General features: G+C 64.2%; 104 protein-coding genes and 1 riboswitch. Of the genes, 37 read left to right on the top strand and 67 right to left on the bottom strand.

The features are described 5' to 3' along the window. The 15 genes from B8784_RS00510 to B8784_RS00440 all read right to left on the bottom strand — a co-directional run. A partial coding sequence (locus B8784_RS00510) for a baseplate multidomain protein megatron (protein ID WP_084395667.1) occupies positions 1-2815 on the bottom strand: 2815 nt, incomplete at its 3' end. A gap of 4 nt (positions 2816-2819) precedes the next feature. Then, positions 2820-3251 carry an NlpC/P60 family protein gene (locus B8784_RS00505; RefSeq protein WP_084395666.1) on the bottom strand — a complete coding sequence of 144 codons (432 nt, stop codon included), beginning with the start codon at positions 3249-3251 and terminating at the stop codon, positions 2820-2822. After that, positions 3248-3889, bottom strand: coding sequence for a DUF2163 domain-containing protein (locus B8784_RS00500; protein WP_084395665.1), 642 nt, complete (start codon positions 3887-3889; stop codon positions 3248-3250). The genes B8784_RS00505 and B8784_RS00500 overlap by 4 nt, the downstream gene beginning before the upstream one ends. Positions 3890-3900: 11 nt before the next feature. Continuing rightward, entirely contained in the window at positions 3901-4521 is a 621-nt protein-coding gene (locus B8784_RS00495) for a DUF2460 domain-containing protein (protein ID WP_084395664.1), read from the bottom strand. After that, positions 4518-4895, bottom strand: a complete 378-nt coding sequence (locus tag B8784_RS00490) for a phage tail tape measure C-terminal domain-containing protein (RefSeq protein WP_084395663.1) — start codon at positions 4893-4895, stop codon at positions 4518-4520. The genes B8784_RS00495 and B8784_RS00490 overlap by 4 nt, the downstream gene beginning before the upstream one ends. Beyond that, positions 4895-5068 (bottom strand): phage tail assembly chaperone, encoded by a 174-nt coding sequence (locus B8784_RS00485; RefSeq protein WP_084395662.1) that lies wholly within the window; start codon positions 5066-5068, stop codon positions 4895-4897. The genes B8784_RS00490 and B8784_RS00485 overlap by 1 nt, the downstream gene beginning before the upstream one ends. Next, the gene (locus B8784_RS00480) at positions 5052-5342 is read right to left on the bottom strand and encodes a gene transfer agent family protein (RefSeq protein WP_084395661.1); all 291 of its coding nucleotides are present in this window, start codon (positions 5340-5342) and stop codon (positions 5052-5054) included. Before B8784_RS00480 ends, B8784_RS00485 begins: the two co-directional genes overlap by 17 nt. Then, positions 5339-5758: a phage major tail protein, TP901-1 family gene (locus B8784_RS00475; RefSeq protein WP_084395660.1), complete on the bottom strand. Its 420-nt coding sequence runs from the start codon at positions 5756-5758 to the stop codon at positions 5339-5341. Before B8784_RS00475 ends, B8784_RS00480 begins: the two co-directional genes overlap by 4 nt. Further along, the gene (locus B8784_RS00470; RefSeq protein ID WP_084395659.1) at positions 5758-6189 is read right to left on the bottom strand and encodes a DUF3168 domain-containing protein; all 432 of its coding nucleotides are present in this window, start codon (positions 6187-6189) and stop codon (positions 5758-5760) included. Before B8784_RS00470 ends, B8784_RS00475 begins: the two co-directional genes overlap by 1 nt. After that, positions 6186-6731, bottom strand: coding sequence for a head-tail connector protein (locus B8784_RS00465; protein WP_084395658.1), 546 nt, complete (start codon positions 6729-6731; stop codon positions 6186-6188). Before B8784_RS00465 ends, B8784_RS00470 begins: the two co-directional genes overlap by 4 nt. A 64-nt stretch (positions 6732-6795) precedes the next feature. Then, the gene (locus B8784_RS00460; RefSeq protein WP_084395657.1) at positions 6796-6999 is read right to left on the bottom strand and encodes a hypothetical protein; all 204 of its coding nucleotides are present in this window, start codon (positions 6997-6999) and stop codon (positions 6796-6798) included. Positions 7000-7071: 72 nt separating this feature from the next. After that, a complete protein-coding gene (locus B8784_RS00455; RefSeq protein ID WP_084395656.1) occupies positions 7072-8250 on the bottom strand; it encodes a phage major capsid protein in 1179 nt (392 codons plus the stop codon). A 105-nt stretch (positions 8251-8355) separates the two neighbouring features. Continuing rightward, positions 8356-8769, bottom strand: a complete 414-nt coding sequence (locus B8784_RS00450; protein ID WP_084395655.1) for an HK97 family phage prohead protease — start codon at positions 8767-8769, stop codon at positions 8356-8358. Further along, positions 8766-9881 carry a phage portal protein gene (locus tag B8784_RS00445; RefSeq protein WP_084395654.1) on the bottom strand — a complete coding sequence of 372 codons (1116 nt, stop codon included), beginning with the start codon at positions 9879-9881 and terminating at the stop codon, positions 8766-8768. The genes B8784_RS00450 and B8784_RS00445 overlap by 4 nt, the downstream gene beginning before the upstream one ends. A gap of 158 nt (positions 9882-10039) precedes the next feature. After that, on the bottom strand, positions 10040-11275 hold the full coding sequence (locus B8784_RS00440; protein ID WP_233355905.1) for a DNA-packaging protein: 1236 nt from the start codon (positions 11273-11275) through the stop codon (positions 10040-10042). A gap of 114 nt (positions 11276-11389) precedes the next feature. Here B8784_RS00440 and B8784_RS21735 point away from each other — a divergent pair, with 114 nt between their 5' ends. After that, a complete protein-coding gene (locus B8784_RS21735) occupies positions 11390-11542 on the top strand; it encodes a hypothetical protein (protein ID WP_169712594.1) in 153 nt (50 codons plus the stop codon). Here B8784_RS21735 and B8784_RS00435 read toward each other — a convergent pair. The 4 genes from B8784_RS00435 to hslO form a co-directional block, all read right to left on the bottom strand. After that, entirely contained in the window at positions 11539-11988 is a 450-nt protein-coding gene (locus B8784_RS00435; protein ID WP_233355904.1) for a hypothetical protein, read from the bottom strand. The genes B8784_RS21735 and B8784_RS00435 overlap by 4 nt on opposite strands. Before the next feature lie 78 nt (positions 11989-12066). After that, entirely contained in the window at positions 12067-12393 is a 327-nt protein-coding gene (locus B8784_RS00430) for a hypothetical protein (RefSeq protein WP_084395653.1), read from the bottom strand. Next, positions 12390-13409, bottom strand: coding sequence for an NADP-dependent oxidoreductase (locus B8784_RS00425; RefSeq protein ID WP_084395652.1), 1020 nt, complete (start codon positions 13407-13409; stop codon positions 12390-12392). Before B8784_RS00425 ends, B8784_RS00430 begins: the two co-directional genes overlap by 4 nt. A 98-nt stretch (positions 13410-13507) precedes the next feature. Then, positions 13508-14428 (bottom strand): Hsp33 family molecular chaperone HslO, encoded by a 921-nt coding sequence (gene hslO, locus B8784_RS00420; RefSeq protein WP_233355903.1) that lies wholly within the window; start codon positions 14426-14428, stop codon positions 13508-13510. Positions 14429-14657: 229 nt separating this feature from the next. On the opposite strand from hslO, the gene B8784_RS00415 reads away from it, so the two are divergent. Next, complete coding sequence (locus B8784_RS00415; RefSeq protein WP_084395650.1) at positions 14658-16649, top strand: putative bifunctional diguanylate cyclase/phosphodiesterase; 1992 nt, start codon at positions 14658-14660, stop codon at positions 16647-16649. An 18-nt stretch (positions 16650-16667) separates the two neighbouring features. On the opposite strand, the gene B8784_RS00410 is transcribed toward B8784_RS00415, so the two are convergent. Both B8784_RS00410 and B8784_RS00405 read right to left on the bottom strand, forming a co-directional pair. Beyond that, positions 16668-17267 carry a YqaA family protein gene (locus tag B8784_RS00410; RefSeq protein ID WP_084395649.1) on the bottom strand — a complete coding sequence of 200 codons (600 nt, stop codon included), beginning with the start codon at positions 17265-17267 and terminating at the stop codon, positions 16668-16670. Between the two features lie 53 nt (positions 17268-17320). Further along, positions 17321-18064, bottom strand: coding sequence for a hypothetical protein (locus B8784_RS00405; RefSeq protein ID WP_143435220.1), 744 nt, complete (start codon positions 18062-18064; stop codon positions 17321-17323). A 165-nt stretch (positions 18065-18229) separates the two neighbouring features. Here B8784_RS00405 and B8784_RS00400 point away from each other — a divergent pair, with 165 nt between their 5' ends. Beyond that, the gene (locus tag B8784_RS00400; RefSeq protein ID WP_084395647.1) at positions 18230-19564 is read left to right on the top strand and encodes an MFS transporter; all 1335 of its coding nucleotides are present in this window, start codon (positions 18230-18232) and stop codon (positions 19562-19564) included. 33 nt (positions 19565-19597) lie between these two features. Beyond that, positions 19598-19948 (top strand): c-type cytochrome, encoded by a 351-nt coding sequence (locus B8784_RS00395; protein ID WP_084395674.1) that lies wholly within the window; start codon positions 19598-19600, stop codon positions 19946-19948. On the opposite strand, the gene B8784_RS00390 is transcribed toward B8784_RS00395, so the two are convergent. After that, positions 19945-21171 (bottom strand): AI-2E family transporter, encoded by a 1227-nt coding sequence (locus B8784_RS00390; protein WP_084395646.1) that lies wholly within the window; start codon positions 21169-21171, stop codon positions 19945-19947. The two genes, B8784_RS00395 and B8784_RS00390, sit on opposite strands and share 4 nt — an antisense overlap. 181 nt (positions 21172-21352) lie before the next feature. Between B8784_RS00390 and B8784_RS00385 the strand changes: the two genes are divergently transcribed. Both B8784_RS00385 and B8784_RS00380 read left to right on the top strand, forming a co-directional pair. Continuing rightward, positions 21353-22216: a hypothetical protein gene (locus tag B8784_RS00385; RefSeq protein WP_084395645.1), complete on the top strand. Its 864-nt coding sequence runs from the start codon at positions 21353-21355 to the stop codon at positions 22214-22216. Between the two features lie 119 nt (positions 22217-22335). Next, positions 22336-23076, top strand: a complete 741-nt coding sequence (locus tag B8784_RS00380; protein ID WP_084395644.1) for a hypothetical protein — start codon at positions 22336-22338, stop codon at positions 23074-23076. 9 nt (positions 23077-23085) lie between these two features. Here the strand turns inward: B8784_RS00380 and B8784_RS00375 are convergent, their stop codons facing one another. The 4 genes from B8784_RS00375 to argF all read right to left on the bottom strand — a co-directional run bounded on the left by B8784_RS00375 (position 23086) and on the right by argF (position 26791). Continuing rightward, a complete protein-coding gene (locus B8784_RS00375) occupies positions 23086-24186 on the bottom strand; it encodes a Zn-dependent alcohol dehydrogenase (RefSeq protein WP_084395643.1) in 1101 nt (366 codons plus the stop codon). Between the two features lie 97 nt (positions 24187-24283). Next, positions 24284-25024: a DUF3307 domain-containing protein gene (locus tag B8784_RS00370; protein WP_084395642.1), complete on the bottom strand. Its 741-nt coding sequence runs from the start codon at positions 25022-25024 to the stop codon at positions 24284-24286. A gap of 52 nt (positions 25025-25076) precedes the next feature. After that, positions 25077-25784: a hypothetical protein gene (locus B8784_RS00365; RefSeq protein WP_084395641.1), complete on the bottom strand. Its 708-nt coding sequence runs from the start codon at positions 25782-25784 to the stop codon at positions 25077-25079. A gap of 80 nt (positions 25785-25864) precedes the next feature. Next, a complete protein-coding gene (gene argF, locus B8784_RS00360) occupies positions 25865-26791 on the bottom strand; it encodes an ornithine carbamoyltransferase (RefSeq protein ID WP_084395640.1) in 927 nt (308 codons plus the stop codon). A gap of 188 nt (positions 26792-26979) precedes the next feature. On the opposite strand from argF, the gene B8784_RS00355 reads away from it, so the two are divergent. The 5 genes from B8784_RS00355 to B8784_RS00335 are packed head-to-tail and all read left to right on the top strand — an operon-like array spanning position 26980 to position 33146. Next, on the top strand, positions 26980-27612 hold the full coding sequence (locus tag B8784_RS00355; RefSeq protein WP_143435219.1) for a biliverdin-producing heme oxygenase: 633 nt from the start codon (positions 26980-26982) through the stop codon (positions 27610-27612). Further along, positions 27575-30154 carry an HWE histidine kinase domain-containing protein gene (locus tag B8784_RS00350; protein WP_084395638.1) on the top strand — a complete coding sequence of 860 codons (2580 nt, stop codon included), beginning with the start codon at positions 27575-27577 and terminating at the stop codon, positions 30152-30154. Before B8784_RS00355 ends, B8784_RS00350 begins: the two co-directional genes overlap by 38 nt. A 47-nt stretch (positions 30155-30201) precedes the next feature. Then, complete coding sequence (locus tag B8784_RS00345; RefSeq protein WP_084395637.1) at positions 30202-31227, top strand: zinc transporter ZntB; 1026 nt, start codon at positions 30202-30204, stop codon at positions 31225-31227. After that, positions 31218-32702, top strand: coding sequence for a mechanosensitive ion channel family protein (locus tag B8784_RS00340; RefSeq protein ID WP_084395636.1), 1485 nt, complete (start codon positions 31218-31220; stop codon positions 32700-32702). The genes B8784_RS00345 and B8784_RS00340 overlap by 10 nt, the downstream gene beginning before the upstream one ends. Next, positions 32703-33146: a hypothetical protein gene (locus tag B8784_RS00335; protein ID WP_084395635.1), complete on the top strand. Its 444-nt coding sequence runs from the start codon at positions 32703-32705 to the stop codon at positions 33144-33146. It begins immediately after the preceding gene. Here B8784_RS00335 and B8784_RS00330 read toward each other — a convergent pair. Continuing rightward, positions 33143-34414, bottom strand: a complete 1272-nt coding sequence (locus tag B8784_RS00330; RefSeq protein ID WP_158085528.1) for a S41 family peptidase — start codon at positions 34412-34414, stop codon at positions 33143-33145. The two genes, B8784_RS00335 and B8784_RS00330, sit on opposite strands and share 4 nt — an antisense overlap. A gap of 104 nt (positions 34415-34518) precedes the next feature. After that, on the bottom strand, positions 34519-34710 hold the full coding sequence (locus B8784_RS21470; protein ID WP_158085527.1) for a DUF1049 domain-containing protein: 192 nt from the start codon (positions 34708-34710) through the stop codon (positions 34519-34521). Between the two features lie 182 nt (positions 34711-34892). Between B8784_RS21470 and B8784_RS00325 the strand changes: the two genes are divergently transcribed. Then, a complete protein-coding gene (locus B8784_RS00325; protein ID WP_158085526.1) occupies positions 34893-35735 on the top strand; it encodes a YihY/virulence factor BrkB family protein in 843 nt (280 codons plus the stop codon). 71 nt (positions 35736-35806) lie between these two features. Continuing rightward, a complete protein-coding gene (locus tag B8784_RS00320) occupies positions 35807-36298 on the top strand; it encodes a hypothetical protein (protein WP_084395633.1) in 492 nt (163 codons plus the stop codon). 12 nt (positions 36299-36310) lie between these two features. On the opposite strand, the gene B8784_RS00315 is transcribed toward B8784_RS00320, so the two are convergent. Then, positions 36311-36769 (bottom strand): MarR family winged helix-turn-helix transcriptional regulator, encoded by a 459-nt coding sequence (locus B8784_RS00315; protein WP_084395632.1) that lies wholly within the window; start codon positions 36767-36769, stop codon positions 36311-36313. A gap of 134 nt (positions 36770-36903) precedes the next feature. Between B8784_RS00315 and B8784_RS00310 the strand changes: the two genes are divergently transcribed. After that, positions 36904-38181, top strand: a complete 1278-nt coding sequence (locus B8784_RS00310; protein WP_084395631.1) for an acyl-CoA dehydrogenase family protein — start codon at positions 36904-36906, stop codon at positions 38179-38181. A 65-nt stretch (positions 38182-38246) separates the two neighbouring features. Here the strand turns inward: B8784_RS00310 and B8784_RS00305 are convergent, their stop codons facing one another. The 5 genes from B8784_RS00305 to hisS all read right to left on the bottom strand — a co-directional run bounded on the left by B8784_RS00305 (position 38247) and on the right by hisS (position 44349). Then, positions 38247-38936, bottom strand: coding sequence for an SOS response-associated peptidase (locus tag B8784_RS00305; protein ID WP_084395630.1), 690 nt, complete (start codon positions 38934-38936; stop codon positions 38247-38249). 45 nt (positions 38937-38981) lie between these two features. Continuing rightward, a complete protein-coding gene (locus tag B8784_RS00300; protein WP_084395629.1) occupies positions 38982-40172 on the bottom strand; it encodes an aspartate aminotransferase family protein in 1191 nt (396 codons plus the stop codon). Positions 40173-40820: 648 nt separating this feature from the next. Then, positions 40821-41765 carry an ATP phosphoribosyltransferase gene (gene hisG / locus B8784_RS00295; protein ID WP_084395628.1) on the bottom strand — a complete coding sequence of 315 codons (945 nt, stop codon included), beginning with the start codon at positions 41763-41765 and terminating at the stop codon, positions 40821-40823. Next, positions 41762-42862 carry an ATP phosphoribosyltransferase regulatory subunit gene (locus B8784_RS00290; protein WP_084395627.1) on the bottom strand — a complete coding sequence of 367 codons (1101 nt, stop codon included), beginning with the start codon at positions 42860-42862 and terminating at the stop codon, positions 41762-41764. Before B8784_RS00290 ends, hisG begins: the two co-directional genes overlap by 4 nt. Then, positions 42859-44349 (bottom strand): histidine--tRNA ligase, encoded by a 1491-nt coding sequence (gene hisS, locus B8784_RS00285; RefSeq protein WP_084395626.1) that lies wholly within the window; start codon positions 44347-44349, stop codon positions 42859-42861. The genes B8784_RS00290 and hisS overlap by 4 nt, the downstream gene beginning before the upstream one ends. A 480-nt stretch (positions 44350-44829) precedes the next feature. Between hisS and B8784_RS00280 the strand changes: the two genes are divergently transcribed. Then, entirely contained in the window at positions 44830-46005 is a 1176-nt protein-coding gene (locus tag B8784_RS00280; protein WP_084395625.1) for a pyridoxal phosphate-dependent aminotransferase, read from the top strand. Between the two features lie 71 nt (positions 46006-46076). Beyond that, positions 46077-46565 (top strand): hypothetical protein, encoded by a 489-nt coding sequence (locus tag B8784_RS00275; protein ID WP_084395624.1) that lies wholly within the window; start codon positions 46077-46079, stop codon positions 46563-46565. Positions 46566-46728: 163 nt separating this feature from the next. Here the strand turns inward: B8784_RS00275 and B8784_RS00270 are convergent, their stop codons facing one another. Genes B8784_RS00270 through B8784_RS00260 form a run of 3 tightly spaced genes read right to left on the bottom strand, consistent with a single transcriptional unit; the run spans position 46729 to position 49463 of the window. Beyond that, positions 46729-47577: an acyl-CoA thioesterase gene (locus B8784_RS00270; RefSeq protein ID WP_084395623.1), complete on the bottom strand. Its 849-nt coding sequence runs from the start codon at positions 47575-47577 to the stop codon at positions 46729-46731. Between the two features lie 12 nt (positions 47578-47589). Beyond that, complete coding sequence (locus B8784_RS00265; protein ID WP_084395622.1) at positions 47590-48492, bottom strand: ABC transporter permease; 903 nt, start codon at positions 48490-48492, stop codon at positions 47590-47592. Then, entirely contained in the window at positions 48492-49463 is a 972-nt protein-coding gene (locus B8784_RS00260; RefSeq protein ID WP_233355902.1) for an ABC transporter permease, read from the bottom strand. The genes B8784_RS00265 and B8784_RS00260 overlap by 1 nt, the downstream gene beginning before the upstream one ends. A gap of 123 nt (positions 49464-49586) precedes the next feature. On the opposite strand from B8784_RS00260, the gene B8784_RS00255 reads away from it, so the two are divergent. The 3 genes from B8784_RS00255 (at position 49587) to B8784_RS00245 (ending at position 52030) form a co-directional block, all read left to right on the top strand. Further along, positions 49587-49997, top strand: coding sequence for a TIGR01244 family sulfur transferase (locus B8784_RS00255; protein WP_084395621.1), 411 nt, complete (start codon positions 49587-49589; stop codon positions 49995-49997). Positions 49998-50138: 141 nt separating this feature from the next. Beyond that, the gene (locus B8784_RS00250; protein WP_084395620.1) at positions 50139-51074 is read left to right on the top strand and encodes an ATP-grasp domain-containing protein; all 936 of its coding nucleotides are present in this window, start codon (positions 50139-50141) and stop codon (positions 51072-51074) included. A 44-nt stretch (positions 51075-51118) separates the two neighbouring features. Beyond that, complete coding sequence (locus tag B8784_RS00245) at positions 51119-52030, top strand: MBL fold metallo-hydrolase (RefSeq protein WP_084395619.1); 912 nt, start codon at positions 51119-51121, stop codon at positions 52028-52030. Here the strand turns inward: B8784_RS00245 and B8784_RS00240 are convergent. The 4 genes from B8784_RS00240 to B8784_RS00225 all read right to left on the bottom strand — a co-directional run bounded on the left by B8784_RS00240 (position 52027) and on the right by B8784_RS00225 (position 56263). Continuing rightward, positions 52027-52728, bottom strand: coding sequence for a DJ-1/PfpI family protein (locus B8784_RS00240; protein WP_084395618.1), 702 nt, complete (start codon positions 52726-52728; stop codon positions 52027-52029). The genes B8784_RS00245 and B8784_RS00240 overlap by 4 nt on opposite strands. 22 nt (positions 52729-52750) lie before the next feature. Continuing rightward, a riboswitch (ZMP/ZTP riboswitch) is annotated at positions 52751-52831 on the bottom strand. A 30-nt stretch (positions 52832-52861) separates the two neighbouring features. Next, on the bottom strand, positions 52862-53758 hold the full coding sequence (locus tag B8784_RS00235; protein WP_084395617.1) for a DUF1499 domain-containing protein: 897 nt from the start codon (positions 53756-53758) through the stop codon (positions 52862-52864). 100 nt (positions 53759-53858) lie between these two features. After that, positions 53859-54632: an SDR family NAD(P)-dependent oxidoreductase gene (locus B8784_RS00230; protein WP_084395616.1), complete on the bottom strand. Its 774-nt coding sequence runs from the start codon at positions 54630-54632 to the stop codon at positions 53859-53861. A gap of 5 nt (positions 54633-54637) precedes the next feature. Continuing rightward, positions 54638-56263 carry a long-chain-fatty-acid--CoA ligase gene (locus B8784_RS00225; protein ID WP_084395615.1) on the bottom strand — a complete coding sequence of 542 codons (1626 nt, stop codon included), beginning with the start codon at positions 56261-56263 and terminating at the stop codon, positions 54638-54640. Positions 56264-56368: 105 nt separating this feature from the next. Here B8784_RS00225 and B8784_RS00220 point away from each other — a divergent pair, with 105 nt between their 5' ends. From B8784_RS00220 to B8784_RS00205, 4 genes are all read left to right on the top strand, one after another. Then, positions 56369-57355 (top strand): glycerophosphodiester phosphodiesterase family protein, encoded by a 987-nt coding sequence (locus tag B8784_RS00220; RefSeq protein ID WP_233355901.1) that lies wholly within the window; start codon positions 56369-56371, stop codon positions 57353-57355. Positions 57356-57584: 229 nt separating this feature from the next. Next, a complete protein-coding gene (locus B8784_RS00215; RefSeq protein ID WP_084395614.1) occupies positions 57585-58037 on the top strand; it encodes a glyoxalase superfamily protein in 453 nt (150 codons plus the stop codon). A 215-nt stretch (positions 58038-58252) separates the two neighbouring features. After that, positions 58253-58447: a hypothetical protein gene (locus B8784_RS00210; RefSeq protein ID WP_084395613.1), complete on the top strand. Its 195-nt coding sequence runs from the start codon at positions 58253-58255 to the stop codon at positions 58445-58447. Further along, on the top strand, positions 58447-59319 hold the full coding sequence (locus B8784_RS00205) for a fatty acid desaturase (protein WP_084395612.1): 873 nt from the start codon (positions 58447-58449) through the stop codon (positions 59317-59319). Before B8784_RS00210 ends, B8784_RS00205 begins: the two co-directional genes overlap by 1 nt. Positions 59320-59328: 9 nt before the next feature. Here B8784_RS00205 and pdxH read toward each other — a convergent pair whose 3' ends face one another. Both pdxH and B8784_RS00195 read right to left on the bottom strand, forming a co-directional pair. Further along, positions 59329-60000, bottom strand: a complete 672-nt coding sequence (gene pdxH / locus B8784_RS00200) for a pyridoxamine 5'-phosphate oxidase (RefSeq protein ID WP_084395611.1) — start codon at positions 59998-60000, stop codon at positions 59329-59331. Positions 60001-60049: 49 nt separating this feature from the next. Then, positions 60050-60808 carry an SDR family NAD(P)-dependent oxidoreductase gene (locus B8784_RS00195; protein WP_084395610.1) on the bottom strand — a complete coding sequence of 253 codons (759 nt, stop codon included), beginning with the start codon at positions 60806-60808 and terminating at the stop codon, positions 60050-60052. A gap of 182 nt (positions 60809-60990) precedes the next feature. On the opposite strand from B8784_RS00195, the gene B8784_RS00190 reads away from it, so the two are divergent. Together B8784_RS00190 and aroC are read left to right on the top strand one after the other, a co-directional pair. Further along, positions 60991-61974, top strand: a complete 984-nt coding sequence (locus tag B8784_RS00190) for a malate dehydrogenase (protein WP_084395609.1) — start codon at positions 60991-60993, stop codon at positions 61972-61974. Positions 61975-62004: 30 nt separating this feature from the next. Further along, a complete protein-coding gene (aroC, locus tag B8784_RS00185; protein WP_084395608.1) occupies positions 62005-63093 on the top strand; it encodes a chorismate synthase in 1089 nt (362 codons plus the stop codon). Here the strand turns inward: aroC and B8784_RS00180 are convergent, their stop codons facing one another. The 5 genes from B8784_RS00180 to B8784_RS00160 form a co-directional block, all read right to left on the bottom strand. Continuing rightward, positions 63094-63375, bottom strand: a complete 282-nt coding sequence (locus B8784_RS00180) for a hypothetical protein (protein WP_143435218.1) — start codon at positions 63373-63375, stop codon at positions 63094-63096. It lies immediately after the preceding gene. Between the two features lie 107 nt (positions 63376-63482). Further along, positions 63483-64298, bottom strand: coding sequence for a ferredoxin--NADP reductase (locus B8784_RS00175; RefSeq protein WP_084395606.1), 816 nt, complete (start codon positions 64296-64298; stop codon positions 63483-63485). Positions 64299-64542: 244 nt separating this feature from the next. Further along, entirely contained in the window at positions 64543-65082 is a 540-nt protein-coding gene (locus B8784_RS00170) for a rhodanese-like domain-containing protein (RefSeq protein ID WP_084395605.1), read from the bottom strand. Between the two features lie 142 nt (positions 65083-65224). Further along, on the bottom strand, positions 65225-65809 hold the full coding sequence (locus B8784_RS00165) for a thymidine kinase (RefSeq protein WP_084395604.1): 585 nt from the start codon (positions 65807-65809) through the stop codon (positions 65225-65227). Positions 65810-65888: 79 nt separating this feature from the next. Further along, positions 65889-66248 (bottom strand): DUF1491 family protein, encoded by a 360-nt coding sequence (locus B8784_RS00160; RefSeq protein ID WP_233355900.1) that lies wholly within the window; start codon positions 66246-66248, stop codon positions 65889-65891. Positions 66249-66342: 94 nt separating this feature from the next. Here B8784_RS00160 and B8784_RS00155 point away from each other — a divergent pair, with 94 nt between their 5' ends. Then, the gene (locus tag B8784_RS00155) at positions 66343-66576 is read left to right on the top strand and encodes a hypothetical protein (protein WP_084395603.1); all 234 of its coding nucleotides are present in this window, start codon (positions 66343-66345) and stop codon (positions 66574-66576) included. Between the two features lie 11 nt (positions 66577-66587). Here the strand turns inward: B8784_RS00155 and B8784_RS00150 are convergent, their stop codons facing one another. Then, entirely contained in the window at positions 66588-68252 is a 1665-nt protein-coding gene (locus B8784_RS00150) for a sensor histidine kinase (RefSeq protein WP_143435217.1), read from the bottom strand. A 166-nt stretch (positions 68253-68418) separates the two neighbouring features. Here B8784_RS00150 and B8784_RS00145 point away from each other — a divergent pair, with 166 nt between their 5' ends. Together B8784_RS00145 and B8784_RS00140 are read left to right on the top strand one after the other, a co-directional pair. Continuing rightward, positions 68419-69441 carry a hypothetical protein gene (locus B8784_RS00145; protein WP_143435216.1) on the top strand — a complete coding sequence of 341 codons (1023 nt, stop codon included), beginning with the start codon at positions 68419-68421 and terminating at the stop codon, positions 69439-69441. 92 nt (positions 69442-69533) lie between these two features. After that, positions 69534-69959, top strand: coding sequence for a SufE family protein (locus tag B8784_RS00140; protein ID WP_084395600.1), 426 nt, complete (start codon positions 69534-69536; stop codon positions 69957-69959). Here the strand turns inward: B8784_RS00140 and B8784_RS00135 are convergent. The 15 genes from B8784_RS00135 to B8784_RS00065 all read right to left on the bottom strand — a co-directional run bounded on the left by B8784_RS00135 (position 69922) and on the right by B8784_RS00065 (position 81373). Further along, complete coding sequence (locus B8784_RS00135) at positions 69922-70296, bottom strand: helix-turn-helix domain-containing protein (protein ID WP_084395599.1); 375 nt, start codon at positions 70294-70296, stop codon at positions 69922-69924. The two genes, B8784_RS00140 and B8784_RS00135, sit on opposite strands and share 38 nt — an antisense overlap. Before the next feature lie 91 nt (positions 70297-70387). After that, positions 70388-70882, bottom strand: coding sequence for a PAS domain-containing protein (locus tag B8784_RS00130; protein ID WP_084395598.1), 495 nt, complete (start codon positions 70880-70882; stop codon positions 70388-70390). Positions 70883-71049: 167 nt separating this feature from the next. Continuing rightward, on the bottom strand, positions 71050-71463 hold the full coding sequence (locus tag B8784_RS00125) for a MucR family transcriptional regulator (RefSeq protein WP_084395597.1): 414 nt from the start codon (positions 71461-71463) through the stop codon (positions 71050-71052). Positions 71464-71660: 197 nt separating this feature from the next. Beyond that, a complete protein-coding gene (locus B8784_RS00120) occupies positions 71661-73409 on the bottom strand; it encodes a Na(+)/H(+) antiporter subunit D (RefSeq protein WP_084395596.1) in 1749 nt (582 codons plus the stop codon). After that, complete coding sequence (locus B8784_RS00115; RefSeq protein WP_084395595.1) at positions 73406-73792, bottom strand: hypothetical protein; 387 nt, start codon at positions 73790-73792, stop codon at positions 73406-73408. The genes B8784_RS00120 and B8784_RS00115 overlap by 4 nt, the downstream gene beginning before the upstream one ends. Further along, the gene (locus B8784_RS00110) at positions 73789-75270 is read right to left on the bottom strand and encodes a monovalent cation/H+ antiporter subunit D family protein (RefSeq protein ID WP_084395594.1); all 1482 of its coding nucleotides are present in this window, start codon (positions 75268-75270) and stop codon (positions 73789-73791) included. The genes B8784_RS00115 and B8784_RS00110 overlap by 4 nt, the downstream gene beginning before the upstream one ends. After that, entirely contained in the window at positions 75267-76799 is a 1533-nt protein-coding gene (locus B8784_RS00105) for a monovalent cation/H+ antiporter subunit D family protein (protein WP_084395669.1), read from the bottom strand. Before B8784_RS00105 ends, B8784_RS00110 begins: the two co-directional genes overlap by 4 nt. After that, entirely contained in the window at positions 76799-77317 is a 519-nt protein-coding gene (locus B8784_RS00100) for a cation:proton antiporter subunit C (protein ID WP_084395593.1), read from the bottom strand. The genes B8784_RS00105 and B8784_RS00100 overlap by 1 nt, the downstream gene beginning before the upstream one ends. After that, the gene (locus B8784_RS00095) at positions 77317-77769 is read right to left on the bottom strand and encodes a Na(+)/H(+) antiporter subunit B (RefSeq protein ID WP_084395592.1); all 453 of its coding nucleotides are present in this window, start codon (positions 77767-77769) and stop codon (positions 77317-77319) included. Before B8784_RS00095 ends, B8784_RS00100 begins: the two co-directional genes overlap by 1 nt. Positions 77770-77771: 2 nt before the next feature. Continuing rightward, on the bottom strand, positions 77772-78368 hold the full coding sequence (locus tag B8784_RS00090) for a DUF4040 domain-containing protein (RefSeq protein ID WP_084395591.1): 597 nt from the start codon (positions 78366-78368) through the stop codon (positions 77772-77774). Further along, positions 78368-78730 (bottom strand): monovalent cation/H(+) antiporter subunit G, encoded by a 363-nt coding sequence (gene mnhG, locus B8784_RS00085; protein ID WP_084395590.1) that lies wholly within the window; start codon positions 78728-78730, stop codon positions 78368-78370. The genes B8784_RS00090 and mnhG overlap by 1 nt, the downstream gene beginning before the upstream one ends. After that, positions 78723-79043 (bottom strand): monovalent cation/H+ antiporter complex subunit F, encoded by a 321-nt coding sequence (locus B8784_RS00080; RefSeq protein WP_084395589.1) that lies wholly within the window; start codon positions 79041-79043, stop codon positions 78723-78725. The genes mnhG and B8784_RS00080 overlap by 8 nt, the downstream gene beginning before the upstream one ends. Further along, positions 79040-79546, bottom strand: a complete 507-nt coding sequence (locus B8784_RS00075; RefSeq protein ID WP_084395588.1) for a Na+/H+ antiporter subunit E — start codon at positions 79544-79546, stop codon at positions 79040-79042. The genes B8784_RS00080 and B8784_RS00075 overlap by 4 nt, the downstream gene beginning before the upstream one ends. A gap of 76 nt (positions 79547-79622) precedes the next feature. Continuing rightward, positions 79623-80825, bottom strand: coding sequence for a DUF2336 domain-containing protein (locus tag B8784_RS00070; RefSeq protein ID WP_084395587.1), 1203 nt, complete (start codon positions 80823-80825; stop codon positions 79623-79625). Positions 80826-80902: 77 nt separating this feature from the next. After that, entirely contained in the window at positions 80903-81373 is a 471-nt protein-coding gene (locus B8784_RS00065) for a hypothetical protein (RefSeq protein WP_084395586.1), read from the bottom strand. A 186-nt stretch (positions 81374-81559) separates the two neighbouring features. Between B8784_RS00065 and B8784_RS00060 the strand changes: the two genes are divergently transcribed. Continuing rightward, positions 81560-83044: an MFS transporter gene (locus tag B8784_RS00060; protein ID WP_084395585.1), complete on the top strand. Its 1485-nt coding sequence runs from the start codon at positions 81560-81562 to the stop codon at positions 83042-83044. Positions 83045-83338: 294 nt separating this feature from the next. Here the strand turns inward: B8784_RS00060 and B8784_RS00055 are convergent, their stop codons facing one another. Beyond that, complete coding sequence (locus B8784_RS00055) at positions 83339-84253, bottom strand: crotonase/enoyl-CoA hydratase family protein (RefSeq protein ID WP_084395584.1); 915 nt, start codon at positions 84251-84253, stop codon at positions 83339-83341. Between the two features lie 135 nt (positions 84254-84388). Here B8784_RS00055 and B8784_RS00050 point away from each other — a divergent pair, with 135 nt between their 5' ends. The 5 genes from B8784_RS00050 to B8784_RS00030 all read left to right on the top strand — a co-directional run bounded on the left by B8784_RS00050 (position 84389) and on the right by B8784_RS00030 (position 89086). After that, positions 84389-85312, top strand: coding sequence for a sterol desaturase family protein (locus tag B8784_RS00050; RefSeq protein WP_084395583.1), 924 nt, complete (start codon positions 84389-84391; stop codon positions 85310-85312). A 105-nt stretch (positions 85313-85417) separates the two neighbouring features. After that, on the top strand, positions 85418-86377 hold the full coding sequence (locus B8784_RS00045; protein ID WP_084395582.1) for a sterol desaturase family protein: 960 nt from the start codon (positions 85418-85420) through the stop codon (positions 86375-86377). 190 nt (positions 86378-86567) lie between these two features. After that, the gene (locus tag B8784_RS00040) at positions 86568-86750 is read left to right on the top strand and encodes a hypothetical protein (RefSeq protein WP_084395581.1); all 183 of its coding nucleotides are present in this window, start codon (positions 86568-86570) and stop codon (positions 86748-86750) included. 161 nt (positions 86751-86911) lie between these two features. Beyond that, positions 86912-87415, top strand: coding sequence for a hypothetical protein (locus B8784_RS00035; protein ID WP_084395580.1), 504 nt, complete (start codon positions 86912-86914; stop codon positions 87413-87415). A 120-nt stretch (positions 87416-87535) separates the two neighbouring features. After that, positions 87536-89086: an acyl-CoA synthetase gene (locus tag B8784_RS00030; RefSeq protein ID WP_084395579.1), complete on the top strand. Its 1551-nt coding sequence runs from the start codon at positions 87536-87538 to the stop codon at positions 89084-89086. 31 nt (positions 89087-89117) lie between these two features. Here the strand turns inward: B8784_RS00030 and B8784_RS00025 are convergent, their stop codons facing one another. Next, positions 89118-89627 (bottom strand): GNAT family N-acetyltransferase, encoded by a 510-nt coding sequence (locus B8784_RS00025; RefSeq protein ID WP_084395578.1) that lies wholly within the window; start codon positions 89625-89627, stop codon positions 89118-89120. Positions 89628-89762: 135 nt separating this feature from the next. On the opposite strand from B8784_RS00025, the gene B8784_RS00020 reads away from it, so the two are divergent. The 3 genes from B8784_RS00020 to B8784_RS00010 all read left to right on the top strand — a co-directional run bounded on the left by B8784_RS00020 (position 89763) and on the right by B8784_RS00010 (position 93111). After that, positions 89763-90218: a MaoC family dehydratase gene (locus tag B8784_RS00020; protein WP_084395577.1), complete on the top strand. Its 456-nt coding sequence runs from the start codon at positions 89763-89765 to the stop codon at positions 90216-90218. Positions 90219-90328: 110 nt separating this feature from the next. Beyond that, on the top strand, positions 90329-90751 hold the full coding sequence (gene msrB, locus B8784_RS00015; RefSeq protein WP_084395576.1) for a peptide-methionine (R)-S-oxide reductase MsrB: 423 nt from the start codon (positions 90329-90331) through the stop codon (positions 90749-90751). Positions 90752-90834: 83 nt separating this feature from the next. Further along, positions 90835-93111, top strand: a complete 2277-nt coding sequence (locus B8784_RS00010) for a S9 family peptidase (RefSeq protein WP_169712593.1) — start codon at positions 90835-90837, stop codon at positions 93109-93111. 196 nt (positions 93112-93307) lie between these two features. Here B8784_RS00010 and B8784_RS00005 read toward each other — a convergent pair. Next, the coding region (locus B8784_RS00005) for an OmpA family protein (RefSeq protein ID WP_143435215.1) at positions 93308-93558 on the bottom strand (251 nt) is incomplete at its 5' end.

Genomic DNA, 93558 nt, shown 5'->3' with positions numbered 1-93558 from the left:
CTGCTGTCTCGGGAAGCGAGCGCGGCAGGCTCAGCGCCCTCAACGCCCTGCCCGCACGCGGGCGGGTCAGGGACAGCCGGCGGGTCAGCCCATCCTCGGTCACATCGCCGATCCGCCAGACGCCGCTTAATCCGACGCCGGTCACAGCATCGCCGGGCTCCAGCGCCAGACAAGCCGGCGGCAGGGCGATCTCGGCCTCGTCCGACTCCAGCGTGGCCGCCAGCAGATCACGGGCGAGCGCGGCGGCCACGCCCTCCGACAGGACCAGAGGGAGCGACGCGTCAATAGAATAGCCGGGCTCGCCCAGGTCAGAGCGGGCATCGACCGTGGCGGGAGCGTACGGGCCACCGGCACTGATATAGCTGAGCTGCAGCCGGCCCGGGCGCTTGTCGAGCAAGGTGTGCGTCAGCGTCAGGCCCGGCTCGGCGAGGGCCTCCGGGGCGATCTCGAAAGCCGCACCCGTCTCGCCGGTCATGACCAGCCCGCTCTCGCGCTCATGGCAGGTCATGGGCTGCAAGCTGTTGAGTGGTTCGAGCGCCCGGCGCAAGGCCATCGGCCCGTCCAGCGCAAAGCCCTCGATCACTCCATCGAGCGCAGACGCATCCATACTGACGCCGGCCCGCGCGCCAAGGTCCTCGACCGTCTCCGCCAGGCTGATCAGGCCGGTGCGGCCATTCAGCCAGTGGCCGAGCGCCCAGTTCGGCCCGTCGCTCCACACGCTCTCGCGAACCGGAAAGTCCGGCCAGGGCCGCCCGTCCCAGGCCCAGACATAAGCCTGTTCCATGAAGGGCTGGGCCTGCCAATAGGCCAGCGCGACTTCGAGCGCGTGGCGCTGGAGGAGGTCGTTGCGCGCGCCCGTCGAATAAGGCGGCAGCACGCTTTCGGAACTTTTCGGATCATAGAAGACATTCGGCCCATTGGCGCCCTTGTCGACCGCCGGAAAGCCGACCTCCATCAGCCGCACCGGTTTCATGCCGGGCGTCCAGGCCGTCGGGCTTGCCTGCCGGACACCGCCAGGGCGCTCATGGTGGGCGGCGCCCCACCATCCGGCGAGATCCTTCTGGCGGAAGATCCAGTCTTCGCCATGGGCGGTATCGGTGATCGGTCTCCGGATCTGCGCATCGCGGTCGGCCGGGCTGGCATAATACCAGTCATAGGCCTCCCCGTCCGCCATCTGGCTTGCGAGATAGGCCGGGTCGTCGGCGGCCTCGTATCCCGCCAGCGCATCGAGATGCGCGTCGCCCTCGCGCCAGTCGCCGGCCGGCGGATACCAGTCGACACCGACGAAATCGACATCGGCCGAGGCCCAGAGCGTATCCAGCGGGAACAGCACATCGCCGGACCCATCCGCCGGGACATAGGCGCCATATTCGGTCCAGTCGGCAGCATAGGAAACCTTCGTACCCACCCCGACAATGGCCTTCACATCGGCGGCGAGCTGGACGAGCCCCTCGACGAAGGGGAATGCGCCTGTCTCATCGCGAAGCCGCGTCAGTCCGCGCATTTCACTGCCAATCAGGATCGCCTCGACGCCGCCGGCCTCCACCGCCAGCCGGGCATGATGCAGGATGAAATGGCGGAAGCCGAAATCATGGTCACTGCCAAGGAAAGCCGTGATCTCGCTGCGCACTGCCGCGGTGCCATCGGCCGACGCCGTAATCCGGCCGCGCCACGGGAAAGCCGCCTGCTCGCTCCCGCCATACGGGTCCGGCAGGCCATTGCCGGCGGGCACATCCATGAAGAGGAAGGGCGACAGCGTCACGGCAAGACCCTGCGCCTTCATCGCCTGAATCCCCTCGATCACGGCCCGGTCGGCCGGCGTGCCGCCATAATTCGCACTGCCGCCGGTCTGGCTGACCAGATGAGCCACGCCGCGCCCCTGCCCGGCCACCGTCCAGCCATAAGGCACGCTTGCGCGCTCGCGTGTCTCGACACCCGGGCGAATCTGGCAGCTCCCGGCGCGCAGATCGTCGCCGAACCAGCCGACCGTCAGCGCGGCATGGCCCACGCCCGGCAGGTCGCTCTCCAGCTGCTCGAGCGAGAGCGCGAAGTCGGCGCGGCCATCGCCATTGTTCATGTTCAGCGGGCGCTCGATGCCGGGAAAGCGGCGTTCGCGCACAATGTCCGTTCCATAAACGAACTCACCTGAGGCAGGGATCACGTTCACGCCCTGAACCAGGCTGCGCAGTCCGCTCACCTCATCGCTGGCACGCACCACTTCGAAACTCAGCTGCGGCAGACGATTCCCAAAGGCATCCAGCGGCATGTCCTCGAAGATGATATAGGCGGTGCCGCGATAGGCCGGGGCCGCACCGGTGCCCTCCATGGCCTCGATCAACGGATCGGGCAGCTGGTCTTCGCCGCCCTTGTAGAGCCGCCAGTTATAGTCAGAGAGCGGCAGCGTCTCGCCATTCGCCCAGACCCGATCGAGTCGCGTCACCGGGCCCTCCGCGATGGCGACCGCCAGGCTCACCGAATAGGTATAATCGGCCACTTTCGGCCCACCCTTTCCGGCCCGGCGCTCGCGACGTTTCTCCCTGAAGCGCGACGCCCAGATGAGCTGGCCGCCGACGCGCATGCGGCCATAGATGTTGGCCATGCCGGCACCATCCGCGCTGTTCATGACATGCAGCGCCTTGATGCGCGGGCCTTCCGCCGCCGGTCTCAGCGCATTGTCGACGGTGCGCCCGGCCAGTCCGCCGAGCGCCGAGCCGATGGCGGCCCCCGAGAGCTGGCCACCGAGCAGGCCCAAACCGCCTGGCAGGAGCCGCGCGCCGAGCGCTGCGCCCGCCTGCGAAAGAATGATCTCGCCCATCTGGTCAGTCCTCCAGTCCCGGAAATGAAAAGGCGCCCGCGATCCGGCGGCGCCACCACGGCACCAGCCGCGTCTCGCAGACGCTGCGGCCCCAATAGGCATGGATGACCCGGTCCGGCCCGGTCAGGATCGCGCAATGCTTGGCCGGACAGCCAAGCCCCATGCGGAAGAGCAGGACATCGCCCTCCTGCGCGGCCCCCACCGCAATCTCGCGAAGGTGACGCCGGGCGGTTTCCATCAACACGTCCTCACCGGCAAAGTCGGCCCAATCTGGCATGTAGGCCGGCACGGCCTGCGGCTCCGTGCCGACAAGCTCCCGCCAGACGCCACGCAGCAGACCGAGGCAATCCGTGCCCGCCCCCTTGCGGCTCGCCTGGTGCTGATAGGGTGTGGCAAGCCAGCCGCGCGCCGTTGCAACAATCTCGGCGCGTTTCATCGCTTGCCTCCGTCATTGCCGGTCGCCGCCGGACCAGCCAGCACGAAGTCCGGCCCCGGCATGTGCGGAAAGCCCCGAAAATTCAGCGTGTTGGAAAAGACATCGCCGCAGGTTTCGAGGCGCTTGTCGCAAGTCTCGCCCGCCACCCCTGTCAGACCGCAACGGGCATCGCCGAGCTTCGCATCGCAGCGGCGCGAATAGCTGCGCCCGACAGGCCGCTCCAGATCGGCTTTCAGCGAGACGAGTTCGGCTTCGAAGCCCGCCCGGGTCTGGCGGATCTCGCTCAGATAGCCGGTCCAGATGAGCACGCCATGCGCCGGGGCCGCCCAGTCGACACGGTAGACATGGACGCGCGCCCCGTTCCACAGTGCGGCGGCAAGATCAGCCTCGCGGATCGCCTCGGCCGAGAGCGCCCCGGCCGCCGCCGCCCGGCCGGGCGAAAAACCCGCGCCGGACTGGAACCGGCCGCTCTCAAGGGCGGCGCCCGGCGCATGCACCGTGCCCTGCCATACCACGGGCCGGTCATGATCGGTCACACCGACAATCGTCCCGTCGGCCCGCACAAGGGTCCAGCAGAGACAGCTCGTCAGCGCCTCGCTTTCGAGGCGGGTCTGAAACGTCGTATCAATAAGCTTCATATCCTCCGCCCTCAGATGATTTCGATGATGGGGATACTGACCGCGCGCCCTGCCCCGATCATGTCGATGGTGAGATCGAGGTGATCGGTATCGAAGCGGACCGGACAGTCGAACTGGAAGCCGGCAGCGATGGCCGCACCGGCCGGCGGTGGTGTTTCGAAGGTGATTTGCCCGGTCGTGGCATCGAGCGACCAGCCGTTGCCCAGCGTCACGCCATCGACCGAGACGAGGACGGTGTCCTCGACCGGCTTGCGGATGATCCGGATCACCCCGTCATAAGTCTTGGCCAGCTGGAAACTCAGGGTCTCGCCATCGCCCGTGCCGAGCGCCTGGTCGGTCGCGCTGACAGTCTCGCCCGCCGCCGCACTGGCATAATCGGTGAGGTCGCGGAAGCGGAATCCGTGCAGGCGCCCTCGCCGGGCCTCGAAGAAGGCCGCAAGCCGGGAGAGGTCCGCCATGGAACTGACCGCGCTGGCGAGATCCCACCGCCGGCGCGAGCCTGCCCAGCGCGCATTGCGCACTTCGCCGCCGCTTGCCAGCGCCACGATCTCCGTCTGCCAGGCCGGCCCGCCGCTCGCGCCAAGACCGAGCGCCAAAGGGAACCGCACCTCGTGAAAGGCTGCCTCGCTCACTGGAACCGCCCTCCCAGCGCGACCGCCCTTGTGACGGCACGGGCAAGCTCACCGCGCGCGCCCACTATCTGGCTGGCGTCTGCGCCCCGGCCGACACTCATATTGAGAGTGAAGGCCTGGCCGGCCTGCGCGACACCGCTCTTCGCAAGCGCAGCTTCGGCTGCGATGCGGGCAAGGTCGGCGAGCACCGATTGCGCCATGCGCGAGAAATCGAGCTCCCCGCTGCGCGCGGCCTTGGTGAGCGCGCTTTCGATCGACTGGCCCGCCCGGCCGAACGCCTCTTCCAGCGAGCGTGCCGCTTGGGCGCCCGGCCCTTCGGCCAGCGCGCCGACGGCGTCACCGGCGCGCGCCAGACTGTCTTCAAACTCGTCCATTATCTTCTCCTGTCAGGAAAGGCGGCCATCAGGCTGTCCAGCGCAGGACGGCCAATCGCCGGCGCGCCGGTGTCGGCCAGCCAGAGCCATTCGCGTAGCGACAGCGCCCAGAAGCGCTCCGGGCCCAGCCCCATGGCGAGCGCGGCGCGCATCATCTCAGCCCACGGCAGCATGAAAGGCCTCCGCGACCGCGCGGGCCGCCGCCCCGGGGGATATGGTCCGCTGTCGGACAGTCTCGGCCGTCTCGACCTCGCCGCCCCCGCGCAGCAGGGCCGCGATCACCGTCATCAGCTCGGTGGCCGACAGCGTGCGCAGGCGCACCTGCAACTCCCCGAGCGTCTGACAGCCAAAGGCGGTCTCGATCTCCGCCAGCGCGCCGAGCGTCAGGCAGAGCCGGTGGGCCTTGCCGTCGATCTCGAGGCAGGTCTCTCCTCTCACCCCGTTCATGGCGTGGCTCCGAAAACGAGTTCACCCGCGCTCTGCAGCTCCACGGAAAGTGTGGCTTCGCCGTCATGGGTGCCGCCCCAGGAGAGCTGGGCGATCTGGAAAGCGCCGGTAAAGCGGCCAAGGCCGGGCACGATGAGCTGCCAGCGGGCAATCTCTCCAGCGAAGAAGACCGCGCGCATGCGGGCATCGCTGGCGGCATCCTTGAACAGGCCACGCCCGCGCACCCGCATCGACTTCACACCTGCCCCGGCCAACAACTCACGCCAGCCCGCCGGGCTTTCCGCGCTGGTCGCATCGACGGGCTGCTGGTTCAGCTCCAGCTCGCTGGAGCGAATGCCCGCCAGCGTGACGAAACTTTCCGGCGCTCCACCATCCGAAATCTTGATCAGGACATCGCGTCCTCTCTGGCCCGCCATCAGACAGCCTCCTCTGTAATGATCCGCAGGCGAAGCACCCCGCGAAAACTGCGCAGGTCGCGGGCGCGCATAACATCGCCATAGACTGGCTGGATCAGCACGACGCGCTGACCGGCGAGCGACAGGCTCAGCCGTTCCGAAGCCGCCCGGAGCGCCCCGAGCACTTCCTTGGCCGCCGCCCGTCCGCCATCGCGTGAGCGCACGGCGAAAGTCAGCGTATGGACCTGCCCCGGCACCCCGGCACTGCCGCGCTCGGCGACTTCGTGGCGCTCAAGCTCGGCATAGGGAAAGACCGGTTCGGGGCTTTCGTCGTCGAAGATCCGGGCTGGATGGCCGAGCACGGCCTGAACCTCTGTATCCGCGCGAAGGCCGGTCAGGACCGCGCGTTCCAGCGCGGCCTCGGCCGACCAGATCATGCCGTCAGCGCTCATAGCCGCACCTCCCGGCGCGCGGCGATGATGGCGCGCGCCTCTTCCGGCAGAGCCACATCGCCATTGCGGCGATAGGCTTCGAGCAGGATCAGCTTCAATGCCTGGACGAGATCGCCCGGCACATCGGCGGCTGTTCCGAATCCTGCCTCGAAATCGGCCTCGGCGCGCCCGCCCGCCGGAATGGCCGGCGCCCAGTTCACCGGCTTCAAGCAAAGCCGCCCGGCCTCCAGGCCAAAACGCCCGGTCACGTCGCTCTCATCGCCCTCTGCATCCAGAATGCGAATGCCAGAAAGCGCCGTGACCGGGCCGGGCCGCAGGGCAATCCCGCGCCGGCTGAGCGCGCTCGGCCAGTGGGTCCAGCTGGCCCGCAACGTGCGGCTCACAAGCGCCAGGCCGGTGGCTTCCTCCAGCCGGACCGTGGCCCCGTCGGTCAGGTCGGCGACGAGCGTATCCTCGCCGTCATGGCCGATCCGCAGAAAGGCCTTCGCCTCGGCAAGCGGCAAAGCCGCCTCGCCCGGCGGTGAAATCACCGTCAGCATCATGCTTTATCCTTCGGATTTTGAAGAGGTTTCGCTGGCCGGCCCGGCGCCGGGCGCGAGCGCTCGCCTAGACCAGCGCCTGCAGCTTTTCGATCACCGCCCCACCAATGGGCAGGCCAATGGAGCGCAGAAGCTCATCGTCGATCTCGGTCTCTGTGGAGCCGACCAGCGTGGCAACGGCTTCGGCGATGCGGGTGGTGAACTCGTCCTGCTGCGGCTTGGTCAGCAGCGAGGCCTGGCGCAGGAGGGAGACGATAATGGATTCAAACATGGTCTAGTCCTTTGGAAAGAAGGTCGGAAAAGCCGGGCGCGACGGTCCTGCCGCGCCCGGACGCAGGAACAATCAGAAGACCATCAGCTTGATGGCGTCGAAGTTCTGGACGCCGCCGCCCACACGCTTGGTCGTGTAGAAGAGCACGTAGGGCTTGGCGGAATACGGGTCGCGCAGAACGCGGGCGCCCTGCCGGTCGGCGATGAGATAGCCGCGCCGGAAGTCCCCGAAGGCGATGGCCGCGTTCCCGGTCCCGATGTCAGGCATGTCTTCCAGCTCGGTCACAGGATAGCCGAAAATGGTCTGCGCCTCGCCATTCATGCCCGGCCGCCAGAGATACCGCCCGTCGGCATCCTTCAGCTTGCGGACGGACGCGACCGTGCGCCGGTTCATCACGAAGCGGCCATTGCCCCGGAACTGCGACTTCGGCGTCTGTATCAGGTCGATGATCTGGTCGCCCGCATCGTCCAGGGTAAAGTCCCCCGCGACCGATCCGATCTTGCCCCAGGCATGGCTGGCTTCGGCGACGATGTCATAGTCGAGAAACCCCTTCGGCTTGCCCACGCCATCGCCCGAGACGAAGGCCGCGCTCTCCTGGATGGAGAAGGCCGCCTCGACCTCGTCAGCCAGCCACTCATCGACATCGGCATAGGAGTCTTCGAGCAGCGTCTGGGTCGCTGCCGGCATGGCGTAGAGTTCACCCGCCGGGAATTCGAGCAGCGACAGCCCGGCGGTCGTTGTCTCGGGGCGGGCATCGGTCTCGCCCGCCCAGGCCGCGCCGACGCCGAGGCTCACCGGCTTGCGGTAAACCCCGGCAGAGGTCTGGCGCACGCTCGCGATCTGGCGCATGGGCGAAGCCTGCATAAGCCGCGCCTCGATCAGGCGGTCGAGTTCCGGCGGAGCGGTATAGCCGCCCTGATCGTCCGTGCCTGCGCTCAGCGACTTCACATCCAGCCGCGAGAGCGCGCTGTCGTCGCCGGTGCGCAGATAGCGCGCCCAGGCCTGCAAGCGTTCGCCCTCGGCTTCGGCGGCCGGCGCCCCCTCGGCCGGACGCGCCGCCTTGAGGCTCAGCTGGTCGAGGCGCTTGTTGAGCTTCCTCAGCTTGTCCTCGATCAGCGTGTCGGGCGCACCCTTGGCCTCGATCTCGGCGAGCCGGGCATCATTGGCGTCCTTATAGGCCTCGAATGCGGCCATGATATCGGCGGCGAGCGACTTCATGTCGGTGGCCGCCATCTTTGTTTCCTTGGTCATTTTTCTCCTGCTCAATCGCTACTCTTCGCTTCGCTCAGGCGATCTGCGCCTGCGCCTTGCCTGTGACGCGCCTCATGAGAGCCCATGCGCGCGTATTCTCCTTCCTCACGCCACCCGCGCCGCGTCTCCGATGATTGAAAATCTGGCGGCCTGCTGCATGGGCGCGGCGACCAGCGAGATCTCGACAAGCTCGACATCGATCAGCTCGCGCCCGCCGCCGGCACGCGGCTTCCAGAGCCGGGCGCGGAAACCGATGGAGAGCCCATCGAGCCCGGCTTTCGCCATGGCCTGCGCGCCTTCCTTTTCGATCAGCCCCCGGACGAAAAGCCCGCGCCCATCCTCGACGAGCCGTGTCCAGCGTCCGGCCACAGCGCCTGTGCGATGCTGCAACAACATGGGGATGCCGCCGGCTTGCAGGCTGCGGCTGAAGGCCCCGGCCCGCACAACGTCGCCGGAGAGATCCTCGACGCCGAACAGGGCGGCATGGCCTTCGATCAGGAGGGGGACCGGCGCACTCATTCGCCAAGCCCCGCCAGCTTGCGCTTCTCGGCCTTGGTGAGAAAACTTGCCGCCTCCAGCCGCGCCCAGAGCGCCTCGCGTTCGGCGGCAAAGGCCGGAACGTCCTCAAGGTCGGGCTTGACGACGGCGTCCTCGAAGCGGCCCGCCAGCCAGACGGTGAGCGCATCGGCCACCTTGGTCACAAGCGGCAGGACGGTAAGGCGCCAGAAGGCGATATTGGCTTCCCTGTAGGTCGAATAGGTATTGTCGCCGGGAATGCCGAGCAGCATGGGCGGTACACCGAAGGCCAGCGCAATCTCGCGCGCGGCGGCATGGCGGGTCTCGGCGAAATCCATTTCCGCCGGCGAGAGCGACATGGGCTTCCAGTCGAGCCCGCCATCGAGCAACAGCGGCCGGCCGGCATTCTGCTGGCCGGTATGGGCGGCTTCCAGCTCTTCCTTGAGGCGCTCGAACTGGTCCGGTGTCAGTGTCGCGCCATCCTGGCCGTAGACCAGCGCACCCGACGGCCGGGCAGCATTGTCGAGCAGCGCCTTAGCCCAGCTCGCCGCGCCATTGTGCAGGTCGAGCGCCTTGCGCGCGGCGGCCAGCGGCGGCAGGCCGTAGATATTGTCGGAGGGGTGATAGAGTTTCAGGTGCAGGACCGGGTTCCAGCCATCCGGCGCGCGCGGGATGAGACGCTCGCCACGACGCTGGCGCACCTTCCAGGCAGTCAGCCCTCCTTGCGCATTCGTCTCGGCCCGGACGGTATCGGCCCGCAGGGCAAAGAGGCCTTTCGGGGCGGTATCGCCCGCCAGCGTGACGGCCTCGGCCCAGGCATTACCGGTGATCTGCAGGTCGCCATAAAGCCGCTCCAGCAGCACCCGGCCCGCTTCATCCGGCGAGGGGCTGGCAAGCAGGCTCGCGGCGGCGTCATCGCTGCAGGCGAGCGGAATGGAAGCAGCGGCTTCGGCGATCATGCGTACCGCGCGATAGGCCACCGCATTGCCGGCATAGCCGTCGCGCATCAGGGCGCCGGCATCCATCCGGCCCCACTGGCTTGCCGGCAGGTTGGCCAGCGCGACAAGGGAAGAGGAATGCGACCGCGTCTCGGTCTTCTGCCAGGGCCATTTCATGCGCACTTGCTCCGCTTGCTGACGAGAAGCCCTCGGGCTTGCCGTCTTTTGTCTCGATGATCTGGAGCCTATGCGGTGGCGGTGGTCGGTCGGAGCGAAAGCCGGATGGCCCTATGGTGGCGGGGCCTTGCCTGAGATCCTCGCCCGGCCCTCCCCGCTTACAGCCGGTGAATGCCGGGCCTTGCCGGCAGCTCAAGGAGGAGCGCGGTGAGCGCCCAGACAAGCGCGTCGACCCGGTCGGGCGACTGCGTCCAGCCCGGCGTGCCGAAGACCAGCATTTCGTCTTCAAGATCGCCCAGCTCGCCCAGATGCGAGACACAGCCCTTTTCATAGAGCACGGCGACCGGCGCGGCCCGGGCACGTTTCGAGAGGCGCGCATGACGCAGGACAATCGGCACCGACCCGCCCGCCGCCTTCAAGATGGTGCGCACCATCTCGCCGCCCTGATTGGCCTCGGCGACGATCCGGCTTGCCCCGACCGAGGCGGCAAGGTCGACAACACGGCGTGCCCAGTCGAGCGGCGAGAGCCCGCGCACGCTCGCATCCGCCAGCACATAGCCATGGCGCTGCTCTCCGGTCTGCGGCCCGGCCCCGGCGGCGATGATCCCGCAGGCATCGGCATTCGGGCCGACCGTTGCGGGCGGGTCGACCGCAACGATGATCTCGGTCATGTCCAGCGCACGCATACCCTCGCGCGCCTGCGCGAGCATGGCGCGTGTCCAGAGCGCGCCTTCGGCCTCTTCCAGCAGTTCGCCCTCAAGCTCCTGGCGGCCGAGCCGGGTGCCGGCATAGCTCGCCTCGACATGGGTGAGAAAGGCGGCCGACAGATGGGCGCTGTTGTCCATGGTCCGGGCGCGCGTCACGGCCACGCCGTCCTCGCCCACCAGCCGGCGGACGAGCGGGACGGGCTTGGGTGTGGTGGTGGCGACAACACGCGGATCGGGCCCGAGCCGCAGCGCCATCTGCAGCATGTCCCAGACGGCCTCGCCCGTGCGCCAGGCGGCAACCTCATCGCACCAGGCTGCGTCGAATTGCGGCCCGCGCAGGCCATCGGCATCTTCGGCGGAAAAGGCGAAGGCTTCGGCGCCGTTAGGCCAGACGAGGCGGTGGCGCGAGACCTCGTAATGCGGGGCTTTCTCGTCCGGCCGGGTGATCGCGCGCAGGCCGGACACGCCTTCGATCATGACTTCGCGAACATCGCTGAAGGTCGGCCCAATCAGCGCGATACGCCGACAGCCGCCAAAGCGCGCGGCAAAGCGCACCCATTCGGCCCCGGCGCGGGTCTTGCCTGCCCCGCGCCCACCCATGAACAGCCAGGCGCGCCAGTCGCCGGGCGGCGGCAGCTGGGCCGGTCTGGCGGTGAGGGCGAAGGGCAGCAGCCGATCAGACGGCACGGAAGGCGACAGCGTTTCTCATCGCAGCGTGACTAGTCGGTGGCCCCCTCCGGTCGGACAGATTGTCCTCCGCCTGAAGCCTGCTAGGATTCAGGCCTCAAGGAGGAGGTCATCATGTTCCTGTTTCTACTCTGGTGGTGCGTCGACGACCACCTCGCCGCGGCGCTGGAAGCGCCCGGTCTCGGCAGCTTGCCGCTTTGGGTGCCGCTGATCCTGTCGCTCGCCTTCAGCTTTACCCTGCAAGGCGCGGTGAAGCGGAGGGGCTAACGCAGGACGCCTGCCTTCGCCATCATCCGCGCATAAACGGCCAGAAGCAGGGCGACGATGACGAGCACGCCATTGAAGATGGCCGCCCCCATGCCGGTGACCGCATAGGCGTCGGTGAAGCCATACCAGTAGATCGTCCCGACGATCAGCGCGGCCAATGAAACGAGGAAGGCCCAGAACGCCCACTTCAAACGCACAAGCAGCAGGATGGAGCCGGCCACCGCCGACCAGACACCGAGCGCCCAGTTGACGACCGCCCAAGTCGGAAAGCCGTAGAAGAAAGCGAGCTGCGCCTCGCTGAAGCCGCTCATATAGGGCTCGAAGCGCATCTGGGTCAGGACATAGTCGGCCGCGCCCATGGCGTTCCACAACAGCGAGACCACACCGACGACCCAGAGATGCCAGGGCGTTCTCCGGCCATCGGCTTCAGGCATTGTATCCGTCATTGTTTTTTCCTCCCTCAAGGGAAGGGAGAATAGCGCGGCCTGGCGATCTTCACCAGTTGGCCTTCGGGCCCCCCGGCCCTAGCCAGCGAGATGCTTGCGGAACGCCCATGCCGAGAGCGCCGAGGCGCCCACGAGGATGAGGAGGTAGAGCGGATTGACGAAGCCGGCCTCCCGGAACCAGGCGGCCGGGACGAGATAGGCCAGCACGGGCACCGCCCAGACGGCCGGTTCGCGCGGCAGGATATAGGCCAGGCAGAAGATCATCGCGCCGGAGACCGGCAGCCAGATCCGCACGAAGCCAAGCACATTGCTGTCAGGCGGAAGGCCGACAAATTGCAGGCTGACGAGGACCGAAAAGCCAATCAGGAAGGCTGCGAGCCAGACGATCCTCAGAAGCGGTATCATCCAGGATCGGAAACCTTCACGACGAGCTTGCCGAGATTCTTGCCGCTGAAGAGGCGCTCGAGCGACGCCGGGGCGTTCTCCAGGCCCTCCACGACGTCGGTCTCGAACTTGATCTTGCCCTCCATGAGCCACTGTCCCATGGCCTGCATGCCTTCCGGGAAACGGTCGATATAATCGGTCACGATATAGCCCTTCAGGGTGACGTGCCGCATCAGCAGCATGGAGAAATTGTACGGTCCGGGAACCGGCTCGGTCGCATTGTAGGAAGAGATAAGACCACAAAGCGGCATGCGCGCAAAGTCATTCAGGCGCGGCAGGATCGTGTCCATGATCTCGCCGCCGACATTCTCGAAATTGATGTCGATCCCGTCCGGGCAATGCTTGTCGAGCGCCTCGCCGACATCCTCTGTCTTGTAATTGATGGCCGCGTCGAAACCGGCGGTCTCGGTCAGCCATTTGCACTTGTCGTCGGAGCCGGCAATGCCGACCACGCGGCAGCCCTGGATCTTGGCGATCTGGCCCACCATGGAGCCGACGGCCCCGGCGGCGGCAGAGACGACCACCGTCTCGCCCGGTTTGGGCTTGCCGATGTCCATAAGGCCGAAATAGGCCGTCATCCCGGTCATGCCGAGCGGACCCATGAAGGCCGTCAGCGGCACGCCCGGCAGCTCGGGCAGCTTGTTGACCTCAGCGCCTGGCTTGACCAGGTAGAGCGCCCACTGGCCGAGGCCAGTATTGACGATGTCGCCCGGCGCGAGCCCGTCAAACTTGCTCTCTTCGACGACGGCAATGCCGCCGCCGCGCATCGGCTCGCCGATCTGGACAGGCGGCATGTACTGGTCACGATCCGACATCCAGATCCTGTTGGTCGGGTCGAGGGAAAGATAGAGCGTGCGGATACGCACCTCGCCATCCTTCACCGCCGGCACCGGCTCCTCGACGAAATCGAGATCGCCCTCGCTGACATCGCCCACCGGACGCTTGCGCAGTTTCCAGATCCTGTTCGTAATGCTCATGCCTGCCTCCCTGTCTTGGTTCTGAGAAACACTAGGGCACGCACCTATGCCTGACGAGGCATGACGTTGCGGCGGCATGGTGAAATGCCTGCACCAGCTCAGTTGATCGCGTCGGTGACCGCCTCGATCGGGATATCATAGTGGCGCGCGCAGAACTGGCAGTCGACTTTCAGCATGCCATCCGGCTCGACCATCTCACGCAGGGACTCGTCGGCCATGCCGGCCAGCGTATCCTTCAGACGGTCTTCATTGCAGGTGCAGCGATCCTCGAGCAGCTGCGCCGGCTCCATGCGCACCCCGCCCTCATGGAACAGGCGGAACAGGAGGTCCGGGGCCGCGATCTCTTCGGAGCGGAGTTCTTCAGGCGTCAATGTTGAGAACAGCGCCTGCGCCTCGCGCCAGCCCTCGTCGGTATCGCCGCGCGTCTCGTCGCCGGCGATCTTCTGGATCATCATGCCGCCGCCATGCCACTCGCCGGCCGCGTCGCGGCCAACGGACATCGCCAGACAGGTCTCGACCTGTTCGGAGCGGTGGAAATAATCCTCGGCACATTCGGCCAGCGTAGGTTTGTCGAGCGAGACCAGCCCCTGATACGGGTGCAGGCTCGGCTCATCATGAACGATGATCAGCCCGAGCCGCCCCATCTGGCCGAAGAGCTGCGGCATTTGCGGCTTCTCGCCCTTGTTGATCTTTTCCAGATAGGCCCAGCGCTCCTGCTCGAAGCGGGCATAGGCGCGCACGCCGCCATCCTTGCGGTATTCGCCGACCAGCATGGAGACCGGGCCGTCGCCTTCCGCCTGGGTCATGACGCGACCTTCGAGCTTCATGCCCGCACCGACGAGCGTGGACAGGATCAGCCCCTCGCCGAGAATCTGGCCGAGATGATCGGGATAGGCGTGCCGGTGCAGGATCGGCGACAGGGTCCCGCGGCCCATGCGGACGACCCGTCCGGCAATCGGCAGCGTGTCGGACATGAAACCGGCAACAAAGTCTTCGGGATTGGAGGAAACAGCACTCACTTGAAACGGTCCTGGTCGGGATTGGAAGTTGCGGCCCATTTGGCGCCGGGCCTTCTTGAGAACAAGCCGATGCCTGCAGACGCGCGCAGATCCGGCCCAGCCTTACGCTGGGTTATGACCGGATTTTGCAACAAATACTACGATAGTCAAAAATTTCACCGATCCCCGAAAGGTGGATTTAAACACAAGCAAATACACCCCAGGCTGAGACAAAGGGACGGGCCGGGTCATGCTTTCGAGATTGCGCGCCTTCTTCAGCGTGAAGGACGACGAGCCGGAACTGAACCGGGCGCGGTTCCGTGCGCTGAGCCGCCAGCAGCCGCTGATGTACGGCATCATCACCATCAACATGCTGGCGCTGGCCTTCACGCATATGGAGAGCGCCCCGATCGTCCTGACGGTGATCGTGCCAGTCATGCTGCTGATCTTCAGCGCAAACCGGACGTTGAAATATGTCCGCAGCCGCAATCGCAACTACACCGATGCCCAGATCGCCGCGAGCCTGCGTTCCACGATCCGCATCGTCATTCCCGCTGCGTTCGCGTTCGCGGCCTGGGGACTGTCCTTCTACCAGTATGGCAATTCCGAACAGCACGCCCAGGTCGTGTTCTTCCTTGGTGTGACGACGATTGCCAGCGCGTTCTGCCTGATGCACCTGGTGCAGGCGGCCATTTCGCTGCTCGCCATCGTGTCGATCAGCACATGCCTCTTCCTGATCAGCTCCGGCGACAATGTCCTGGCCGCCATTGCGTTCAATCTCGCCCTGGTCACCATCGTCTTCAGCTCCCTGCTCATGCGCAGCGAGCGCGATTTTGCCCGGCTCGTCGTCCAGAAACGCGAGCAGCGCCGCCAGCATGCCCGCCTTCAAACCCTGAACGAGGAAAACAAGCGCCTCGCCAATACCGACAGCCTGACCGGGCTCGCCAACCGGCGTGCTTTCCTTGCCGAGATCGACAACCGCATCGCCACGGACGGCCCGAATGGCCGGGAATTCGTCATTGCCCTGCTCGATCTCGACGGCTTCAAGCCGATCAATGACGTCTTCGGGCATCCGGCCGGCGACCAGGTCCTGGCCGAAACCGCTCGGCGCCTGTGCGAAGTCTTCAAGAACAGACCTGTCAGCGTGGCCCGTCTGGGTGGCGACGAATTCGGGCTGCTGTTCAATGCCCCCGGCAGCGACGCCGAAATCGTCACCATGGCGCAGCGCGTCTGCGCGGCCCTGCGCCGGCCGTTCCAGTTCGAGGAAGGCTCGGCCAATCTCAGCGCGACCATCGGCATGGCACGTTTCCCGACCGCCGCCGACACGCGCGGGCTCCTCTTCGACCGGGCCGATTATGCCCTCTACTTCGCCAAGCAGAATGCCAAGTCCCGGCCGGTCTTCTTCTCGCATGAGCATGAGCGCCTGATCTTCGCCAACAGCGCGCTGGAACAGGCCCTGCGCGACGCCGATCTGGAAAAGGAGATGTCGGTCGAGTTCCAGCCCGTGCTTGACCTTGGCCGGGGCCAGACCCGCGGCCTGGAAGCCCTGGCACGCTGGTACAGCCCGACCCTTGGCCGGATCCGGCCCGACCTGTTCATCAAGGCCGCCGAGAATATCGGCATGATCGGGCGTCTGACCGAAGTCCTGTTCCGCAAGGCCGTTGCGGAAGCTACGCAATGGCCGGACGATCTTCTCCTGAGCTTCAACCTGTCGGCCACCAGCCTGACCTCCAAAACGCCTATCCAGCGGCTGATGTCGATTGCGGAACGCGCGGGCCTGCCGACATCGCGGCTGATGTTCGAGATCACCGAGTCGGCCGTGATGAAGGATTATGAAAGCGCGATGGACGTGTTGAAGCTGATCCAGAGCACAGGCGCCCACGTGGCCATCGACGATTTCGGCACGGGCTTTTCCAGCCTTGCCTATGTTCACCGCCTGCCCATCGACACACTCAAGGTCGACCGCAGCTTCATCCGGGACCTGACCCGCAATGAGCGCAGCTCGAACGTCCTGCGCTCGATCCTGAGCCTGTGCCGGAACCTGCGGATCAGCTGTGTCATCGAAGGCATCGAGACGCAGGAGCAATTCGATTGCGTCTATGATCTCGGCGCCCGTTTCGTTCAGGGGTATTATTACTCCAAGCCGCTTTCGGCGAGCGACACCCATATGGTGCTGAAGATCGAGTTCGAGTCCGCGAAAATGCCGCCGGGCACGGAGATGCCCGGCCAGATGCGCGCCTGAGCCTTCCGGCCCGCGCGGTCAGAACAGGAAGAAATAGACGCAGAAGGCGGCAAATAGGATCAGACCCACCGCCGTCAGCTCGAGCTCATGCTTCTTCATGAGTTCCTCGGCCCGGTCCCCAACCAGCATGACCAGTCCGGCCTCGGCGAAATAGCGGAAGGACCGAGAGACCGTCACGGCCACGATGAAGAGCGGGATCGAATAGCCCGCCGCGCCGGCGGCGGCAGTGCCGACCTGGAAGGGGAACGGCGTGATCCCGACCATGAACAGCGTCATGAAGCCGTCCTCCTGCATCTTCCGCAGCGTTTGCTGATAGGCGTCCTGCGCATCCAGCATGGTGACCAGCGGCTGGATCGCATGTTCGGCGAAAAATGCGCCCAGCCAGTACATCAGCAGGCCGCCCAGCACATTGCCAAGCAGGAGGGCCGCCGCGACCAGCCATGCCGTGCGCCGGCGCATCGCCATGAGCGGCAGGAAGAGCGGCTCCATGGGCACGACCACTGCGGTGTTCTCGACAAATCCGACTGCCACCGACACCGGCAGGGACCAGGGGCCACGCCCCCAATCGGAGACTTTCTCGCGAAGTGACTTCTTCTTCTGTGTGGCAGTGTCGGACATCAGTCTAAAGAACCCCCTTGCAGGGCTGGCGTTCCGCGCTTGTGCCCCGAAGCTCAGAAATGGCGCCCGAACCAGAGACGCAGATCATTGTCGGGCGTCGAATCGTTCAGGCCGAAGAGCGCGCCGAGCGACCAGGTCCAGCCGCTATCGAGTGTGCCGGTCAGCCGCGGTCCGACCTGCTGGCTGCGGTCGTCGGGGCCGAAATCGTCGGTACTGCCGAGGGCATTGAAGGATTCAAGGATCAGCGAATAACCGTTGTCGAGGCGATAGTTGAGGCTGGCCCGGCCCGCGAGAAGGACACCATCGGCCGCATTGTCGCCGAACTGCGCCGTCGAGAGAGCGATGGCGCGTGCACTCAGCCGGTCGCTCAGGCGGAACTGGTTGGTCCAGTTGACGCCGATCTGCTCCGGCCGGTCGCCATTCGCAAGACGCGCATCGAAGCGAAAGCCCGTCTGCCACTGGCTGGCGGCCTCGTCGCTGACCTCCCAGAACAGCTCGGCCTGGACATAGTCGAAATCGAACCCGTCCGGTCCGCCCCGGTCGGACCCTTGAACGACCAGCCGCACCATGCGCCGCGTGTCGAGCGACAGGGCGCCATTCAGACGATGCGCATAGCGGTCGTCGCCGCCATCTTCGCCCGGCACGAAGGCGGTGCGGTATTCGACGAGCCGGGTATCGGGATTGACCTTGGGCCCGAAGACCCCGGCGGTGTTCTGTGCGCTGGCCCCCGGCGCGAGGGTAAGGCTGCACAGTCCCAAAGCCAGCGGCACGACCACCCTCGACAGAAACACCAGCATCCGGACCTCCATGACTTCACTAAAGCTGGCGCCTGACTGCCCGAACCGGGTGGCCCATTGCAAGAGGCCCGCGCCAATTCATACCCTTGGCCTGCCGGCCCGGATTGCCTTGCGGTCCACCGGCGCTATCTGACCGGGACAAGTCGATGGAGGGGAGGACCGGACTTGAGTAAGGCCACGCTCGAAACAGCCTATCGGATGCTGACATCGGACGATGATGGACGGGTCTGCCGGGACATTCCCGAAAGCGCCTGCAACGATCAGCCGCGCAATTTCCTGACCCATATCGTATCGCTCGGCGCGACAAAGACGGCCGATGGCCTGATCGATCCGAAGCTCGTCCTGTCCTGGCTGCTGACCCAGCTGGGTGCCCCGGCGATCTATATCGGCCTGCTCGTCCCGGTGCGCGAATCCGGGGCGCTGCTGCCGCAGCTCTTCACCGCCGCCGGCCTGCGCCGGCTGCCCCAGCGCAAATGGGCCTGGAGTGTCGGCAGTGTTGTCCAGGGCCTTTCGGCCATCGCCATCGTGGCAGCCGCGCTGACGCTGGAGGGCGCCGCCGCCGGGCTCGCCATCATCCTGGCGCTGGCGACGCTGGCCCTGGCGCGCAGTGTCTGCTCGGTCACTTACAAGGATGTGCTCGGCAAGACGGTGTCGAAAGCCCAGCGCGGAACGGCAACCGGCACGGCGAGCTCCGTCGCGGCCCTCTTCGTGATCCTCTTCGGCGCGGCGCTGGCCTCCGGCCTGTTTGAGCGCATGGCGCTGGTCACCTCGGCCATTCTTGTCGCCGCCGGACTCTGGCTGATGGCCGCCCTGCTCTTCTCGACGCTGGAGGAAAAGCCCGGCTCAACCGAAGGCGGGCGCAACCCGCTCGCCGCCGCCTGGCAAAACCTTTCCCTGCTGCGCGAGGATGCCCAGCTCAGGCGTTTCATCGCAACGCGCGGCCTGCTCATCTCAACCGCCCTGGCGCCACCCTTCATGGTCGCGCTCGGTTCACAGGATGTTTCGGACCGGGCCGCACAGGCCTTTGGCGGGCTTGGCCTGCTGGTTGTCGCCTCATCGGGAGCCGCCCTGTTGAGCTCCTATGTCTGGGGCCGCATGGCCGACCGCTCCAGCCGCAAGGTGCTGATCTTCTCGGCCATCGCGGCGACCCTCTCGCTGGCGGCGACACTCGGGCTCGATGCAGCCGGCCTGCTCGAGACGGTGTGGGGCCTGCCGCTCGTCATCTTCACCCTGATGATCGCCTATCAGGGCGTGCGGCTCGGCCGCTCGACGCATCTGGTCGACATGGCCGACGAAGACACACGGGTCGCCTATACGGCGCTCTCCAACACCATTATTGGCCTTCTCCTCGCGCTTGGCAGCGGGTTCAGCCTGCTGGCAGAGCTTTCCGGGGTGAGCGCTGTGATCGTGGTGCTGGCCGGGATGAGTGCGCTGGCAGCCCTCGTCGCGCTCGGGCTCGACGAGGTGCAGACCGCTGCGGGTGACAGGAAAGTATCTTGATCGCCCCCGGCAAACAGGCGCATGGTCGGGCCTATGAGACTCATCCTTCTGACTGCCGCCATGGCGATTGCCGCCTGCTCCCCGTCCGGCGCCGACGAGACGGGCTCCACCGAGGCGCCGGAGTCGCCCCTCGTCAAACAGGGCAAGGCGATTGCCGAAGCCGATTGCGCGTCCTGCCATGCCATAGACGCCACCTCCGACAGCACGCACGCCGAAGCGCCACCGTTCCGGACGCTGTCACAGCACTATCCGATCGAGTCGCTTCAGGAAGCCCTCGCCGAAGGCATCGTTGTGGGCCATGAGGACATGCCCGAATTCGCGTTCGATCCCGAGGAGATCGACGCCATGATCGCCTTTCTGAAGAGCATTCAGACCAAAGGCTAGCTGAGCGCCGGGGCTGGCCGGTCCGAGGGATCAGCCGGCTCCTCATCGCCATGTCCGGATGCTGTCTCGTCAGCCTCTTCCAGCCCGGCATCGCAGGCATCCGTGCCCGGTTCCATGACGTCGTGAACGATGGCGCTGTCGCCTTCCTCGCAGTCGGAGCGGCGCCCGAGGAACGTGCTCAGCCAGGACAGCTTGGTGTTGCGGTCGGAAAAGGCCTTGAGGGCGATCAGCATGGGCGTCGACAGGAACATGCCCACAAACGACCAGAGCCACGCCCAGAAGGCGACCGACAGGAAGACGGCCACCGCATTCAGCCGCAGCCGCTTGCCGACCGCGACCGGCGTGATGAACTGGCCTTCGGCCGAATTGATCAGCCAGTAGGCGAAGGGCGGCGCGAGCGAAAGCCAGATATTGTCATAGGTCACCACGCCCATCATGAAGGCGAAGAAGATCCCGATGATGGAGCCGATATAGGGGATATAGTTCAGCGCGAAGGCCGCCACGCCGAAGAAGACCGGGTCCGGCATGCCAAGTGCCCACATGACAAGTCCGACGCAGATACCCAGCACGCCATTGATTGCCGTGATGGTCAGGAAATAGGTCGATAGCTGGCGTTCCATGTCGCGCGCAATGGTCAGCGCCTTCCGCTTCGCCTCCTGGTCAGGCATGACTTGGACGAGTTTCTCGTAGAACATGTCGCCGGACGCGATCAGGAAGGTCGCCAGCACGATGGCCAGGCCGACCTGACCGGCGATATAGGGCGTGGTCTCGGCCCAAAGGCTGAAGATGCCTTCTTCGCGCACCACAACGCGCTCGGGGGCTTCGGAGGAGTTCTGCATCTGCTCGAGCTGCTCGCCGGCCTGGCGCATGGGTTCCAGCACGCCGGTCAGCTCGTTCATCCGCTCCTGCACCTTGTTCATCAGCTGCGGCTCATCGCTGACAATGGTGCTCAGCGAACTTGAGATCAGGAAAAGCAGCGTCACGCTGATCGCGCAGAAGACCGTCATGATGATGGCCGCCGCCACGCCCGGCCCGATCCCGAGCTGGCCCAGGAAGCGCCGGATCGGGCTGAGGATCAGCGCCAGCAGCATGGCAAAGACCACGGGGATGAAGAAGGACTGGGCAAAGGACAATGCACCCACGGCCATCATCACGAACAGGCCGATAATCGCCCAGTGCGTGACGGCCGTCTGAGGCCGTGCGGATAGGAAGCCTTGTTTCAAGCTCTGGAGTCCCCGGCTGAACCCGGCAGGACCCAGGATGGCGCCCCGCCGTCGAACCTTTAACGGACCGGACCGGCAGCCGGTTCCCTTGCTGGGTGAGCGGCGCGCCCCTCCCCGCCGGCCACGCCCGGTGCTAGCCTATGGCCGACGCAGCGGCGGGTGCATGCAGGGGGGATCTAAAATGACCGGGCCGTTCCGGTGGAATTTCGACAAGCGCGAACAGCTCGGCAGCTGGATCGAGGATGTGGCGGACTTCCATCCCCCGCACCCGGAGGATCTGGAAAGCCTGCGCACAATCTCCGCACGCATCCTCGCCATGAGCGACGGCGCGAGCCTCGCCTTCATCGGCCGTTCGCCGGAGAATTTCTACGACTACCTCTCGGGCTGTCTCGACGGGGTCGGCGAGGCCCCGCCTCTTACGCTCGTGCCCTTCTCCATGCGCTGGATCGGCGAGGGCGAGGCCGCCGCGATCCCGGCGCACAAATTCGAGGGGCTCAAGGCCGCCCTGGCAAGCCGCGGCCTCGACCCGGCCGCCATCGCGGCAGGCAAGCGTCCGGTCGCCCTTGTCGACATGATTGCCTATGGCGGCACGATGGAAGCCCTGATCAAGGTGCTGCACCGCATGGCGGGCGAATCCGGGACCGACTGGACGGCCGTGCAGCGGCGCCTGAAAATTATCGGCCTGCGCGTGCGCACCAAGAACAGTCCGAACACATGGCGCTGGCAGCAGCATCAGAGATGGCTCGACCTCATTCCCGATACCGTGATCAAGAACATCTCGGCCCCGCCCGGCTTCATCTTCCTGATCGCCAATAGCGAGGAGAAGGTGACCCGGTCATTCCACTATGGCCGCTGGGACAGCGAGGCGGCTGGCGCCGAGCCGCCCGATGAGGCCCAGCGCCGCGCCATGGCGCTTGCCGCCTGGCTCTACGATCTCGGCCACACTCGCGAAGAGCGCCACCGCCTGTCGCGCCTGATCGCTGCGTGTCCGGAGATGAAGCAGGCCGCCACCCGCGCGCTCGTCTCACGCCTGCGCCGAGGTTGATCAGACGCAAAGATGCGTCACCGGACTGTCACAAAACGCTTTCATCGGCGGGCGACGCACTGTAGGCAACGGGGAATTTATCTATCCACTCACGCAGGTCAGGCAGGCTTTCCGCCCCAATGAAACGCGCCCAATCCCGTCTCGTCTTTGCCATTTTCGTCCTCAGCCTTGGCGCGAGCGCTTTCGCCTTCAATGCCGATGCGCAGAACACTTCTTCGGTCTCGTCGCCCGGCGTAAAATCCGGTGAGCGGGAAATCGAATATCGCTTTGGCTGGGCGCCGGACGATGACGGCGGCGACAGCTATGCCCACCGCTTCGACTATGGCTTTGCCATCAATGAGCGGACTTCGCTGAAAGTCTTCGCCACGCTGGAAGACCGGCCGGGCCAGGATTTGCGTTTCGACAATATCAACACCGAATACCTGATCGAGCTTTCGCCGGAGGGCGCCCGCCTGTGGCAGACGGGGATCCGTTTCGACACGCGAATCTCGAATGGCCCCGACGCCGAACGCCTCGGCCTGAACTGGCTCAACCGCTGGACTCTCAACGACCGGATCAGCGCGCGGGCCATGCTCATCGCGACCCGTGAATTCGGTGACCGCGCCGAGGAGAATGTCGCCTTCGAACTGCGCTCGAGCGTCACCTACAAGCTGGATGGAGACTATGAAGCCGCGCTTCTGGCCTTCAACGAGCTCGGCACCACCGACGCAATCGGCACCGGCGGCTTGCCCCAGCAGGTCGGCCCGACGCTCAGCGGCCCGCTGGGCCAGGGCTGGCGCTGGACAGCCGGCAATCTCTTCGGTGTCTCCGATAGCGCACCGGACAATGACATCCGGCTCTGGGTGTCGCGGGACCTTTAAAGCCCGCGCCTAATCGAACATGACAACCTGGCGGGCCACCGTGCCCTTGTTGTCCTTCAGGTTCTGAAGCGCGGACGTAATGTCTTCCAGGCCGATCCGGTCGGAGACGAGATCGTCGAGATGCAGGCGGCCTTGCTTGTAAAGCTCGATCAGGCGCGGAAAATCGATCCGGAACCGGTTCGAGCCCATGACCGCACCCTGCAACCGCTTTTCCGTCACCAGCAATTCGATGCCCGGAATCTCGATGTTCACGCCCGGCGGGATCATGCCGATCACGGTCGAGACGCCACGCGGGCGCAGCATAAGATAGGCCTGCTCGGCGGTCTGCTTCAGGCCGATACACTCGAAGGAATAGTGGACGCCGCCGCCGGTCAGCTCCTTTACCTGCTCGACCGGGTCGCCCTTGGTCGGATTGACGAAATCGGTGGCGCCGAATTTCTTCGCCATTTTGAGCTTCTCGTCCGAGAGGTCGACCGCGATGATCCGCGACGCCCCGGCAATGGCCGCGCCATTGATCGCCGACAGGCCAACCCCGCCGCAGCCGACCACCGCCACGGTCGAGCCGGGCTCGACCTGGGCGGCATGGAAGACAGAGCCGACGCCGGTAATCACACCGCAGCCGATCAGCGCGGCCCGGTCCATCGGCATCTCCGGATCGATGGCACAGAGCGTGTTTTCATGCACGAGGATCTGCTCGGCAAAGGAAGAGAGGTTCAGGAACTGGTTCACCGTCTCCTTGCCGATATGAAGGCGCGGGGCCTCCCCTTCGGCGCGGTTGAAGAAAGGCCGGTTCACCGTATGGCAGACCGACATGTGGCCCGACAGGCAGAACTCGCAGGTGCCGCAGAAGGGCGACAGGATGGAGACGACGTGATCGCCGGGTTTCACGGCACTCACCATGCTGCCCACCTGCTCGACGATCCCGGCGCTCTCATGCCCGAGAATGGCCGGCAGCTCATGCGGGAAGGCCCCGTCCCAGAAATGCACGTCGGAGTGGCAGACGCCGACGGCTTTCAGCCTGACCAGCACCTCGCGCGGGCCCGGCTTGGAAATCTGGACGTCTTCGATCGATAGCGGCTTGTTCGGCTCGCGCAGTATGGCAGCTTTCATGGGGTTTCCTCCTGTCCGGCGGGCGGCTTCGATGCCGCCTCTTCTCCGTTACCCAGAGGTATCACGAGGCCCGAAAGCTGTCATGGCGGCCCCGACGTCAAGGCACCGGCAGCGCGTGCGGCCACCAGGCCCGCACACCGGCCAGTGTCAGCACCGCAATGAGCAGGCCCCAGCCGAAACTCATGAAGGTGCCGATGATGATGTATTCGGTCATCTTGCGCTCTGTCGGATTGGTCACGTCGCCAAAACGCAGGATGGATTTTGCCGCGATCAGGAAGCCGACGCCGGAGGGCTGGCCGATGAAGATGAGCAGCATGACCAGCGCGCGCTCAAGACAGCCGATCACGAAGCCGCCATTGGGCAGGCCCTCGATATGCGCGTCCCCGGTCTCCATCAGGCCGGCCGTGGCCTTGCGGATCAGGACGGCGCCCGTCCATAGGCTGGCTATGATGCCGCTCGTCAGCGCCAGGCCGGAGAGGTAGACCTGATACCAGACCGACGGCAGTTCATCCCACCAGCCCTGCCTGACCAGCCCCGGCCAGGCCACGGCGAGCGCAAGGATCACGACAAGGTGCACGCCCTGGTCCAGCAGGAAGGACCAGAGCCGGTCCGGCAAGAGATAGACCTTTACCGCGTCCATCGCGGCATGGGTGGCAAGCAGGATGGCGAGCGGCAGAAGCGGCACGCCGCCCAGCAGCACAATGGCGGCCACCAGCACGATCAGGGCGTGGCCGAGCAGAACAGCCGGCCTGTGCTTGTGCCGGATCAGCCGATCGGGCTGCAGCGGGAAATCGGCCAGAAGATGCGCACAAAGCAGGGCGACAAATGTTTCGGCCATTCAGTCCCGTCCTTTCGGCAAATCTTTCAGCGTGTCTGATGCCAGACAGACCTTAGCGGTTTCTTGTCTCACGGTGAGCCGGCGCCAGCAGAGCGCGCCAGTCGGTGTCTTCGAAGGCTTTCAGCGGCTCCTGCAGCGCGCGCCAGCCCGCCCCGCTGAGCGATGCCGTCACCGACTGCTTGCTGACCGGCGGATCGAGAAGCTGCGCGATGTCCTCATGCGTCGCCTCCGGGCGCAACAGGGCTTCGCTGGCAATCTCCGCCTGACGGCGGGTCCAGGCGCGCACGATCTCGCTGACCAGGTGCAAGCTCGCCGGCAGCCACTGGCAGAGCGCGCCTGCCCGCTCCGGCACAGCGGCGGTCATGTCGAAATAGCCCGTCATATGATCGAGGGCGCGGCCCGACAGGGTGAACGCCTCGCCGGTCGAGAGCGAGACCTTCGCCGGGTCTATGGTGTCGCAGAGGCCGAGCCCGATGGAGACCCGCGTGTCGGCCTCCAGCCCGGCACGCAGTCGGGCGCGCAGGTACAGGCTGAGGCGAAGCGCCAGCCCGGAATCGTTCAGCAGCACCTGCCAGGCATCACCCCGGTACATGTCGAGGCGTATTTCGACGGGCCGAGGAAAACTGTTACTGAAAATTTCGGCGGCAGTTTTCAGTGTATTGCGAACCTGCTCCAGACGAGCGGCCGTCATATCGCTGGACGCGACGAGGTCGCCCGTCAGGACGGCATAAATGGGCGTTTCCGGATGCGATTCGGGCAAGAGTGCGCCTTTTGACAACCACAATCAACTGTCTCTTATAAGACAATTATTTATGATTGTCTAACAACAAGCAACCCTATTCACTTGTCGAGACACCAGCGCATGATCGCCTTCTGGGCGTGCAGCCGGTTCTCGGCTTCGTCGAAGACCAGCGAGCTCGGCCCGTCGATTACTTCGCTGTCGACTTCCTCGCCACGGTGAGCAGGCAGGCAGTGCAGGAATTTCGCGCCGGGCTGGGCGAGATCCATCAACTCCTCAGTGACGGCAAAGGGCTCCAGCAGGTCGAGACGCTCATCGGCATCGGTATCGCCCATGGAGACGAAGGTGTCGGCAATGACGACGTCGGCCCCGGCCACGGCATCCTCGGCGGTATCATAAAGCTCGATCCGGCCCTGCATCTCACGCGCAAGCTCGACATCGTCCTCTTCCGGGGCGTAGCGCTCGGGCGTGCCCACAGCGAGGGTGAAACCGAACTTCGCACTGGCATGAATGAAGCTCGAGCAGACATTGTTGCCATCGCCGACCCAGGCCAGCCGGGCCCCGCGCAAGTCCACGCCGTGCTCTTCCAGAGTCATCAGGTCCGCCATGATCTGGCAGGGATGAGAGCGGTCGGTCAGTCCGTTGATCACCGGCACGCCGGCGGATTCGGCAAAGTCCTCGACATCGCCATGATCGTTGGCGCGGATCATGACCAGGTCGACATAGCGCGAGAGGACGCGGGCGGTATCGCCGATGCTCTCGCCACGCCCAAGCTGCATGTCGCCAGAATTCATCACGATGGACGACCCGCCCAACTGACGGATACCGACATCGAAACTGGTGCGTGTGCGCGTCGAGGACTTCTCGAAGATCATGGCCAGGACATGCCCGTCCAGCGGCGCGCCGTCGTCGACGCGGCCTTTCGGCCAGCCCCGGCGCACCGCCTTCATTGCGTGCGCATCGTCCAGAATGGCGCGTAGCTCGCTGGCCTCAAGCTGCCAGAGATCGAGAAAGTGCCGGATCGCCATGTCGCTCTCCTCCCGTTCCCCTCAAGGGAAACCAAAGGGCGCGCCATAATGGAAAATGGCCCGTCTGCAAAGAGAGCTGCCAATATCAGGCCTTCGAAGGAACAAATGCGTCTATCCATTGGTACAGTCATGAAGACGATGCTCGACTTATGCGCCCGCCCGGGTCGAGGACCAACCAGGAAGACCCGATGCCCGACGTGGCCGAAACAGAAGACCTCGACTCTCGCAAGGGCAATCTCCGCAGGCGGCTTCGCCAGGACACCCGGCCCATGCATGACTGGGTCGAGGGCGTTTATGACCGCCACGACATCCGCACGCGCGAAGGGCTCGCCGTCCTGCTCCAGGCCCATGCGCTTGCCCTCTCCGTCTGCCTGCAGGCCCTGCCCGCCTCCAGACAGCGGGCCCGTCAGGGATTCCAAGACCTGTTGGGCGCAATCGAGGCCGACCTAGCTACCCTCGGGATCGACCGCATCCCCGCGCAGAGCTCCCGCGCCCCGTCAGCTGACATTCATCCGCTCGGCCTGATCTATGTTGTCGCGGGCTCCCGGCTTGGCGCTAACGTGCTGCTCGCCAGAGTGCAAGGCTCGACAGCTCCGGACGTGCGGCAGGCGACGCAATATCTCGCCTGCGAGGCCGGAAAGGTCTTGTGGCGGGATGTTCGCACAGCCCTGGAAGACTGGCGCGGATCCGCGGACGAAGAAACAGACATCATCATGGCGGCGCAAAAGGCTTTTACCTGGTTTGGGGACGCCTGCGCCGAGATTGAAAGGAAGTACGAGCTGCATGACAGACAATACGGTCTCGCCCGACACGAAGATTGACCTGACGAACTGTGACCGCGAGCCCATTCATCTGCTCGGTCATGTCCAGCAATTCGGCTGCCTAATCGCGGTCAATGCCGACTGGATTGTCTGCTATGTCTCGCGGAATGTAACCGACTTCCTGGGCCTGGACGCCGAGGAGATGATCGGCAATCCGATCCGTGACTATTTCTCCGAAGCCGCCCTGCACGAGCTGCGTGGCCGGGTGCAGCAGCTCGACAGCGAGGACGCCGTCGAACGCCTTTTCGGCCTACAGCTGCGCGAAGCCGACGAGCAGGCGTTCAATGCCGGGGTCCACATCTCCGGGCGCAATATCGTCATCGAGCTCGAACCGCACGAAGCCTCCCACCGCACCGACTATACATCGCTCGTGCGCCCGATGATCGACCGCCTCCGCAAGGCCCGGTCGATTGATCAGCTCTGCCAGCTCGCGGCGCGCCAGCTGAAGGCGCTGACCGGCTTCGACCGCGTCATGGTCTACCGTTTCGCCGAAGACCAGTCCGGCGAAGTCATCGCCGAATCCGTCAGCCCGAACATCGATTCCTTCAAGGGCTTGCGCTATCCCGCGACCGACATCCCCCAACAAGCGCGCGAACTCTACCGCCGCAACCTGTTGCGCATCATCAGCGATGTGAATGGAGAGGTCTCCCCCATCATTCCGGCGCGCGGCCCGGAAGGCGACCTGCTCGACCTCTCGATGAGCGGCCTGCGGGCCGTGTCGCCCATCCACATCGAATACCTCCAGAACATGGGCGTCGAAGCCTCCATGTCGGTCTCGATCCTGCGCCGGGGCAAGCTCTGGGGCCTGTTTGCCTGCCACCACTATTCCCCGCGTGTGCTCTCCTATGATGTCCGCTCGGCCGCCGATCTCTTTGCGCAGATGTTCAGCTTCGTGCTCGACCAGCTCAGCAACGATGTCGTCCATGAACAGCAGGAGCGGACCCAGCGCCTGCACGACCAGCTCATGAGCCAGCTGGCCGGCGGCCAGTCGATCAAGGATCACTTTCCGGCAATCACCGATGCGCTGAGCTCGGTCATCCCGAACGATGGCGTCGCCGCCTGGGTCGATGGCGAGTTCCTCTCCAGCGGCACCACGCCCGACGCCGCGGCGTTCATGGAGATTGTCCGCTTCCTCAACACGACCGCCGGCAGCCGGGTCTATGCCACCGAAAAACTGGGCGAGGTCCATCCGCCGGCCAAAGCCTATGTCGACCGCGCGGCCGGCCTTCTGGCCCTGCCGGTCTCACGCGTGCCGCGTGACTATATCGTGCTCTTCCGTCAGGAGATCACGAAGAAGGTCAATTGGGCCGGTAATCCGGAAAAGCCGGCGACGCTCGGGCCGAATGGCGCGCGGCTGACACCGCGCAAGAGTTTCGAGGCCTGGCAGGAAACCGTACACGGCCAGAGCGCGCCCTGGACGGACACCGAGGTCAGCGCGGCCGAGCAGCTGCGCGTCACCTTGCTCGAAGTCGTCCTGCGCATGTCCGAAACCGTCAGCCAGGAACGCATCCGCGCCAATGAGCGTCAGGAGCTGCTGATTGCCGAACTCAATCACCGGGTTCGCAACATCCTCAACCTGATCTCCGGGGTCGTGGCCCAAAGCACGCAGGATGCCCGCTCGGTGTCGGACTATGCCAAGGTCGTCTCCGGTCGCATCCAGGCCTTGGCGCGGGCGCATGACCAGATCACCGAGAAGAACTGGGCGCCCTCTTCGCTGAGGGCGCTTATCTTCACCGAACTCGACGCCTATTTCGGGCCGAAGTCGAACCGGGCCATCATTCAGGGCGGCGATGCCCTGCTCGAGCCTGCCGCCTTCAGCACACTCGCCCTCGTCATGCACGAACTGGCGACCAACTCCGCGAAGTATGGCGCGCTCAGCGACTCCAGCGGCAAGATCGAGGTCACCATCGACCAGACGCCGAATGGCGGGGTCTCCCTGACCTGGCGCGAACGCGGCGGCCCGCCCGTGCAGGCCCCGGCGAGGCAGGGCTTCGGCTCCACCATTATCGAGAAGTCCATCCCCTACGAACTCGGCGGCAGCGCGGATGTCCGCTTCCAGCTGACCGGTCTCGAAGCCGACTTCACGGTGCCGAACGCCTTCGTCCAGAGCTTCATCGAGGTGGAAGAAGACTCGCCAGAAGCCGCTCGGCACCCGAAAGCCAGCCGGACAGACGGGCTCCTCTCCGGGCCGGTCCTGGTGCTCGAGGACAATATGATCATCGCCATGAATGCCGAAGGGCTCGTCATGGAGGCCGGCGCGAGCAGTGTCAGTATCTGCGCCAGCGTCGAACAGGCCCTGGAGGCCATCAGGGAGCAGGACTTCACCATTGCCCTGCTGGACGTAAATCTTGGCAAGGAGACCAGCGAGCCGGTCGCCGACGCCCTTGTCGAACGCGGGGTCCCCTTCGTCTTTGCGACGGGGTATGGCGACGGCTCCGCGCTCGCCGCCAGGTTTCCCAATGTGCCGATCCTCAGCAAGCCCTATCGGGGTGAGACGCTGACCGACAAGCTGGAGGCGGCCCTGCAACTGGCCCGGGCCTGAACGGCCTTCGCTTGCCTCGCCTCCATTGCAGGGTAGATTGACCGGGGATGACCGATCGCGCGCCCCCTTCTTCCGCCAGCGCAGCCGATGCGCCGGCAGACGGCCCGCTGCTGTTTGGCTGCGTGCTGGATGGCAAGGGCGGATGTTCGCCCCGAAGCTGGCAGGAAAGTCAGGCCTGGACGCCAGACCAGCCGGACGAAACGTTGTGGCTGCATCTCGACCGGGTCTATCCCGGGCTCGACGACTGGCTGGAAGATTCCCTCGACCTCAACGAAGCCACGGCCGACCTGCTCCTGTCGAACGAGACGCGCCCGCGCGCCTTCCGCGAAAGCGACCACCTGGTCACTGTGCTGCGCGGCATCAACTTCAATCCCGGCGCCGAACTGGAAGACATGATCGCCATGCAGATCTGGTGCGACGGCACGCGGCTGATCACGCTGCGCCGGCGCCGCCTGCAGACCCCGCGCGACGTGCACGCCGAACTGCTCGCCGGCAACGGCCCCTGCACGGTGGGGGATCTTTTCACCGCGCTTCTCGAACAGATGGTCGCGAAGATGAATCGCGCCATTGTCGACATGAACGATCATATCGACGCGATGGAAGCCGAGGACGAGGATGAGCGCGACACCGACGAGATGCTGAGCAGGATCGCCGATATCCGCCGCAACTGCCTGGCGCTGCAACGGTATATGTCGCCCCAGCATGAAGCGCTTCTCCTGATCCAGAAACACCCGCCCGGCTGGCTGTCGGAGGAGAATCTGGCCGACATCCGCGAGACCGGCGAACGCCTGCGGCGCTATCTCGACGATCTCGACGTGTCGAAGGAAAGCGCCATCGTACTGCAGGATGACCTCAACAACCGCACCGCCGCACGCATGAACCAGACGATGTACATGCTCTCCATCGTCGCGGCGATCTTCCTGCCGCTCAGCTTCGTGACCGGCCTGCTCGGCATCAATGTCGGCGGCATGCCCGGCCTGCATTCCGGCTCCGCCTTCTGGATCACCGTCGGCATGCTGGTCGTCCTGATGGGCGTACAATTCTGGATCTTCAGGAAACTTAAATGGCTCTAGCAAACTGGATCACCTTCATCGCCCGCCAGCAGGAGGATCCGTCAGGGGCGCCTGCCCCCGACGGTCCGGAGGGAGACGGCACCAGCGGCGAAGACGTCCTGCAAAGCCACCTCGACTGGGCGGCGCTGAAAGACCAGGCCATCGAGACCTATAGCGACGTCCAGGAGAACTTCATTTCCCTGGGCTCGCTCTGGCAGGTGCTGGCCATCCTGGCTGCGGCCGCGCTTGGCTGGCTGTGCGCGCGCTACCCGGCAGCCCGGCTGCACAAATATGCCGAGAGCCGCGCGCATGACGACATCCTGAAGCGGCTCGCCCTGTCGATTGCCAAGATCGTCTGGCCGGTCTTCACCGTAATCTTCCTGTGGGTCGCCACGGCGGTCTTCAATGCCATGGCCTTGCCCAATGAGGGCCTGCGGATCGCGGCAAGCCTGTTGAATGCCTGGATCGTGGTGCGCTTCGTCACCGCCAACATGAAGGACGGCTTCTGGCAGACTGCCATCGCCGTGCTCGCCTGGGTCATCGCCGCACTCTACATCCTCCACCTGCTCGAGCCGGTGATGGACGGGCTGAACGCCGCAGCCTTCTCGGTGGCCGGGGTGAAGATCACGCTGCTGCGCGTCATCACGAGCATCATGATCGCAGTCATCGCGCTCTGGATCGGCCGGGTGGCGGGCGACGCCGCGCAATCGCAGCTCAAATCCAACAAGACGCTGAACCCCTCCATGGCCGGCCTGCTCGGCCAGGTCCTGAAAGTCAGCTTCATGGTGGTGGCGATCCTGATCGCGATCTCGACGCTGGGCGTCGACCTGACCACGCTCGCCGTCTTCGGCGGCGCCCTCGGCGTCGGCATCGGTTTCGGGCTTCAGTCGATCTTCTCGAACTTCATATCCGGCGTGATCATCCTGTTCGAGCGCTCGGTGAAGGTCGGCGATTTCATCGAGCTCCAGTCCGGCGTGACGGGGCTGGTGAAGGAGATCAATATCCGCTCCACCCTCGTGACCACAAACGACAATGTCGACATCCTCGTGCCGAACGAGGAGTTCATCAAGGCGCAGGTCATCAACTGGACGCTGCGCGATGCCCGCCGGCGCATGCATATCGAGTTCGGCGTGGCCTATGGCACCGACAAGGAGCTTGTCCGCAAGGCCGGCCTTGAAGCCGCCGATGCGGTGGAATGGACCTTTAAGGGCGTGCCCGGCCAGGAGCCGCAGGTCTGGTTCGTCGGCTTTGGCGATTCCAGCCTCGACTTCGAACTGGTGGTCTGGCTGAGCGATGACGCCGTCAAGAAACCGGGCCGGGTGAAAGCCGACTATTACTGGGAGCTGCACACTGCGCTCTACAAGTACGAGATCGAGATCCCCTTCCCGCAGCGCGACCTCAATTTCCGCAATGCCGGCGAATTCTTCGTGCGCATGCAGGAATTGCAGGCGAAGGCAGAGGACAAGGCCGACAGCCCGGACACCTCGGAGAGCTAGGTGGCAGAGCGATCCGACGGCGGCACACGGCTGTTCAGGCTTGAGGCTCGTACCTTCGCCTGGATGGCGGGGATCATTCTGGTGCCGACCTTCATCATCGCTGTCCTCTGGCAGAGCCCCGAGGCCAGCCTGTTACTGGCTGGGATGATTTTTCTTCCGGCCTCCTTTGCCAGTTCGTTCAGCCCCCTGCTTGTCCTGCCTATGGAATTGCGAATTCCGATTTTTGCGGGCGTAATTTTCGCAAGCTCGCTGATCGTTCTTTCAGCGCTGAGTGGCATGCCGTTCTACATCTCCGCTTTCTGGAGCGCTGTAGCGGCGATGGCCATATGCTTTATCGATGTATGCTACACGGTGAGGACATGGGTGGGTATAGTCGGCCGCGATAAGGAAGGCAGGCCGACAAAATCGTTCCTCGCCTACGATCCGGGCGCCCCACGCCGCTAACGCCGTTCCAGCCAGTCCTTCGCGGCCTCGAGCGCGAGGTCCGGCCCGTCGCCATTGTCGGCCAGGACCGCATAGGGCGGGCGCCAGTCGTCCCGGTCGGTGCCGTCGAGGTGCAGGAGGTTGTAGGCCGGCAGGCGCAGCGTGAGCCCGCTCGGCAGGTCATAGCCTTCGACACCGCCCGCGAGCCCGGCCATGGGCGCGCCGAAGACGCGCGCCCGCTTCAGCCCGTCAAAGCCGACCGCCATGCCCTCGCCCATGCTACCGGTCCAGCGTCCGGCGAGCACCGCGACCGGCTTCCTGATCCGCCAGGGCCCGCGCGAAGCGACACGGCGGACCTTCTCGCCCTCCCAGCGCGGGCCGATGCGCTGATAGGCCTTCACGCCGCGGATGAAGCGCGCCAGCACCGGCTCGGCGACATCCGTATTGCCGCCGCCCGGCGTGTTGCGGAGATCGATGATCCAGCCATCGACCCCGCGCAGACGCTCCAGCGCGGCATCGAACGCCTTGACGGTCTCTGCCTCGCCAAGAGAATCCTCGAAGCGGATATAGCCGAGATTATCGTCCATCCTGTGAGCGGTCACCGGGGACGGCGCCTTGGGCGGGGCCGGCGCATCCAGCGCAAGCGCGATCCTCTCCTGCCCCCGCCGGATGGTGAGATGGCGCCGGGTGTCGCGATAGCCGGCCGCCTGCGCATTGACCGCCCAGTCGAGGCGCGTCCGGCTGACAAGGTTGGGGGCGGCACGGATGCGGCGGGTGGCGGCGACGAGCACCGGTTCGCCATTCAGCGCGGTCACGATATCGCCCACCGCAAGCCCGGCCCGGGCCGCGCCAGAGCCGCGCCGGACGGCGGTGACGACCGCCACACCGGAGACGAAGGTGAGGTGATAGTCGCTGCCTGAGGGTACCAGGCGCGGCGAGCTGGCCGTGTTGCTGCCAAGCGAGACGTGGTCGTCATAGAGCTGGTCGAGCAGGCGTTCGAGGATGGCGAGATGGTCGGGCTGAGCCTCGTCGCGCACAGCCTTGGCCTCCGCGCGGGCCATGTCGCAGGCGGCCGGCCAGATCACGGCGCGGGTCTCGTAATAGGCGTAATGACTTTCGACGAGGTCGCAGGCGGCCTCGACATCCTGCTGGATGAGGCTCGGCTCTGCGGCGGTATCGGCATGCGCATATCTGACCGGAAAACCAGGGCCTGGAGGGTGCAGTAATGACGGTGCAGTGATGAGGGTGCAGAAAAGCGCGAGCACGGTGCACCCGGCGATCCGTTTCAAAAGACGTGGCAGCCTGACCTCCCTCAAAGCCGGCAGCGCCCTCCCCTTGGCCCGGACTATGCGCCCGCCCCCGGGCGAAGTCCAATGGCCGGCGCAGCCTGCGCTCAGTGGCGCCGGAAGCGAACCATCTTGCCGATGCCGAAGCCGATCAGGACGCAGATCACCATCAGAACGATCCGGCTTGTCGCGAACTCGAAGCCGAGAAAGTTGACGTGTATCTGGGCCATGTTCTGGATCGCGAAGATGATGAAAATGGCGATAAGAACAAGCGCAAGCCAGTGTTTGACGTCTCTCATGGGTCCGGCCTCTCCGAAGTCTGTTTGGTCTTGTCTCCATGCTGGTCTTCCGGCTGGCGAGGTCAAGGGCCCGGCCGCCGGAACATCGCTGACGGCTCGTCCGTTTAGCTGCCATGGAATGGCCCGGCCCGATCGCAACACTCCGCAATACCCCTGCCTGGCGACACGTCGGTGCGCCCGTCATGCGAACCACGATGCGCATCGCCGGCAAGGCCGGCGAGGACGATGTCGCGCTGGTCGCGGGCGGCGTCGCCTTCTACGCCTTTCTCTCCATCTTCCCGGCGATTGCCTGCGCGCTGATGGTCTGGGGCGTCTTCACCACCGAGACCGAGCTGCGCACCTATCTCGGCCTCCTGAATTCAGTCGTGCCGGATTCGGCCTACAGGCTGATCTCCGACCAGATGGTGCGCATCGCCGACAGCCAGACGGCCGGCCTTTCCTGGGGCGCGCTGTTCTCGCTGCTACTGGCGCTGTGGTCGGCCTCGCGCGCGGCCAATGCGCTGCTCATCGCCGTCGCCGTCACCTATGACCGCCACGACAAGCGCGGCTTCATCCAGCAGAACCTCATCGCGCTCGGCTTTACCGCCGGGGGCATCATCTTCGCGCTGCTGTCGCTCGCCGCCATCGGGGCGGTGCCGCCGATCATCGAGGCCCTGCAGCTCGGCGCCTTTATCGACGCCCTCCTGCGCATCCTCCGCTGGATCGGCCTGCTGAGCCTGTTCCTCGGCGGCATCTATGTTTTCTACCGCATCGCCCGTCCGCACGGGGTGGCTTATGCGCAGGCGCGGCGGCGGCCCGTGCTGCCGGGCACGCTGGTCGCCGGGACGATCTGGCTGGCCGCCTCTGTCGGCTTTTCCTTCTATCTCGGCAACTTCGCCGACTATAACCAGACCTTCGGCTCGCTGGGCGCGGCAGTCGCCCTGCTCATGTGGCTCTGGCTCTCGGCGGTCGCGATCTGCGTCGGGGCCGAGACGAATGGTGTGCTCTCACGCGAAGTGCGCGCGAAGGAACACACCGGCGACTAGTCCGGCCCGCCAGCTTGGCGGGCGTGACAGACTGTCCTAAGCTTGCGCACGGGCAGATGGGGACAGACCGGATGAAGGACGACTTCCTGAGGCAGGAGCACGCCATCCTGCGCGGAAATATCTACGACATTTTCGGCGACATTCGCCGCCTGCAGCAGATCTTCGTTGTTGGTGTCGGCTTCTACGCGGCCTGGTATTTCGGCAGCGCCGGGCCGGAAGACCCCGTCCACCAGATCATGGGCGCATGGTTCCCGCTCGTGATCTCGCTGCTGTTTCTGACCATCACGGCCCGCCTGTCGAGCATGGTGTTTGTCCATGCCCATTACATCAAGGGCATCGAGGCCCACTTCCTGAAAGAGGCAGAGATCAAGGGCTGGGAAACCTTCCTCGACCAGGTCCGCAACGCGCCGGAAACGCTCGACCTAAGCGCCGACGATGCCGCAAAGATCAACAAGCGGGCGACTTTCGCCGTGCATGTCGACATGACGTTCTGGACTGTCATGTCCGTTCTTCTGGCCGCGTTCGGTCTGGTCCAGACGGCCTTTACCCTGAAGGTCTTCTAGCCCTCCGGCCCGTCAGGCCTCGGCGTCTGCGGCCTGTTCCTCGTCGCAGAGGGCAATCAGGCGGTTCAGCTTGTCGACGAAATCGTCGAGCTTGCCGGGCCCGAATTCGGCATCGATCTTCTCGTTGATCGACAGGACGGTGCCGTGCACCCGCTCCATCGCACGTTCGCCTTCCGCCGTCAGGGTCAGCACCCAGGCGCGGCTGTCGGCCTTGCTGCGGGCCTTCTTCAGCATGCCAAGCCCGATCAGCCGCTTCACCATGGCCGTGATGGCAGAGTCGTTCAGGCGCAGCTCACGCGCCAGGCTCGTCTGGTTGAGCTCCTCGGCCGCGGCCACCCGCACCAGCACGCCATATTGCGGCGCCGTGATCCCGGCCGCCTCGACCAACTGGCGGTCAGTGACCTTGCGCAGTTGCTGGGCCGCGATCTGGAGTCGCGAATAGAGTCGCGGATTTTTCGAGGTTGCAACCATGCCCTGCCTTGCCTTGTGCCTGTCGGACGGATATTCTTCACTAGTGAAACAATAATGTGCTGCGGCCGGACAGGCAATTGCCGGCCCCAGCCCGAAGATCCCCACGCTAGTTCCTCTGGGAGGAGAAGAAAACCATGGATACCGGAAGCCTCGACCAATTGAATGTGCGCGACGATCTCAACGATCTGCGCATGTCGGAAAAGTCCGTGCCGCTCTATGAGCACGTGAGAAAGTTCATCAAGGAAGAGATCGACCCGATCACCGAGAAATTCCACGAGCTGGGCGAAGGCCGCGCCGACCGCTGGTCCTATGCGCCCGGCCAGCTCGAACTGCTCGACGGGGTGAAGAAGAAGGCGAAAGACCAGGGCCTCTGGAACTTCTTCCTGCCGAATGCCGAAACCGGCGAGGGTCTGCCCAATCTCGACTATGCCTATATCGCCGCCGAACTCGGCAAGAACCGGCTGGCCTCGGAGTGCATGAACTGCTCGGCCCCCGACACCGGCAATATGGAAGTGCTCGAACGCGTCGGCACCGAAGCCCAGAAGAAGCAATGGCTGGAGCCGCTCCTGAATGGCGAGATCCGCTCGGCCTTCGCCATGACCGAGCCGGGAACCGCCTGCTCTGACGCGCGCAATGTGCGCACCGTCGCCCGGCTCGAGAAGGGTGAATGGGTGATCAATGGCGAGAAGTTCTACATCTCGGGGGCCGGCGATCCGCGCTGCAAGGTCATGATCACCATGGTGCAGACCGATCCGGACGGGCCGTCCCACCAGCAGCAAAGCCAGATCCTGGTGCCGATGGATACGCCCGGCGTGGAAGTCCTCGAAGGCATGGAAGTCTTCGGCAAGGACGACGCCCCACACGGCCACATGCATATCCGCTTCAATAATGTGCGCGTGCCCGAGGAAAACATCCTGCTCGGCGTCGGCCGCGGCTTCGAGATCTCGCAGCTGCGTCTCGGCCCTGGCCGCATCCACCACTGCATGCGCTCCATCGGCGCGGCCGAGAAAGCCCTCGACCTGATGGTCCAGCGCGGCGCCTCACGCGATGCCTTTGGCCAGCCGCTCGCCAAGCTGGGCGGCAACCTTGAGAAGATCTCGCGCGCCCGTATCGAGATCGAGGCCTGCAAGCTGATGGTGCTGAAAGCCGCGAAGGCGATGGACGTGCTCGGCAACCGCGAGGCGCGTGTCTGGATCTCCATGGTGAAGGCCATGGTGCCGGAGCGGGTCTGCAAGATCATCGATGACGCGATCCAGATCCATGGGGCCACCGGCGTGTCGCAATGGACGCCGCTGGCCGACATGTACACCAGCCAGCGCACGCTGCGTCTCGCCGACGGCCCGGACGAGGTTCACCACATGGTGGTCGGCCGCAACGAGCTCGGCCGCCTCGGCATGCAGAAGAAGGGCTAGCCGCCCCTGCATCGGACAAACGGAAAGCCGGCGCCCAAGGGTGCCGGCTTTTTACATGAGCCCGCTCACACCTCCTGCGCAAGCTCAGGGCCCTGGTTGCGGACATTGCCGACGTCGGGGCCAACTGGCCAGGCATGCATGTCGGCGGCCGGGAAAGGCGCGAACAGGTCACTGACCCTGCGCTCTTCCACGTCCAGCCAGCGCGCATAGTCTTCCGGGCGCAGGATGACCGGCATGCGGGTGCTGATACCGGCCATGACGTCATTCGGGCGCGTGGTGAGGATGGCGAAGGTGTCGATCTCGGAGCCGTCGATCATCGCCCGGTCCCACAGCCCGGCAAAACAGAACCATCGCCGGTTGCGCAGGCCGGCGGCAAAGGGCTGGCGCCTGCCCCTCGGCCCGGACCATTCATAGAAGCCGCTCGCCGGGACGAGGCAGCGGTGGTGGCGGAAGGCACCGCGGAAGGTGTTGCTCTCGGCCACTGTTTCGCAGCGGGCCTTGAAGGTCTCGAAATTCTTTTCGCTGAGCGGCTTCTTCCACCAGGAGGGCACGAGCCCCCAGAGGGCGGGCGCCAGCTCGCCGATGGGCGCACGGCCCGGCCGGTCCGGCAGGTGCCTGAGAATCGGGACGATCTGGCCGGGCGCAATATTGTAGGCGGCTTCCGGCGGGGCGATGCCGGGCGGCGCCTGAAGGATGGAGAAGGCGGACTGATAGTCCGCCCAGCTCACATCATGCCGGAAGAATCGCCCGCTCATGGCCGCGAGCTTCACCCCGCGGCCACCGGAAAGTCCAGAGGCTGTTTAAGCCTCCATCTCCCATTCCGAGAGCGCTTCGTCCATGACGCGCACGGCCTCACGCACATCATCGTCATTGATGATCAGCGGGGGGGCCAGACGCAGGACATTGTTGCCGGCGACGCCGACGAGCAGGCCCTTGTCGCGGCAGGCATTCTGCACCGGCTTCGGCGCGGCCTTCAGCCTGAGGCCGGTCAGCAGGCCCTTGCCCGTGACGCCTTCGACCTTGTCGGCATGGCTGTCGGCGAGCGACTTCAGGCCCTGGGTGAGCGTGCCGCTGACACGGCGGACTTCTTCCAGGAAGGCCTCGTCCGAAATCGTGTCCCAGACGGCATTGCCGACCGCCATGGCGAGCGGGTTGCCGCCATAGGTCGAGCCGTGCGAGCCCGGCTGCATGACGATGCCGATCTGTTCGGTAACGAGGCAGGCGCCCAGCGGGAAGCCGCCGCCAATGCCCTTGGCCAGGCACATGATGTCCGGCTCGGCACCCTCGACCCATTCATGCGCGAAGAGCTTGCCGGTCCGGCCCATGCCGCACTGGATCTCATCATAGATGAGCAGCGCGCCGCGCTCGTCGCAAAGCTTGCGCAGGGCGGTCAGCTCTTCCTCCGGCAGGGCACGCACGCCGCCCTCGCCCTGGACGGGCTCGATGAAGACGGCCGCGGTCTTGTCGGTGACGGCCGCATCAAGGGCCTCCTTGTCGCCCCATTCGATCTGGGTGAAGCCTTCGATCGGCGGGCCGAAGCCTTCGAGGTATTTCGGGTTGCCGCCGGCATTGATCGCGCCGAGCGAACGGCCATGGAAGGCGCCGGTGAAGGTCACGAACTCGATCCGCTCCGGATCGCCGTTCGCCCAGTGATACTTGCGCGCCGCCTTGAGCGCGCACTCGACCGCCTCGGTGCCGGAATTGGTGAAGAAGACCCGGTCGGCAAAGGTGCGCGCGCAGATCTTGTCAGCCAGCTCCTCACCGGCCGGGACGCGGAACATGTTGGACAGGTGCCAGAGCTTTCCAGCCTGGTCCTGAAGGGCAGAGACGAGCTTCGGGTGCGAGTGGCCCAGCGAGCTCACCGCGATGCCCGCGATGAAATCGAGATACGCCTTGTCCTCTTCAGTGTAGAGGCGCACCCCCTCACCGCGTACGAACGCTTCCGACGGCGGGGCGTAGACGGGCATGATATGGGCGCGTGGATCTGACATGCATGACTCCAAGTGGTCAGGGGTTGTAAAGACATCCGCATGGCGGGGTGAAGAATCAAAGTCAACACAGATGCCCCGGACCGAGCGCAGGCGCTTGTCGGATCGGGCCACACTTTTGATCGTTTCTGCTGCAATTATGCATGGGCGACATGACACATATCGACTGGCAAGGCCGGCGCCGGCTCCCTATGTCCCTGTGACTGGTTGCGAATGCAATCGCTTACGCAAGTTTAATAAATGTTTTTCGATATGGACTTGACGTTATTCGATAAGAGTTATATTGAAAAACAATAACAACAAGGAACCCGGTCGGTGACACCCCTGACGCCCTGACCCTGAGCCACTGATCGGGTTCCCACTCTTCAGAGAAACTCCACCACACCAGGCCCCGAAAGGGGCCTTTTCTTTGTTTTTCGCTCTTACCCGTCGGCGCACGGCCTTACCCGAAAAACCGGGCCCGGTCTCTTGCGCCTGTCGGCGCATTCCCCATCTCAAAATGTGAAGAGCATGACCGGTGCCTGTGGCAGGAGAAATCGCCAGAACCGGATAAAAAATTGGCGCGACCCTCGGGTCGCGCCTGTAAGAGTTCTTGCAGCGTTTCCTCCCAGAAACTTGCAGGACTGATAACGCCAATTTTCCGTCATAATGTCAAGCGCCCGATTTCAGATTGGTAACAAAATTCTCAAAGCTGGGCGTTTCCTGGTCAAAAATGAACTCGGCACTGGTGATGGAGACAGGTCCTGCCCCCGATTCAGCGATTTTTCGGGCATATTCTCCCGCGCTTGAGGAAGGCGCGAGAACAGATGTTGCCGATATGACCTCGATCCCTTTTCCCCCGAGAAGCGAATCCGGGATCGGTTTGGCCGCCATGAGCACTTTTCTCGCCCCGGCCGCATCGACCGCCTCGACGGCTGCGAGCAGCTTCTGAAGGGCCTCCAGCGCCTGCATGTCCCAGGCCGCCTTCAGCGATCCGGTGAGTGCCGCCTGGCTTTTCAGAATCACCCCGTCATCGAGCACCTTCAGACCGTTGGCCTTCAGCGTCGCTCCGGTGGAGGTGATGTCGACGATAACTTCCGCCTGCCCCGAGCTCGGCGCGGCTTCGGTCGCCCCGGCGCTCTCGATCAGGCGGTATTCGCCGACCGACTTCTGGGCGAAATAATTCCGCGTCAAGCGCAGATATTTGGTCGCCACCTTCATGCGCCGGCCATGACGCTGGCGGAACTGGGCGCCGGCGGCCTCCAGCTCGCTCATCGTGTTCACGTCGAGCCAGGCGGCCGGGACGGCGACGACCACATCGGCCCCGCCGAAGCCGAGCCGCTGAATGACGGACGCATCGAGCGCGAGATTCGGCGAAAGATCGTTGAGCAAGTCCTCGCCCGTCACGCCGATATGGAAAGAACCGTCGATCAGCCCCTGCGCGATCTCGCGCGCCGAGAGCAGCAGCACCTCGGCTTCAGGCAGGCCCTTCAGGACCGCCGTATAGCCGCGCTCGCCGCCGGCCTGTTTCAGGGTGAAGCCCGCTTTCGCGAACCAGGTCTCGGCATTGTCCTTGAGCCGCCCCTTGGACGGGATGGCGATGGTCAGGCGGCTCATGATGCCCCTCCTTGTGCCAGACGGTCTGGGCGCACGACGCCGCCGATCGCGGTGGCGTCCACGGCTCCGTCGGAGAGTTTCGACAGCAGCGTGTCATAGCGCCCGCCCGATCCGAACGGTTTGCGGCCGGCGGTTTCACCGGGCCGGAATAGTTCGAACAGGAAGCCATCATAATAGTTGAAGCGCCGCCCGAAGGGCGTGCCGAACCGGGCTTCCTTCAGGAAGGCCGGGGCCAGTGTTTTCATCTTCGTCACCCGCTCATCGAGGCGAGCGAGCGCCCCGTCGACCCCATCGATCCCGGCCTGGCGCGCAATGGCGTTGAGCGAATCGGCGGCCTGTTCCGGCGCGCAATCGACCGCCATCACCGCTTCCAGTGTCTGGCGGGCAAGGTCCGGCGCGCCGCCATGTTCGGCATCGGCGGCCTGGGCGAGCAGGCCTTCCACGATCTCATCGAGCGTGCGCGTACCCTGCGGCTGGATGCCGGAGAGCGCGAAGATATCGGAGACGATCGCCCGCGCCTCCTCCGGGCGTGCGCCCTTCAGCCGGGCGGCCAGCCCATGGGCGGGCTGCGAGGGCTTCGCCTTCAGGAGCGCGGACACCCCGCCCACCTGCCGGAAGGCGCGCTTCAGCGCTTCGGCAAGGCCGGGGGCAAGGTTCAGCGCATCGACGAAAGCCGGAAAGATGGCGAGGTCGCCCATGCGGGTCTCGCTCTCGCTCACGCCAGCCGCGACTGCGGCCTCGCAGACCAGCGCGAAGGCTTCGGCATCGGTCTCCGCCGTCGAGGGCGCGCCATAGCGCTCGAAGCCAACCTGCGTGAACTCCATCGGATCACCGGCCACCGCCGGCAGGCGGAAGGCACGGGCGGCATAGCGCTTGATGGTTTCCGACGACACGCCGGCCTCGGCCTGCGCCATGGCGACCGGCAGGGTGAGGTCCGGGCGAAGCGCGCATTCCTCACCATTCTCGCCCATGAAGACGCAAAGGCGCGCACGCACTGCCTCGCCGGAAAGCTCCAGCGGCTGGTTTGCCGGCATGACGATGGGCGGGTCGACCACCTCACCGCCAAGCTTCGAAAAGATGTCTTCCGGAGTGCTCATTCGGCCGCCTCCACGATTTCGCGGACGCGGGCGATCATCTCGCTGCGCGGGGCCTCGAACTGGCCGGGGCGGGCTTCGCGGTATTCCTCGTTGGACTTGATGGCGGCAGCCTGTTTCGCGCCCTCCTTCAAATCCTTGATGGTGACGACGCCCTTGGCGATCTCGTCCTCGCCGACCATGACGGCGACAGGCGCGCCCCGGCGGTCGGCATATTTCATCTGCGGGCGCATGCCGGAGCTGCCCATATAGGCTTCGGCGCGAATGCCCGCGGCGCGCAACTCTGTGGCGAGCTTGAGGGCTTCGCTCGGGTCCTCGCGGTTGAGGTTCAGCACAACGACCGGACCGTTCAGCTGATCGACCTTGCCGGTGATCGCGAACGCTGTCGCCAGACGCGAGATACCGACCGAGAAGCCGGTCGCCGGCACCTTCTCGCCGGTGAAGCGCGCGACGAGATCGTCATAGCGCCCGCCGCCGCCGACCGAACCGATACGGACCACATTGCCATCCTCGTCGACGGTCTCGCGCAACAGCTCTGCCTCGAAGACCGGGCCGGTATAATATTCAAGGCCGCGTACGACGGACGGGTCGAACAGGACATCGCTGTCCGGGCAGTTGAAGGCTTCGAGCCCACGCGCAATGGCGGTGAGTTCATCAAGCCCGGCTTTCGCTTCGTCGCCCGTCCCCACGGCCTGGCCGAGGGCTTCCAGCGTCTCGCCGCGCGTCGGACGGCCGGCCTGGGCGAAGGCCATCACCTTGGCGACCCCGTCGGCATCGAGCCCGGCGCCCTTGGTGAAGTCGCCGCTCTCATCCTCGCGGCCTGGACCGAGCAGCAGCTTCACGCCCTCCTCGCCGAGCCGGTCGAGCTTGTCGAGCGCGCGCAATATGGTGAGACGCACGGCCTCGCCATTCGCGCCGACGCCATCGAGGACTGCGTTGAGCAGGCGGCGAGTGTTCACACGCACCGCAAACTCACCATCGCCAGCGCCTGCCGCGCGCATCGCTTCGGCGGCCATGGCGACCATCTCCGCATCGGCATGCGCGCCGGCGGCGCCGACCGTATCGGCATCGCATTGCAGGAACTCCCGGAAACGGCCCGGCCCCGGCTTCTCGTTGCGCCAGACCGGCCCGGCGGCATAGCGCCGGAAAGGCTTGGGCAGGGTCTGCCAGTTCTCGGCGGCAAAGCGGGCGAGCGGCGCCGTCAGGTCATAGCGCAGCGAGATCCACTGCTCGTCATCGTCGATCAGGGAAAAGACCCCGGCATTCGGGCGGTCGTCGTCGGGCAGGAACTTGCCCAGCGCGTCGGCATATTCGAACGCGCCGGTATCGAGCGCCTCGAAGCCCCAGCGGCGATAGACGGAGGTGACCCGGTCGATCATCTCGGCCTGGGCATGGATGAGGCCTTCGCGCCGGTCAGGGAAGCCGCGCGGCTTGCGGGCGAGATCCTTGCCCGATCTGGGCGCGTCCGGGTCCTGTTTCTTCTTGCTCATCTTGCGTCCTGTCTCGTCATTCGCGCTTCGCCTTAGACGAAGCCGGTAGGGGTGTGAAGGCGACGTGTCGACAAGACGCGATACCGGGCCGTCAGCCTGTCTGCCTCTGGCGGTTCAACGGGAAGGAATGAACACTTGGAAGAGGCGCAGCCGGACCGGTTCGCGCCTCGCCGGGCGCGTCACGCGTGGTGGTGATGGTGGTGCAGCATCGTGTTCATTGCGAACGGCGAATATGGCGGGGCGGCGGCGAAGTCAAGCCGGGCAAGTCCCGTCTCGGCGGGCCCCGGCCTGACGGAATGGATGCAAACCCGCCTGCTTTCAGGGCAATCGGCCAAAATAAACCTGCAAATTCGCATAGCTTTCGAATTCCCGTTTGACGGCTGACGCGGCGGAGCCCCCACTGGCGCGCAGTAGCTTTCCCAATCAGGTCCAGCCGCCGTGTCCGGGCCACGTCTAGTCACTTCAATCCGGAACCATGTCATGAAACCGCTCCTCTTCTCCCCGTCCGAATCCCTCTGCGCTTCGCGCCGCGACATCCTCAGGCTGGCCGGGGCCGGCTCGGCCGGGCTCGCCACGCTGGCCGCGACAGGCTGCACGGGCGAAGCCGCTCCGAAAGCCGAAGCCCAGACCGCTGCGACGGCCGCCTCAAGCATCGCCATCCTGTCCTCGAACGAGAACCCGTTCGGCCCCTTCCCGAAAGCGATGGAAGCCATGAAGGCGGAAGTCGCCGGCGTGAACCGCTATTCCTATGGCTCGCTGATCGGCTTTGGCGAAAAGGTTGCGGAGCTGGAAGGCGTGGCGCCTGAAGAGGTGCTCGTCACCAATGGCTCCTCGCCCATTCTCGGCCTGTTCGGCATGTGGGCCGCCAAGCAGGAAGGCGCGCTGCTGACCTCCATGGCCACCTATGAAGCCGTGCCGCGCACCACCGAACACTTCGGCGGCGAGGTAATCTATACCCCGCTCGACTCGGAAATGGGCATCGACCTCGACGCCATGGCCGAACGCATGGGCCCGGACATCTCCAGCGTCTATATCTGCAACCCGAACAATCCGACGGGCCGCACGGTCGATGCGGCGAAGCTCAAGAGCTTTGCCGAAGAAGCCTCCAAGACAGCCATGGTCTTCATCGACGAAGCCTATCTGGAAATGTCGGACGACTATCCGAACAATACGATGAAGTCGCTCGTCTCGGACGGCAAGAATGTCATCGTTTGCCGGACTTTCTCCAAGCTCTACGGCCTTGCCGGCCAGCGTCTCGGCTATGCCGTCATGCCCGCCGAGATGGTCACCTGGATGCGCCAGTCGGGCCAGTTGAGCTCGGTCAACCATCTTGGCCTCATCGCCGGCACCGCCTCGCTCGAGGACTCGGCCGGGTTCGACGAGATGCGGGCGAAGAATATTCGCGGCCGCGAAAAGCTGATCGCCATGGCCGCCGATCTCGGCCGGCCCATCGCGCCAAAGCCGCAAGGCAGCTTCATCTATATGGATACCGGCATGGACCATGCCGTCTTCGCCGAGGAGATGGCCAAGCTGAATGTCCGCGTCGTGGGCCGCACCTGGCCGGGCTATGACAGCTGGACCCGTCTCTGTGTCGGCTTCGACCGCGAGATCGAAGCCTGCCACGAAGCCGCCCGGGTGGTGCTCAGCAAGGCATAAGTCACTCGCCCGCAAGGGGGCGGCACGGGGCTTGCTTCGCCTGTCAGGCGAACAAGGAGACCCGTGCCGTCATGAAACGCTTTGCTGTTGCGCTTGTCCTCGCCGCCCTGCCCTTTGCCGCCTCTGCGTCTCCGCAGCTGGCGAGCGACTGGGGCATCAAGGCCGGGGACTTGCGAGAGGAAACCGCCAATCTGATCGCGGCCATCGATGCCTCGGGCAAGGCCGACATTTCCGACGATTACGAAATCGAGATTGGACGCTTCGCGATGACGGCGACCCGGCTCGGCCACTGGATCGACGGCAATGAGGGCCCCTCCGATCTCGGCTGCATCTTCCGCGGCATGGCCGAGGAAGGCGAGGTGCAGCTCGACGCGCTTTCCGGCGCCGACAGCACACGCGCGAAACGCCAGAGCCTCGTGCGGCTCGCCACCATGTTTTCCGATGCCGAAGCCATCGCGGTGGCGGCGCAATATGCCAACCGTCATGACGGGCCTGCGGCAGAGCTCGACGCGGTCTCCTGCCCCGTCAGCGCGGACGCAGCGCGCGCCGCGCTGAAGTAAGGATCATCGGTCGCCTCACCACGGCTTGTCCGTGGTGCCCACCTCCAGATGAGGCGACAAGAGCGGACTTCAGGGGATGGATCCCATGGACAAGGCATGGAAAAGCGCATTTTCGAAGCGTCTTCCTGGATCGGCAACAGCCGTGTGACAAACCCGCCGTCCGTTAGCCCTCTTTCGGGAACCGCTCCTTGAAGGCGTCCGGATCGAAGATGCGGACGATGCCGGACTGACTGCCAGTGGCCATCAGCGTGCCGTCATCGGCAAACATGGCGATGCGGCCATGCACGAAGCCATTGTGCACGCCCTCGATCTGGATATCGCAGCAGACCCACTCGGTCTCCACGATACGGCGGATGCGCAGCGTGTTGTCGAGCGAGTTTGCGCCCGCCGGCAGGCCCAGCGCGTGACTGGTGCCCGAGGGCACGAAATCATTGATCACAGCCAGCATGGCGGAGTCGATCGGCGCGCCGAGCTTGGAGCGCCCCCACAGGACGACGCGGCCATCGTCGCTGCGACCGCCCTTCACTTCCCGGCGCGCGGCATAGCGGCCCTGGGCAACGCGCATGTCGAGCGTGGCGTGCAGGTCCTCGCTCGTCTCGTCGAAGCGCGGCATGGGCGGGCAGTCTTCCGGGCGCGGCACGTCCGGCATGGTCAGCCACTGGTGCGACGGGTGGGAGTCGCGCGCCCCGACCGCGGCATTGGCAGTGAAGATCTCGCGGTCCTTCACATGGGCGAGCACGCGCGCCTGAGTGATGTTCTTGCCAACCACGGGCGAACGGACGTCAAGGTCGACGATGTCCGGCGGGTTGGCGAAGGAGAGGTATTGCGCGGTGGCCCAGATGCAGGGCCGGCCCGTGGTCTGCTCCAGCGCCTTGATCGCCGAGGCGAGGCCCACCCCGCCGAACAGGAATTTCTGCCCCGGCGGGCCGACGCAGATGCGCGGCTCCACCTTGAGATACCAGCGGTGCGGATTGTGCGTCGACTGCAGGTCGATGAAAGGTGTCTTGCTCATGGCCGAGAGGCTTTAGCGTTCTTTCGGGTCGAGTGCATCCCTCAACCCGTCACCGATGAAGTTGAGACACAGCAGCGTCACCGCCATCAGCATTGCCGGCGCCATGAGCAGCCACGGCTTGTCCTGCATTTCCTTCGCGCCATAGGAGATCAGCACGCCAAGCGAGGTCAGCGGCTCGTTCACACCGAGGCCCAGGAAGGAGAGGAAGCTTTCGGCCATGATCACGACCGGGATGGTAAGCGTCACATAGACCGCGACCGGACCGACGACATTGGGCAGGATGTGGCGGCGGATGATGGCCGGACCGGAAACGCCGGCCGCCCGCGCGGCCTCGATATATTCCTTGCCCTTGATGGCGAGCGTCTGGCCGCGAACGATGCGCGACATGGTCAGCCACTCGACCGCGCCGATGGCCGCGAAAATCAGGATGATGTTGCGCCCGAACACGGTCAGCAGGAGGATGACGAAGAAGATGAAGGGCATCGCATAGAGCACGTCCACGAAGCGCATCATGAGATTGTCCGTGCGCCCGCCGACAAAGCCGGCCACCGCGCCCCATGTCACGCCGATGACGAGCGAGACGAGTGTCGCGACAAGCCCGACCGCCAGCGAGATGCGCAGGCCCAGCAGGTTGCGTGCGACAAGATCCCTGCCCTGCTCGTCGGTGCCCAGCAGGTGCCAGTCTGTCAGGGTGGGCGCGAGCTCCACATCGCCGGAAATCCGGCTGTAGTCGTGTACCCAGAGCATCGGGCCGAACAGGGCGAGCAGGATGAGCACGCCCAGCACCCACATCGAGACCACGGCCGCCTTGTTGTTGAACAGGCGCCGGCGCGCATCGTCCCAGAGCGAACGCCCGCCCGCGAGCGACTGCTCGACCGGGTCCTTGCGGCCTGTCATGTCGAGTGTGTCTACCATCAGTCGTACTTCACCTTCGGATCGAGCAGCGCATAGAGGATGTCGGCGACCAGATTGAACAGCACGATCAGCGTCGCATAGATGATGAGCGCGCCCATGACGAGCGTATAGTCCCGGTTGATCGCGCCATCGACGAAGTAGGAGCCCATGCCCGGCAGGCCGAAGATGCGCTCGATGACGAGCGAGCCGGTCATCACCCGCGCCATGGCCGGGCCAGCGTAAGAGACCAACGGCAGGATGGCGGCGGGCAGCACGTGGCGCAGGATGACGGTGCGCTCGGCCAGGCCCTTGGCGCGCGCGGTGCGCACATGCGGCGAGCGCATCATCTCGATGACGGAGGCGCGCATCAGGCGCGAGATGATGGCGATCTGCGGCAAGGCCAGCGTCAGCACGGGCAGCGTCATGTTGTGAACGCTCATCCCGATATTGGGGTATTCTCCCAGCCCGCCGACCGCAAACAGCCCGGCCCCGAGCGCCAGGGTGAGGATGAGGATCGGCCCGGTCACGAAGGTCGGGATGGAGATGCCGGCCATGGCAAAGCCCATCACGGTGTAATCGCCCGCGGTGTTCTGGCGCAGCCCGGCAAAGACGCCCAGCGCGGTGCCGACGACGATGGCGACCAGCATGGCAAAGGCGCCGACGGTGAGGCTGACCGGCAGGCCGTCGGCGATGAGGTCATTCACCGATTTGCCGAGCGTTTTCATCGAAGGGCCGAAATCGCCCTGAAGCACGCCGAGCAGATAGTCCCAAAACTGTTTCCAGAGCGGCTGGTCGAGACCGAACTTCGCCTTGATGGCGGCTTCGGTCGCCGCGTTCAGCTTGCGCTCGCCATCGAAGGGGCCGCCCGGCGCCATGCGCATCATGAAGAAGGCGACGGCGATGATCACCAGAAGTGTGGGAATGGCGAAAAGCAGACGCCGTATGACATAGGCCCATGGAATGCGGGATAGGCTTCGCTGCAGCGCTGACACGTCGGTGATTTTCTCTTTTCCGTTTCACCAGAAGCGGCTATCGGGCCTTGGCAGCCTGACAGGGCATGCCTAGGTTCACGCCGAGACGACGCTTGTCAACGTCACATGACACCGAGGTAACACATGGCCGACATCCGCACAGTGACAGATTATTTTTCTGTGGCGCCACAGCTCGAGGAGTCTGACATCGATCAGATTGCCAAGGCCGGGTTCAAGACAATCGTGGCCAACCGGCCGGATGGCGAAGGCGGCGTGGACCAGCCGCGCATGGGCTCGATTCGCACGCGCGCCGAAGAAAAAGGCCTGACCTTTGTCGCCCTGCCCTTTTCCGGCGCGCCGACCCCGGAAATTATCGAACGCATGCAGTCGATTCTCGCCGAAGCGCCGACTCCGGTCCTGGCTTATTGCCGCACCGGGACGCGCTCGATCACGGCCTGGGCGCTGACCCATGCAGGCCAGGGCCACTCCGACGAAATCGTAGATGCTGCCGCGCATGCCGGCTATGACCTGTCGAGCATCAAGCACCTGCTTTGATCACGGATACGTGGCCTTTTGTGAACGATTGCTCACATGACCTGCAGCCCTAAATGGTTGAAACTATGGGCACGGCGTGCGATTCACGGCAGCTACGCTTTGAGTGCGCTGCGAGGGGCAAGGGCGCGAGGGAGTGAATGAATGTCACGAAACTGGCTGACAGACTTCAAGTATGAAGACGGCGCCTGGCTGGTCAAAAAGACCGGTCACCGGGTTCCCGCCAACTATCAGCTGGTCAATGACATCTTCACCTGGCTGGCCTTCTATACAGCCGCCCAGTCCTGGCGCACCTGGCGGCGCATCACCGGCCACAAGCGCCCCACCATTGCCTTCCATCCCGACAAGCCGCGGCCCTGGTATTTCATCTGGCCGGTCATGCATGCGTCCGGCGCGAAGCTGATTTCCGACGTCTCCAAGGCCGACATCGTCTTCCAGTTCGACGATTCGACCACAAGCCAGCACGCCATGCCGCAGATCAAGCCCGGCGCCCGGCTGGTCAATTTCGACTGCACCGACATCTCCAAGACGAATGTCGCCGACGCCTTCGAGCGCGCAGCCGGCTACAATCTCCGGGTTGATCCGCGCACCTATGAAGGGCCGATGGTCGAGAAGTCGGAAAAGAATGCCTGCCATGACGGCCGGATCATCGAAGGCCCGATGGAGCCGGTCGAGGGCAAGACCTATCAACGCCTGATCGACAATGAGATCGAGGGCGGCCTGGTCGAGGATCTGCGCTGCTGCATCGTCGGCGGCGAACCGACCGTGTCCTTCCGCAAGCGCCGCCCGCTGGCCCGGCGCTTCCTGAACGAGAATGCCGAGGTCCTCCTCGACGAACCCAAGAATTGCTACTCCAGTGATGAAATTGCCGTCATCCGGCGGTTCGCTGCAGATCTCGGGCTGGATTGGGGCGGCGTCGACGTGCTACGCGACCGGGCTTCAGGCCGAATCTTTATCGTCGACGCGAACAAGACGGATATGGGCCCGCCCGTGGCGCTCAAGCTTGCCCACAAGTTGAGAGCAACCCGCCGCATGGCGCGCGCATTTGTCACCGCGTTTACCGGTAAGCGGCCATCATAAGATCGTCTCCAGGAGACGATTCGAAAAAATGCCGAAGAGGTCCCATGGGCATTCCATTCATCAAGGAATTCGACTTTGAATATGGAAAGGTCGAACAGGTTTCCCCGCTGATCCGCCGCGTCGTCGCGAACAATCCGGGGCCGTTCACCTTTGTCGGTACCGGCGTCTACATCATCGGCCATGGCGAGGTCGCCGTGCTCGATCCGGGTCCGGTCCTGGACGAGCATTTCGAGGCGCTGAAGGCGGCCCTGAAGGACGAGACGATTACCCATGTGCTCGTTTCCCACGGCCACTCCGACCATTCCCCGCTGGCCCAGCCGCTGGCGGACTGGGCCGGCTGCAAGACCTATGCGAAGAATTGCGGCGTCCCGACCGCCAAGGGAGAGCTTGGCTCGGCCGACGATCTCGGCTTCATGCCGGACGTGAAGGTCGGCGATGGCGACGTGATATCCGGGCCGGGCTGGACGATCGACGTGATCGAGACGCCGGGCCACACCAGCAACCATCTCTGCTTCGGCCTGCGTGAAGAAAATGCCTGCCTGTCGGGCGATCACATCATGGGCTGGTCGACCACTATCGTCGCGCCACCGGATGGCAACATGGCCGACTATATGCGCTCGCTTACCAAGATCGAGGAACACAACTTCGACATCCTCTGGCCAACCCATGGTGCCCCGGTCCGCGAAGACGTGAAGGGCTTCATCCAAGCCTATCGCCAGCACCGGCTCGACCGCGAAGCCGCCATCGTGAAGCATCTCAAGGCCGGCGAAACCAAGATCCCGCGCATGGTCGAGACCATGTATGCCGATGTCGACAAGCGCTTGCATCCGGCCGCGGCCATGTCCGTGCTCGGACAGATGCTGAAGCTGGTCGAGGAAGGTTATGTCGAGACGCCGGACGCGCAGCCAACCGTGCGCTCCGACTTCACCTGGAAGGCGCTTCAGAAAACCGCCTAGGCGTCGAAGCCCAGCCCCTTCGCAATCGACCTCACCTTGTCCACGCGCCCTGGCGCCGCCTTGTTGACGAGCGCCCAATAGCGCTCGAGCGTGTCCGCATCCGCCTTCTCCGGCGTGCCGGAGTCAAAAGGCGGGTGTGGATCGTATTCGATGGAAAGCTGGACGAAGCGGGCATGCGCCTCGCCGCGGATCTCCGAAACGAGCTGCAAGCCGAAATCGATGCCGGAGGTCACCCCGCCGCCGGTTGCGCGGTTGCGGTCGATCACGACGCGCTCTTTCACAGGCGTCGCCCCGAAGAAGGCGAGCTGGTCATGCGAGGCCCAGTGCGTCGTCGCGCGGTAGCCCTGGAGCAGGCCCGCCGCGCCGAGGACCAGGGCGCCGGTGCAGACGCTCGTGACCCAGCCGGCCCCCTTGCCCACCTGGCGCACCCAGTCGAGCGCGGCGGCATCCTGCATCACATCCATCGTGCCGAAGCCGCCGGGCACGCACAGGATATCGGCACGGTCCACATCCTCGAAGGTCTTCGTGGGCAGGAGCGGGAAACCGGAATCGGTCGCGACGGGCTCACGGGTCTTCCAGACGAGGTCGACCGATGTATTGCCGAGCCGCGACAGCACCTGCGCCGGACCGGTCAGGTCCAGCTGGGTGACGTTCGGAAAGACGAGGAAAGCGACAGAGAGCGGCGAGAGGTCGGGCATGGGCAACCCTCCTTTTCATCGAGGTTCATGCCCAGGCGCACGGCGTTGTCAGGCTGCGCTCCCCGGTGGTGGCCCACCTCAAGCGCCAGTCACGCAGCCCTCTTTCCATAGCCCGAAACGGGCCCGGCGTCGATCAGGGCTCCAGACGCCCGTCGCCGCGGTCCTCAAGCTCGGTCAGGAAGTCCGAGACCCGTTTCGCATTCGCCCCGAGATCGGACAGGCCGACACGGCTGATCGAGCGCATGTCGACGCGCGTCGTACCATCCATATCGCGGATGCGCACGGCGATGTCGTCCTTGAAGCCGAACCAGCCCGTTGTGGCCGTAGCCTCCAGCACGGTCTGCTCGGTCTCCCCGTCCGTCTGCGGCCGCGAGAAGATGTCCCAGCCGCGCTTCTCCGCCAGCGTCACGGCAAGCTCGGCCACCTGGCTGACCGGCTGGTCGAAATAGAGCGGCTCGATCGGGCGGTCATAGGCCGGCGGCACGGTTTCGCCATCGACGGTGCGTTCATGCTCGGCTTCTTCCTGGACTTCCGAGACCAGACGCCCACCGGTGCCGGGCCAGCGTTCATCGGCGGCTTCCGGGATCACCGGTTCATCCTCGACCGGGTTCATGGCGTCCGCACTCTTGCGCTGGGCCAGGAGCGCTTCGGAGAAGCGAACCGGTTCGGACCAGTCGGTCTGGACATCGTGGATCGGCGGCAGGCTCGCGGCCTGCGCCCCGAACCCGATCAGGCGGAACAGGACCATGAGGGCGATCAGCAGCGCCGCCAGAGAGAGTATGACCGGCTTGGTGCGCGGCGCCTTGGTGAAACCGAGGACAAGGGCGACCACGGCCAGACCGGTCGCAACGAAAGCGATCTTCGGCCCCCAGCCAATCGTCATGGTGCCAAGCCCGAACTGCCAGCTCCACAGGCCCATCTTGGTGCCCAGCGCCGCAGCGATGAACCACAGCACCGCGATGACGGACAAGGCCAGCGCGCCGCCTGCCAGTTTCAGGCGCCAGCCTGCCTTCGGAATGGCTTCACTCATGGTCTACTCCCCGACCGTTACCCTTCAAACGCCCTGAGCCTTATCCTGCCCCGCGGTTTTCGCAAAGGCCCCGGCTAGGATTGACGAGGGGTGAGCCCGCTCAGCGGGTCTGTCCGCCATCGACCGGGATGACGGCGCCCGTAAGGAAGCTCGCACGCGAACTGAGCAGGAAGGCGGCGGCATCGCCGATCTCCTGAACCTGTCCGAAACGCTGCAATGGCACCTCCCGGCGTACCCATTTCTGCCAGGCCTCACCGCGCTCGCTATTGATGGCCGCTTCCCACGTGCCGCCCGGAAAGATGATGTTTCCCGGCGCGATCACATTTACGCGAATACCCGACGGACCGACGATCCGGGCCAGTTCCCTGGCCATGTGATTCATGGCCGCCTTGCCCGTGCCATAAGTCAGCGGCGAGCCGAGCGCGTCGACACCGGCGATGGAGGAGATCATCACGATGGCCCCCTCGCCGCGTGGCTGCATGCGCTTCAGAACGCTGCGGGCAAGCCGGTAGGCACTGTCGAGGTTCTGCTGCATTCCCGCAGACCAGGTCTCGTCGTCAATGTCGAAGCCCGGCGGGCAGGGATGGATACCGACATTGGCGACCGCGCCCCAGAGCGGGCCGAAGCCGGTCTCGATCGCCTCGACCATGCTGTCGAGCGTCGCACTATCGCGGAGGTCTCCGGCCCGGGCCCAGACGCGGTCTTCGCCATATTTGGCGGCGAGGCGCGCGCGTTCCTCTTCAAGCTTCTCGGCGCCGCGCGCCGCCATGGCCACGCGAGCGCCTTCTGCCAGCAGGGATTCCACGATCCCCAAACCGATGCCGCGGCTCGCCCCGGCAACGAAAACGGTCTTGTCCTTGAGATCAAAATCCATGGGTCTTACGCCGTCGGCAGCGTGTAATCCTTGAACATTTCACGCAGCTTCAGCTTGTTGATCTTGCCGGTCGCGCCGAGCGGAATCTCGTCCACGAACTGGACATCGTCCGGCGTCCACCATTTGGCGATCTTGCCCTCGAGCTGTTTCAGCACCTCTTCCTTGGACGGGGTCTCGCCCGGATGCGGCTGCACGATCAGCAGCGGGCGCTCATCCCATTTCGGGTGATAGATTCCGATCGCGGCGGCATTGGCGATCTTCGGATGGCCGACGGCGAAGTTCTCGATGTCGATCGACGAGATCCATTCCCCGCCGGACTTGATGACGTCCTTGGCGCGGTCGGTGATCTGCATGGTCGAATGCTCGTCGAGCGTGGCCACATCGCCGGTGTCGAAGAAGCCGTTTTCGTCGAGCACTTCGCCGCCCTCGCCCTTGAAATAGGCCTTGGAAATGGCCGGGCCGCGGCACACCAGCCGGCCGGATGTCTCCCCGTCGCGCGGCAGTTCATTGCCATTGTCATCGACGATCCTCAGCTCGACACCGAAGGGCGGACGGCCCTGCTTCAGCTTGAATTCGATCTGCTTGTCATGCGGCGCGTCGATAAGCGCGGCCGGCAGCGCGCCCAGCGTGCCCAGCGGCGAGAGCTCCGTCATGCCCCAGGCGTGGAAGACCTCGACATCGTAATTTTCCTCGAAGGCGCGCAGGATCCGCTCCGGCACGGCCGAACCGCCGATGACCACCTTGCGCAGATGCGGCAGCTTGAGATTGTTCTCTTCGAGATAGGTGAGCAGCAGCAGCCAGACGGTCGGCACAGCCGCCGTGATCGTCACCTTCTCCTTGTCGAGCAACTCATAGATCGCCTTGCCCGACATGTCCGCGCCCGGCATGACGAGCTTCGCCCCGGTCGCGGGGCAGGCAAAGGCGAGCCCCCAGGCATTGGCGTGGAACATTGGCACCACCGGCAGCACGACATCGGCCGCCCCCATGCCCAGCGTGTCGACGCCCATGGTGATGAAGGTGTGCAGCACATTGGAGCGGTGCGAGTAGAGCACGCCTTTCGGATTGCCTGTCGTGCCGGAGGTATAGCAGAGCCCGCAGGCGGTCTGCTCATCGAAATTTCCCCATTCGGCTTCCGGCGGACGGCCCTCGAGCCAGGTCTCATAGGAGACCGCGCCGAGCGAATTGTCCGGCATGTTTTCCGGGGCCGTCAGGATGATGAATTTCTCGATGGTCTCCATCTTGTCCTTCGCCGCCTCGACAATCGGCAGGAAGGTCGTGTCGAACATCAGGATGCGGTCTTCGGCATGGTTGGCGATCCAGGCGACCTGATCGGGGTGCAGCCGCGGATTGATGGTGTGGAGCACCGCGCCGATGCCCATCGTGCCGTACCAGGCCTCCATATGCTTGTCGGTGTTCCAGGCGAGCGTGGCGACCCGGTCGCCCAGCTTGATGCCTTCAGCCAGCAGCGCATTGGACACCTGCTTGGCGCGGCTGTGCAGCGTCCTGTAATTGGTGCGGGTAATATTGCCTTCGACCGCGCGGGTGACGATCTCGCGGTCGCCATGATTGTGCGCAGCGTGATCGAGTATCTTGTCGACGGTCAGCTGCCAGTCCTGCATCAACCCTTGCATCGTATTCTCCTCCGAGTGGTCTTTATCTTCCGTTGCGTGACGCGGCGTTCACTTTCCTTGTATGAGCGGTTAGGGTTCCCAGCAAGAAAGTCAAAGCCTGAGGACATGATGAAGCGTCTCAAACCCGTTGTTTTTTCAGTGCTTGGTGTCGCATGGCTCGCCGCCTGCGAGCAGCCGGCCGCCACCTCAACTTCCGGCACGGCCAGTGCCGATGCGGTGGAGGCGGTCTCGGTGGAAGACACAACCAGCAAGCTGCCTGCCCTGTTCGACTGTGTGCGCGAGGAAGGTGGCCTGATGCTGGCGGCTCACCGTGGCGGGCCGATGCCCGGCTATCCGGAAAATGCCATCGAGACGCTGGAGAACACGCTGTCGAATGCCGCCTTCATCATGGAAGTCGACATTGCCGAAAGCCGCGACGGCACGCTCTTCCTCATGCACGACCGCTCGCTCGGGCGCACGACGACCGGCTCCGGCCCGGTCGCCGATACCGACTGGACCGACATCGCCGCGCTCGATCTTGTCGACAATGAGGGCACGGTCACCGGTTTCCATCCGCCGAAACTGTCAGACGCGCTGGCCTGGGCGGTCGAGAACGGTGCGATCCTGGAGCTCGACCGCAAGGAAACGACCAGCTTCCGCAACATCATCGACGCGGTGCGGGCGGCTGGGGCGGAATCGAACGTCATCCTGATCACCTATAATGACAGTGAGGCCCGACAGGTCGCCAAGCTCGCGCCCGAGCTGATGATGACCGCCGGCATTGGCGGGCCGCAAGATGAGGCCGAACTGCTCGCGGACGGAATCGATCCCGACCACCTCATCGCCTGGACCGGCACCAACTCCCCTTCGCCTGGCAAGTGGCAGGCGCTTGCGGACAAGGGAATCGAAAGCGCTTTCGGCACGCTCGGCCGGCCCGGCGAGCGGCTGGACGACACTTACTGGGCCGATGGCGATCCGTCCGAATACAGCGCGCTGGCCCGCGACGGACTGACCATGCTGGCGACCGACGTGCCTTACCGCCTCGCGCGGGCCGATGGCTGGATCGGTACTGCCCAGGACATCGCCCGCAAGGAATGCATGCGCGACTTCTGATCTTCCGGCGTGCCGGCAGGCTTGACGAACCCCCGGCGCAGGCATATTAGCCCGCGCTCAGGTTCGAGACACCTGCCGTTCGCCGGATGGGACCATCCGAGGGTGAAGATCTCCGCAAGCATCCACGCTTGCGCCACTGACCAGACCTTTGACGTGTCATCGACCGGTCTGCGGCAAGGCGAACGCCCGCTGAGAAACGACCGGAAGCGACTCGCGAAAGGTCATCGCCATGACATCCAACCCTCCCACCACACGGGCCCAGGCCAAGGCACGCGCCCGTGAAATCCGCGCGGAACATGCCGCGCGCGGCCCCTCCATCAGCCACTCAAAGGCGCTGGAACTCGTAGCCGCCGAACTCGGCTATCGCGACTGGAACACCGCCTCGGCCAGGCTGTCCAACCAGCCGGAAATCCCGCTACAGGTCGGCGAACGGGTTACCGGGCGCTATCTCAAGCAGCCTTATGAAGGCCGCGTCCACGCCGTGCGCGAGCTGGCCGGCGGCATGGGCTACGAGGTGACGCTGCACTTCGACGTGCCGGTCGACGTGGTTGAATTCGAAAGCTTTTCGGGCATGCGCCAGCGCGTGACCGGCATGATCGGCGAAGACGGCGTCTCCTGGAACAAGACCAGCGATGGCGTCCCGCATCTGATCGTTCAGCGCGAGGATGCCGGCATCATTTAAACCATAAGGAGACCCATTCTGCCTGCAGGATGGGTCTCCAGACCGGCGGTCATGGTTAATCTCCCGCCCGAAAGCCGTTGATCGGATTGAGAAAATTTTCCGGATGAAACCGGTTATTTACCGATCTGAGGCTAAATTCCGTGACACACTGTCAGATGCAGCCTGCGACGTGCTCGGAGACTGCTGTAGACACAGTCAGGTGGGGGCTCACAATCATGATCACGCTGATGAAGGCGCTCTTCTATCTCGGGCCGATAATCTTCGCGTTCGGCTTCCTGACGCCGCTGACCGCCCAGCTGATCAAGCGTATGGCCTGGACCCCGCCCTTCGACCTGTCTCCGCTTACTGTGGGAATCATTGTGGCCGCCGCCCTCGGCATCCCGGCCCAGATCAGGGGGCGCTGGATCTAATGAGCGAACGCGATCTCACCCTGCTCTCGCCTACCGAACTCGCCCGCCTCGAGCGCGATATCGCCCGCCAGCATATCGGGAAGTTTCCCTGGCTGGTCGTCATCGGATCGTTTGCGAATCTGGCTGTCTGGCTGTCGCTCTGGCCGCTCGTCTTCATGGGCGTCCTCCCGGTCTGGGCCGGGCTGCTCATTGCCACGATCAACGCCACACTCAGCTATCTGGCCTCACACGAGGCCCAGCACGACATCATCGCGCGGCCCGGCTCGAAGCTCTACTGGCTGAACGAAGCGGTCGGCCATCTCTCCACCATTCCGCTCGCCCTGCCCTATAGCGTGGCCAAGGCGACCCATCTCGAACATCACCGCCACACCAATCACCCGGAGCTCGACCCGGACATCTCCTCGCGCGCCCGGGGCCCGTGGCACGCCATCTGGCGCTCGATCCAGAACCGCCAGCCGCGCGGGGAAGGCGCCTTCAACGCCTATGCGCGCACGCTGATCCGGCTGAAGAAGATCGGCATCCTGCGGGAGGCGGCGCTTTACCGGCTGACCTGGTTTGCCACGCTGATCGCGCTGGCCTGGTCCGGGCATGCCATCGAGGCCGCGGCGCTCTGGTGGCTGCCGCATCACCTCGCCTACACCTATATCCAGTTTTTCCTGAGCTGGGCGCCGCATCACCCGGCGAATGAGACCGCCCGCTACCGCACGACGCGCAGCTTCCGGTCGGTCCTCGGCAATCTCGGCTCATTTGGCATGCAGTATCATATCGTGCATCACCTGCACCCACGCATCCCGCTCTATCGCACGCCGATGGCCTACTGGCAGATGAAGCCGATCCTGCTGGCCCGCGGGGCGGACGTTCACAGTCTCTGAGGTCCAAGGTCAGGGATAGAGGCGGTCGGTCGTCCAGACGCCATTCTTCATGACGAATTTCAGCCGGTCATGCATGCGGAAAGCCTGGTCCTGCCAGAACTCCATCTCGTCCGGCACGACGCGATAGCCGCCCCAGTGTGACGGCCGGGGAATGTCCTCACGCCCCTCATACTCGGCCTCGAGCGCCTTGATGCGGTCTTCGAAGACATCGCGCGACGGCAGCGGCCGCGACTGGTCGGACGCAATCGCGCTCAGCCGGCTGATCCGGGCGCGCGAGGCGAAATAGGTATCGGCCTCGGCCTCTGTCACCCGCTCGACGGACCCGCGGACCCGCACCTGACGGCGCAGCGACTTCCAGTGAAAACCGAGCGCGGCGACCGGATTGTCCTTGAGCTGGACGCCCTTCACGCTCTCGAAATTGGTGTAGAAGGTAAAGCCCTCCGCCGAGATGTCCTTGAGCAGAACGACCCGCACGTCCGGACGGCCATGCACGTCGACGGTCGCCAGCGACATGGCGTTGGCATCGTTCGGCTCGCTCTCGCGCGCGGCCGCCATCCAGTCGCGGAACAGCTGGACCGGGTCGGTCAGGTCCGGGATCAGCGGCTTGCCGGTTGCATCGGCGCCATACTCTTCAGCGCTCGGGCTGGGTGGGATGACATCGGACGGGCTTTGATCACTCATCGCTCTGAAACTCCTAAAACCAGGTCTTCGGCCCATATAGGCGCAGATGTCAGGCGAGAATACCGCCATCGACGCGCAGCACCTGACCTGTGATGTAATCGGCCTTGTCGGAGGCGAGGAAGGCGACGGCGTCGGCGATGTTCTGCGCCTTGCCCCAGCGCCCTTCCAGCGGGATGACGCGGCTGATCCGCTCCATCGTCTTCTCCCGGTCGACGGCGCCGCTTTCGAAGGCGGTGGTCCACATGCCGTCATCGATGACGCCCGGCGCCACGGCATTCACGCGCACGCCATACCGGCCGATATCGATCGAGAGGTTGCGGGTCATGGAATTGACCGCGCCCTTGGACGCCGAATAGGCGATCTGCCCGATACTGCCGGTGCTCGCCGAGACCGAGGAGATGTTGACGACATTGCCCTTGCGCGACTTCAGGCTCTCGCTCAGCGCATTGGTCAGCAGGATGAGGTTGCGCACATTCACGCTGAGCGTGGAATCGAGCCCCTCCTCACTCACCTCGCCGGCCGGCTCATGCACATTGACGCCTGCATTATTGACCAGGATGTCGACGGGGCCGAGTTGTTCGACAATGGCTTCGGCCAGCGGCTTCCAGCCATCGGAGGAAGAGAGGTCGGCATGCAATACAACGGGGTCGTTCGGCAGCTCCTTGGCGAGCGCTTCCAGCGCTTCGGTGTCGCGGGCGACCAGGGCCACGCGCGCGCCATCCTCGGCCAGGGTGCGGGCAATCGCAGCGCCGATGCCCCGGCTCGCTCCGGTCACAACGGCATTCTTGCCTGAAAAGTCGTAGGTCATGCTGACGGGCGCCTCCGCTTTGTCTTATCGCGTGACCCTAGGGGCTTTGGAGAGGGGCGCCAATCGCGAATCTCGGCTGTAGCCGCTGCAAACATGCGGCATAGACGCAGCCCTGCTTGCCCTCACGGCACAAATTCGCCATTGATGCGCGCAAATTCCACCTTTGCCAGAAGGATACTCCCATGAAACAGCCTGTAAAAGTCGCCGTCACCGGAGCCGCCGGCCAGATCGGCTACGCCCTGCTCTTCCGCATCGCCGCCGGCGACATGCTGGGCCCGGACCAGCCGGTCGATCTGCACCTGCTCGAAATCACCCCGGCCCTGGAAGCGCTGAACGGCGTTGTCATGGAACTGAACGACTGTGCCTTCCCGCTCCTGAACAACATCGTCGCCACCGATGATCCGAATGTCGCCTTCAAGGATGCAGACTTCGGGCTTCTGGTCGGTGCCATGCCGCGCAAGCAGGGCATGGAGCGCAAGGACCTGCTGGCCGCGAACGGCTCGATCTTCGGCCCGCAAGGCAAGGCCATCAACGACCACGCCAAGCGCGACGTGAAAGTTCTCGTTGTCGGCAACCCGGCCAACACCAATGCGCTGATCGCGCAGCAGGCCGCTCCGGACCTCGACCCGAAATGCTTCACCGCCATGGTCCGTCTCGACCATAACCGCGCGATGAGCCAGCTCGCCGAGAAGACCGGCACGCACAATACCGACATCAAGAAGATGACGATCTGGGGCAACCACTCCTCGACCCAGTATCCGGACCTGCATCACGCCACCGTCAAGGGCGAGCCGGCCATGTCCAAGATCGATCAGGACTGGTACGAATCGACCTTCATTCCGGACGTCCAGCAACGCGGCGCGGCCATCATCAAGGCGCGCGGCGCTTCGTCTGCCGCCTCGGCCGCCTCGGCCGCCATCGACCACATGAAGAGCTGGGCGCTCGGCACCGAAGACGGCGACTGGGTCTCCATGGGCATCCCGGCCGACGGCTCCTACGGCATCGAACCGGGCGTCATCTACGGCTATCCGTGCACCTGCAAGGACGGCAAGTACGAGATCGTCCAAGGCCTCGAGATCAATGAGTTCTCGCGCGGGCGCATGGATGCCACCGAGAAGGAACTGCGCGAAGAGCGCGAAGCCGTAAAGGACCTGCTCGGCTCTTAAAGAGCCGACAGGCATAAAGGCGGACAGTTCATGTCTCACAACACCTTCGGCCACCTTTTCCGCGTGACGACCTGGGGCGAAAGCCACGGGGCGGCCCTCGGCTGCGTGGTCGATGGCTGTCCGCCCGGCCTCTCTCTCGACGAGGCTTTTGTGCAGGGCTTCCTCGACCGCAGGAAGCCCGGCACCAGCCGCTTCGTCACCCAGCGCAAGGAGCCGGACCAGGTGAAGATCCTGTCCGGCGTCTTCGAGGATGACCGCACCGATGGTCAGGTCACGACCGGCACACCGATCTCGATGATGATCGAGAATGTTGACCAGCGCTCCAAGGACTATTCCGAGATCCGCGACCGCTATCGGCCCGGTCATGCCGATTTCGCCTATGACGCGAAATATGGCATTCGTGACTATCGTGGCGGGGGAAGAAGCTCGGCCCGCGAAACCGCGGCCCGTGTGGCCGCTGGCGCCGTCGCGCGCCGCGTACTCGGGGACGCGGTCGAGATCCGCGGCGCCGTTGTCCAGATCGGCCCGCATGCCATCGACCGCGCCGCCTGGGACTGGGACGAGACGACCAGGAACCCGTTCTGGTGCCCGGATGCGGCAGCGGCCGCCAAATGGGAAAACTTCCTGGACGAGACGCGCAAGGCCGGTTCCAGCGCTGGCGCCATTGTCGAGGTTCGCGCCTCCGGCGTGCCCGCTGGCTGGGGCGCGCCCGTCTATGGCAAGCTCGATGCCGAACTCGCCGGGGCGATGATGAGTATCAATGCCGCCAAGGGCGTCGAGATCGGCGCCGGTTTCGGCGCGGCGAGCCTGTCGGGCGAAGAGAATGCCGACGAGATGCGCATGGCCGATGAGGGCGTGCGCTTCCTGTCGAACAATAATGGCGGGGTCGCCGGGGGCATCTCCACCGGCCAGGATGTCGTTGTGCGTCTCGCGATCAAGCCGACCTCCTCCATCCTGTCCATGACGAAATCGATCACGCGCGGCGGCGAAGAGGTCGATGTGCGCACCAAGGGCCGCCACGACCCGTGCGTCGGCATCCGCGCCGTGCCGGTCGCCGAAGCGATGCTCGCCTGCGTGCTGGCCGATGCCAAGCTGCGTCATCGCGGCCAGGTCGGCTGATCAGCCCTTCCGCCCGGCGGCGCGGTAGAGAAAGCCGCCCAGCAACAAACCGATCACGATCATCGCGATGCCGGCCCCCGGATCTCCGAAGGTCTGGCGCAGGAGCTGCAAGGTCCGGACATAGATCGCGGTCCACCGGCTCGACTCGGCGCCTGCCGGATCGCCGACAAGCGCAGCCACCCCGGTCAGGACGAAAACTGCGCCGATGACGAGCGCGACCATGCGCAGGGATGTGCCCGGCCCGGCCCTCAAAGCGCCCGGACTTTCCGGAAGTTGTGGCAATGAACACGCATCGCGCCGGCTGCGCGCACGCCACTCAGCCCGAGACGGGATGGCGCGCGATCCGACAGCTTGAAATCCTGAAGACCAGACATGGTCCGCCGAGGATGCTAGCCCACAAAGGCCTTTTCAATGACGAATTCGGCCGGCGCGGCGTTGGAGCCCTCGGTGAGGCCGGCTTCGATCATCAGATCCTTCATCTCGAGCGTCATCGGCATCGAGCCGCAGATCATGGCTCGGTCGGTCGACGAATCGAGCGGCGGCAGATCGAGCGTCTTGAACAGCTCACCGGAGCGGATGAGATCGGTCGGCCGGCCCATGCGCTCGAAGTCTTCCTGCGTGCAGGTGGTGAAGAGCTTCAGCTTGCCGTGCACCATCTCGCCGACCAGCGGATCGTTGACGAGATCCTCGACCAGCTTGGTCGAATATTGCAGCTCGCCATTCTGCCGGCAGGTATGGGTGACGATCACGTCCTCGAACTTTTCATAGGTCTCCGGGTCGCGCACCAGGCTCGCAAACGGCGCAAAGCCCGTGCCGGTGGAAAACATGTAGAGCCGCTTGCCGGGCGTCAGCGCATCGAGCACCAGTGTGCCGGTCGGCTTCTTGCCGAGCAGGACCTTGTCGCCCGGCTGGATGTTCTGGAGCCGTGAGGTCAGCGGGCCGTCCGGCACCTTGATCGAGTAGAATTCCAGCGAGTCGTCCCAGGCTGGCGACGCGACCGAATAGGCCCGCAGCAGCGGCTTGCCGTTCTCGCGCGGCAGGCCGATCATGACGAATTCGCCCGAACGGAAGCGGAAGCTCTGCGGACGGCTGATCCGGAAGGAGAAGAGCCGGTCGGTATAGTGCTGGACCTCCAGCACGGTTTCTTCTGTCGGCGCATTCGGATTGACGCGCGGGGCGGCTGTTTCACTACTGGCAGATGTCATGCTCTGATCCTGAAATAGTCGGTTCGCGGGGTCACATGACCGCGATGCAGCTTTTGTGCAAGGCAGCAAATGATCGCATTAGCAGAACTAATAGTCGTTCGGATACGGGAAACGCCGTACCGCACATGCGTATCATTTGCAACACAAGTGGCGCCTGCGCTCATCCAGCGTCGGGCTGCAGACAGGACAACGGGCGCAGCGAGGGCCCGCTGCGCCCGTCTACGGGGCGACCGCTGCACGGGGGTCAGGGCGTCTGCAGCGTACTCACCCAGTTCACGGCCTCGTCTTCGGCCGAGACCATTTCGCCAAGCTCGTAGATGTTCTCGTAGCCATAGCCATACAGGTTGATGAAGGTCGGGATATTGAGCGCGAGCGGGGCGCGCTTGAGCATCACCGGCTCGATATCGTCGGCGAAATTGTTGTTGCAGTAGATGAGGATGCGCGTGCCCTTTGACGGGATCACGTCGGCAAGCTTCTCGTCGGTGAAATCCGAAAAGTCGAGATGCACCGCGCCGTCGATATGGCCCATGTCATAGGCGAGCCGGCTGCGTGTATCGAGCAGGATGGTGTCGGGCTCGCTCTTCATCTCGTTGAAGGCCGCCAGGCTGACCAGCCGGCCTTCGCGGTAGGCCATGACCTTGTCCGTCATCTCGGAGAAGCCCTGATAGTCGATCTCGGGCGAGCCGGCGACGGGCTGGCTTTCCTGCGCATTGGCGAGCAGGCCGGACGCCACAAAGGCCACGATCGCGGCCAGTCCGAGTATTGTGTTGCGGCGGGCACCCATGGGGCTGTCTCCTCTTTCCCAGCATGGGAAAGCTGGCCCCGAATTTGGGCAGGAATACGGTCAGTCGCGGGCGATTGCGGGATATTATGCCCAAAGGGCATCGTGGCTTGTCCGGCGTGGAGAATCTTTTGCCGGGGGGGCTTCAGTGAATATCCGTCACCTCTTCCCAGTGGCGACGGCAGAGCGAGACATAGTGCGATTTCTTGACATCGACCTGCGCGCCCTCGGTGATCGCCTTGCCTTCCGCATCGAGCCGCGCGGTCATCGTCGCCTTGCGTCCGCAATGGCAAATGGTGCGCACCTCGCGCAACTGGTCGGCAATGGCGAGCAGTTCGGCCGAGCCGGGAAACAGCTTGCCCTGAAAATCGGTGCGCAGGCCGTAGCACATCACCGGCACGCCCAGCGCATCGGCTACGCGGGCGAGCTGCCAGACCTGATCGCGCACCAGGAATTGCGCCTCGTCCACGAAAACCGCGTCGATGGGCTGATCGTTCTTGCAGGCAGCGATGGTCTCGAACAGGTCATCGCGCTCACGGTACAGATGAGCCTCCGCCTTCAGGCCTATACGCGAGCAGATGTCGGCGGTATCGGCTTCCCCATCGCGGTAATGGCCCGAGGTCCACAGCATCACCTGCATGCCGCGTTCGCGGTAATTATAGGCCGACTGAAGCAGGATCGTGGATTTGCCGGCATTCATCGCCGAATAGATGAAATAGAGCTTTGCCATCACCCCTGCCCTGTTGCCGCTTGTCTCCTCTCCCGCTCATGCGGGGATGCGGCGCGGCTGCCAAGCCCGGACCTGCATTTCACTCCGGCTCGCCGGGTGTCTCGACCTCCTCGGTCAGGAAATGCCGGCCGTCGCGGTCTTCGACTTCCAGCACCCAGAGATCCGGGTCGCGCTCACGCGCGCGGCGGACATAGTCGTCCACCTCGGCCTCGCTCTCGCCAATCCCCTGAAGGCGCACATCGGCGAAGATGCGCTCGCCTTCCATATTGGTGCGGGGCACGTAAGCGCGCGCCCCGCCCTGCAGGTCGGAAACCTTGAGCAGGATGTCCCCGCGCGAGCGGTCGCCCTTCTGCACCACGAAACAGGACGAGCCGGCGACCTCGACGCGCCGGATCAGCGCGTCCACCCAGAGCCAGCTCGGCAACCTGTCTTCCTGCATGGGGACCTTCTCCTGTCTGGCGCCAACCGGCATGGCGCTTGCACATCATGTCTCAGATTAAGACCCTGCTAACCATGAAAAGGCGCCTGCCGGAATGCCCCTGATCTCCACGCTGATCCATACCGCAAACGCCCAGGCTGCGAATACCGGCCCCAAGGCGTCCAGCCTGTCGACAGCCGGATCGGATTACCTTGCGGCCAAGGCGAATGAAACCATCGTGTCGGGCGTTTTTCCGCTCGGGGTGGCCGTTGTGGTTCTGGGCTGCCTGATCGTCTCCGGCTTCGCCCTGCTGGTCCGCGAGTCGCGCATCGAGCGCCAGTCACGCTGAAGGCCTGCGCCCTACTGGGCGGCATCCTCGACATCACCGAGATCCTGCTTGTTGGCCTTTGGCAGGATGACCCGCACCCGTGTGCCCTCGCCCGGCGCGGTGTCGATGACAACCTTGCCTTTCATCGCTTCGGCGAAGCTGCGCACCACGGCGAGGCCGAGCCCCGTGCCCGCGCGGCCCTTGGCGTTGCGGCCCTGCTGGAAGGGACGCGCCACGCGTTCGAGGTCTTCCGCATCCATGCCCGCGCCCTCGTCTTTCACTGAAAGCGCCACCGCGTTGCGGCCCTCGCGCGCGAGCAGCGTGACCGTGCCGCCCGGTTCGGAATACTTGATCGCATTGGACAAAAGGTTCTGCCAGATCTGGCGGATCGCCCGGGCATCGGCGCGCGCCCAGACCTCGCCTTCGGCTTTCAGCGCCACCGTCACGCCCAAGCGCTGGGCCTGGCCGGAGAGCTGGGCGAGGACCGATTCCCCGCTGGCGACGAGATCGACCGGCTCAAGCTCGAGACGCGAATGGCCGGCCTCGGCCTTGGCATAGTCGAGAATGTCCTCGATCATCAAAAGCAGGTCCTGCCCGCTTTCATGGATGAGATTGGAATAGTCCTTGTAGCCCTCGGGCATCGGCCCGCGCAGCTCAGCACGCATGATTTCGGTAAAGCCGAGAATGGCATTGAGTGGCGTCTTCAGCTCATGGCCGAGACCGGCGAAGAAGGCCGTGCGTTCGGCCAGCTCGGTCTCAAGCGCCTCGACGCGCTTGTCGGTCTCTTCCGGGCGAATCGTCTCGTTTTCCACTGACACATCTACCTCCGAGAGGAAGATGCGCATGCCAAGATCGTGCCGGTCGACGGTCAGCTCGACCGTGCGGCCCTCGCCGAGGGGCAGGCGGAAGGGCGCGCCGCTGTCGAGCTGGGCGGCGACCTCGCCGCGGATGTCTTCCGGAAAGGCATCGAGAAAAACCCGGCCCGGGCGGAAGGAAAGCCCCGCCGGGACCGGCCCGCTGGACGAGCGAATCCGGCCTTCCCGGGTCACATCGATGATCGTGTTCCCGGTTTCCGCCTCGTCCGAGGGCGCCGGCTCGATCGGGTCCAGCCCGGCCGCCGGGTCCTGCAGCGGCGTCACCGGCCAGCCCTGCTGGCCGGAAGCGCGCCTCGTCGGCTCGCGGGCAGGCTCGGCCATGCCAGAGGCGGGCTCGCTGAGCCGGGAGGACACCAGCCCGTAGACAATGAAGGGCAAGGCACAAAGCGCGGCGAAGGCATACATGCCGCTGACCGGCGCCAGCAGGTCAAAGCCCTGCATCTCTGGCAGCACAAGCGGCAGGCAGACCGCGCCGATCACGGCAATGAGCGAGAAGACTGCCGCTTCCACCGCCAGCCGCTTCCAGCCAAAGGCCATGGCGAAAACCGGCGGGAAGATGGCAAAGGCCAGAGCCGGAGAGGCAAGCCCGCCGGAGAGTGCGATGAACAGCGTGCTCATCAGGATCCATGGCAGGCAGGCGAGCGCCGCCCGCCGCCCGCGCGGCCACTCACGACCATAGCCCGCCACAATGAGCGTGGTGACTAGCGGCAGCGCGCAAAGCCCTGCGCCCAGCAGGGCCACAGACACGGTCACGCCGCCCAGCATCACGAAGACGCTGGCGACCATAATCAGGATCAGCCAGAGAAGGAGTGTGCCGGACAAGGTGAATTCCGGGGCTTTGTTAACAGACCGGTGATATTTGTTAGTCATTTTAATTTTGGCTGAAAGATTAAAGTTTCAGTCACAACCGCTTTCAGGGCTTAGGATACGCTTTGCAAACCCGGAAAGATAGGTCACTCTTATGTCGGTAGATCGAGGGAGCCTGACGATGAAATTCAGAAGAATGAGTGCGGCGACACTAGGCGTGTTTGCACTGGGCCTGGCCGCAAACGCGCAAACCGAAACAGAAGCCAAGGTACAGCCTGCCTCAGCGAATGATTCGGTCATGGCGCCCGATCCGCTGTCGTCGGCTGCCGCCGTCTACGCCACATATCACAGCGACGTCACGGACGTCCGGCACAATTCCTTCAAGAATTCGGGGGATATTCAGTCGGCGCTGGACAATCTGGGCGGACAGAATTCCGACCAGCTCACCCGTGGCTGGATGGCCTATTCCGCCCTGGTCGCCTCCCAGAACCCTGAATTCCGCGCCGCCGTGCGCGACATTGAAGGCTTCTACGGCAAGGATGTCCTCGTGCGTGGCCTGCAGAACGATGTTCGCTATGCCCGCTCGCTGAATGGCGGCACCACCGCCGTGAAGTCATCCCTCAGCGCCATCGACTCAGATGCCAAACGCCTCAGGGAAACCGCCGCCTTCGTGAAGGAACAGGCCTATTCGCTTCAGGGCTCAGGCTGGGCGAAGGGCAAGGTCGGCGATGCCGGCGCTATCGCAACCCGTCTTCGCGCCGAATCCCTCAACGGCCGCGCAGCCAGTGATGCGATGATGACGACCTTCTCCGCCCCGGGCATCGACTCGGTTCTCGTCAATGCCGGCAAGTCCGGCGGCCCGTCGGTCTGGGAGAATATCTCCGGTGCCGCCAAGGCCGTGCGCGTTCCGGATGTGAGTGGCGCCCTCGGCATCTCCAAGAGCAATGTCGCCAAGGGCAAGGAGCCGATCGCCGACCAGATCGCGACACTTGCCGCCTATCGCATCCTCGGCAGCGAAGGCGCCTCGGCCGCTCCGATGCAGAGCGCCATGAGCGAAAAGCAGACGGCCAGCTGTATCAACATGGCCCAGCTCAAGCTGCAGGCCTGCGTGGCCGCTGCCTATCAGCACTTTGAGGTGCCTTTCTGCATCGGCGAGCATGCGCTGGCTGAGGTCGGCAGTTGCATCAGCAATGTCAGCCAGTAAAGTCTGACACTCTTTCAATCTCTTATACCCCGGCATTCCATAAAGGGATGCCGGGGTTTTCTTTTTCTTTCCCCTGCCCCAAATACAGATTCATGACTGTTCAGGACCGCGCAGACGACATCGCCGCCGAGTTCGATTTCCTCGATGACTGGGAAACGCGCTATGCGCACATCATCGATCTCGGCAAGCAGAACCCGACCCTCGAGCCCGATGAACGCAGCGAGGAGACCCGCGTGCGCGGCTGTGCCTCGCAGGTCTGGATGGTGCTCGAGGAAGAACCGGACGACCGCCTGAAGATCCGCGCCGAGTCGGACGCCATGATCGTGTCCGGCCTGATCGCGCTCCTGATCCGGCTGTTCTCCGAAGCGCCGAAGCAGGAAATTCTCGACTTCGATGCCCCGGCCTTCCTCGAACAGATCGGCGTCACGGGCGCGCTGTCGGCGCAGCGGTCCAACGGACTCAACGCCATGCTTGAGCGCATCAGGTCAGTTGCAGCCGCTCAATCGGTGCCGGAATAGACTCAGCGTCTGCTTCCAGCATGGCCGCACTGCGCAACCGGCCTTCCAATTCGTCGAGCCAGGCATCGATATCCGGATCGTCGCGGAAATCCTCTATACGGTGACAGCCATGCGCGACGGTCGACCGGTCGCGGCCCATGGCGCTGGCAATCCGCGCGAGGCTCATGCCCAGGGCCACATGGCTGAGATACATCGTCACCTGCCGGGCGCGGGCCACGCGGTGTTCGCGCTGGTTGAAGCTCAGTATGGTCTCCGCCGGAATGCGCAGGGCATAGCCGGTCAGCCCGGCCGCCAGGCGGACGATGTATTCGTCATTCTGATATTTTGGTCGTCTCATGATCCATCTCCCGGTCCAATGCCTGCGAGCTTAGACGACTGGACCAAGTGTAGGATATTTTTCCTATTATGGGAAGACAATCCCCAATAGATCAGGCGGCAAGGCTTCCGGAAATCGTGGAAAACAGGCTGGAGCGATCCGGATCATCCTGCTTTTCCGGCACCAGGATCAGGTCATGGCAGAGCACCAGGCCGGAAAAACCGGGGCCGGGATGAAGCGGCAGGCGCAGCCAAGCATGCCGGTCGAAGCGCCGCTCGATGATGCCGCCGACCGGTTCGCCACGTTCATGGCTCGCCGACAGGCCGAGCGACCACATTTCCGCCTTGTCGGGCGCAATCTCTTTCAGGCTGAGGCCGCGGACCTCGCCGCCGAAGATCTGGCGCAACTTCGTTCCGGCAATGCGGAAGCGGGCCTCGCCCCAGCGGTCGATCTCGACAATGGAGATCGAGCCCAGATGCGCCCGCAGCGTTCCCGGATCAATGTCGGACTTGTCCGGCATGACCCGGTCGCCACGAACCGTATTCCAGTGTGTGATGATCTCGCGCTGTGCAGCGCTGAGCCCGCGAAAACCTGAAGTCTTATACATCGTCAGCCACCCCCGTGGTGATTTGTCACTTACAGGTGTGGCTGAATTCGATTTTCGCCGCAAGACTCCGGCGTGTAAAAAGTTAATCTAGTTTGAAGAAATACTTTGTTTCGGGACCGAAACGTTACGACACAGAAACAATATTCAGTATTTAATAAGTAGAACGATTACTTCTTGCCAGTGCCCAAGCCCATTTGCTTGGCGAGCTTGGAGCGCTTGCGGGCATAGCTCGGCGCGACCATGGGATAGTCGTACGGCAGGCCCCACTTCTCGCGGTATTCTTCGGGCGTCATGTCATACTTGGCCCGCAGATGACGCTTCAGAGACTTGAACTTCTTCCCATCTTCGAGACAGACAATGTAATCATCGGTCACGGACTTCTTCACCGGGATGGCCGGTTTCATCTCGACGGTTTCCGGGCGCGTGCCCGATAGCCCCTGCAGGGTGTCGTGCACATTGCGGATCAGGTTCGAGAGTTCGCTGCTCTGGACAGGATTGTTGCTGACATATGCCGCCACGATTTCTGTCGTCAGCTCAAGGGCATCTGTCGACGAAACGCCATTTTCTGCGGTTGCGTCCATATCGCACTCCAATATTGCTCTTTGATGACGTCTCATCGGATAAATAAACACAAGTGTAAATAGTCTTCGGCCCAAAAACCGTAGACCTCTCTGAAAAACAATGCTGACAGTTTAACACAAGTTACTTCGACACGGCATAATGCTCGTGATCGAAACCTTCAGCTTCACAGAAGACGCGAAACGCCGATACCTGCCCGCTAACGGATGAAGAACGCGACCAGCAAGGCGAGCGCCAGCAGAACGGCGGTCCAGATCGCCATGCTGTTGCTGAACCCGCCCCGCGCCAGTGTCCCGCGTGGACTGAAGGCCGCCTCCAGCCTGGAGAAGGCCCGCGCCGACACACCGCCAAAGGCGGACCCGATGGCCGGTCCGGCCTTGTTCCACACCGAGCCTGTCCACCGAGCCAGGCCATAGCCGAGCTTGCGGAAGACAATGTCGGTATCGAGGATGATGCCCCGCTTCTCGGGGGGATAGGCCCCGATGCGCTGCAGCACGACGAAGGCAAACACCGCCAGCATCAGGAGCTGCATCTGTGTCAGGATGTGGTCGGCCGTATAGGGCTCGTAACTGACGGTCTTCGGATCCTCGGCATAAGGCAGGATCGAGTAAAGCCAGTCAAAGCCGAAGCCATTCAGGAAGGCTGGCAGGCCGACACCGACGCAAATGAAAGCGGCCGCGCCCATGGCAAGCAGCATGTTGAACGGGGCCTCTTTGGGCCGTTTGCCGCTGTCATGCCCGAAGAAGGCAAAGTACGGGATCTTGATGCCCGAATGCTCCAGAACGCCCGCCGAGGCGAAGAGCAGCATCAGCCACGGGATCAGGAAGCCGGCGCCCGCCAGCGCACTCATCGAGAGCGACTTGGAAACAAAGCCGGAGAAAAGCGGGAAGGCCGAGATCGAAGCCGCCCCGATCAGACAGAAGACGGTCGTCCACGGCATGGTGCGGTAGAGCCCGCCCAGTTCGGTCGCCTTGGTCGTACCGGTGCGGTAGAGCACCGCGCCCATGCTCATGAACAGGAGCGACTTGTACATGATGTGGCAGAAGGCGTGGGCCGCCGCGCCGTTCAGCGCCAGCGGCGTGCCCACCCCGATCGCACAGACCATGAAGCCAAGCTGGTTGTTCAGCGAGAAGGACAGCACTTTGCGCAGATCGTTCTCGACCACGGCGAAGAAGACAGGATAGACAGTCATGATCGCGCCGATCCAGACCAGACTCGTCTCGCCGGCAAAGGTGCGCGCGAGCGCATAGATGGCGAGCTTGGTCGTGAACGCCGAGAGCACCACCGTGCCGGTGACCGTGGCCTTCGGATAGGCGTCGGCCAGCCAAGTGTGCAGGAAGGGGAAGCCAGCCTTGATGCCGAAGGCAATGAAGACGAGCAATACGCCCGGATCGCCCAGCTCCAGATGGCGCACGCTCATGTCGCCGGTGTCAAAATAGATCTGCATCGCCCCGAAGAGCAGCAGCACGCCCGAGAACACATGCAGCGCCAGATAGCGCATGGCGGCCTTGTAGGCCGCGCGTGTGCCCGACAGGAAGATCAGGAAGACCGAGGTGATCGCCGTCAGCTCCCAGAAGACGAAGAGGCTGATGAAGTCCCGGCAGAAACAGGCCGCCACGGCCGCGCCCATATAGCTGAGCGCCATGGAGTCCTCGAGCTGGCTGTCATTATGCAGCGCGTAGACGGCATTGATGAAAGCCGCGATGAGGAAGGCGAGCGCGAAGATGAAGGAGAGCGAGTCGACACGGTAGAGCACCATGTCGAAGCCGAGCATGCTCATGGTCGCGAGGTCGGTGTCGCGCGTTGCCGTCAGCAGCATGATCAGCGCCACGACAGGCGCACCGAGGGTGAGCCCCTGGCGCACGCGCTGGATCGGCGTCAGCCCGGCCAGGAGACCGGCCAGAATGAGCACAAGGCCCGGATTGATGGTGTCGATCAGCCCGCTCATGGATGCGGCTCCTCACCGGCGGGCTCTTCCTCGTCCTCGTAATAGTCCTCCTCGCGCCGCATCAGCCGTCCGAGCGGCCAGCCGGCCAGGACAACAAGTGCGAAGGAACCGAAGCCCCACCAGGCGTGGAAGGCGGTAATCCCGTCAATGTCGAAATAGGTGTGGCGGAAGTGATGGCCCTCGCCGGAGGCTGCTTCCAGCAGCGGCTCCAGGAAGATCAGGCCGACCGAGACAATGGCAAGAACGATAAAGACAACCCGGCCCGTCCAGGGTTTCGAGGTCCAGCCGAAGAGCAGTTTCGCCACTGGCGTGGTGTGGCTGTCATCCGGCAGCGCATGTTCGCCGTGATCGCTCAGATGGGGCGGCTTGGCGGGATCGCTCATGGCTGGCCTCCAATGGCTGGCAGAAGGAAATTGTATATCTCGCCCATGAAGAGGAAGAGGACAAACGTGCCGAAGGCTGTAAAGACCGGCGCGGCCACGGTGAAGACCGGGGCACCTTCCGGCCGCTTGTAGGGCGCCGGCTCCGGGCTGCCCTTGGGCGGCATCAGGCCGAGGATCGCGATCGGCAGGAGATAGGCGATGTTGAGCAGTGACGAGATGACGAGCACCCAGGCAACATAGCTATCTCCGGAATCGGCCGAGCCGAGCATCAGCAGCACTTTCGGCCATGCCCCGGCAAAGGGCGGCAAGCCAATGATCGACAGCGAGCCGACCAGGAAAGCGCCGAACACCCAAGGCATGCGCCGGCCCAGCCCGCGCATCTGCGAGATTTCGGACTTGCCGGTCGCGACATAGATGGCACCGGCACACATGAAGAGCGTGATCTTGCCGAAAGCGTGCGCCGGGATCTGGAGCGCCCCGCCCATGAGACCCGCCTGGTTGGCGAGCATCACACCGGCGGTGATGTAGGAGAGCTGGCTGATCGTCGAATAAGCGAGCCGCGCCTTGAGATTGTCCTTGGTCAGGGCGATCAGAGACGAGACCACAATGGTGAAACAGGCCACGCCGAGAATGAAGTCGCGCGCCGGGGTCTCCTTCAGCAGGTCTGTGCCGAAGATATAGATCCCGACCTTGGCCATGGTGAACACACCGGCCTTCACCACAGCCACGGCGTGCAAGAGCGCCGAGACCGGCGTCGGTGCGACCATGGCATTGGGCAGCCAGAAGTGTACCGGCATGAGCGCGGCCTTGCCGATGCCGAAGGCGAACAGGATGAGCAGCGCGCTCGCGATGACCGGTGTGATGCCCTCAGCCTGGGCGAGCAGTCCGCCGGGCACGAAATCCATGCTGCCCGCGAGCGTCGCCGTCCAGATGATCGCCACGAGGAACAGGCCGATCGACGTGCCAAGCAGCGTCATCAGATAGATCCGCCCGCCGCGCAGCGCCTTGGCATCTTCCTTGTGGGCGACCAGCGGGAAGGTCGACAGCGTCAGGACTTCGTAGAAAACGAACAGGGTGAACAGGTTGGCCGCCATCGCGACGCCCATCGCGCCCATCAGGGCGATGGCGAAGCAGATATAGAAGCGGGTCTGGTTACGCTCGCGATTGCCGCGCATATAGCCGATAGAATAGAAGCTGTTGACGATCCACAGACCGCTCGCCACCAGCGCGAAGACCGCACCGAGCGGCTCCATCTTGAACGCGAAATCGAGCCCAGGCACCGACGTGCCCATCAGGTATTCGGCCGGCTGGCCGCTGCTGACCGTGACGGCCAGACCGATGGAGACGAAGAAGAGCGCCGCGGCGCCCAGCAGGGTCACGCCTTCGCGTACGTCCGGCAGCTTGCCGGCAAAGAAGATACCCGCCGCTGTCAGAAGCGGGACGATCAGCGCGGCCAGGATCAGGACTTCACCGCTCATTGGCCACCTCCGATGAAGAGGGCCTGAGCGGCGTCCTCGGCCAGCCCCTGGACGAAGCCACCATTCACACCGACCCAGATATTGGCGAGCGCGAGAATCCAGAGCGGCACGAGCAGCAGCATCGGCGCTTCCTTGTGTCGTTTCTGCGGATTATTCGGCGGCTTGAAGAAGACCGCCTCCAGGATTCGGCCCATATAGATGACGGCGAGGACCGAGGAGAAGACCACGATCAGCGCCGCCCACCACCAGCCGCTCGCCAGCAGCGCCGAAACCAGGGCGAACTTGGACTGGAAGCCGGCCGTCAGCGGCACGCCGATCAGCGACAGCGCGCCGATGGCAAAGGCGGTCATGGTCCACGGGGCCGAGCGGCCGAGACCGGCCATGTCATGGATGCGCGTCCCCTGATAGGTCAGCACGACACCGGCGACCGCCATGAACAGCGCGCCCTTCATGAGGGCGTGGTTGACGAGGTGGAACAGGCCGGCCGAGACACCCGCGGCGGTGCCGATGGAAATGCCAAGCAGCATGTAGCCGACCTGGGCGACCGAAGAGTAGGCCAGCGTGCGGCGCACATCGGTCTGGAAGATCGCCTGGAAGGAACAGGCCAGCATCGCGGCAATGCCCATCGGCGCAAGGATCAGCGCGAGGCTGGCGCCCTCGAAGATGTATTCCAGCGAGAAGACCGAGAAGAGGAAGCGCACGAGCGCGTAGATCGCAACCTTGGTGGCGGTGGCCGCCAGGAAGGCGGTCACGAAGCTCGGGCTGTAGGAATAGGCGTTCGGCAGCCACTGGTGCAGCGGGAACATTGCCGCCTTGAGGCCGAGGCCGACAAGGATGAAGGCAAAACCGACCTGGACGGCCCGGTTGCCGCCGACATCCTGCAGGTGCACGGCGAGATCGGCCATATTGAGCGTGCCGGTCGCGGCATAGAGGAAGCCGACGCCGACGACGTAGAAGCTCGCGCCGATCGTGCCCATGAGCAGGTAGTTGATCGCCGCCGGCAAGGCCCGCCGGTCCCTGCCCGCCCCGAGCGCGACCAGCACATAGGTCGCAATCGATGACAGTTCGAGGAAGACGAAGAGGTTGAACGCGTCGCCGGTGGCGGTGACGCCCAGCAAGCCCATGAAGCAGACCTGGAAAGCGCCGAAGAACATGGAGCGCTTTTCGGCATTGATCTCGGCTTCGATGGTCGGCCAGCCGAAGATACTGGTCAGGAAGGCAATCGAGCTGACAAGCAACAGGACGAGCACGTTCAGCGCGTCGATGCGGAACTCGATGCCGTAAGGCGGCGCCCATCCACCCATGGCGTAGGAGATGACCGCCCCGCCCTCGACCGAACGGACCTGCGCCAGCATGACGAGGGCGAGCAGCGTACAGAGCGCGGTAACGCCCACCGTCACGCCCCAGGCAAAGCGGCCCTTGCCCGGCATGAAGACCGAAAGCGGCCCAGCCAGCAATGGCAGGAGAACGATCAGTGCCGGGGCATGCGCTTCGGCCCATGCCGGCGCCATCTGCAGAATCCAGTTCATCATGCCGGGTTTGCCTCGCCAGGATGATCTTCCGCATATTCGGCCAGGGCGACATCAAGATCCATCTCGCGGATCTCGTCGCTTTCGATGGTGCCATAGGCTTCGCGGATCCGCACAACGATGGCGAGCCCGACCGAAAGGGTCGCGACACCGACCACAATGGCGGTCAGCATCAGGACATGCGGCAGCGGGTTTGAGTAGATGTGCTCCATGCCGTGATTGACCGCGCCATGGGCGGCATCAGCAGCCGCATGGGTCGCGTCGCTGGCATGACCGGCCGCGGCCTCTTCGCCATGGCCACCGCCATGCGACTTGGCATCCTCGCCATAGAGGATCGGCGCGGTGCCGCCATCGATGCGGCTGAGCGAAATGTAGAACAGGATGATCGAGGTCTGGAAGATGGACAGGCCAACCAGCCGCTTGATCAGATTGGTGGCCGCAAACAGGGTGTAGAGCCCGATCATCATCAGCCCGATGATCGCCCAGTAATTGCCACGCTCGAGGATGAATTCCAGCATTACCAGTCCTCGTCCTTGATCTCGGTGACGCGGCCGGCAAAGGCGTAAAAGATCGACAGCATCGAGCCCGCCACGGCGAAGAGCACGCCGAGCTCCACGAGAAGAATGCCGTAATGCTGCCCGTGATGGCCGCCATCAGCCTCGTTGAACAGCGCGTCATAGTCGAGGAAATTGCCGCCCATCAGCAGCGCCCATACGCCGACGCCGGCATAAAGCAGGAAGCCGATCGCCGCCAGCGAGCGCGTAAAGGCCGGTGGCACAGCGCGCATGGCCGGCGAAATGCCGAAAATCAGCGCATAGAGAATCACGGCTACGGCGATGATCACCCCGGCCTGGAAACCGCCGCCCGGGCTGTAATCGCCGTGAAACTGAACATAGAGCGCAAACAGCGCGATGATCGGGATCAGCGGCTTGGCGACGACGCGCAGGATAATGTGATGATCGGTCCGCATGCTCATTCCTTCCCGCCTTTCCGGCGTCCGATGGAGGCCGAGAGCGACCGCTCCCCGAAGCCGAGCAGAAGGATGACGGCAAGCGCCGCAGAGAAGACCACGCCGGTCTCGCCCAGCGTATCGAAGCCCCGATAGCTGGCCAGAACGGCGGTCACGATATTGGGCACGCCGATCTCTTCAGGTGTGCGCTCGATATAATCGGTGCCGACATAGGTGTTGGCCGGGCTGTCCGGGTCGCCGAAGGCCGGCAGGTCGATCGTCGCATAGACAAGGATAAGCCCCGTCGCGATGCAGACGAGCAGCGGCACGATGGCAAACTTGCGCGGTTCCGGCTTGGCCGTGCGCGAGGTCAGCAGCATCGCCCCCAGCAACAGGGCCGTTGAAATGCCGGCGCCCACCGCGGCTTCGGTAAACGCCACATCGACGGCGTCGAGCGCGACGAACCAGGTCGCCGAAATCAGCGAATAGATGCTCGACAGCATGACGATGGCAAACAGGCTGCGCATGCGCGCAATCGCAATGGCCACAACGAAAAGAAGCCCGAGCAGCACGACATTGATCAGCGCAATGGCGAGGTCTGCCCCTTCATATCCGGTCATCAGGCGTCCTCCTCTGCATGCTCTGCAAGGTCACGCTGGCGTCCGATAACAGGCTGCAGGCCGGCGGTGTGCGCGGCATTGGCCAGCGCATGCGTGCCTGTCGGTCCCGTCAGGAACAGGAAAAGCCAGATCGCCGCCAGCTTGAAAACCACCAGCCAGCTCGGCGCCAACAGCGCCATGCCGATAATGGTGATCGTGGCCGCGCCGGTGTCGGTGACACTGGCGGCATGCAGGCGTGTATAAAAATCCGGAAAGCGCAGGACGCCGACCGTGCCGATGATCGCCAGCGTGCCGCCGACGAGGCAGAGGAAGGCGCCCAGAACGGGCTTTGCCGCCATCAGGAAGCCAAGCAGCTCACCCATCTTCACCCCCTTCCGCCGCACGCGGCTGGCGCGGCGTATTGGTCTTGCGCATCAGCGGCACCTGGAAGGAGCGATAGCGGAAGAATTTCAGGATCGCGATGGTCGAGACAAAGTTGATCAGCGCATACAGCACTGAAATATCGAGGAAATCCGGCCGCCCCAGCACAAAGCCGAGCACGCCGATGAAGAGGACGATCTTGGTGCCGAGCGAGTTCATCGCCAGCACGCGGTCATACAGGGTCGGCCCGCTGAGCGCGCGAATCAGCATCAGGCCGATGGCCACAATGAGGGCGATGGCGGCAGCTCCGATCATGTGCGCACCTGTTTCGATGCCTGGGCCTGACGCCCGTCGGCCGCCCGCCAGGAACGTTCATCCATCTCGGCGAAGGAATCCGGCGTCGCGTCTTCCTCAAACAGCGCGTGGACGAGCAGCTTGTCGCCTTCCACCTCGACCGTCACCGTGCCCGGCGTCAGCGTAATGGAGTTGGCGAAGATGGTCTTGGCGAGATCGCTTTCGCAGCGCGTCTTCACCTTCACAAGCGCGGGATTGATGTCGAGATCGGCGCTGACGCAGGCCTTTATGACCGGCCAGTTGGCCTTGAAAATCTCCACCACGAGCCAAGCCCAGTAGGCGAAAAGCTGTGGCGTGCGCGCATAGGGCGAGCCTTCCTTGTCGACCGTATCCAGGCGGTAAGCCAGAAGCAGGACGACCAGCAGGGAAATCACCGACAATGTCAGGATCAGCGGCTCATATATCCCGGACAGGCCGAGCCAAAGCGCCCCCAAGACGACGATCAGCCCCAGAAAATAACCCACGAAAACCCGCTCCGAACTCTGCCGAAATCTACGCTCTGCGTTGCTGTTATAGGTTCGGTTTTCGTTTGACCAGACCCTAACGGCCGAAAACGAGGCTCGCGGTACGTTGTGACGCAGATAAGGTCACAATGCCGTTATCGAGGTCTTCTTCGTCCTCCCCCGCCGTGCCGGCGCGCGGCGAATAGGAGGCTGACAGAGACCAGTTCCAGTAACGCAGCGTCGTCTGCGCCTTGGCCACGGCGAGGAGTTCATAGGTCTCTTTCACATAGGCGAATTGCGGGTGCATCTCGCCGTCATCGATCTCCAGCGGGCGGCGCAGCGCCTGCCACAGCAAAGTCAGATAAGGGCGTTTGAGGCCGGTCGCCTTGCAGAGCACGGCCAGCCCTTCCCCGCCCGGATCGGACAGGATCTTGGCGATCGTCACAGGTTTCACGCCTGCCAGGAAACCGATCTCCTGTGCCAGTTCCGGGTCGAGGCCCTTTTCAGCCGCCACTTCCACAGCATGTTCGAGGCTGTCATACGGGCTCTTCTCGATGGCCTGCCGGTTACGCTGGCGCCGCTCGATCAGCTGCAGGGTCTTGCGTGCGACCGGATCGGCCCATTTCTCGGCAGCCGCAATCGGGAACACATCCGAGCAAAGGTCGACCAGTTCCAGCCGGTCGGCTGCCTGGCGCTGCAGGATGAAACGCCGCGTCGGCCCGTCCGACCACCAGAACATGGCCATGGCCTGGCTGGGAATCAGTTCGAGGCGCTTGATCAGCAGGTTGCTCAGCCCCTCGATCTTGCGCGAATGCTGGACGATCTGGTCCATCCCGACTTCCGGAATGATCGCGCCCTGATTCTGTAGCAGCGCCTTGAGAACGGACGGCTCCTCGCGTTCCGACAGCTTCTCGGCGACGGTCGGCTCGAGCCGCTTGCGTTTGGCGATCATCAGGCGGTGGTCCATCGTCGTATTCTCGATGAACTCGCAGAGATCGGCCGAATCGTAGACTTCGTTGTCCTCAAGGACAAAGCGCGCGATAGCGAGATCGCACTGGGCGAGATAGCGCATCAGCCGGCGCGGGGCTTCCTTGGTGATCTTCAGGCGCTTGGCGCAGAAGACCCGCTCCTCGTCGGTGGCATCGAACAGCATGTCCAGCAGGATGTCCCCGGCCATCGACCGGTCCTGCGGCGCCACGGCGGTGGCGGGCAGTGCAACAAAATCGATCAGCCGGCGCAGCAACAGGCGGCGGGCCCGCCCGATCTTCGGAGCTTCCGGAAACTCTGAGATGTCTGCCATGTCCTAACCGGGTCAATCTTAACGCCCGCACGCTGTCACACAGAGGTTAACAGGCCGTATGGAGCGCCCGGCCGGGCTTAACGGAAGGGGTGACGCTTCTTGCCCGGGTGCACGAAGATCAGCAGCATCGCCATGGCCAGCGTCGCAATGGCCAGCATGAAGAGACGGCCGCCATCGGTTTCGTTGGTCCCCGGCGCGAGCGAGGCCGGCACCTCCCGGCCAAGAATGTCGGGCGACAGGTGGACCGCCACCGCGCCCGCCAGGATCAGGAAGGCGAGGACAGCGCCAAAGCGGCGTGACTGCGGAAAGAACAGGAAAAGACAGGTCAGAAGCTGCAGCCCGGCCACGATGACCCGCCCCGTCGGTTCGAGCCAGAACAGGCCCGTCCTGTCTGCCATGGTCTGGAAGAGGATGTTTTCGCCCGGCCGGTCGAACAGCAGAACCCAGCCCTTTGGCGGGTCGGGCAGCGGGTGTACGGTCACCTGCAGGAAGACGAAAATCAGGAACAGGGCGAGCAGCCAGCTCACCAGAAGTCGCAGTCCGCGCATGGCCGTGTCGTCCCTCTCGCCTCAACGCCGGGAAAAGGATAGACGCCCGCCAGCAAGAACACAATGAGGCGTTAACCAGCCGGTCGTTGGCGCTGCGTCATGCAGTTTCTGCCTGCAATTTTACTTTTCTCACCATCCGGGGCAGATACAGTCCCCCGAGATTTCCAAGGTAGGAACTTTGCTTGTATGGCCAATCAGGACGGAGACTGGCAGCCCGAAGAGGGCGAGGATCTGGACGGTCTGGAGGAAGACCGCACAGGCCAGGTGAAGTCCCCGGTCAGCGGCATCGACAGCGCGACCGAGGCCGGCGCGACCCTGCAGTTTACTGCACGCTCGCTGTTTGCCCGACGCACGCACCGGCGCGTGAAGTCCGAACTGCCGGCCTATCTGATGATCCAGTGCAGCTGGTTCACCGCCTTTGGCCTGCAGATGGTGCTGTTTCCCTATCTCATCACCAACCGGCTGGGCCTGGACGGGACCGAGCTCGGCCTCGCCAACATGGCGCTGTCCGGCCCGTCGGTTGTCTTCCTGCTGCTGGGCGGGGTGATCGCGGAACGCACCCGCGGCAAGCCCTTGCTGATGACTCTGCACCTGTGCTCGGCGCTGCCGCCCATCGCACTCGCCTTCGTCATCGCTAACGGGAATCTCGCCTACCCCTTCATGCTGATCTACGGCTTTGCGATGGGCACGGTCGGCGCGTTCATGATGCCGGCACGCGATTCGATCATCAACGAGATTGTCGAACGCCGCTCGCGGATTGGCTCTGGCGTCACGCTGCAGCAAGGCGTCGCCTTTGCCACCATCGCCCAGTTCGCCGCCCAGATCGCCGGGCTGATCGTCGGTGGCTATGCCGACAAGCTGACCCGTATGCCGGACTGGATGGGCGGCTTCTCCATTGGCCCGATTCCAAGCTGGGAGCTGTTGGCCTTTCAGGGGATCATTGTCGGGCTCGGCGCGGGCTTTGCCATCTTCCTCGGGCGCGGACGCGGCGTGAAAACCGGACGCTCCGGCCTCGGGGCCGCCGTCGGCGACATCAAGGAGGGCTTCCAGGTCGTCCTGGAGAACAGCAAGCTCTGGGCGATGACGGCGCTCATGTTCGGGGTCGGCATCTTCGTCATCGGTTCCTTCCTCGTCGTCCTGCCGATCATCAACCGCGACATTTACGGGCTCTCCTCAGACGGGATCCGGGACATGTTCGTTACCTTCTGGCTTGGCGCCTTCGTCTCGTCCGTCGCGCTGTCGGTCTTCCGGCATATCAAGCGCCAGGGCCGCCTGCTGCTGACAGCCCAACTGCTCGGTTCGCTCGCAATCCTCATCATGCTGGCCAAGCCGCCACACTGGATCTTCCTCGCCATCGTCTTTGCCTGGGGGCTGGCCGCCGGCGTATCGATCGCGATGAGCCGGTCCATCGTCCAGGATGCCGCCCCGAAGAACCAGCTGGCCCGCGTCCTTTCGATCTATCAGCTCGGCTTCATGGCGGGCGCCCCCTTCGGTGCCGCGCTGATGGGCTGGCTGGTCGACTTCTTCCCCGAGCAGCCCCAGCGCGTGGCCGTCGTTCCGGCCCTGGGTATGACGATCCTGATTGTCTGGATGGTGGTGCGCACGCCGATCTGGAACATGAAGCATGTGGTGCCGCCCCAGACCGGAAAGTTCAAACGCGCCTCCAGATGACGGAAGTTTAAAAGGCAGGCAGCGCTGCAGGTTTGAACCCGTCAATTGAGCCTTTGTGCTGTGCACAAGGGCAGATCGAGGGAACTACCCTTCCAACAATTCATTTTGTTTCAGAGGGCTAGACTGCTAGCGCCTAATGTAATGTGCCGAGCGCATCAGGAGCGGCCAGGAAAGACATGGCCGCCCGCGATCGGAGACACGGAATACAGGGAACCGGCGAACCTCCTCCCCGACGCCCAGCCGGATCCCTGCTGGCGGGCGGACCGCACGACACGGCCCGCCCGCCCAATTTCCCTAGCCTTTTTTGGAAATCCACTTGAAGGCCGGATCTTCCCACCAGGGGAAGAAGGTCGGCATCTCGCTCGAAACCTTGCCGGTATATTCGGCCGGGCGCTTCTCGAGGAAGCTCGTCACCCCCTCTTTCGCATCGCCGGACTGGCCGCGCTCATAGATGGCTGCGGAGTCGACGATGTGCGCATCCATCGGGTGAGCGGCGCCCAGCATGCGCCACATCATGTGACGGGTCAGCGCATTCGAGACCGGCGCGGTATTGTCGGCAATCTCGCGAGCCAGCTCCTGGGCGCGGCTCATCAGGTCGGCCTGCGGCACGACCTCCGAGACGAGCCCGCCAGCCAGCGCTTCGGCGGCCGGGAAGACGCGGCCGGTATAGCACCATTCCAGGGCCTTGGAGATACCGACGAGCCTCGGCAGGAACCAGCCGGAGGCGGCTTCCGGGTTGATGCCGCGCTTGTTGAAGACGAAACCGAAGCGCGCATTGTCCGAGGCAATCCGGATATCCATCGGCAGCTGCATGGTCACGCCGATGCCGACAGCGGCGCCATTGATCGCACCGATGACCGGCTTGAGGCTTTCAAAGATGCGCAGCGTCAGCCGTCCGCCGCTGTCACGGTGACCGTCTTCTTCCTTCTTCACCGCCTTGGCCTCATCGGCGCGCGCGACATAATCAAAGGTCTTCGCCCCTTCCGAAAGGTCGGCCCCCGCGCAGAAGGCCCGGTCGCCGGAGCCGGTCACGATAACGACCTTCACATCGTCATCCTTGTCGGTCTCGTCGAAGGCTTCGACCATCTCCTGCATCATCTTGCCGGTGAAGGCGTTCATTTTTTCAGGCCGGTACAGCGTCAGAACGGCGACGCCGTTCTCCTTCTCCAGCTTGATCTCGTCGAATTCCTTGATGACGGTGGCGCTCATGGGCTCCTCTCTCCTTGTTAGATCCAGGACTTTGGTTGCGGGCACAGAGGCGGACTTCCCCCGCGTTCGTCAAGCGCAAAGACGACGGCGTTTGCTATCTTCAAAAATCCTGACGGGCGTGTCATTTTCCTGAACATGGAGTTTCCGTCGCCCACAACGCTGGCCGCCCCGGCCTTTGTGCTCGCCGTCATCTGGGAATGGTGGGCGGTGAAAACCGGCCGCGCAGGCGGGCGCTATGAGACGAAGGATGCCTTCACCTCGCTCGCCATGGGCACGGGCAATCTTGTCGTGAACACGCTGACCGGCGCCATTGCGCTGTGGATGATGATGCTCGCCTGGCCATACCGGGTCATGGAGATACCCGTCACCTGGTGGAGCCTGATCGTGCTCTTCATTGCCTATGACTTCATCTATTACTGGAAGCACCGGCTCGCCCACCGGATGCGCTGGTTCTGGATGGAGCATGTGACGCACCATTCCTCAACGCACTACAACCTCACGACCGCGCTTCGCCAACCCTGGTTCGGGCCGTTTACCGGCCTCATCCTTGTCGGCCTGCCGCTGGTCATTCTCGGCTTCCACCCGCTCTTCATCTTTTTCGCGGGCGGACTGAACCTCGTCTACCAGTTCTGGATCCATACCGAATCGATCGGGAAGATGCCGGCCTGGGTCGAAGCGGTGATGAACACGCCCAGCCATCACCGCGTCCATCACGCCACCAATCCGCGCTATCTCGACCGTAACTATGCCGGCGTCTTCATCATCTGGGACCGGATGTTCGGAACCTTCGTGCCGGAAATGGAAAGCGACCCGCCCACCTATGGCATCGTCAAGCCGCTGAAGAGCCACAACCCGTTTACCGTGGCCTTCCACGAGGCGGTCGGCCTTATCCGGGACTGCTGGAACGATGGCCTGCGCCCCGACCGCTGGGTCCGCCGTGCCATAAACGGGCCTGGCTGGAGCCCCGACGGGCAGCACACACGCTCTGACGAGCTCAAGGCCGCCTATATCCGCGACCACCCGGAACATGCGGGCACGCCGGGCCTGCCCAAATCCTGACCGTGCAGTAATTCCGACAGTCTGTCGCAGCCGGGAACCTTTTATTTTCTGCCGACTTCACGTTTACGTGTAGCAAACGTGAGTATGCCGTAAGGAGATGACTGGATGGCTGACCTGCCAGTGCTGGGGATGATCGCAACACCCATTGTGCTGGCAGCCATTGCGACCGAATGGTGGGCTGTTCGCCAGGGCCGCATCCACGGCCGCTACAATACCAAAGACGCCCTGACCTCGCTCACCATGGGAGCGGGCAATATCGCGATCAATTCCGCGCTCGCCTTTCTCTCCTTCTGGGTGCTCTCGGCAGCTGCAAGCCTGAGAGCCTTCGATTTCGGCTACAGCGTGGCGAGCATTCTCGGTGCCGTCGTCGTGCATGACTTCCTCTATTACTGGAAACACCGCATCGGCCACCGGGCGCGCTGGTTCTGGGCCGAACATGTCACCCATCATTCCTCCGAGCACTACAATCTCACCACGGCCCTGCGTCAGCCCTGGACCGGGCCAATCACCGGGCTGATCCTGACCGGCGGACCGATGGTGCTGCTCGGTTTCCCGATCCCGCTCGTCCTCGGCGCATCGAGCTTCCACCTCATCTACCAGCTCTGGATCCACACCGAAGCGATCGGCAAGCTGCCCGCCCCCTTTGAAGCGGTGCTGGTGACACCGTCGCATCACCGCGTGCATCACGCGACCAATCCGCAATATCTCGACGCCAATTTTGGCGGCACGCTGATCGTCTGGGACCGGCTGTTCGGTACCTTCGTGCCCGAGGCAAGCGGCGAGCGGACACGTTTCGGCATCGTCAAACCACTGCACAGCTACAATCCGTTGATCGTTGCCTATCACGGCTTTGCCGGCCTGTTCGCAGACTTCTGGCGTGACGGGCTTCGTCCACACCGCTGGGCGATGCGTGCCTTCAACCCGCCCGGCTGGTCGCCCGATGGCGACCATTACAGAAGCGACGAGATCAAGGCTGAATGGCGCGCCCGCCAGGGCGTCCTGCAAGGTGGCACGGTTCTGCGGGAAGACTCAGAGGCTGACGCCTTCCGCGTGGCCGCAGAGTAAGCTGCCGGTTCTGCCGCCCCCTGCCTGAAGCAGCCCCCCATAACGATTTCTCTGCATCCCGCCCGGCCCAGCAGCGGTCCGAGCGGTCTCGCGTGAGCGCTCGGACCGGTCTTGTGAAAATTGCAAAATTTTATAGTTGCAAATCATTCTCATTTGCATACAGTGACCCTGAAGCCAAACGGGGTTCATCATGCCTTCCGACCCAGACATCTATGCCGTGGAATGGCTGCATGCGCAGCTCGACGAGATGAAAGGCTGGCGCCTGTCGATGGAACGCCAGGGCCAGACAGATCCACGTCTGGCCGCGGCCATCGCCAGGCATGAAAACTGGCTTGAAGCCCGGCTTGGCGATCTCGTGCGGCGGGCAGCCTGATCGCCCGTCTCATCCTCCTCCTTTTGCCGTGGCGCCTGTCTTGGTCGCTCCTGACAGCGGACTGCCGGGGTAGCGCGTTTCCTCCCAGCTCGTCCCGGACCGCAAGGCGCCACGGCATTTCCTTTCTTCCCGCCCAAACCTGATCCTGATGGAGCCGCCCCATGCGTGACAGCACCTTCGTGACAGACACCTGCCTGCCCGAACTCGGACGCGGGGCCGGCCTCGCCATCTGGGGCTTCCGGGCCTGCGCGATCGGGGGCGCGGGTTGCTGCACCATCGTGCGCGGCTTCGAACGTGCCTTCGGAGACGAAACGGGTCCGCCCCTGCTCGGCAACCTGCTCGCTCTCGCCCGCTTCATCGGCCATGACGGGCGCCGCAAGGTCAGCCTTGCCGTACCCGGCTGCGTGCGCATCACCCGCGACGAGCTCTCGCTGCTTACGGTTTTCGCCGCCAGCCAGATGCAGGACGAGGCGCTCAGGGATGCGCATCTGACATGGCTGACGGCCTGTTCGCCGGATGAAACGCTGACCGGCCTGGCCGACCAGATCGCCATGAGCTTTGCCCATCATGGCTACGATATCCACCTGCCGCAGACGAGCGGGGCCCGTCCGGTCCAGATGGCGCGGCCAGGCACGCTGTATGCGCTTGAAGGCGGGCGGGCCTGATCGCTTTCCTTTCCCCTGCGTCGGGCATGGACGCCTCTGCGGCGCTTGCTAAAAATCCTCCCAGACAGATCAGACGCGCCGGACTGTTGAGCTGGCGCGCTACCGGAGGAACCACCGCCCATGCATCCAAGCCATTTCGCCAAGTCCAAACCCGACCAGCCCGCCTACATCATGGCCAATTCCGGCGAGGTCGTGACCTTCAAACAGCTCAACCAGCGCTCCAATCAGATTGCGCACCTCTTCCGTGAGCATGGCGTCAACCCGGGCGACACGATCGCCATCTTCGCCGACAACAGCCCACGCTATTTCGAGGTGGTCTGGGCTGCCCAGCGGGCCGGCCTGTATTATGTCTGCATTTCCTCACGCCTGACGGCGCCGGAAGTCCAGTACATCGTCGAGGATTCCGGTTCGAAGGTTCTGGTGGCGTCCGGCAAGCTCAAGGACGTCGCGGTCGAAACCAAGACGCTGACGGATATCGATCAGTACTGGTCCATCGATGGTGACATATCCGGTTACGACGCGCTGGAAAGCCTGCGCAGCGCCCAGCCCGACACCCCGATCGCCGACGAGATGGCTGGCACCGACATGCTCTACTCTTCCGGCACGACCGGCCGGCCCAAGGGCATCCGCCCGCCGCTGGAGCTTGGCGAGAAGATCGACGCCCCGAACGTCCTGCTCGCGCTGGCCAAGGCGCTTGCCAAGGCGGACGGCCAGGACATGGTCTACCTCTCGCCCGCCCCGCTCTATCATGCCGCCCCGCTGCGCTGGTGCATGACCTTTACCCGGTTCGGCGCGACGCTGATCATCATGGAAAAGTTCGACCCGGAACAGTTCCTGGCACTGGTCGAGAAGTACAAGGTCACCCACACCCAGCTGGTGCCGACCATGTTCGTGCGGATGCTGAAGCTGCCGAAAGAGGTGCGCGAGAAATACGATGTCTCGTCTATCCGCTCGGCCATTCACGCCGCCGCGCCCTGCCCCGTCCCGGTCAAGGAACAGATGATCCAGTGGTGGGGCCCGGTGATCGAGGAGTATTATGCCGGCTCGGAAGGCAACGGCATGACCTGGATCAACTCGCATGACTGGCTCAACCACAAGGGCTCGGTCGGCAAACCGGTCCACGGCGAGCTGCACATCTGCGACGATGAGGGCAATGAAGTGCCCGTCGGCGAACCCGGCACCATATATTATGGCGGCACCGCCCCGCCGAACTACCACAACGATCCGGAAAAGACGAAAGGCGCCCTCAATCCGAAACATCCGGAATGGTCCACCCTCGGGGACGTCGGCCGCGTCGACAAGGACGGCTTCCTTTATCTGACAGACCGCAAGGCGTTCATGATCATTTCCGGCGGGGTGAACATCTATCCCCAGGAAGCCGAGAACGTGCTGATCACCCATCCCAAGGTGGCCGACGTAGCCGTTATCGGCGTGCCGCATGACGAGTTCGGTGAAGAAGTCAAAGCCGTGATCCAGCCCGCCGACGGGATCGAGCCGACCGAGGCCCTGGCCGATGAGCTGCTGGAATTCTGCCGCTCGAAGCTGGCCAAGATCAAATGCCCGAAATCGGTCGACTTCGACCCGGCCCTGCCGCGCCACCCGACCGGCAAACTGTACAAGCGTCTCGTCCAGGACCGCTACTGGGGCAAGACCGACAGCCGGATCGTCTGACACGCGGCGAGCCCCATGGCCTGCCGCCGGCTTACGGGTCGAGCGGCAGGACCATTTCGATCTCATGGCCCGCGCCGTACCAGAGCGGCGCGGTTTCCTCGCGCACCGTGACAAAGCCGATCGAGTGGTAGAGCGCCATCGACATCTCGAGCCGGTCGACGGTCTTGAGATAGATGTCCTGACTGCCGCTCTTCCGGGCATGCTCGACAACCGCTTCGACCAGCTGACGGCCAAGCCCGTAACCGCGCGCTTCCGGCAGCACGGCCACCCATCGGAGCTGGGCACGCTCATCGCGCTTCAGCCAGGCGGCACTGCCGGCCGGCCCCTGCCGGCCGAGCGCCAGCCAGACCCGGCAGGCCTCGGGGCCGAGCGCTTCGGCCTCGTCGAGCATGCCCGCGACCCCATCCGTCATCCTGTCGAGCAGAGGCCCCGTGAAACGCTCGTCGAAATTGAAATAGGTGCGTCGGTGAAGGTCCAGAACGGCCTCTCGTGCCTCGCTGACAGGAAAAGCTTCTATCCGGTAAGGAGTTTCCAAGACCATATATGCGTCCCCATTGTGCGTTCTGGTTTAATTCCTACAGGATGGAGTGTCGCGACGCCAAGCCTTGCAGTGCAAGGGAAAGTTCCGCAAAAGTCTTCATCAGTGAAGTCTGCCCCCAAGGAGGAAATACGAAAGATGGCTGACCCGAAGAAAGTTCATTACAATGATCTCGAATCCATTGCCGGCCAGGAAGTCGGCGTGTCCGACTGGCACCTGATCGACCAGGACCGCGTCAACAAGTTTGCCGATGCGACGGGCGACCATCAGTGGATCCACGTCGATGTCGAACGCGCGACCAAGGAAATGGGCGGCCCGATTGCCCACGGCTTCCTGACGCTGTCGCTCCTGCCCATGCTGGGCGCGGAAGTGCTGCGCGTCGAAGGCACCACGCGCGGCATCAATTACGGCTCCGACAAGGTGCGCTTCACCAATATGGTGCCTGTCGGCTCGAAGGTTCGCCTGCGCCAGAAATGTCTCGCCATCGAGGACAAGGCCGGTGGCAAGCAGATGCGCATGGAAGCCACCATCGAAGTCGAAGGCCAGGAGCGCCCGGCGCTCGTCGCCGAAACGCTGACCGTCCTTTACGGCTAGGCCGGCCTCTCAAGGATCAAGACGGAAAAGCCGGGCCTCAAGCGCCCGGCTTTTTTGTTGCCGGCCGCCGCCCTATATCTGCCTGAGACGACAGACAAAGGAGCCGCCCCATGCTTCCGCCCAAGCCCGCCGACAATTTCAAGCGTGTTGCAAAGTCCGAAAAGGAATGGCGCGAAATCCTCACCGACGAACAGTTTCGCGTCGGCGTGAAGGAAGGCACCGAACGCGCCTTCACGCCGGGCAATCTCAATGACGAGAAACGCGACGGCACCTATCATTGCGTCGGCTGCGGCACGCCGCTCTTCTCCTCGGAGCACAAATACGATTCCGGCTCCGGCTGGCCGAGTTTCTGGCAGCCCATCCGGGAAACCGCGATGGAGACCAAGACCGACTTCAAGATGCTGATGCCGCGCACCGAATGTCATTGTGCAGGCTGCGGGCTGCATATGGGCCACGTCTTCAAGGATGGCCCGCCCCCGACCGGCCAGCGCTGGTGCATCAATGGCGTCGTGCTGGATTTCCGTCCCGCCTGACACCCTACCGTACAAGCGCGCTGGACAGCCTCCCTGAACCGGATAAGTTTCCGTTATTCGATATCGAGGGGAGTCTCACATCCATGCGTCTGACATTTCTGCTGGCGAGCGCCGCCGGCGCCGCCCTACTTGCAGGGTGCACCACCCAAACCGGAGCAGCCGAGCTGAGCGACACCATGACCGATACTGCCACGCCAACGCCGCAGACCGACGACGCAGCCACCACAGAGACGAAAGCCGCCAAGCTGACCCCGCCCGTCGCCAAGCGCGAAGACGTCACGATCGAACAGGTCGGACGCACGCGCACGGATGCCTATCAATGGATGAAGGACGAGAACTGGCAGCAGGTGATGCGCGACCCATCCGTGTTGCGCCAGGACATCCGTGAGTATCTCGAGGCCGAGAACGCCTACACCAAGGCCGCTCTTGAAGACCCGACCGAGGGCCTGCGCGAAACCCTGCTCAAGGAAATGCGCGGACGCATCAAGGAAGACGATAGCTCAGTGCCGGCCAAGGATGGGCCCTGGGCGTATTATGTGCGCTACCGCGAAGGCGGCGAATATCCGATCTTTGCCCGCAAGCCGGCCAGCCAGGCTTTCGCCGCGGACGCAGCCGAAACCGTGCTCTTCGACGGCGACAAGGAAGCCGAGGGCGAGAGCTATTTCTCCATTCGCGGCATGGACAATTCGCCCGATCACAAGCGTCTCGCCTATGCCATCGATACCCAGGGCAGCGAGTATTACACCATCAGCGTGCGCGACATCGAAACCGGCGAAACCGTCGGCACACCTATCGAAGGCACCTATGGCAGCTTCGAATGGGGCGCCGGCTCCGACCTGCTCTACTGGGTGGAACGCGACGAGATGGGCCGCCCCACGGCCGTCTTCCAGCGCAACCTGGAAACGGGCGAGGATATCGAGATCTACCGCGAGGCGGATCCGGGCTTCTTTGTCGGCGTCGGCAAGACAGAGTCGGAAGACTTCATCATGATCGAGACCGGCGGGCACACCTCTGGCGAAGTCTATGTCTTTCCGGCCGATGCGCGCACGCCGGAACCGAAGCTGGTCGCCCCGCGCAATGAGGACGAGGAATACTCCGTCACCCACTGGAACGACGCCTTCTACATCCTCACCAATGCCGACGGCGCGGTGGACTTCAAGGTGATGAAGGCCCCCATCGATGCGCCCGGCCGTGAGAACTGGGAAGAGGTCATCCCGCACCGGCCCGGCACGCTGGTCCTCGGCCTCGATGCCTATAAGGATCACCTTGTCCGGCTGGAGCGGGAGAATGCCCTGCCCCGGATCGTGATCCGCGCCCGCGAGAGCGGTGAGGAGCACACCATCGAGATGGACGAAGCTGCCTATGATCTGGGCCTCGGCGCGGGCGAGTTCGACTCGACCGTGATGCGCTATGAATACGCCTCTCCTGCCCGGCCCGACCAGGTCTACGACTATGACATGGCCACGCGGGAGCGGACGCTGCGCAAGACGCGCGAAGTGCCCTCCGGGCATACCCCGGAAGACTATGTCGTCGAACGGATCGAGGCGCCGGCCTGGGACGGCGAGACGGTTCCGGTCACCATCCTGCGCCGGACCGACACGCCGGTCGACGGGTCGGCACCGCTGCTGCTCTATGGCTATGGCTCCTACGGGATAACCATTCCGGCGAGCTTCTCGACCTCGCGCCTGTCGCTGGTCGATCGCGGCTTCATCTATGCCATTGCCCATGTGCGCGGCTCGCAGGCCAAGGGCTATCAATGGTATCTCGACGGCAAGCTCAAGAAGAAGACCAACACCTTCAAGGATTATGTGTCCGCCGGGCGCTATCTTGTCGACCACGGCTATGGCGCGGAAGGCCGCGTCGTCGGTCATGGCGGCTCGGCGGGCGGCCTCCTCATGGGCGCGGTCTCCAATATGGATCCCGAGCTCTTTGGCGGCATCATCGCTGCGGTCCCCTTTGTCGACGTGCTGAACACCATGTCGGATGAGAGCCTGCCGCTCACGCCGCCGGAATGGCCCGAATGGGGCAATCCAATCACGGATGAAAAGGCATATGACACCATCCTCGCCTACAGCCCTTATGACCAGGTCGCCGACAAGGACTATCCGGCGATGCTGATCACCGGCGGGCTGTCGGATCCGCGCGTAACCTATTGGGAGCCGGCAAAGTGGGCCGCCAAGCTGCGTCATGAAGCGCCGGACGCCGGGCCCTATTTCCTGCGCATCAACATGGATGCTGGCCATGGCGGCTCGACCGGCCGTTTCGAGGGGCTGAAGGAAACGGCCATCGAATACGCTTTCGCGCTCGCCGCCGTGGACAAGGCCGGCACGCTCGATATCTCGCGCGAGGCGGAAGACTGAGCGACACCAATCGAGCCCCTCGACAGGGGCTGACAATGAAGAAGGCGGGACGCGCAATCGTCCCGCCTTTTTTATTGGGGTGAGTTAAAGACGGCCGGCATGCGCGGGCGACCTGATGCCGAAAGCGCACCCCATACGAAAATGGCCCGGCGCAAGCGCCGGGCCATATCCGATTTTCCTGTTGGATATCTTCCGCTTAGCGGACGACGATCACAACTTCCGAACGACGGTTGAGCGGCTCGCGGACACCGTCACGGGTCTCCTTGGCGAGATCGTTCTCACCACGGCCTTCCGTCGAGATCATGTCGGAACCGATACCGCGGCTCGTCAGCGCGTCAGCCACAGCCGATGCACGGCGTTGCGACAGACGGGCGTTATAGGCCGAAGCACCCGACGTGTCGGTGTGGCCGACAATCGTCACCGAACCCGGTGCACAGTCTTCACGTG

The sequence above is a fragment of the Henriciella aquimarina genome (genome assembly GCF_002088975.1).
Classification (GTDB): domain Bacteria; phylum Pseudomonadota; class Alphaproteobacteria; order Caulobacterales; family Hyphomonadaceae; genus Henriciella; species Henriciella aquimarina.
This window is presented reverse-complemented; position numbering and strand designations above follow the sequence as displayed.

Excerpts from the sequence above, each read along its gene's own strand:
- B8784_RS00505 (WP_084395666.1), bottom strand. The coding sequence starts at position 3,251 with ATGAAACGCGCCGAGATTGTTGCAACGGCGCGCGGCTGGCTTGCCACA.
- B8784_RS00500 (WP_084395665.1), bottom strand. The coding sequence starts at position 3,889 with ATGAAGCTTATTGATACGACGTTTCAGACCCGCCTCGAAAGCGAGGCG.
- B8784_RS00490 (WP_084395663.1), bottom strand. The coding sequence starts at position 4,895 with ATGGACGAGTTTGAAGACAGTCTGGCGCGCGCCGGTGACGCCGTCGGC.
- B8784_RS00485 (WP_084395662.1), bottom strand. The coding sequence starts at position 5,068 with ATGCTGCCGTGGGCTGAGATGATGCGCGCCGCGCTCGCCATGGGGCTG.
- B8784_RS00480 (WP_084395661.1), bottom strand. The coding sequence starts at position 5,342 with ATGAACGGGGTGAGAGGAGAGACCTGCCTCGAGATCGACGGCAAGGCC.
- B8784_RS00475 (WP_084395660.1), bottom strand. The coding sequence starts at position 5,758 with ATGGCGGGCCAGAGAGGACGCGATGTCCTGATCAAGATTTCGGATGGT.
- B8784_RS00470 (WP_084395659.1), bottom strand. The coding sequence starts at position 6,189 with ATGAGCGCTGACGGCATGATCTGGTCGGCCGAGGCCGCGCTGGAACGC.
- B8784_RS00465 (WP_084395658.1), bottom strand. The coding sequence starts at position 6,731 with ATGATGCTGACGGTGATTTCACCGCCGGGCGAGGCGGCTTTGCCGCTT.
- B8784_RS00460 (WP_084395657.1), bottom strand. The coding sequence starts at position 6,999 with ATGTTTGAATCCATTATCGTCTCCCTCCTGCGCCAGGCCTCGCTGCTG.
- B8784_RS00455 (WP_084395656.1), bottom strand. The coding sequence starts at position 8,250 with ATGACCAAGGAAACAAAGATGGCGGCCACCGACATGAAGTCGCTCGCC.
- B8784_RS00450 (WP_084395655.1), bottom strand. The coding sequence starts at position 8,769 with ATGAGTGCGCCGGTCCCCCTCCTGATCGAAGGCCATGCCGCCCTGTTC.
- B8784_RS00445 (WP_084395654.1), bottom strand. The coding sequence starts at position 9,881 with ATGAAATGGCCCTGGCAGAAGACCGAGACGCGGTCGCATTCCTCTTCC.
- B8784_RS21735 (WP_169712594.1), top strand. The coding sequence starts at position 11,390 with ATGTTCCTGTTTCTACTCTGGTGGTGCGTCGACGACCACCTCGCCGCG.
- B8784_RS00435 (WP_233355904.1), bottom strand. The coding sequence starts at position 11,988 with ATGACGGATACAATGCCTGAAGCCGATGGCCGGAGAACGCCCTGGCAT.
- B8784_RS00430 (WP_084395653.1), bottom strand. The coding sequence starts at position 12,393 with ATGATACCGCTTCTGAGGATCGTCTGGCTCGCAGCCTTCCTGATTGGC.
- B8784_RS00425 (WP_084395652.1), bottom strand. The coding sequence starts at position 13,409 with ATGAGCATTACGAACAGGATCTGGAAACTGCGCAAGCGTCCGGTGGGC.
- B8784_RS00415 (WP_084395650.1), top strand. The coding sequence starts at position 14,658 with ATGCTTTCGAGATTGCGCGCCTTCTTCAGCGTGAAGGACGACGAGCCG.
- B8784_RS00410 (WP_084395649.1), bottom strand. The coding sequence starts at position 17,267 with ATGTCCGACACTGCCACACAGAAGAAGAAGTCACTTCGCGAGAAAGTC.
- B8784_RS00405 (WP_143435220.1), bottom strand. The coding sequence starts at position 18,064 with ATGCTGGTGTTTCTGTCGAGGGTGGTCGTGCCGCTGGCTTTGGGACTG.
- B8784_RS00395 (WP_084395674.1), top strand. The coding sequence starts at position 19,598 with ATGAGACTCATCCTTCTGACTGCCGCCATGGCGATTGCCGCCTGCTCC.
- B8784_RS00385 (WP_084395645.1), top strand. The coding sequence starts at position 21,353 with ATGACCGGGCCGTTCCGGTGGAATTTCGACAAGCGCGAACAGCTCGGC.
- B8784_RS00380 (WP_084395644.1), top strand. The coding sequence starts at position 22,336 with ATGAAACGCGCCCAATCCCGTCTCGTCTTTGCCATTTTCGTCCTCAGC.
- B8784_RS00375 (WP_084395643.1), bottom strand. The coding sequence starts at position 24,186 with ATGAAAGCTGCCATACTGCGCGAGCCGAACAAGCCGCTATCGATCGAA.
- B8784_RS00370 (WP_084395642.1), bottom strand. The coding sequence starts at position 25,024 with ATGGCCGAAACATTTGTCGCCCTGCTTTGTGCGCATCTTCTGGCCGAT.
- argF (WP_084395640.1), bottom strand. The coding sequence starts at position 26,791 with ATGGCGATCCGGCACTTTCTCGATCTCTGGCAGCTTGAGGCCAGCGAG.
- B8784_RS00355 (WP_143435219.1), top strand. The coding sequence starts at position 26,980 with ATGCCCGACGTGGCCGAAACAGAAGACCTCGACTCTCGCAAGGGCAAT.
- B8784_RS00350 (WP_084395638.1), top strand. The coding sequence starts at position 27,575 with ATGACAGACAATACGGTCTCGCCCGACACGAAGATTGACCTGACGAAC.
- B8784_RS00345 (WP_084395637.1), top strand. The coding sequence starts at position 30,202 with ATGACCGATCGCGCGCCCCCTTCTTCCGCCAGCGCAGCCGATGCGCCG.
- B8784_RS00340 (WP_084395636.1), top strand. The coding sequence starts at position 31,218 with ATGGCTCTAGCAAACTGGATCACCTTCATCGCCCGCCAGCAGGAGGAT.
- B8784_RS21470 (WP_158085527.1), bottom strand. The coding sequence starts at position 34,710 with ATGAGAGACGTCAAACACTGGCTTGCGCTTGTTCTTATCGCCATTTTC.
- B8784_RS00325 (WP_158085526.1), top strand. The coding sequence starts at position 34,893 with ATGCGAACCACGATGCGCATCGCCGGCAAGGCCGGCGAGGACGATGTC.
- B8784_RS00320 (WP_084395633.1), top strand. The coding sequence starts at position 35,807 with ATGAAGGACGACTTCCTGAGGCAGGAGCACGCCATCCTGCGCGGAAAT.
- B8784_RS00315 (WP_084395632.1), bottom strand. The coding sequence starts at position 36,769 with ATGGTTGCAACCTCGAAAAATCCGCGACTCTATTCGCGACTCCAGATC.
- B8784_RS00310 (WP_084395631.1), top strand. The coding sequence starts at position 36,904 with ATGGATACCGGAAGCCTCGACCAATTGAATGTGCGCGACGATCTCAAC.
- B8784_RS00305 (WP_084395630.1), bottom strand. The coding sequence starts at position 38,936 with ATGAGCGGGCGATTCTTCCGGCATGATGTGAGCTGGGCGGACTATCAG.
- B8784_RS00300 (WP_084395629.1), bottom strand. The coding sequence starts at position 40,172 with ATGTCAGATCCACGCGCCCATATCATGCCCGTCTACGCCCCGCCGTCG.
- hisG (WP_084395628.1), bottom strand. The coding sequence starts at position 41,765 with ATGAGCCGCCTGACCATCGCCATCCCGTCCAAGGGGCGGCTCAAGGAC.
- B8784_RS00290 (WP_084395627.1), bottom strand. The coding sequence starts at position 42,862 with ATGAGCACTCCGGAAGACATCTTTTCGAAGCTTGGCGGTGAGGTGGTC.
- hisS (WP_084395626.1), bottom strand. The coding sequence starts at position 44,349 with ATGAGCAAGAAGAAACAGGACCCGGACGCGCCCAGATCGGGCAAGGAT.
- B8784_RS00280 (WP_084395625.1), top strand. The coding sequence starts at position 44,830 with ATGAAACCGCTCCTCTTCTCCCCGTCCGAATCCCTCTGCGCTTCGCGC.
- B8784_RS00275 (WP_084395624.1), top strand. The coding sequence starts at position 46,077 with ATGAAACGCTTTGCTGTTGCGCTTGTCCTCGCCGCCCTGCCCTTTGCC.
- B8784_RS00270 (WP_084395623.1), bottom strand. The coding sequence starts at position 47,577 with ATGAGCAAGACACCTTTCATCGACCTGCAGTCGACGCACAATCCGCAC.
- B8784_RS00265 (WP_084395622.1), bottom strand. The coding sequence starts at position 48,492 with ATGGTAGACACACTCGACATGACAGGCCGCAAGGACCCGGTCGAGCAG.
- B8784_RS00255 (WP_084395621.1), top strand. The coding sequence starts at position 49,587 with ATGGCCGACATCCGCACAGTGACAGATTATTTTTCTGTGGCGCCACAG.
- B8784_RS00250 (WP_084395620.1), top strand. The coding sequence starts at position 50,139 with ATGTCACGAAACTGGCTGACAGACTTCAAGTATGAAGACGGCGCCTGG.
- B8784_RS00245 (WP_084395619.1), top strand. The coding sequence starts at position 51,119 with ATGGGCATTCCATTCATCAAGGAATTCGACTTTGAATATGGAAAGGTC.
- B8784_RS00240 (WP_084395618.1), bottom strand. The coding sequence starts at position 52,728 with ATGCCCGACCTCTCGCCGCTCTCTGTCGCTTTCCTCGTCTTTCCGAAC.
- B8784_RS00235 (WP_084395617.1), bottom strand. The coding sequence starts at position 53,758 with ATGAGTGAAGCCATTCCGAAGGCAGGCTGGCGCCTGAAACTGGCAGGC.
- B8784_RS00230 (WP_084395616.1), bottom strand. The coding sequence starts at position 54,632 with ATGGATTTTGATCTCAAGGACAAGACCGTTTTCGTTGCCGGGGCGAGC.
- B8784_RS00225 (WP_084395615.1), bottom strand. The coding sequence starts at position 56,263 with ATGCAAGGGTTGATGCAGGACTGGCAGCTGACCGTCGACAAGATACTC.
- B8784_RS00220 (WP_233355901.1), top strand. The coding sequence starts at position 56,369 with ATGATGAAGCGTCTCAAACCCGTTGTTTTTTCAGTGCTTGGTGTCGCA.
- B8784_RS00215 (WP_084395614.1), top strand. The coding sequence starts at position 57,585 with ATGACATCCAACCCTCCCACCACACGGGCCCAGGCCAAGGCACGCGCC.
- B8784_RS00210 (WP_084395613.1), top strand. The coding sequence starts at position 58,253 with ATGATCACGCTGATGAAGGCGCTCTTCTATCTCGGGCCGATAATCTTC.
- B8784_RS00205 (WP_084395612.1), top strand. The coding sequence starts at position 58,447 with ATGAGCGAACGCGATCTCACCCTGCTCTCGCCTACCGAACTCGCCCGC.
- pdxH (WP_084395611.1), bottom strand. The coding sequence starts at position 60,000 with ATGAGTGATCAAAGCCCGTCCGATGTCATCCCACCCAGCCCGAGCGCT.
- B8784_RS00195 (WP_084395610.1), bottom strand. The coding sequence starts at position 60,808 with ATGACCTACGACTTTTCAGGCAAGAATGCCGTTGTGACCGGAGCGAGC.
- B8784_RS00190 (WP_084395609.1), top strand. The coding sequence starts at position 60,991 with ATGAAACAGCCTGTAAAAGTCGCCGTCACCGGAGCCGCCGGCCAGATC.
- aroC (WP_084395608.1), top strand. The coding sequence starts at position 62,005 with ATGTCTCACAACACCTTCGGCCACCTTTTCCGCGTGACGACCTGGGGC.
- B8784_RS00175 (WP_084395606.1), bottom strand. The coding sequence starts at position 64,298 with ATGACATCTGCCAGTAGTGAAACAGCCGCCCCGCGCGTCAATCCGAAT.
- B8784_RS00170 (WP_084395605.1), bottom strand. The coding sequence starts at position 65,082 with ATGGGTGCCCGCCGCAACACAATACTCGGACTGGCCGCGATCGTGGCC.
- B8784_RS00165 (WP_084395604.1), bottom strand. The coding sequence starts at position 65,809 with ATGGCAAAGCTCTATTTCATCTATTCGGCGATGAATGCCGGCAAATCC.
- B8784_RS00160 (WP_233355900.1), bottom strand. The coding sequence starts at position 66,248 with ATGCAGGAAGACAGGTTGCCGAGCTGGCTCTGGGTGGACGCGCTGATC.
- B8784_RS00155 (WP_084395603.1), top strand. The coding sequence starts at position 66,343 with ATGCCCCTGATCTCCACGCTGATCCATACCGCAAACGCCCAGGCTGCG.
- B8784_RS00145 (WP_143435216.1), top strand. The coding sequence starts at position 68,419 with ATGAAATTCAGAAGAATGAGTGCGGCGACACTAGGCGTGTTTGCACTG.
- B8784_RS00140 (WP_084395600.1), top strand. The coding sequence starts at position 69,534 with ATGACTGTTCAGGACCGCGCAGACGACATCGCCGCCGAGTTCGATTTC.
- B8784_RS00135 (WP_084395599.1), bottom strand. The coding sequence starts at position 70,296 with ATGAGACGACCAAAATATCAGAATGACGAATACATCGTCCGCCTGGCG.
- B8784_RS00130 (WP_084395598.1), bottom strand. The coding sequence starts at position 70,882 with ATGTATAAGACTTCAGGTTTTCGCGGGCTCAGCGCTGCACAGCGCGAG.
- B8784_RS00125 (WP_084395597.1), bottom strand. The coding sequence starts at position 71,463 with ATGGACGCAACCGCAGAAAATGGCGTTTCGTCGACAGATGCCCTTGAG.
- B8784_RS00120 (WP_084395596.1), bottom strand. The coding sequence starts at position 73,409 with ATGAGCGGGCTGATCGACACCATCAATCCGGGCCTTGTGCTCATTCTG.
- B8784_RS00115 (WP_084395595.1), bottom strand. The coding sequence starts at position 73,792 with ATGAGCGATCCCGCCAAGCCGCCCCATCTGAGCGATCACGGCGAACAT.
- B8784_RS00110 (WP_084395594.1), bottom strand. The coding sequence starts at position 75,270 with ATGAGCGGTGAAGTCCTGATCCTGGCCGCGCTGATCGTCCCGCTTCTG.
- B8784_RS00105 (WP_084395669.1), bottom strand. The coding sequence starts at position 76,799 with ATGAACTGGATTCTGCAGATGGCGCCGGCATGGGCCGAAGCGCATGCC.
- B8784_RS00100 (WP_084395593.1), bottom strand. The coding sequence starts at position 77,317 with ATGCTGGAATTCATCCTCGAGCGTGGCAATTACTGGGCGATCATCGGG.
- B8784_RS00095 (WP_084395592.1), bottom strand. The coding sequence starts at position 77,769 with ATGCGGACCGATCATCACATTATCCTGCGCGTCGTCGCCAAGCCGCTG.
- B8784_RS00090 (WP_084395591.1), bottom strand. The coding sequence starts at position 78,368 with ATGACCGGATATGAAGGGGCAGACCTCGCCATTGCGCTGATCAATGTC.
- mnhG (WP_084395590.1), bottom strand. The coding sequence starts at position 78,730 with ATGGGTGAGCTGCTTGGCTTCCTGATGGCGGCAAAGCCCGTTCTGGGC.
- B8784_RS00080 (WP_084395589.1), bottom strand. The coding sequence starts at position 79,043 with ATGATCGGAGCTGCCGCCATCGCCCTCATTGTGGCCATCGGCCTGATG.
- B8784_RS00070 (WP_084395587.1), bottom strand. The coding sequence starts at position 80,825 with ATGGCAGACATCTCAGAGTTTCCGGAAGCTCCGAAGATCGGGCGGGCC.
- B8784_RS00065 (WP_084395586.1), bottom strand. The coding sequence starts at position 81,373 with ATGCGCGGACTGCGACTTCTGGTGAGCTGGCTGCTCGCCCTGTTCCTG.
- B8784_RS00060 (WP_084395585.1), top strand. The coding sequence starts at position 81,560 with ATGGCCAATCAGGACGGAGACTGGCAGCCCGAAGAGGGCGAGGATCTG.
- B8784_RS00055 (WP_084395584.1), bottom strand. The coding sequence starts at position 84,253 with ATGAGCGCCACCGTCATCAAGGAATTCGACGAGATCAAGCTGGAGAAG.
- B8784_RS00050 (WP_084395583.1), top strand. The coding sequence starts at position 84,389 with ATGGAGTTTCCGTCGCCCACAACGCTGGCCGCCCCGGCCTTTGTGCTC.
- B8784_RS00045 (WP_084395582.1), top strand. The coding sequence starts at position 85,418 with ATGGCTGACCTGCCAGTGCTGGGGATGATCGCAACACCCATTGTGCTG.
- B8784_RS00040 (WP_084395581.1), top strand. The coding sequence starts at position 86,568 with ATGCCTTCCGACCCAGACATCTATGCCGTGGAATGGCTGCATGCGCAG.
- B8784_RS00035 (WP_084395580.1), top strand. The coding sequence starts at position 86,912 with ATGCGTGACAGCACCTTCGTGACAGACACCTGCCTGCCCGAACTCGGA.
- B8784_RS00030 (WP_084395579.1), top strand. The coding sequence starts at position 87,536 with ATGCATCCAAGCCATTTCGCCAAGTCCAAACCCGACCAGCCCGCCTAC.
- B8784_RS00025 (WP_084395578.1), bottom strand. The coding sequence starts at position 89,627 with ATGGTCTTGGAAACTCCTTACCGGATAGAAGCTTTTCCTGTCAGCGAG.
- B8784_RS00020 (WP_084395577.1), top strand. The coding sequence starts at position 89,763 with ATGGCTGACCCGAAGAAAGTTCATTACAATGATCTCGAATCCATTGCC.
- msrB (WP_084395576.1), top strand. The coding sequence starts at position 90,329 with ATGCTTCCGCCCAAGCCCGCCGACAATTTCAAGCGTGTTGCAAAGTCC.
- B8784_RS00010 (WP_169712593.1), top strand. The coding sequence starts at position 90,835 with ATGCGTCTGACATTTCTGCTGGCGAGCGCCGCCGGCGCCGCCCTACTT.